The sequence below is a fragment of the Stenotrophomonas sp. YJH_SMC_130 genome (assembly GCF_059369035.1).
The window spans coordinates 1-112,370 of sequence record NZ_JCAFSH010000007.1; the positions used below are offsets into that span (position 1 = coordinate 1).

The following is a 112,370-nucleotide window of genomic DNA, read 5'->3' on the forward strand; positions in this document are numbered from 1 at the left end:
CCGTAGCGACGAGCAACGGCTTTGACCGATGTGGAGGTCTTGCAGGCCTCTTTGGCGACCTGCAGTTTGAAACGCGCGTCGTATCTGTTCATGTATCCCTCGGGGTTGGATCTGATGTCCAACTCCCGGGGGTCACTTCATGGACGGGTTTACGGCGTCTCCCGCCATCGGATCCACCCCGCCATCCCACAGGAAACCAGCTTCTGCCGTTGCCGTTGCTTGAAGCTTCCGCAGGTGCAGGGCGCAGCCCTGCCGACACCCCCAACAGGCAGCCGGCGCCCGGAACAGGTACCCTATGCCGCCATCAGATAGCCAATGTGACATGACCGACGCCATCGTCGTTCCGCAGTGGGCCTCCCGCCTGCGCGACATCGCCGACTTCCCCAAGCCCGGCATCCTCTTCAAGGACATCATGCCGCTGCTCGCCCATAGCGAGGACTTCCGCGGTGCCATCACCGCGATGGCCGACCGCTGGCGCGACCAGAAGCTGGACGCGGTGATCGGTATCGAATCGCGTGGCTTCATCCTTGGCGCCGCGATGGCACTGGAGCTGGGCGTGGGCTTCGTGCCGGTGCGCAAGCCGGGCAAGCTGCCGGGCCAGGTGCTGCGCGAGGAATACACGCTGGAGTACCGCAGCGACTGCATCGAAGTGCACGCCGACGCGTTGCCGTCCGGTGCCCGCGTCGCGATCATCGATGACGTGCTGGCCACCGGCGGCACGCTGGTCGCTGCGTTGTCGCTGGTTCGCCGCCTGGGTGTTGAAGTGGTCGGTGCAGGCGTGCTGGTCGAGCTCGACGGCCTGGGCGGCCGGGCCCGCTGGGAGGCGGGCTTGCCACTGCACACCGAACTGGTGTTCTGATCGAAGGGTGAATGCCAACCGGGGTTGGCATCTACCAGAGCGAAGAACCGGGAGCCGGTCGTTGCCAACCATGGTTGGCAACGCGGCTTCAATCACATCATCCGCACGCGGAAGCGACGGCCCTTGATCTTGCCGGCTTCCAGCCTGGCGACGGCCTTGTTGGCCTGTTCACGCGCGATCGCCACATAGGAGCGGGTCGGGAAGATCGCGATCTTCCCGATGAACTTGCTCGACAGGCCGGCATCGCCGGTCAGTGCGCCGAGGATGTCGCCCGGGCGCAGCTTGTCGGTCTTGCCGCCGTCGATGCGCAGGGTGCGCATCGCCGCCTGCGGCAACTCGGCCGGGCGCGAGGTCGCCAGTGGCGTCTTCTGCCAATCCAGCGGTTGCCCCATCTGCGCTTCGATGGCTTCGGCGCGGGTCTTTTCGCGGCCAGCCACCAGGCTGATCGCCAGGCCGCTGGCACCGGCACGGCCGGTACGGCCCACGCGGTGCTGGTAGCTCTCCACGTCGGTCGGCAGCTCGTAATTGATCACCGCCGCCAGCTCTTCCACATCGAGGCCGCGTGCAGCCACGTCGCTGGCCACCAGCACGTTGCAGCTGCGGTTGGCCAGCCGCAACAGCACTTCCTCACGGTCGCGCTGCTCCATGTCGCCGTGCAGGGCGAGTGCGGAGAAGCCGAACTGCTGCAGCGAGTTGGCCACTTCGTCCACGTCCTTGCGGGTATTGCAGAACACCACCGCCGATTCCGGCGTGTACTTCAACAGCAGGCCGGCCAGCGCCTTCTGGCGATGCGCCGGTTCCACCTCGCAGAACAGGTGGCGGATGGCCGGTGCCTGGTCGGCACCTTCCACGGTCACCTCCACCGTGTCGCGCAGCAGGTCACGCGCCATGGCGCGGATGCTGTCGGGGAAGGTGGCGGAGAACAGCAGGCTCTGGCGATCCCTGTGGGTGCGGCCGGCGATCTCGCGGATGGGCTCCTCGAAGCCCATGTCGAGCATGCGGTCGGCCTCGTCCAGCACCAGCGTGCGCACCGCGCCAAGATTCAGCGCGCGCTTGCGTGCCAGCTCCTGCACGCGGCCGGGCGTACCGACCACCACGTGCGGATCGTGGCCTTCCAGCGAGGCCAGCTGCGGGCCCAGCGGCACGCCACCCACCAGCAGCAACAGCTTCAGGTTGGGAATGCCGGTGGCCAGCTTGCGGATCTGCTTGCCGACCTGGTCGGCCAGTTCGCGGGTCGGGCACAGGACCAGCGCCTGCACGCGGATCAGGCTGGGGTCGATGGCCTGCAGCAGGCCCAGGCCGAAGGCGGCGGTCTTGCCGCTGCCGGTCGGCGCCTGTGCGATCACATCGCGGCCATCCAGGATGGCCGGCAGGCTCTGCGCCTGCACGGGGGTGAGGGTGGTGTAGCCGAGGGCGTCCAGGCCGGGCTGCAGGGCCGGGCTCAGCGGCAGGGTCGAGAAATCAGTCATGGCGCATTGTACCCGCCCGCGTGGCCGGTCCCGTCTAATAGGGCGGGGTCGGATCCCTTTCCGCAGGAAAGGGCTCTGATCCCCAATTGGAGCCGCCATCCATGCATGACGTGGATCTACGGGTGGGCGCCGACCCTGGTCGGTACGCTCCTGCTCAGCCCAGCACCGCCAACACACCCTGGTGGATCACCAGGCCACCGAACAGCAGCCAGGCGAACAGGATCAGCGCCAGCAGCAGTGGCTTCAGGCCGGCCTGGCGCAGCGCCGAGACATGGGTGGTCAGGCCCAGTGCGGCCATCGCCATCGCCAGCAGCACAGTATCCAGCTGCACCAGCCCGGCCTGCAGGCCAGCCGGCAGCAGGTGCAGCGAGTTGAAACCGGCCACCGCCACGAAACCGAACGCGAACCACGGCACTACGATGCGCGCCTTGCTGCCGTCGGCGCTGGCCTTCCCGCCACGCGCCAGCCACAACGACAACGCGACCAGGAACGGCGCCAGCAGCATCACCCGCACCATCTTGGTGATCACCGCGGTATCGGCGGCGGCCTCGCTGACCGTGCGGCCTGCGGCCACCACCTGCGCCACTTCGTGCACCGTCGCACCAGTGAACAGGCCGTACTGCCGTGCGTCCATCGCCAGCCAGCCGTGCGATTGCACCAGCGCATACAGGGCGGGGTACAGGAACATCGCCAGCGTGCCGAACACCACTACCGTCGACACCGCCACCGTGACCTGTGCCGCGCGGCCGCGCACCACCGGTTCGGCGGCCATCACCGCTGCCGCACCGCAGATCGCGCTGCCGGCGCCGATCAGCATTGCCGCCTCGCGTTCCATCTTGAACACACGTACGCCCAGCCAACAGGCCAGGCCGAAGGTGCTGGCGACCACCAGCACGTCCATCAGCACGCCGCTGACGCCGACATGACCGATGTCCTGGAAGGTCAGGCGCAGGCCGTACAGCACAATGCCGGCACGCAGCAGCCAGTGCTTGGAGAAACCGACGCCGGCCGCGCTGCTCGGTGCCAGCCGCGGGTAGAGCGTGTTGCCGACCACGATGCCGCCCACGATGGCGACGGTCAGTGCACTCAGGCCATGCGCCTGCAGCCAGGGAAGCTCGGCCAGGTACAGCGATGCCGCCGCGATCAGGCCCACCAGCAGAAGGCCGGGCAGGCGCGGCTGCCAGCGCTGGCGCAGGGCGGGCAGGGACCAGGGGGAGAGGGCGGGGGCGTTCATGGCAGGGGTAGGGCTGTAGTGACGAGGCAAGCGTGCGCCTTCGTCCATGACCTGTAAAACGAATAATATGGGTGAAATCTACCTATAGTATGGGTAATCTGCATGCGCCTGACCCTGCGCCAGCTTGAGGTTTTCGTTGCCATCGCCGACCACGGCAGCACCACCGCCGCCGGCCAGGCCATCGCGCTCTCGCAGTCGGCCAGCAGCGCCGCGCTGCAGGAACTGGAGGCGCACTTCGGTACGCCGCTGTTCGACCGCATCGGCCGTCGCCTGGCGCTGAACGGGCACGGCCGCGCACTGCTGGAGCCGGCGCGCACCCTGCTGGTCAATGCCGCCGATCTGGAGCGGCAGCTGGCCGCCGGCGGCGACCCATCGCAGGGAGCACCGCTGCGATTGGTGCTGGCCGCCAGTACCACCATCGGCAACTACCTGCTGCCGCCGCGCATTGCGGAACTGCTGCGGCAGGCGCCACAGGCCGAGGTCGACCTGCGCATCGACAACAGTGCCGGCGTAGTCGCCGCCGTGCAGCGCCTGGATGTGGACGCGGGCCTGATCGAAGGCCCGTGCCATGAACGCGGTTTGCAGGTCACGGCCTGGCAGCAGGATCCGCTGGTGATCGTCGCCGCCGCCGACGCGCCGCCGCGCTGGACGCTGGACGAACTGCGCCGCGCACGCTGGCTGCTGCGTGAGCCGGGCTCCGGCACCCGCGAAGCGGTGGAGCAGGCCCTGTTGCCGCATCTGCGAGGTTTCGCCCAGACCCTGCAGCTGGGCAATACCGAAGCGATCAAGCAGGCTGCGATCGCCGGCCTCGGATTGGCCTGCCTTTCGCGTCACGCGCTGGAAGAGCCGCTGGCGCTGGGTCGTCTGCGCGTGCTCGAGACGCCGCTGCCCGCCCTTCAGCGCACCCTGTGGCTGGTGCGCCACCCCGGCAAGCAATGGCTGCCCGGGTTGCAGGCGTTGCTGGGGGAGGTGGGGTAGCCGGGATCCATCCGCACAGCGCGAATTCCACGACGGGATCCGCGCCCCGCCGTCCCACAGGAAACCAGCTTTTGACGTTGCCGTTGAGGTTGCCGGCCAGCGGCCGGCACTACCGCGGGTGCCGGGTGCAACCCGGCCGACGCCCCCAACCCGTACAATATCCGGATGCCTCTGATTACTCTGCAGAACGTCGACTTCAGCGTCGGCGGCCCGTTGTTGCTGGAAAAGGCCGAACTGTCGATCGAGCCGGGCGAACGCATCGCCCTGATCGGCCGCAACGGCGCCGGCAAATCCACCCTGCTCAAGCTGCTGTCCGGCGACCACAAGCCCGATGACGGCGAAGTCCGTGTGCAGCAGGGCGTGCGCGTCACCCGCCTGGAGCAGGAAGTGCCACATGGCGCCGCCGGCTCGGTGTTCGACGTCGTCGCCGATGGCCTCGGTGAACTGGGCCAGTGGCTGGCCGAGTTCCACCATCTCAGCCATGCCGAGGTCTTCGATGGCGAAGCCCTGGGCAACGTGCAGGCCAAGATCGACGCCGCCAACGGCTGGGGCCTGGACCAGCGCGTCAGCGAAACCCTGACCAAGCTCGACCTGGACGGCGAGGCCGAGTTCGGCCGCCTGTCCGGCGGCATGAAGCGCCGCGTGCTGCTCGCCCGCGCGCTGGTGTCCAGCCCCGACGTGCTGTTGCTGGACGAACCGACCAACCACCTCGATATCGAAGCCATCGACTGGCTCGAAGCGTTCCTGAAGGGTTGGAGCGGCAGCGTAGTGTTCGTTACCCATGACCGCCGCTTCCTGCGTGCACTGGCCACCCGCATCGTCGAGATCGACCGTGGCCAGGTCACAAGCTGGCCGGGCGACTGGGCCAACTACGAGCGTCGCCGGGAGGAACGCCTCAACGCGCAGGCGCAGGAGAACGCGCGCTTCGACAAGCTGCTGGCGCAGGAAGAAGTCTGGATCCGCCAAGGCATCAAGGCGCGCCGCACCCGCGATGAGGGCCGCGTGCGCCGCCTGAAGGCGATGCGCGTGGAGCGTTCGCAGCGCCGTGATCTCAGCGGCAACGTCAAGATGGAAGCCGCGCAGGGCATCAGCTCCGGCAAGAAGGTCATCGACGTCAAGGATATTTCGTTCGCCTTCGGTGAGCGCACCATGGTCCGCGACTTCACCACCACCATCATGCGCGGCGACCGCATCGGCCTGATCGGCCCCAACGGCAGCGGCAAGACGACGCTGCTGAAGCTGCTGCTGGGCGAGCTGCAGCCGGCCAAGGGCGAAGTCAACGCCGGCACCAACCTGCAGATCGCCTATTTCGACCAGTACCGCGCGGTGCTGCGCGAAGACTGGAGCGCGATCGAGAACGTGGCCGAAGGCCGCGATTTCCTCGAGTTCAACGGCAAGCGCAAGCACGTGCATGCCTACCTGCAGGACTTCATGTTCACCCCCGAGCGCGCGCGCGCGCCGATCACCCGCCTGTCCGGTGGCGAACGCAACCGCCTGCTGCTGGCCAAGCTGTTCGCGCAGCCGTCCAATCTGCTGGTGATGGACGAACCGACCAACGACCTGGACGTGGAAACCCTGGAGCTGCTGGAAGAGCTGCTGGGCGAGTACACCGGCACCCTGCTGCTGGTCAGCCACGACCGTGACTTCATCGACAACGTGGTGACCTCCACGCTGGTGATGGAAGGCGACGGCGTGATCGGCGAGTACGTCGGTGGCTACAGCGACTGGCAGCGTTATGCGGCCAGCGTGGCAGCACCTGCCGCGACCCCCGCCGCCAAGCCGGCAGCCGCAGCACCTGCCGCACCGGCTGCTGCCACCCCGGCTGCGCCCAAGCGCAAGCTGGCCTACAAGGAAGCGCGCGAGCTGGAGCAGCTGCCGAAGACCATCGAGAAGCTGGAAAGCGATGTCGAAGGGCTGACCTCGGCGATGAACGATCCGTCGTTCTACACCCGCAGCAGTGCCGAAGTGACCGCGCACACCCAGCAGCTGGCCAAGGTGCAGGCCGAGCTGGATGCCGCGTACGCGCGCTGGGAAGAGCTGGAAGGCTGAGCGTTGACCGGCGCCAGCGGTTGCGCCGATTGATGTAGAGCCGAGCCCACGCTCGGCTCAGCAGATCCACGCCATGCGTGGATATCCGGAATCTGTGCGGACCAACGGTCCGCGCCTACCAACCGACGGTCCGCACCGGCCGGGGGGGCCGACCGTCATTTGACCCCGTGCAGATCCCGCAACTGGCTCGGCCGGCTGCCGAAATACGCGGCCAGATCGGCGATGTCCTGATCGCTCAGGTCCTTCGCCTGCGGCGTCATCAGCGCATGCTGGCGGTCGCCGGCGCGGTAGGCCTGCAGCGCATGCGCCAGATAGTCGCCGTACTGGCCACCCAGTTTCGGATAGGTCGGATCGATCGGCGCATTGCCGTCGGCCCCATGGCAGTCGATGCAGCTCTGGTTGGTGGCCTTGCCCTTCACCTTGGCGCGGGCTTCACCGGCGGCCTCGCGGCCTGCCGGCAGGCCGGCGGAGGACGAAGAGCCGTGTTCGCCGCTGGCATGGCCCGGGTCGGCGGCGGATTTCTCGCTGTTTTCCACCTGCGACTGCGAACAGGCCGCCAGCAGCAGGGCAACGGACAGGGCGATGGCGTGACGCATCGGATGCGCGGCTTTCGACATGGGCGGGCCTTACTTGACGGTGGACAGGTAAACAGAGAGATCGGCGATCTCCTGTTCGCTGAAACTCATCGACTGCGCCTGCATCGTCGGATGCCGGCGCTTGCCCTGGCGGTACTCGGTCAGGGCCTGGGCCAGGTACTGCTGGGTCTGGCCGCCGATCTTCGGCACCCGGTAGCTGGGGTAGGCGTTCTTGTAGCCGGTGATGCCGTGGCACCCCTGGCAGGTGTAGGCCAGGACACGGCCATTGTCGAAGTTGCCGGTGGGCGTGGCAGGCGCCGGCGCGGCGGCAGGCGCCGGGGCGGGTGTGGCAGGAGCGGGAGCGGGCTGTGCGGCGGCCCCAAGGGGCAGGAGGACGGCCAGAGCGAGACAAGCGGCGAGCGGCTGCGGGCGCATGGTGTCGTTTCCGGGGATTCGGGTCTGGTCGTTCCGGCGTGGGGTACGGAACGACCCGAGTATAGCCTCAGGTTTCATCTAGCTGAAATGGGGGCGGGCCGACCAGCGGCGTGAAGACACCATGACCTTTGGGATATGGTGTTGCCGTGAAGTGGTGCATTACTTTGCTACCACACCTGCCCACGCATCCTCCAGGGAACTGACGATGTCGCACCCAACCTTCCTGTCCGGCCGTCGCAGCGGAATCTGCGCTGCCGCACTGCTGATCTCCACCTCCCTGCTGCTGGGCGGTTGCGCCGCAGGGCCCAATTCCGAAGCCAAGGCTGCCGAGACCAAGGAGGAGAAGAAGGTCGACGCAGTCCCGGTCGAAGTGGCGGTGGCCAGCCATCGTGCCGTCGCAGCCAGCTACACCGGCACCGCGGCGCTGGAGCCACGTGCCGAGTCGCAGGTGGTCGCCAAGACCTCCGGCGTAGCCCTGGCGGTGCTGGTCGAGGAAGGGCAGCGGGTCACCGCCGGCCAGCCGCTGGTGCGGCTGGACCCGGACCGCGCGCGCCTGGCCGTGGCGCAGAGCGAAGCGCAGATGCGCAAGCTGGAAAACAACTACCAGCGCGCACAGAAGCTGGTCGGCCAGCAGATGGTCAGCGCCGCCGATGTCGACCAGCTGCGCTACGATCTGGAGAACGTCCGTGCGCAGTACCGCCTGGCCACGCTGGAGCTGTCCTACACCACGGTCGTGGCACCGATCTCCGGTGTGATCGCCTCACGCTCGATCAAGACCGGCAACTTCGTGCAGATCAATACACCGATCTTCCGCATCGTCGACAACTCGCGGCTGGAGGCCACCCTCAACGTACCCGAACGTGAGCTGGCCACCCTGCGCGCCGGCCAGCCGGTGACGCTGGCGGCCGACGCACTGCCGGGCCAGAGCTTCACCGGCACCGTTGACCGCATCGCGCCGGTGGTGGACTCGGGCAGCGGCACGTTTCGCGTGGTCAGTGCCTTCGATGGCGCCGCCCACGCGCTGCAGCCCGGCATGTTCGGCCGCATCCGCATCGATTACGACCAGCGTGCCGATGCGCTGGTGGTGCCGCGCCTGGCGTTGCTCGATGACGGTGAACCTGCGGTGTTCCGCGTGCGCGAAGGCAAGGTCGCACGCGTTCCGGTCAAGCTGGGTTACGCCGAGGGCCCGTGGGTGGAGATCCGTGATGGCCTGGCGGCCGGTGATCAGGTGGTCACCGCCGGCAAGGTCGCGCTGCGCGACGGCACCGCAGTGCAGGTGATCGCCGATCCGAAGGCGAAGGCGGTCGCGGCGGCCGCCAAGCCCGCAGACAAGGCCGGGAGCAAGCAATGACCGCCCCGGGCCACGACCACGGTGCCTCGCCGGCGAGCGACGGCGCCGCCGCCGGCATGCGCGGCGGCCTGGTGGAATTCGCCACGCGCCGCCGCGTGACCATCGCCATGTGCACGGTCACCCTGCTGCTGTTCGGCCTGATCGCGCTCGGCAACCTCAAGGTCAACCTGCTGCCCGACCTGAGCTACCCGACGCTGACCGTGCGCACCGAATACACCGGTGCGGCGCCGACCGAAATCGAAACCCTGATCACCCAGCCGGTTGAAGAAGCGGTGGGCGTGGTCAAGAACCTGCGCAAGCTGAAGTCGGTCTCGCGCACCGGCCAGAGCGATGTGGTGCTGGAGTTCGCCTGGGGCACCAACATGGACCAGGCCAGCCTGGAGGTGCGTGACAAGATGGAAGCGCTGAACCTGCCGCTGGAGGCCAAGGCCCCGGTGCTGCTGCGCTTCAATCCGTCCACCGAGCCGATCATGCGCCTGGTGCTGTCCAACAAGGTCGCGCCGGCCAGCGATGCCGACGCGGTCCGCGAGCTGACCGGCCTGCGCCGCTATGCCGATGAAGACCTGAAGAAGAAGCTCGAGCCGGTCACCGGCGTGGCAGCAGTGAAGGTGGGCGGTGGACTGGAGGACGAGATCCAGGTCGACATCGACCAGCAGAAGCTGGCGCAGCTGAACCTGCCGATCGACACCGTCATCAAGCGTCTCAAGGACGAGAACATCAACATCTCCGGCGGTCGCCTGGAAGAGGGCTCCCAGCGCTTCCTGGTGCGTACCGTCAACCAGTTCGCCGACCTCGAGGAAATCCGCAACCTGCTGGTCACCACCCAGGGTTCGAACGGCAGTGCAGCCGACTCGGCGCTGCAGCAGATGTTCAACATCGCCGCGTCGACCGGTTCGGCTGCAGCCATCGCGGCGGCGTCGGCGGCACAGAGCGCATCATCCGGCGGCGGCTCCAGCGTGGTCGCCAACGGCGTGCCGGTGCGCCTGAAGGACGTGGCCACCGTGCGCCAGGGCTACAAGGAGCGCGAAGCGATCATCCGCCTGGGCGGCAAGGAGGCGGTCGAGCTGGCCATCTACAAGGAAGGTGATGCCAACACCGTGTCGACCGCCGAAGCGCTGCGCAAGCGCCTGGAGCAGATCAAGGGCACGTTCCCGTCCGATGTCGAGCTGACCACCATCGAGGACCAGTCGCGCTTCATCGAGCACGCCATCGCCGACGTCAAGAAGGATGCCGTGATCGGTGGCCTGCTGGCGATCCTGATCATCTTCCTGTTCCTGCGCGATGGCTGGAGCACGTTCGTGATCAGCCTGTCGTTGCCGGTCTCGATCATCGCCACGTTCTTCTTCATGGGCCAGCTCGGGCTGAGCCTGAACGTGATGTCGCTGGGCGGTCTGGCATTGGCCACCGGCCTGGTGGTGGATGACTCGATCGTGGTGCTGGAGAGCATCGCCAAGGCCCGTGAGCGTGGCCTGGGCATCCTGCAGGCGGCGATCGCCGGCACCCGTGAAGTGAGCATGGCGGTGGTCGCCTCGACCCTGACCACCATCGCGGTGTTCCTGCCGCTGGTGTTCGTCGACGGCATCGCCGGGCAGCTGTTCCGCGACCAGGCGCTGACCGTGGCGATCGCCATCGCGATCTCGCTGCTGGTGTCGATGACCCTGATCCCGATGCTGAGCTCGCTGAAGGGGCGGCCACCGCTGGCGTTCCCGGAAGAGGCGCCGAACTCAGTATGGCAGCCGCAAAAGCGCTGGCAGAAGCCGGTCGCGCTGGGCCGCCGTGGCGTGGTTGCCAGCGTGCGCTGGAGCTTCTATGCGCTGGCCTGGCTTGTCGTGCGCGTGTGGCGTGGCGTGGTGGCAGTGGTCGGCCCGGTAATGCGCAAGGCCAGCGACCTGGCGATGAAACCCTATGCAGGCGCCGAGCGAGGCTACCTGCGCCTGCTGCCGAGTGCGCTGGCGCATCCCGGCAAGGTGCTGGGCGTGGCAGCCATCATCTTCGTGGCGACCATGGCGCTGGTACCAATGCTTGGCGCGGACCTGATTCCGCAGCTGGCGCAGGACCGGTTCGAAATGACGGTGAAGCTGCCGGCCGGCACGCCGCTGAAGCAGACCGATGCGCTGGTGCGCGAGCTGCAGCTGGCGCACGGCAAGGGGGAGGGCGTGGCCTCGCTGTATGGCGTCAGTGGCAGCGGCACCCGGCTGGATGCCAGTCCGACCGAAAGCGGTGAGAACATCGGCAAGCTGACTGTGGTGATGGAAGGTGGTGGCAACGCGCGCACCGAAGCAGCAATCACCGAGCGCCTGCGCGGCACCATGAGCCAGCACCCGGGCGCCCAGGTCGACTTCGCGCGGCCGGCATTGTTCAGCTTCTCCACGCCGTTGGAAATCGAACTGCGCGGGCAGGACATGGCCACCCTGGAAGTGGCCGGGCAACGCCTGGCGGCGATGCTGCGCGGCAATGCGCACTACGCCGACGTGAAATCGACGGTGGAAGAGGGGTTCCCGGAAATCCAGATCCGCTTCGACCAGGAACGCGCGGGTGCGCTGGGCCTGACCACCCGCCAGATCGCCGACGTGGTGGTGAAGAAGGTGCGCGGCGACGTCGCCACCCGCTACAGCTTCCGTGATCGCAAGATCGACGTGCTGGTGCGTGCCCAGGAAGGTGACCGCGCCAGCGTCGAGAGCATCCGCCGGCTGATCGTCAACCCGGGCAGCACCCGCCCGGTGACCCTGGACGCGGTGGCCGACGTGGTCGCCACCACCGGCCCCAGCGAGATCCATCGTGCCGACCAGACCCGGGTGGCGGTGGTATCGGCCAACCTGCGCGACATCGACCTTGGCGCAGCCATGCGCGAAGTGCAGCAGATGGTGGCCGAGCAGCCGCTGGGCGCGGGCGTTGGCCTGCACATCGGTGGCCAGGGCGAGGAGTTGGCGCAGGCGGCGAAGTCGCTGATCTTCGCCTTTGGACTGGCGATCTTCCTGGTCTATCTGGTGATGGCCTCGCAGTTCGAGTCGCTGCTGCACCCGTTCGTGATCCTGTTCACCATCCCGCTGGCGCTGGTCGGCGCGATCCTGGCGCTGATGCTGACCGGCAAGCCCATCTCGGTGGTGGTGTTCATCGGCCTGATCCTGCTGGTCGGCCTGGTCACCAAGAACGCGATCATCCTGATCGACAAGGTCAACCAGCTGCGCGAAGCCGGCGTGGCCAAGCATGAGGCGCTGGTGGAAGGCGCGCGTTCGCGCCTGCGCCCGATCATTATGACCACGCTGTGCACGCTGTTCGGCTTCCTGCCGCTGGCGGTGGCGATGGGCGAGGGCGCCGAAGTGCGTGCACCGATGGCGATCACCGTGATCGGTGGCCTGCTGGTGTCGACGCTGCTGACGCTGCTGGTGATCCCGGTGGTGTACGACCTGATGGATCGTCGCGGCGACGCCTACTACCGTGAGCGCGGCCGCAAGCATGCCGGTGAAGGCCTGCATGGCGACGAGGGCGGCACGGCAGGTGTGGAGGAGCCGGCATGAGCGTTGCCGAGTTCTCCATCCGCCGCCCGGTCACCACCATCATGTGCTTCGTGTCGCTGGTGGTGATCGGCCTGATCGCTTCGTTCCGGCTGCCGTTGGAGGCGCTGCCGGACATCTCCGCGCCGTTCCTGTTCGTGCAGATCCCATACACCGGTTCGACGCCCGAGGAAGTGGAGCGGACCATCATCCGCCCGGTCGAGGAGTCGCTGGCGACGATGACCGGCATCAAGCGCATGCGCTCATCGGCCACCTCCGAGGCGGCGCTGATCTACATCGAGTTCAGCGACTGGGACCGCGACATCGCCATTGCGGCGTCCGACGCGCGCGAGCGTATCGATGCGATCCGCAGCGACCTGCCCGACGACCTGCAGCGCTACAACGTGTTCAAGTGGTCCAGCAGTGACCAGCCGGTACTGAAGGTGCGGCTGGCCAGCACCACCGACCTGACCACTGCCTATGACATGCTCGACCGTGAGTTCAAGCGGCGCATCGAGCGTATTCCCGGTGTGGCCCGCGTCGATATCACCGGTGCACCGCCGAACGAGGTGGAGATCGCCATCGATCCGAACCGGCTCAACGCGCATGGGTTGAGCATCAACGAGCTGAGCGAGCGCCTGCGCACGCTGAACTTCTCGATCTCGGCCGGTCAGATCGACGACAACGGCCAGCGCGTGCGCGTGCAGCCGGTGGGCGAGATCACCGACCTGCAGGAAATGCGCGAGCTGGTGATCAACGCCAAGGGTCTGCGCCTGGGCGATATCGCCGACGTGCGCCTGAAGCCGGCGCGGATGAACTACGGGCGCCGTCTGGACGGCAACCCGGCGGTGGGCCTGGATATCTTCAAGGAGCGCAGTGCCAACCTGGTGGACGTCTCGCGTGCGGCGCTGGCCGAAGTCGAGGCGATCCGCGCGCAGCCGTCGATGCGCGACGTGCAGATCAAGGTGATCGACAACCAGGGCAAGGCGGTGACCTTGTCGCTGCTGGAACTGGCCGAAGCCGGTGCGGTCGGCCTGATCCTGTCGGTGACGGTGCTGTTCTTCTTCCTGCGCCATTGGCCGTCGACGCTGATGGTGACCCTGGCCATTCCGATCTGCTTCACCATCACCCTGGGCTTCATGTACTTCGTCGGGGTGACGCTGAACATCCTGACCATGATGGGCCTGCTGCTGGCCGTGGGCATGCTGGTCGACAACGCCGTGGTGGTGGTGGAGAGCATCTACCAGGAGCGCGAGCGCATGCCGGGGCAGCCACGGCTGGCATCGATCATCGGTACCCGCAACGTGGCCATCGCGCTCAGCGCCGGTACGCTGTGCCACTGCATCGTGTTCGTGCCGAACCTGTTCGGCGAGACCAACAACATCAGCATCTTCATGGCGCAGATCGCGATCACCATCTCGGTCTCGCTGCTGGCCTCGTGGCTGGTCGCGGTCAGCCTGATTCCGATGCTGTCCGCACGCATGGCCACACCCAAGCTGGTGCACTCGCAGACCGGCCTGATCGCGCGTCTGCAACGGCGCTATGCACAGCTGCTGGACTGGTCACTGCATCACCGCGGCTGGAGCCTGCTCGGCATCCTGCTGGTGGTGCTGGTCAGCCTGGTGCCGATGAAACTGACCAAGGTCGACATGTTCGGTGGCGAGGGCGGCAAGGACATCTTCATCGGCTACATGTGGAAGGGCGCCTACACCTACCGGCAGATGTCCGAGGAAGTGGCGCGCGTGGAGAGCTGGATCGACCAGAACCGCGAGCGCCTGCACGTCAAGCAGGTGTACTCCTGGTACAGCGAGCAGGAAGGCAGCTCCACGGTGGTCACCCTGGACGAGAAGTACGCCAAGGACATCAAGGCGCTGCAGGAAGAGTTGCGCAAGGGCCTGCCGAAGTCCGCCCGCACCGACTATTTCGTCGGCAACCAGGGCGGCGATGGCGGGGGTGGCGGCAACCAGGGCGTGCAGGTGCAGCTGGTCGGCGATTCCAGCTCGATGCTGCATGAGATCGGCCAGGAAGTGGTGCCGTTGCTGGCGCAGCGTGCCGAACTGCGGGACGTGCGCATCGACAATGGCGAGAAGGGCGGCGAGCTGAAGGTGCGCGTCGACCGTGAGCGTGCCGCAGCGTTCGGCTTCAACGCCGAACAGGTGGCCAGCTTCGTCGGCCTGGCGCTGCGCGGTGCCCCAATGCGCGAGTTCCGCCGCGGTGACAATGAAGTGCCGGTGTGGGTGCGCTTTGCCGGCGCCGAGCAGAGCAGCCCGGAAGACCTGGCCGGTTTCAGCGTGCGTACCGGCGATGGCCGCAGCGTGCCGCTGCTGAGTCTGGTCACCGTGGACGTTGGTTCGTCGGCCACCCAGATCGGCCGTACCAACCGTCAGACGACATTGACCATCAAGGCCAACCTGGCCGGGAAGGTCACCGCACCGGACGGGCGCAAGGCGATAGAGGCCGTGCTCAAGCCGATGAACTTCCCGGCGGGCTACGGCTTCACCTTCGATGGCGGCGACTACGGCAACGACGACGAGGCGATGCAGCAGATGGTGTTCAACCTGCTGATCGCACTGGTGATGATCTATGTGGTGATGGCGGCGGTGTTCGAGTCGCTGCTGTTCCCGGCAGCGATCATGAGTGGCGTGCTGTTCTCGATCTTCGGCGTGTTCTGGCTGTTCTGGATCACCGGCACCTCGTTCGGGATCATGTCCTTCATCGGCATCCTGGTGCTGATGGGCGTGGTGGTGAACAACGGCATCGTGATGATCGAGCACATCAACAACCTGCGGCGCAGCGGCATGGGCCGTACCCAGGCGCTGGTGGAAGGCTCACGCGAACGCCTGCGCCCGATCATGATGACCATGGGCACGGCGATCCTGGCGATGGTGCCGATCTCGCTGACCGACACGCAGATGTTCGGCAATGGCCCGGAGTACTCGCCGATGGCGCGCGCGATTGCCGGCGGCCTGGCGTTCTCGACCGTGGTCAGCCTGCTGTTCCTGCCGACGATCTACGCGGTGCTCGATGACCTGCGCAATGCCGTGACGCGGCTGATCCGCCGCGCGCGTGGAGTGGAAATGGTAGAGCCGGGCGCTGCCCGGCTGTAACGCACGTCAACGTGTTGTGGTGTGGGGGAGGCCGGTCGTAGTGGGGCGGCCTCCCCCTTTTTTTCTGCTCGCCGCGTCTGTTTGTCTCTGTAGAGCCGAAGGCAACGGCAGGAGCCGCTGCCAACGTCGCTTGCGACGGTCCGGAGGGTGTCGGCCAGGACGGCCGGCATAGCCATGCTCGGCTGCTGTTCGCCGCGTTGCGGCATCGCCCGGGCATGGGCTCGGGCGCTACAGATTCCGTGGCCGGTTGAAAGGCTTACCCGGCGACCTTGCCCCACACCTTGAACGTGGTCAGCCACAGGCCGAGCATGCTGCCGATGTTGGTCAGCATGAAGGTCAGCACCACGCGGGTAACGCGATTGCGGTACCAGCCCTTCAGGCTCTGCGCATCGTCGCGCAGCTTCAGGAAGTCCTCGTAGGCTGGCTTGCGCACACGCGCTTCCACCAGTGCCGAGAAGGCGCCGGTCGGGATGCTCAGGCGGAACGGCTTGAACGGGGCCACCGCGATCGCGGTGAGGATGCTCAACGGGTGACCGCCGGCCAGAAGGCAGCCCAGGCCGGCCAGGCCGCCGGTATACATCGCCCAGGTTGCCAGCAGCTCGGTGCCTACGCCCAGGCCGCCGCGGTAGAAGCCTACGCCGATGCCGGTCGCCACGATCGCCAGGATGCCCAGCGTGAACCACGGGATGTTGCGCTTCTTCGGCACCGCCTCCAGCTCGGCGCGCAGCGGCGCCGGTGCCTCGGTGTCGGTTTCCAGGTGGCGTGCCAGACCCGCCAGGTGGCCGGCTCCGACCACTGCCAGCACTTCGCGCTGGTGCGGGTCGCGTTCTTCGCGCAGACGGGTGGCCATGTAGCGGTCGCGCTCGCCGATGATGGTTTCGTACAGCGCCGGACTCTCGCTGGCGAACTCACCGAAGCTCGATTCCAGCATGTCGCCCTGCTTGAGCTTCTCGATCTCGTTCTCGCCCACTTCCTCGGACGAGAACAGGCCGGCGCCGAGGCCGGCAACCAGCTTCAGCTTGCCGAAGAAGCCCAGCCGTTGCGACGCACGACGGAAGGTCAGGCCGACCTCGCGGTCGATCAGGTGCACCGGCAGGTTGCGCTCGCGCGCCAGCTCCACCGCGCGCTTCAGCTCGGCACCGGGCTCGATGTCGAGTTGCTCGGCCAAGCGACGCTGATAGGCGGACAGAGCCAGGTTGGCGGCGAACAGGGCGACGCGGCCCTTGCGGATCACCTCGACCAGGTCGAGCTTGGCGAGCGTGTCGGGGTCGCTCAGCGCCTGCAGGCGCTGCGGGTCCAGCTCGACGGCAACGGCATCGAAGCGGCCGCTGTCGATGGCTTTTTCAACGGCCTCGACGCTGGCGCGGGAGACGTGGGCGGTGCCCAGCAGGGTGTAGCGCACGCCGTCGCGTTCGACGACGCGCACCGGCTGGCCGGCGAACAGGTCGTCGCCGGTCTCGGGAAGGGTTTCGGTCATGGGTTCATTCATTGGAAGGTGCGGTGTCGGCGCCATCGCCGAGCGCGCGCTGCATCTGCACGGTGTCGAGCCAGCGGCCATGCTTGCGGCCGAGGCCGCGGAACACGCCCACCAGCTCGAAGCCGAAGCGTTCGTGCAGCTTGATCGAGGCGGTGTTGGTCGGTTCGCCGATCACCGCCACCATCTGCCGGTAGCCACGTGCCACGCAGGCGTCGATCAAGGCCTGCAGCAGGCCGGTGCCGACACCCTTGCCCTGGAACGCGGCATCGACGTAGACCGAGTTCTCCACGGTCCACTGGTAGGCAATGCGGGTGCGATAGGTGTTGGCATAGGCATAGCCAGCCACCTGGCCGTCGATCTCGGCGACCAGGTAGGGGAAGCCACGATCAATGATGTCGCGCATGCGGCGCAGCATCTCGGTCGCGTCCGGAATGTCGTACTCGTAGGTGTTGACGAAGTCGGTCACTTCCACCGCATAGATCGCGGTGATCGCGTCGATGTCGGCCGGGCCGGCATCACGGATGAGGACGGCCATGCGCGGCTCCGGCTCAGTCGATGTAGCGCTTGAGCAGGTCACCGTACGCGTCGATGCGACGGTCGCGCAGGAACGGCCAGATGCGGCGCACGTGCTCGCTGCGCTGCAGGTCGACATCGCACAGCAGCACGGTGGCCTCGGTGCCGGCCTCGGCCAGGAACTCGCCCTGCGGGCCGAGCACGTGGCTGTTGCCCCAGAACTGGATGCCCGACGCGCCCAGCGGCGACGCCTCGTGGCCGACGCGGTTGCAGCTCAGCACCGGCAGGCCATTGGCCACGGCATGGCCGCGGTGGCTCAGTACCCAGGCGTCGCGTTGGCGGGTCTTCTCGTCCTGCACGTCGTCCGGGTCCCAGCCGATCGCGGTCGGGTACAGCAGCAGTTCTGCACCGGCCAGCGCCATCAGGCGCGCCGCTTCCGGGTACCACTGGTCCCAGCACACCAGCACACCCAGGCGGCCCACCGAGGTATCGATGGGCTTGAAGCCGATGTCGCCCGGGGTGAAGTAGAACTTCTCGTAGAAGCCCGGGTCGTCCGGGATATGCATCTTGCGGTACTTGCCGAGCAGCGTACCGTCCTTCTCGAACACCACGGCGGTGTTGTGGTACAGGCCGGCAGCGCGGCGCTCGAACAGCGAGCCGACCAGCACCACGCCATGCTTCTTCGCCAGTGCGCCCAGGCGCTCGGTGCTTGGGCCCGGAATGGATTCGGCCAGGTCGAATTCGTCCACCGACTCGTGCTGGCAGAAGTACGGACCGTTGTGCAGTTCCTGCAGCAGCACCAGCTTGGCACCCTGCGCAGCCGCCTCGGCCACGCGTGCTTCGATCACCGCCAGGTTGGCGGCGGCGTCACCGTGGTTGCGCTCCTGGATCAGGGCGACGGTAAGGGGGCTGCGCGAGTTCATGCGGGGCGTTCCTGCGGGAGAAAACCTGCATGTTAGCGCGGATGGGCGGCCGCAGCGTGTTGCGCGCTGAATGGCGTCCGCACACGGTAGCGCCGGGCCATGCCCGGCGGATTTTCAGGTCGTCGCTGTGCTCGCCGGGCTTGGCCCGGCGCTACCGGTCCGGCTTATGCCTTCAACAGCCCTTCCGGCAGCTGCATGGTGATGCAGTGCAGGCTGCCGTTCTGCCAGATCAGCGAGCGGCAGGGCACCTGCACGATCTCGCGGCCCGGATGGGCCTGGGCCAGCACGTCGCGGGCCAGGTCATCAGCCGGATCGCCGTAGGCCGGCATCAGCACCGCGCCGTTGATGATCAGGTAATTGGCGTACGACGCCGCCAGGCGGCGGCCTTCGTCGATCACCGGCTGTGCCCACGGCAGCGGGAACAGGCGGTACGGCTTCCCATCCTTGGTACGCAGCGCGGCCAGTTCGTTGCCCATCGCCTGCAGTTCGGCGTAGTGCGAGTCGCTCGCGTCGTCGCAGGCCTGGTAGACGATGCTGTCAGGCGAGGCGAAACGGGCCAGGGTGTCGATGTGGGCGTCGGTGTCGTCGCCTTCCAGGTAGCCGTGGTCCAGCCACAGCACGCGGTCCTGCTGCAGCCAGTTGGCCAGGTCGGCGCTCAGGCTTGCACGGTCGCGGTCCGGGTGGCGCTCGTGCAGGCACTTCCAGGTGGTCAGCAGGGTGCCTTCGCCATCGGTCTCGATGCCGCCGCCTTCCAGCGCGAACGGGATGCTGCGCACCGGGGCGTCGTTGAACACGCCAGCCTGGTCGAGCACGCCCACCAGCTGGTCATCCAGGGTGGCGTCGAACTTGCCGCCCCAGCCAGTGAAGCGGAAGTCCAGCAGCTGGAAACCGCCGTCGGCGCGGCGCAGGGTGATCGGGCCGGAGTCGCGCAGCCAGGTATCGTCGTAGGCGGCCGTGGTGAAGTGGACCTTGTCCATGTCGATGCGGTTGGAGCGCAGCCGCATTTCGGCATAGGTCTCCACATCGTCGTCGGCCACGCAGATCAGCACCGGCTGGAAGCGGGTGATGGCCGCGACCAGGGCGATGTAGGTCTCTTCCACCTGGCCCAGGCGGTCGGCCCAGTCGGTGTCGGCGGTGGGCCAGGCAATCAGGACGCCGCTCTGGGCTTCCCACTCGGCAGGAAAACGAAGGGTCTGGTTCATGGTCTCGCTACACAGGCCCGCCCACGGCGGGTAAAGGGATCAACGGATCGGTGGTTTCGGGCCGATTTCGTTCGGGTCCGCCTGGTTGGCCACCACGTCGATCACCTTCTGCTTCTCGAAGTAGACGGTGAACTGCGGGTACACCCAGCGGTTGATGGTCGGCCACTGCCGCTTCTGCCCGCCGCGCGGCTGCAGTTGTTCGCTGGGCGCGCCGAACTGCGCCTGCACCTGCTGCATGCTCTGGCCGCGCACGGGCAGGGCACCGGCCGGCTTCTCGCGGGCACGGTCGACAAGCAGGGTATCGGCCAGTGCCGGTGTGGCGGCGGCCAGGGTGGCCATTACGGCCAGGGCGGACAGGTAACGCTTCATCTCGATCTACTCCCCAGTGGTCAAGAAAGGCGATTACAGCAAAAACGGCAGGAAAAAGCCGCATAAACAAAAAACCGCCCGAAGGCGGTTTCTTGCATCGGGTCGGCCCCGCGTAGGGCCAGCCGCAGCCGGAAGGCTGTGAGGCTTAGCGCTGACGCGCCTTGAAACGCGGGTTCGACTTGCAGATGACGAAGATCTTGCCACGACGACGCACGACCTTGCAGTCACGGTGACGGGCCTTCGCCGACTTCAGGGAGGACAGGACTTTCATGGCATACCTCGGCGTAAACAGTAGTTGTTCGGGTGGAGCGTGGCCGCGATATGCGAAAGACAATCGGCAGTTGACGCTCGTTCAAGCCCGCCATTCTACCGGGCTTTTCCTCATGGTTTCAAGTGGTTGCACAAAAGATCCCGCTGGGGGCGTCTGGCAGGGGCTAGAATGGCCTCTTCACACGCTCTGGGACCCCCATGAATCCACTCGCTCCCGTCCTGACCATCGACGGCCCATCCGGGGCCGGCAAGGGTACCATCAGCCGCATCATCGCGCGCAGGCTGGGCTGGCATTACCTGGATTCGGGCGCGCTGTACCGGGCGGTGGGCGTGGCCGCAAGCTGGGCCGACATCGACACCTCCGACGCCTCCGCGCTGGTCCGCTGCACCTTTGACACCCACGTTCAGTTTGTCGAGCAGGGCGATGCCATGCGGGTCATGGTCAACGGCACCGATGCCACCGACGAGCTGCGCCTGGAGACCACCGGGGCGCTGGCCTCGGCCATTGCCGCCATCCCGGAGGTCCGGGCCGCCCTGAAGGAGCGCCAGCGCGCATTCAGGGAACTGCCAGGCCTGGTCGCCGACGGCCGCGACATGGGCACGGTGATCTTTCCGGACGCCCCCTACAAGGTCTTCCTGACCGCCAGTGCCGAGGAGCGCGCCGAGCGCCGGCATAAGCAGTTGAAAGACAAGGGGGTTTCTGTTAACTTTGATGACCTCCTGCGCGAGATCATGGCCCGCGACGCCCGTGATGCTCAGCGTACCGTGGCGCCCCTGAAGCCGGCAGACGATGCTGTCCTCATCGACACCACAGGCATCGGCATCGATGATGTCGTTGCCCGAGTGATGGATCTGCTTCCGGTTCCGGCTGCCTGATCCGTTCGCGCGGGAGCACTGCCAGCCGCATCGGCGGTGGTCGCGCATAGCAGTGCTGTACCAGCCCCGTCGCGCAATGATGCGTGGCGGTTTTCCTACTACACACGACCTGCGTTTCCGGGGTCGACCAACAGGCGGGCGGTCGCCATTCCCCTGAAGGGGACGCCACCGACCCATGTGTCCAACAGAGTAAATCTAATGACCGAATCATTTGCCGAACTGTTTGAAGCCAGCCAGGCCAACCTGGCCAAGCTGAAGCCGGGCGCCATCGTCAGCGGTACCGTTGTTGAAGTCCGCGGCGACGTCGTGGTGATCAACGCTGGCCTGAAGTCCGAAGGCATCGTGCCGATCGAACAGTTCCGTAACGACGCTGGCGAAATCGACGTCGCCGAAGGCGACATCGTCAAGGTCGCCCTCGACTCGATCGAGAACGGCTTCGGCGAAACCGTCCTGTCGCGCGAGAAGGCCAAGCGCGCGATGGTGTGGGACGAGCTGGAAGAAGCGTTGGAAAAGAACGAAACCATCACCGGCCGCATCAGCGGCAAGGTCAAGGGTGGTTTCACCGTGGACATCAAGGATGTCCGCGCCTTCCTGCCGGGTTCCCTGGTCGATGTGCGCCCGGTGCGCGATCCGGCCTACCTGGAAGGCAAGGAACTCGAGTTCAAGCTCATCAAGCTGGACCGCAAGCGTAACAACGTCGTGGTCTCGCGCCGCGCTGTCGTCGAAAGCGAGCACTCGGAAGAGCGCGAGCAGCTGATGGACAAGCTGCAGGAAGGCGCGATCCTGAAGGGTGTCGTCAAGAACCTGACCGATTACGGCGCGTTCGTGGATCTGGGCGGTATCGACGGCCTGCTGCACATCACCGACATGGCGTGGAAGCGCGTGCGTCACCCGTCGGAAGTCGTGAACGTCGGCGACGAGCTGGACGTCCGCGTGCTGAAGTTCGACCGCGAGCGCAACCGCGTTTCGCTGGGCCTGAAGCAGCTGGGCGAGGATCCGTGGGACAACATCGGCCGTCGTTACCCGGCCAACAGCCGCGTCTTCGGCAAGGTCTCCAACGTCACCGATTACGGTGCGTTCGTTGAGATCGAGCCGGGCGTCGAAGGCCTGGTGCACGTCTCCGAGATGGATTGGACCAACAAGAACGTCAACCCGTCCAAGGTTGTCCAGGTGGGTGATGAAGTCGAAGTGATGGTGCTGGACGTCGATGAAGAGCGTCGCCGCATCTCGCTGGGCATGAAGCAGGTTGCCGCCAATCCGTGGGAAACCTTCGCTGCCACCCACAAGAAGGGTGACAAGGTGTCGGGCCAGATCAAGTCGATCACCGACTTCGGCATCTTCATCGGCCTGGACGGCGGCATCGACGGCCTGGTCCACCTGTCCGACATCAGCTGGAACACCACCGGCGAAGACGTCGTTCGCAACTTCAAGAAGGGCGATACCCTGGACGCCGTCGTCCTGGCCGTCGATCCGGAGCGCGAGCGCATCTCCTTGGGCGTGAAGCAGCTGGAGCAGGATCCGTTCGGCCAGTACATGGCTGCCAATCCGAAGGGCTCCAAGGTCGAAGGCGTGGTGAAGGAAGTCGACGCCAAGGGCGCGATCATCGAGCTGGCTGACGGCATCGAAGGTTACGTCTCGGCCCGCGACATCGCCAACGAGCGCGTTGACGACGCCACCCAGCACCTGAAGGTCGGCGACAAGGTCGAAGCCAAGTTCGTGGGCATGGACCGCAAGGGCCGTACCCTGCAGCTGTCGATCAAGGCCAAGGACGACGCTGAAATGCGCGAAGTGCTGGAGGAATACCAGTCCTCTTCGGCTTCCAGCGGCACCACCCAGCTGGGCGCGCTGCTGCGTGCACAGCTGAACGGCAACAAGTCCGAGTAATCGGCCTTAGGCTGTTCGTTGTTTCCTGGACGGCCCGGGCATTGCCCGGGCCGTTTCAGGCTGAGATGCCCCTGATGTGAGCCGGTAATGACCAAATCCGAACTGATCGAAATCCTTGCGCGCCGCCAGGCGCACCTGAAGGCCGATGATGTCGATCTGGCGGTGAAGTCGTTGCTGGAAATGATGGGCGGATCGCTGTCCGCCGGGGATCGCATCGAAATCCGTGGATTTGGCAGCTTCTCGCTGCACTATCGTCCGCCGCGCCTGGGTCGCAACCCGAAGACCGGCGAATCGGTTGCCCTGCCGGGCAAGCATGTCCCCCATTTCAAGCCGGGCAAGGAATTGCGCGAGCGGGTCAGCAGTGTGCTGCCGCTGGACGCCGATCCGGCCTGAGCCTGCCGTCGCGCCACCGCGTGCGAATCCAGCCGCGAGTCGGATAAGCTACGGACTCCTGCCACTGGAGCTGTCGCATGAAGGTTTTTCGTCTGCTGGTCCTGCTGGCGGTACTCATTCTTGGGTTGATCATCGGTGCCATGAACATGGACGAGATGACCATCAACCTTGTTTTCACCCAACTGAAGACCTCGGTCGGCGTGGCAATCATTGCCGCATTGCTGATCGGCGTCATCGTCGGTGCTGGCCTGGTGCTGGTGAGCGTGGTCATTCCGCTCTACGGCCAACTGCGTCGCGCCAACAAGTCCGCTGCCGCTTCGCCGGCACCGGTTGCTTCCCCCCAATCTTTTGATGGACGTTGATCGAAGATGGATTTCGTCACCGAGTGGTTCTGGTTCTTCCTGTTCGTACCGCTGGCCGCACTGGCCGGGTGGGTGATCGGGCGGCGTGGTGGCCAACGCCACGGTGACAGCCAGGTCAGCCGCCTGTCGAGCACCTATTTCCGTGGCCTGAACTACCTGCTCAACGAGCAGCCGGACAAGGCCATCGAGCTGTTCCTGCACATCGCCGAGCTGGACAAGGAAACCTTCGAGACCCAGGTCGCGCTGGGCCATCTGTTCCGCCGTCGTGGCGAGGTCGACCGCGCCATCCGCCTGCACCAGGGCCTGGTCAATCGCCATGACCTGAGTGACGCACAACGCGTGCAGGCCCTGCTGGCCCTGGGTGAGGACTACATGAAGTCCGGCCTGCTGGATCGTGCCGAGACCGTGTTCACCGAGCTTGCCCAGCTCGATCAGCGCGCACCGCAGGCGCTCAAGCACCTGATCGGCATCTACCAGGCCGAGCGCGATTGGGAAAAGGCCATCGACAACGCCACCCGGTTCGAGGATGTCACCGGCGAGCCGATGGGCAAGCTGATCGGGCAGTTCGAGTGCGAACTGGCCGAGCGATTCCGTGGCGCCGGCAAGCTGGAAGAGGCGAGGGCAGCGATCGCCCGCGCCTACCAGGCCGATGCGATGTCGGTGCGCGCCGGCATCATCGAGGGCCGGTTGGAAACCGACGCAGGCAATCCTGAGGCCGCCGTGCGCGCCTTCGAGCGCGCCGCGCGCAACGATCCCGAATACCTGCCGGAACTGCTGCCGGCGTTGATGCAGAACTATCGCAAGGTGGGCGATCTGGCAGGTGCGCGCGCGTTCCTGTCGGAGATGACCGAGCATTACCGTGGCATTGCCCCGGTGCTGGCGCTGACCCGCCTGATGGAAGAACAGGAGGGCGTGGCCCCGGCGCGTGCCTACCTCGGCCGCCAGCTGAAGGATCGTCCGTCGGTGCGTGGCGAGTCCGCGCTGATCGACCTCACCCTCGCCGAGGGCGCCGATTCCACCGCCACCCTGCATGACCTCAAGCACATCACTGACCAGCTGCTGGTGCGCAACCCGGCCTATCGCTGCACCCGCTGCGGCTTCGGTGCGCGTACCCACCACTGGCAGTGCCCGAGCTGCAAGGAGTGGGGGACGGTCAAGCCACTGCTGAACTACGCGGTGCTCTGATCCATGCCCTGGCTTGTGATGGGCGCGCTGCTGGGGCTCGCCCTGCTGAGTGCGGTGCTGACCTGGGCTGCACGTGGCTATGCGCTGCGCCAGCAGTTGATGGACCAGCCCGGCGAACGCCGCAGCCATAGTGTCGCTACCCCGCGCGGTGGCGGCATCGCCATCGTCATCAGCCTGCTGGTGACTGCAGCCGTGGCCATCTGGGCCTGGCCCGAAAGCACGCCGACAGTGCTGGTGGCCAGCCTTGGGCTGGTGCTGGTGGCCGGCATCGGCTGGTGGGACGACCACAGGCCCCTGCCGGCGATGCGTCGCCTGCTGGTGCATTTCATCGCCGCGGCGCTGCTGGCCGGCCTGGTCAAGGTGAATGGTGGCAGCTGGCTGTTGGCGGCGCTGGTGCTGCTGTTCACCGCCTCACTGATCAACATCTGGAATTTCATGGACGGCATCAACGGCATTGCCGCCAGCCAGGCCGTCGTGGCGATGCTGGGGCTGGCGCCGGTGCTGCCGTGGCCCTACTCGCTGGCTGCCGTGGCCCTGGGCCTGGCCTGCCTTGGATTCCTGCCGTTCAACTTCCCTCGGGCCCGGATCTTCATGGGCGATGTCGGAAGCGGCGCGTTGGGGTACGCGGTCGCAGCGGTGCTGGCGCTCGCCAGCGTGCGTACCGATATCAACTGGATCCTGCTGCTGGTCCCGGTTTCGCCGTTCCTCGTGGACGCGGGCTTCACACTGCTGGCGCGCATCATTTCGGGACAACGCTGGATGGAACCCCATACCCAGCACGTCTACCAGCGCGCGGTGCAGGCAGGAGCCAGTCACCCCCAGGTGACAGGGATGTACTTTGCTTTGGGCCTGTTCAGTATTACAGTGTTCAATGTCTGCTCCAATTTGCAGCCGAGGTGGGAGGCTGCCGTGGCGATCGCGTGGTTCACCGCGCTGAGCGTCCTCTGGCTCCTCCTGCGCAATGGAATGCGCTACCGACAAGGAAATACCTGACTTATGGCTTCACCCTGGCGGGACAGAATCCTCGGCCTGATGCCGCGTTCGGCCATCGTCTGCCACGACCTCTTCATGGTCTGGGCATGCTGGCAGTTGCTCCATGCAGGGCGTTACTCGATCCTGCCCAACGCTCCGGCGCTGCCCCTGTGGAACGTCGATACCACCCTGGTCCTGCTGCTGCAGGGCCTGGTGTTCTGGCGCGTGGGCCTGTATCGCGGGCTGTGGCGGTTCGCCAGCGTCAGCGACCTGCTGAACATCTTCAAGGCCAGCTTCATCGGCATGGTCGCCATCGTTCTGGTGCTGATGTGGAAGCGCTTCGACGGCGTGCCGATGTCGGTGCTGGTGATCTACCCGTTCGCGCTGTCGGCCCTGCTGGGCGCACCGCGCCTGCTGTACCGGGCCTGGAAGGATTACCAGGCACTGCAGTCCGATTCCAGCGCCCGCCGCGTGCTGATCCTCGGTGCCGGCCAGGCGGCGGAAACACTGGTGCGCGACCTGCGTCGTTCCGGCAACTTCGAGCCGGTCGGCCTGCTCGACGATGCACCGCACCTTCGGGGTGCCAAGCTGCAGGGCCTGCCGATCCTCGGCACCCTGGATGACGCCCCGACGGTGGTCCGCGAGACCGCTGCCAAGCTGCTGGTCATTGCCATGCCGTCACTGGACGCCGCAGGCATGCAGCGCGTTGTCGCGATCTGCGAAAGCACCGGCGTTCCGTTCCGTACCGTGCCCAAGCTCAGCGACATCCTGCAGGGCCAGTCGCTGCCAGGCCAGCTGAAGGAAGTGGCGATCGAAGACCTGCTGGGCCGCAAGCCGATCATGCCGGACTGGAACCTGATCCGCGGCTGGTTGGGTGGGCGCACTGTGATGGTCACCGGCGCCGGTGGTTCGATCGGCTCGGAGCTTTGTCGCCAGTGCGCGCGGCACGGTGCAGGTCGCATCATCCTGCTGGAGATCAGCGAGCTGCTGCTGCTGACCATCGAAGGCGAGCTGCGGCGCAGCTTCCCCGATGTCGAGATCGAGGCGGTGCTGGGCGACTGCGGTGACCCGGCGGTGATCCGCCACGCGCTGTCGCTGCACCCGGTCGATACCGCCTTCCATGCCGCCGCCTACAAGCACGTGCCCGTGCTGGAGCGCCAGCTGCGCGAAGCGGTGCGCAACAACATCCTGGCGACCGAGAACGTCGCCCGCGCGTGCCTGGAAGCCCGCGTGGAGCATTTCGTGTTCATTTCCACGGACAAGGCGGTCGATCCGGTCAATGCGCTGGGTGCGAGCAAGCGCTACGCCGAGATGATCTGCCAGAGCCTGGACCAGAAGTCCACGCACACCCGTTTCGTCACGGTGCGCTTCGGCAACGTGCTGGCGTCGGCCGGCAGCGTGGTGCCGCTGTTCCGCGAGCAGATCCTGCGCGGTGGTCCGGTCACGGTCACCGACCCGGAAGTCAGCCGTTACTTCATGACCATCCCCGAGGCCTGCCAGCTGATCCTGCAGGCGGCCGCGTCGGCGTCGCATGGTGCGATCTACACTCTGGACATGGGCGAGCCGGTGCCGATCCGCGTGCTGGCCGAACAGATGATCCGCCTGACCGGCAAGCAGCCGTACAAGGACATCCAGATCATCTATACCGGTCTGCGCCCGGGCGAGAAGCTGCACGAGACCCTGTTCTATTCGGACGAAGACTACCGTTCGACCGCGCACCCGAAGATTCTCGAGGCCGGCGTGCGTACGTTCTCGCGCGACCTGGTGCTGGGCAATGTTCCGCGCCTGCGTGAGGCGATTGCCAGCTACGACACTGCCAGCATCCAGGAAATTCTGTTTGCGACGATGCCGGAATTCTCGCCAATCGAACAGGATGCTTACATTTCATCCGCTAAAGTCGTGCCCTTTCCGGCACGTGAGGCGAACAGGCACCAATGAGCAAGCGAATTCGCAAGGCAGTTTTCCCGGTGGCAGGGCTGGGAACGCGTTTTTTGCCAGCAACCAAGACTGTGCCGAAGGAGATGCTGCCGATCATTGATCGGCCGCTGATCCAGTACGCCGTTGATGAAGCCATCGAAGCCGGCTGCGACACGCTGGTGTTCATCACCAACCGCTACAAGCACGCGGTCGCCGATTATTTCGACAAGGCCTACGAACTGGAGCAGAAGCTCGAGCGCGCCGGCAAGCAGGAGCAGCTGGAGCTGATCCGGCATGTGCTGCCCAATGGCGTGCGCGCGATCTTCGTGACCCAGGCCGAGGCGCTGGGCCTCGGGCACGCAGTACTGTGTGCCAAGGCTGTGATCGGTGACGAGCCGTTCGCGGTGCTGCTGCCCGACGATCTGATCTGGAACCGCGGTGCCGGTGCGCTGAAGCAGATGGCCGACCTCAATGAAGCCAGCGGTGCCAGCGTGATCGCGGTCGAAGACGTCCCGCACGAAAAGACCGCCAGCTACGGCATCGTCGCCACTGAGGCGTTCGATGGCCGCAAGGGTCGCATTTCGCAGATCGTCGAGAAGCCGAAGCCGGAGGACGCGCCGAGTGACCTGGCGGTGGTCGGCCGCTACGTGCTGAGCCCGAAGATCTTCGAACTACTGGAACAGACCCAGACTGGTGCCGGTGGCGAGATCCAGCTGACCGATGCGATTGCCGAGCTGCTGAAGACCGAAGAAGTCGATGCCTATCGTTTCGAGGGCACCCGCTTCGACTGCGGCACGCACTTGGGGCTGGTGGAGGCGACGATCCGCTTCGCGCTGGACAACCCGAAGCTGGCCGGCCCCGCGCGGGAGAAGCTGGCGGCGATGCTGGCGGAATAAGGGTTCTATCAAGCGCTCCGTGCAGCGCCTTGATCGATACGTGATGGGCGGGACGGGTGGGCCTTTGCAGGACACGCCGTAAACCCCCAGACCGGCGCAGCCGCTGGCGGCTGTGCGTTCGGGCGCTTGCGAAGCAGTGCTTCGCAAGCAAAGCGCCCTCACCCATGGGGGCTCGATGGCGCCTTGCTCGTGTGCGCTGTCCTGCGCACACGGCAAGACCGGGGTTGGGCGTCCTGCCCAACCCGCCCGAGGCATGCCTCGGGCCCATGGCGCCAACGGTTTTGGAGAGGGCCATCCGCCCCCTGTCGACAGTTTCCGTGCGGCGCGGACGGGAAGGGCGGAATCAAAGGCGAGAGCAACAAGCAAAAAAGGCAGCCAATGGCTGCCTTTTTTGCTTGTTGGGGTCAGATCCCCTTGCGCAGCAAAGGCTCTGACCCCGGCTCTTGCCTTGCCTTTGCTCACCCTTCCGCCGAGCGGAATGCCGGGTGGCGCGGGTGGGTGAGGCTGACCGGGACTGTCAGCGGCATGGATGCCGCTGCCAAGCCCTCAGGGACGGGTCTACGGCGTGTCCCGGGCAGCCTCACCCACCCGGGCCCCACAGCCAACCAACAATCAGCCGGCAACGCTTTGAACCTTACAGCGCCTCGAAAATACCCGCCGCGCCCATGCCGGTGCCGATGCACATCGTCACCATGCCGTACTTCTGCTGGCGACGACGCAGGCCGTGCAGCAGGGTCGCGGTACGGATCGCGCCGGTCGCGCCCAGCGGATGGCCCAAGGCGATCGCGCCGCCCAGCGGGTTGACCTTGCTCGGGTCCAGGCCGCAATCGCGGATCACTGCCAGCGACTGCGCGGCGAAGGCTTCGTTCAGTTCAATCCAGTCCAGCTGGTCCTGGGTCAGGCCGGCCTGCTTCAGGGCCTTCGGGATCGCGGCGATCGGGCCGATGCCCATCACTTCCGGGCGCACGCCGGCCACCGAGAAGCTGACGAAACGGGCCAGCGGGGTCAGGCCGTAGTCCTTGATCGCCTGCTCCGAGGCCAGCAGCACGGCACCGGCGCCATCGCTCATCTGCGACGAATTGCCGGCGGTGACGGTGCCGCCGAACTGGCCGTTGCGGAACACCGGGCGCAGCTTGGTCAGGCCTTCAGCGGAGGAATCCGGGCGCGGGCCTTCGTCGGTGTCGGCGATCTTGTTGCGGGTGATGATGCGCTGGCCATCGGCCAGGTCCGGCAGGTGCGAGACGATCTCGTACGGGCTGATTTCGTCCTTGAACTCGCCGTTCTGGATCGCGGCCATGGCCTTCTGGTGCGAGGCCAGGGCGAACGCGTCCTGGTCTTCGCGCGAGATCTTCCACTCTTCGGCCACCTTCTCGGCGGTGATGCCCATGCCGTAGGCGATGGCGACGTGGTCGTTGTCGAACACGCTCGGTGCCATGGCGATCTTGTTGCCCATCATCGGCACCATCGACATCGACTCGGTGCCGCCGGCCAGCATCAGGTCGGCGTTGCCCAGGCGGATCGCGTCGGCGGCCTGCGCCACGGCCTGCAGGCCAGAGGAGCAGAAGCGGTTCACGGTCTGTGCGGCGATGGTGTTCGGCAGTCCGGCCAGCAGCACGCCGATGCGTGCCACGTTCATGCCCTGCTCGGCTTCCGGCATGGCGCAGCCGATGATGGCGTCATCGATGCGGTTGACGTCCACGCCCGGGGCCTGGGCGACGACGCTGCGCAGCACGTGCGCAAGCATGTCGTCGGGGCGGGTGTTGCGGAACATGCCCTTGGGCGCCTTGCCAACCGGGGTACGGGTGGCGGCGACGATGTAGGCGTCCTGGATTTGCTTGGTCATTGCAGTGATCTCTTGAATTTTTTAGCCGGAGTACCGACCAACGGTCGGCACCCACCAGAGGCAGAGGGATGCCGACCCGTGGCCGGCACCCGCCATCAATCAGTTCCGCAGCGGCTTGCCGGTCTTTAGCATGTGCGCGATGCGGGCCTGGGTCTTTTCCTGCTGGGCCAGTTCGACGAAGTGCTTGCGCTCCAGGGTCAGCAGCCACTCTTCGTCGACCAGGGTGCCGCGGTCGACCTTGCCGCCGCACAGCACGGTGGCGATGCGCTCGGCGATCTCGTAGTCGTACGGGCTGATGAAACGGCCTTCCAGCATGTTGACCAGCATCATCTTGAAGGTGGCGATACCCACGTCACCGGCCACCTGGATGCGGCGTGCCGGCAGCGGCGGACGGTAGCCGGCTTCGGCCAGGGCGCGTGCTTCGGCCTTGGCGATGTGCAGGGCCTCGTAGCTGTTGAATACCACCTTGTCGGTGCTGCGCAGCAGGCCCAGTTCCTTGGCGTTGACCGCCGAGTTGGACACCTTGGCCATCGCCACGGTCTCGAAGGTCTTCTTCAGTTCGGCGAACACGTCACCGCCCGGGCCTGCGGCCTGCGAGGCGCGCACGGCCAGTTCCTTCAGGCCACCACCCGCCGGCAGCAGGCCGACGCCGGCCTCGACCAGGCCGATGTAGCTTTCCAGGAAGGCCACGGTCTTGGCGCTGTGCATCTGGAACTCGCAGCCGCCACCCAAGGCCAGGCCACGCACGGCGGCCACCACCGGCACCAGCGAGTACTTGATGCGCTGGCTGGTGCGCTGGAAGTTGGCGACCATTTCCTCGAACTGGTCGACCTTGCCGGCCTGCAGCAGGCCCAGTGCACCGGCCAGGTCGGCACCGGCGGAGAAGGGTTCCTTCTGCTGCCAGATCACCAGGCCCTGGAAGTCCTTCTCGGCGCGGCTGACGCATTCCTGCAGGCCATCCAGCACCTGGTCGGACACGGTGTTCATCTTGGTCTTGAAGCTGACCACGGCGATGCCATCACCGTCGTGCCACATGCGCAGGCCGTCGTTCTCGAACACGGTTTCGCCCGGCGCGAACTTCTCGCCCAGCAGCGGATCCGGGAAGCGCTGGCGCTGGTACACCGGCAGCGACGAACGCGGCAGCTTGGCGTTGCGCGACGGGCTGTAGCTGCCCTCGGCAGCGTGCACGCCATCGCGGCCATCGAACACCCAGTCCGGCAGCGGCGCGTTGCTCATGCTCTTGCCGGCCACGATGTCATCGGCGATCCACTGCGCGACCTGCTTCCAGCCGGCGGCCTGCCAGGTTTCGAACGGGCCCAGCGACCAGCCGTAGCCCCAGCGGATGGCCAGGTCGACGTCGCGCGCGGTCTCGGCGATGTCGGCCAGGTGGTAGGCGCTGTAGTGGAACAGGTCGCGGAAGGTCGCCCACAGGAACTGCGCCTGTGGGTGCTGGCTCTCGCGCAGCTTGGCGAACTTCTCGGCCGGGTTCTTGATCTTCAGGATCTCGACCACTTCCGGAGCGGCGGTACGGTCGGCCGGGCGGTAGTCCTGCTTCTCCAGGTCCAGCACGACGATGTCCTTGCCGACCTTGCGGAAGATGCCGGCGCCGGTCTTCTGGCCCAGCGCGCCCTTGGCAATCAGCGCGTCCAGCCACTTCGGCGACTTGAAGAATTCATGCCACGGGTCATTCGGCAGAGTGTCGCCCATGGTCTTGATGACGTGCGCCATGGTGTCCAGGCCGACCACGTCGGAGGTGCGGTAGGTGGCCGACTTCGGGCGGCCGACCAGCGGGCCGGTCAGGCCGTCCACTTCGTCGAAGCCCAGGCCGAACTGCTGGGTGTGGTGGATGGTCGACAGGATCGAGAACACGCCGATGCGGTTGCCGATGAAGTTCGGGGTGTCCTTGGCGTACACCACGCCCTTGCCCAGGGTGGTGACCAGGAAAGCTTCCAAGCCTTCCAGCACGGCGGCATCGGTGGTGGTGGCCGGGATCAGCTCGGCCAGGTGCATGTAGCGCGGCGGATTGAAGAAGTGCACGCCGCAGAAGCGGTGGCGCAGCTGCTCGGGCAGCACGTCGGCCAGCTTGTTGATGCCCAGGCCCGAGGTGTTGGAAGCCAGCACCGCGTGGTCAGCCACGAACGGGGCGATCTTCTTGTACAGGTCCTGCTTCCAGTCCATGCGCTCGGCGATGGCCTCGATGATCAGGTCGCAGTCCTTCAGCTGCTCCAGGCCGGACTCGTAGTTGGCCGGGGTGATGGCTTCGGCCAGCGACTTGCTGGCCAGCGGCGCCGGGCTCAGCTTGCCCAGGTTGGCGATCGCCTTCAGCACGATGCCATCGGCCGGACCTTCCTTGGCGGGCAGGTCGAACAGCACGGTGTCGACGCCAGCGTTGGTGAGGTGGGCGGCGATCTGGGCACCCATGACGCCGGCACCCAGCACGGCGGCGCGGCGGACTAGCAGGGAATTGGACATGGTGTAGGGCCTTTGTTGGTCAGCAGTTACTGGGTGGAATCAAACGGAAGCGGGCAGGGCGCTGGCGCGTGCGGCGGCGCGGAACCCGGCTTCGGCGAAATGGATCAGTTCGTGGGCGGCATGGGCACGATGCGCCGCTTCGGTGACACCGGCGGGACGCTTGATCAGCCCGAAGTCGGCCATGGCATAGGTGAGCGAGCCGGCAAGAAAGTCCAGGCGCCAGTACAGCTCTTCCTTGCTCAGGTCCGGCACGCACTCGCCGATGGCCTTGCCGAACGCACGCAGCACGTGGCCGTAGTGGTCGGACAGGAACTTGCGCAGGTTGTCGTTCTTCTCGGCGTAGGCGCGGGCGATCACGCGCACGAAGGCGCCGCCGTTCTGGCGGTCCTGGGCCAGCGCCAGGGCCGGCTCGACGAAGGCGGCCAGTACCGGGCGCAGCTGCCCGGGGTGTTCGCTGCGGGCACGTTCGAGCTGCGACAGGCGGGCGCCGGTCATCTCATCCATGCGGCGGCGGAACACCTCGTTGACCAGGTTTTCCTTGGAGCCGAAGTGGTAGTTGACCGCTGCGATGTTGACGTCGGCCTGGCTGGTCACCTGGCGCAGCGAAGTGCCGGCGAAGCCGTGCTGTGCGAACAGCTCCTCGGCCGCGCCGAGGATCCGGTCTTTGGTCGAGAAGTGGGCGGGTTTGGCCATCGGCGGGCGGACCTTAATCAAACGATTGTTTGATACTAGGACCAGACGGTAGCGTATGGCATTTTGCAGTGCAGCAAAAATGGCTCGGACGGTCAGAATCCGCTCAGCTGGGTGAATGGGTGGATCTGAACCTGTAGAGCCGAGCCCATGCTCGGCTGCTCTTCGGCCCAAAGGTCAGCCGAGCATGGGCTCGGCTCTACAGGAGGGCCGCAGGCCCTCTACCACCCAGCCGCTTTATCTTTTACAATTCGCCTACGTTTATCAGGCTAAGCCCGCGTCCCGACGCGGGTTTTTTTCATGTTACCCTTCGGGCCATCAGCGGCCCGATTCCATTGGAGACATCCCATGGCGCTGGAGCGCACCCTTTCGATCATCAAGCCGGACGCCGTTGCCAAGAACGTCATCGGCGAAATCTACGCCCGCTTCGAGAAGGCCGGCCTGAAGGTCGTGGCCGCCAAGTACAAGCAGCTGTCCCGTCGTGAAGCCGAAGGCTTCTACGCCGTGCACCGCGAGCGTCCGTTCTTCAACGCGCTGGTCGAATTCATGATCTCCGGCCCGGTGATGATCCAGGCCCTGGAAGGCGAGAACGCCGTCCTGGCCCACCGCGACCTGCTGGGCGCCACCAACCCGAAGGAAGCCGCGCCGGGCACCATCCGCGCCGACTTCGCCGAATCCATCGATGCCAATGCCGCCCACGGCTCGGACTCGGTCGAGAATGCCGCGATTGAAATCGCCTACTTCTTCGCCGCCACCGAAGTCGTCTCGCGCTGAGAGTAATGCCGTGAACGAGGTCGTACAGTCCCCCGCCATCCAGCCGCTGCCGAAGTCGGCGCCCACGGCTGGCAAGCAGAACCTGCTCGACCTCGATCGCGCGGGCCTGGAGAAGTTCTTCGTCGAGGTTCTCGGCGAGAAGAAGTTCCGCGCCCACCAGGTGATGAAGTGGATCCACCATCGCTACGTCACCGATTTCGATGAAATGACCGACCTCGGCAAGGTCCTGCGCGCCAAGCTGCAGGCCCATGCCGAGGTGCTGGTTCCCAACATCGTGTTCGACAAGCCCTCCGCCGACGGCACCCACAAGTGGCTGCTGGCGATGGGCGTGGATGGCAAGAACGCCATCGAGACCGTGTACATCCCGGACAAGACCCGCGGCACGCTGTGCGTGTCCTCGCAGGTCGGTTGCGGCCTGAACTGCACGTTCTGCTCCACCGCCACCCAGGGCTTCAACCGCAACCTGACCACCGCCGAGATCATCGGCCAGGTGTGGGTTGCCGCACGCCACCTGGGCAACGTGCCGCACCAGATGCGCCGCCTCACCAACGTGGTGATGATGGGCATGGGCGAGCCGCTGATGAATTTCGACAACGTCGTGCGCGCCATGAGCGTGATGCGCGACGACCTGGGCTACGGCCTGGCCAACAAGCGCGTGACCCTGTCGACCTCCGGCCTGGTGCCGCAGATCGACCGCCTGTCTGCCGAAAGCGACGTGTCGCTGGCGGTGTCGCTGCATGCGCCGAACGACGCGCTGCGCGAGACGCTGGTGCCGCTCAACAAGAAGTACCCGATCGCCGAGCTGATGGCCTCGTGCGCACGCTACCTGCGCGCCAACAAGCGCCGCGAGTCGGTCACCTTCGAATACACCCTGATGAAGGGCATCAACGACAAGCCCGAGCATGCCCGCGAGCTGGCCCGCCTGATGCGCCAGTTCGACAACGCGGTGCAGGCCAAGGATTCGGGCAAGGTCAACCTGATTCCGTTCAACCCGTTCCCGGGTACCCGCTACGAGCGTTCGGAAGAAGCGCACATTCGCGCCTTCCAGAAGATCCTGCTCGACAGCAACGTGCTGACCATGGTCCGCCGCACCCGTGGCGACGACATCGACGCCGCCTGTGGCCAGCTCAAGGGCCAGGTAATGGACCGCACCCGCCGCCAGGCGGAATTCAACAAGACGCTGCAGGCGGGGAAGGGGAGCGATGCCGCGGCCTGACCGCCTCTGGCTGGTTCTGTTCGCAGGCGTGCTGGCCGTTGCGGTCGGCGGCTGCAAATCCCATCCCAAGGCCAAGCTCGGGCCGAGCCAGGCACCGGTCTATTCGGTGGGTGACCCGGAAAGCGTGCGGCGCGAAGTGCGCTGGCGCGACCTGTTGACCCTGGCGACCCGTGACATGCAGGTCGGCAATCTCGACGCCGCCGAGCGCAAGGTGCGCGAAGCGCTGAAGCTGGCGCCCGAGGCGCCCGACGCGCTGGTGCTGCAGGCCGGCATCGATGACCGTCGTGGCCGCACCCGCCAGGCGGGCGAGAATTTCCGCAAGGCCGCCGAGCTGGCGCCGCAGCGCGGAGACGTGCTCAACAACTACGGTGCCTGGTTGTGCCAGCAGGGCCAGCCGGCCGAATCGCTGGTCTGGTTCGACCGCGCGTTGCAGGCGCCGGGTTATGCCACCCCGGGCGAAGCGCAGGCCAATGCCGGCAGCTGCGCACTGGACGCTGGGCAGCTCGAACGTGCCGAGCGCGACCTGCGCGCGGCACTCGTCGCGGCGCCGGCCAACCCGGTTGCGCTGGAGTCGATGGCCCAGCTGAGCTTCCGCCAGGGCCGCTACATGGAGGCCCGGGCCTTCGCCGAACGTAGGATTGCGGCTGCACCCGCAACGCGTTCCGTGTTACAACTTGCGTCTCAAATCGAAGCGAGGCTGGGCGATCGGGCGGCATCTGATCGCTATCTGCAGCGGATTCGACAGGAATTTCCGCAGGATGCGGGCTCCTAACTCCAGGGTTGATGCATTGTGATTGATGACCAGACTGTGAGCGCTCTCGAGACTGCGGCCGGCTGCGGCACCCGCCTGCGCCAGGCCCGTGAAGCGGCCGGACTGACCCTCGAAGATGTCGGCTCGCGCCTGCGCATGCCGGTCCAGGTGGTCAAGTCCCTGGAAGAGGAACAATGGCAGAAGCTGGGGGCGCCGGTATTCGTGCGCGGCCAGCTGCGCAGCTATGCGCGCCTGCTCGACGTGGACGTGGGCGAGCTGCTGGAGCAGGCCCAGGTCGGCCCGGTGGTTCCGCCCACCCTGGTCAGCCATACCCATACCCCGCGTGCGCGCCGTATTGCCGAGAACCTCGGCCGGCGCGTGCTGTATGTCGGCATCACCGCCGTGCTGGCGGTGCCGGTGTGGTTCGCCACCCGTGGCCACTTCGACGGCAGCGCGACCCCGTCGCCGAGCACCGCCTCGCTGGACGTGATCCCGGCCGCCGTGCCGGTCACGCCGTCCGCAGCCGGTAGCGAGACGGCCGCCCCGGCCGAAGCGACCCCGGCCCCGGCCAGCAAGCCGGCGGCCACCCCTTACGTCGCCTCGCTGGCCCCGGTGCCGCGCCCGGCGCCGGCCCCGGCTGCCGGCAATGCGCTGGAAATGCAGTTCAGCGGCGACAGCTGGGTCGACATCGGCGGCCCGGACGGCAGCACCGTCGAGAAGGCACTGATCAAGTCCGGCGAGACCCGCAGCTTCACGCCGGGCCAGGTGACCCGGGTGACCCTGGGCAACGCCTCGGCGGTCCAGGTTCAGCAGAACGGCGCTATCGTCGATCTGACCCCCTACCAGCGAGCCAACGTGGCACGCTTTCAGGTATCCTCTGAAGGCTCCGTAGTCCCGGTTTCGCACTGAGGCGCGGTTTCACCACCTTCGATTAAACCCAATGGTCCCTCCCGACGGGCGGGGCGAGAGTACGCATGGCGATCGACGATCTGCTCGACGAGCACGAACAAAGTGAACGCGTCCGCAGCTGGCTGCGGAAGAATGGCGCCAGCATCCTCGGTGGCGTAGTCATCGCCATCGGTGCCATTGCCGGCTGGCAGTGGTACCAGAAGGATCAGGGCAGCAAGCTGGCCTCGGCCAATGTCGAGTACCAGAAGGCCTTGCAGGGCCTACAGCAGAACAAGCTTGACGACGCCGCCAAGGCGGTCAAGGCGCTCGAAGCCGGCCCGTCCAGCATCTACGGCGACCTCGCGGCGCTGCAGCTGGCCAAGGCCCAGGTCGACGCCGGCAAGAACGAAGAGGCACTGGCCACCCTGCGCAATGTGAAGGTCGAAGGTGACCTGCAGCGCGTGGTCGACCAGCGTGTGGCCCGCCTGCTGGTGGCCACCGGCAAGAGCGACGAGGCCATCAAGCTGCTGGGCAGCGCCACCGACAGCAGCAGCCTGGAAATCCATGGCGATGCGCTGATGGCGCAGGGCAAGCGCGATGAGGCCCGCGTACAGTACGAGAAGGCGCTGAAGACGCTGGACGTGGCAGCGCCGCAGCGGCGCTTGCTGGAAACCAAGGTTATGGACGCCGGCGGCACCGTTGCCGCCCCTGCGGAGTCGGTTTGATGAGTCAGAAGGTCATGATCACCCGCGTCGCCACCGTGCTCCTGATGGGCATGGCCCTGACCGGCTGCGGCACCATGAAGGGCTGGTTCGCCGGCAAGGACGCGGCGGCGAAGAAGGCACAGGAACCGGCTGAGCTGGTCAAGTTCGAGCCGACCGTGAAGGTCAGCAAGATCTGGTCGGTCAACCTCGGCAAGGGCGAGCGTCGCATCGGTGTGCGCCAGGGCCCGGCGGTGGCCAACGGCCACGTGTTCGCTGCGGCGATCACCGGTGGCGTGCACGCCATCGACCTGCAGACCGGCAAGAAGGTCTGGACCTGGGAGCCGAAGAAGGAAAAGAAGAAGGCCAAGCTGCGCTTGTCCGGCGGCCCGGGTGTCGGTGAGAACCTGGTCGTGATCGGCACGCTGGATGGCCAGGTCATCGCGCTGGACATCAACGACGGCAGCGAGAAGTGGCGCGCCCGTGTTCCGGGTGAAGTGATCGCCGCGCCGGCCGTTGCCCAGGGCATGGTCTACGTGCGCAGCAACGACGGCCGCGTGACCGCCTTCGATGTCGGCAACGGCACCCAGAAGTGGTTCAACCCGAGCGAGCTGCCGGCGCTGACCGTGCGCGGCAACGCGCCGGTGGTGACCGGCCCGGGCGTGCTGTTCATCGGCAAGGACGAGGGCGCGGTCGCGGCCCTGGCCCAGCAGGATGGCCGCACGCTGTGGGAACAGAACCTCGGCAACGGCGAAGGCCGCACCGAGCTGGAGCGCATGGCGGACGTCGACGGCGCACCGGTGCTCGACGGCAACACCCTGTACGTGAGCAGCTTCAAGAACCAGACCATGGCCTTCGAAGGCCCGACCGGTCGCCCGCTGTGGGCGCGCGACCATGGCGGCGCAGGTGGCGTGGCGGTATCGTCCGGCAATGTGTTCGTGACCGACAACAAGGGCGGCGTGTTCGGCCTGGACAAGGCCAGCGGCGCAGCCATGTGGTCGCAGACGGCACTGGCCCGTCGCTCCCTGACCGGCCCGGCACTGCACGGCGACTACGTCGTGGTCGGTGACTACAAGGGATACGTGCACTGGTTGCAGGCCTCCGATGGTGCGATGGCGGCACGGGCACAAAGTGGCGGCGACGCCCTGCTGGCCCAGCCGGTCGTCGCAGACGGGGTGCTGCTGGTGCAGAACGTGGATGGCAAGCTGACCGCCTTCCGGTTGGCAAACTAAAAAATTGGAGTAATCGCGATGCTGCCTCTGGTCGCCCTGGTTGGACGGCCGAATGTCGGCAAGTCGACTATTTTCAATGCGCTTACGCGCACCCGTGACGCGCTGGTCCATGACCAGCCTGGCGTCACCCGCGACCGCAACTACGGTGTCTGCCGCCTCGACGAGGACAACCATTTCCTCGTCGTGGATACCGGCGGTATCGCCGGGGAAGACGAAGGCCTGGCCGGCGCCACCACGCGCCAGGCCCGTGCGGCCGCGGCCGAAGCCGACCTGATCCTGTTCGTCGTCGACGCGCGCGAGGGCACCTCGGCGCTCGACGACGAGATCCTGGCCTGGCTGCGCAAGCTGTCGCGCCCGACGCTGCTGCTGATCAACAAGATCGACGGCACCGACGAGGACAGCGTGCGTTCCGAGTTCGCCCGTTACGGCTTCGGCGAGATGCTGACCGTCTCGGCCGCGCATCGCCAGGGCCTGGACGACCTGCTGGACGAAGTGATCCAGCGCCTGCCGGAAGAAGGCAGCGGCGAAGAGCTGGACAACGACCCGAACCGCATCCGCATCGCCTTCGTCGGCCGCCCGAACGTGGGCAAGTCGACCCTGGTCAATCGCATCCTCGGCGAGGAGCGCATGATCGCCTCCGACGTGCCGGGTACCACCCGCGACTCGATCGCGGTGGACCTGGAGCGCGACGGCCGTGAGTACCGCCTGATCGACACCGCCGGCCTGCGCCGTCGTTCGCGCGTGGACGAGGTCGTCGAGAAGTTCTCGGTGGTCAAGACCATGCAGTCGATCGAACAGTGCCAGGTGGCCGTGCTGATGCTGGACGCCACCGAAGGCGTGACCGACCAGGACGCCACCGTGCTCGGTGCGGTGCTCGACGCCGGCCGCGCGCTGGTGATCGCCATCAACAAGTGGGATGGCCTGACCGAGTACCAGCGCGAGCAGGCCGAAACCATGCTGTCGCTGAAGCTGGGCTTCGTGCCGTGGGCCGAATCGGTGCGCATCTCGGCCAAGCACGGCTCGGGCCTGCGCGAGCTGTTCCGCGCGGTGCATCGTGCGCACGAATCGGCGAACAAGACCTTCACCACCAGCGAAGTGAACAAGGCGCTGGAAGTGGCCTACGAGACCAACCCGCCGCCGACCATCCGCGGCCATGTCTCCAAGCTGCGCTACGTGCACCCGGCCGGTTCCAACCCGCCGACCTTCATCGTGCACGGCACCCGCCTGAAGGAGCTGCAGGAGTCGTACAAGCGCTACCTGGAGAACTTCTTCCGCAAGCGCTTCAAGCTGATCGGCACGCCGGTGAGCTTCATCTTCCGCGAGGGGACCAACCCGTACGAGGGCAAGAAGAACGTCCTCACCGAGCGGCAGGTCAAGGCCAAGCGGCGCTTGATGAAGCACGTCAAGGGCAAGTGATTCACGGGAAGGCGGCCGCAGGGCCGCCTTTTTCGTTGCGGCGAACCGGTCTGTAGAGCCGAGCCCATGCTCGGCTGCTTTTCGCGGATTGACGAGGCGCGCTGCGTGCGTCAGCCGAGCATGGGCTCGGCTCTACAGATCTCGATCTGGGCGACCGCCGCGACGTGCGCGGCAATGTGGCAAGGCGCATGGGATGCTGCGGGGTGCGGCCATCATCGATTCCGGCAGCCGCGCCTGCCCCGTGATGCTTGCCCAGACCAGGGTGGTACCCAATGCTCCTGCCAGGTACGCCACCGACACCGCCCCGGTCACCAGGCCTGCGGCATGCTCCAGCCACGGAAGGAGTCGGCAATACCTCCGTGCCCAGCGCAGATGGCTGCCGAGCCATGCCATCAGCAGGCCGAGCGACAGCGCGACGCCGCTCAGGCCGGCCACGTAAGCGGCCTTGGTGCCAGTGTCGGCAACGAGGCCGGAAAGCAGGGCAGCCACCGCGAACTGCAGCATCCAGTTGCTGGTGCTGGCGAGCGCCAACAGGCATCCAGCCTCGGCGTGCGGCCAACGGGAGCGGGCCCTCAGGCCCCAGGGTATCTGCAGGGAAAGCGGAGAGAGGGTGGTCAGCCCGGCATCGCGCAGGCACATGCCCGCCAGGCGCAACAGCAGGAGGCAGCCCGTGCACTGCATCGCCAGCGTCCACAGGCCGCGGTTTCCCAGCATGGCCGCTGCAACGAAAGCCATGGCGCAGATGACGCCCGTACCGATGGCGATACCGAACGACGCGGCCATGGCGGCGTGCCCGCCCGCGCCCATTGCGGTGCGCAGGATCTTCGCGTGATTGGAAGCAGGCAGGAGCATGGCGAAGCCGTACAGCACCGCGACGATGAAGAACTGCTGCACGTAAACCTGCCACCGACCTACAGAAAGTGCCGAGTGTGGGCTGGTGCGGACGCGCCGTATTGAACGCTATTGCGACAGGCGCGAATCGCCGGTATCAGCCCACCCACAGCGACACGACGATCCATAGCGCCAGCGCAATCATCAGGAGCCCTGCGGCGCGCTCCAGCCAAGGCAGGGCGCGTGCGAATCGGCCCAGCACCCACGGGTGGCCGACCAGCGCGGCTACCAGCAGATCCCATAGCAGGACGATGCCGAACATCCACGCGCCATAGAAGAACTTCGTTGCGGTGCTGGCCTGCGGGCCGTTGAGCATTGCCGCCAACGTTGCGTAGAACAGCGCATTCTTCGGGTTCAGCAGCGCAGACAGGGCGCCCAGCCCTGCCGCCTTCCACCATCCGTGGGCACCGTCCGCTCGCGATCCGGCGGCAGCGTCAGATGCCTGCAGCGTCGTCGAACCCGCATGGCGCAGGAACAGCGTGCCGAGGTACAGCAGGAACCCGCAGCCCGCCAACTGCACCGCAATGAACCCTGCGCTACCTGCGCGCAGCATGGCCATTCCAGTGAAGGCGGCCACGATGAAGACGCCATTGCCGAGGGCGATGCCTGCGCAGGCGCCACTGGCGGTGCGCCAGCCAGAGGTGATCGCAGTGCGCGCAACAAGGAAGAAGTCGGGGCCGGGTGAGAGCAGGGCGAGAAAATGTACGGTGGCGATGACCAGGAACTGTTCCATCGGGTCCGGCGGCGGCTGGCGGGGGCGCCAGTGTGGGGATGCGCCGCGCGATGGTATTGAACGTTATTGCAGGCTCAGCGCCGGTACTGGCCCGGGGTCGCACCGGCGTGGGCCTTGAAGACCCGCTGGAAATGGCTCTGGTCGGCGAACCCCAATGCATGGGCGACCACGGCCAGTGCCTGCCCTTCGCACAGCCGCCGCCGGGCCTCCTGGATGCGCTGGTCGATCTGCCAGGCGTGCGGGGTCAGGCCCGTGGCACGCCGGAAGGCGCGGATCAGCTGGTAGCGGCTCATGCCTGCCAGCGATGCCAGCTCCTGCAGGGCCGGGGTGTGTTCGAGCCGCTGGCGCAGAACGTCCATCACCGGCTGCAGCCGCTGCTGTAATGCGGCATCTTCAGGCGGGCCAGCCACGGCTACACCATCGTGTTCATCCAGATCGCCGACGAACGCGATCAGGGCAGCTTCCTTGACGCTGACCGGATCGTCGGAGAACAGCGTCTGGTTGAGCTGGCAGTACTGCTGGTAGCGCGGGCGATGGTTGGAAATCCGGATCGGTTCCTGCTGCCAGTCGGGTTCGGGCAGGTCGTCATACTCGGCGCGGACCTCGGCCATCCAGCGCGCGTCCAGATGCAGCATCTGGTAGCTCCAGACCTGGCCGGGCAGGGGGTTGCAGGCGTGCACGCGGCCTGCGGGCACGCCGACCAGGCTGCCGGGCTGCAGCAGGCGCGGTCCTTCCGCAGCACCGGTGAACAGGCTGCTGCCGGCGTCCACGGCGCCGATCGAGAAGGTGTCATGGCTGTGCGGGCGGTGGCAGGCGCGGCTGTCGCACGCCCGTCGGCTTTCGACGAAGGGCATGCGCGGGTCACGCCAGAATTCGGTGGCATCACGCATGCAGCGGTTCCGGGATGCAGGGGGCAACGCCCGCATGGTGCCATGTTCGGGGCAAGGCGCGGCGAAGGCGTCTGCGCGATAATGCGGCCATGAGCATCCAAGAGCTTTCCCCCGCGCAGGCGCGCGAGCGCCTGGCCCACGGCGCCGTGCTGATCGATGTGCGCGAGGCGCACGAACGGGCCGGCGGCATGGCCGAGGGCGCGCGCGGCGTGGCCAAGGGCGAGCTGCAGGCCGACCCGGCCGCGCATCTGCCGCAGCGCGACCAGGAGATCCTGCTGATCTGCCAGAGCGGCAAGCGCTCGGCCGATGCCGTGCAGTTCCTGCTGGAGGCCGGCTACACAAACGTCGCTTCCGTGACGGGCGGTACCGTGGCCTGGCGCGAGCAGTCGCTGCCCTTGGTGCAGCCGCTGGCCAGCGCCGCCGACCGCGATTTCTTTGATCGCTATTCGCGGCATCTGCTGCTGCCACAGGTCGGCGAGGCCGGCCAGCGCCGGCTGCAGCAATCACGCGTGCTGGTGCTGGGCGCGGGCGGCCTGGGTGCGCCAGCCGGCTTCTATCTGGCCGCCGCCGGGGTAGGGCACCTGCGCTTTGCCGACCACGACCGCGTGGAGCGCAGCAACCTGCACCGGCAGATCGTGCATACCGAAGCCAGCGTCGGCCAGCTCAAGGTCGATTCCGCTCGCGAGCGCCTGCTGGCGCTGAATCCCTCCATCGAGGTCGAGGCGGTGCCGGAGCGGGTGACCTCTGAGAACGTGGATGCATTGCTGGACGGCGTGGACGTGGTGCTGGACGGCTCGGACAACTTCCCGCTGCGCTACCTGCTCAACGACGCCTGCATCAAGCACGCCAAGCCCCTGGTCTATGCCGCCATCGAGCGCTTTGACGGCCAGGTAAGCGTGTTTGACGCTGGCCGCCAGCGTGGCGTGGCGCCGTGCTACCGCTGCCTGTTCCCGGAGCCACCGCCGCCGGAGTTCGCGCCGAACTGTTCCGAGGCCGGTGTGCTGGGCGTGCTGCCTGGCCTGGCCGGCGTGCTGCAGGCCACCGAGGTGCTGAAGCTGCTGCTGGGTATTGGCGAGCCGCTGGTGGGGCGCCTGCTGCGCTTCGATGCGGTGGGCATGCGCTTCCGCGAGACCGGCATCCGCCCGGACCCGCAGTGCCCGGTATGTGCGCCGGGTGTGCCATTCCCGGGGTATATCGATTACGCCGCGTTCTGCCGGGGGGGGTGAGGCTGGCCGGGGATCCATCCACGCATGGCGTGGATCTACCGGGGCGCGGCGGCTGTGCGTCATCCACGCATGGCGTGGATCTACTGTAGAGCCGAGCCCATGCTCGGCTGCTTCTGGCCTCGGCACGAAGAGCAGCCGAGCGTAGGCTCGGCTCTACAGGTCATGGCGCCCACCCAAGCATGTGCATGGTTTCGGGATGATGCTGGGGCGGGCCCCACCATCGTTCCACCTTCAAGACAATCCGGCGCAACATGCGTGCTATTGCCGTCATCGGCATTGCTCTATTGTTGAACCCGATTCTGGATCTTGGGGAACACACCGCATGGCGGTAGAAGCAGCGACCAGCGAGCTGGTCAAGGTCGTCGCCCTGCTGGGCGCGGCGGTGGTGATGGTGCCTTTGTTCCGCCGGGCCGGCCTGGGCTCGGTGCTGGGCTACTTCGCCGCTGGCCTGGCGATCGGACCGTTCGGGCTGGGCTGGTTCTCCGACCCGCAGGCCATCCTGCATACCGCCGAACTCGGCGTGGTCATGTTCCTGTTCGTGATCGGCCTGGAAATGCGGCCCTCGCACCTGTGGAGCCTGCGTAAGGAGATCTTCGGGCTGGGCACGCTGCAGATCGTCACCTGTGCGCTGGTGCTGACCAGCATCGCCAAGCTGTTCGGCCTGCCGTGGCAGGTGGCCTTCATCGGCGCCACCGGCTTCGTGCTCACCTCCACTGCGGTGGTGATGCAGCTGCTGGCCGAGCGCGGTGACATCACGCTGCCGTCGGGGCAGAAGATCGTCTCCATCCTGCTGTTCGAAGACCTGCTGATCGTGCCGTTGCTGGCGCTGGTGGCGTGGATGGCGCCGAGCGCGGGCAGTGCCGATGGCGAGGGTTCGCGCTGGCTGTCGGTGGCCATCGGCGTCGGTGCCATCGTCGGCCTGGTGCTGGTCGGCCGCTTCCTGCTCAACCCGTTGTTCCGCGTACTGGCCGAATCGAAGGCGCGCGAGGTGATGACCGCCGCCGCGCTGCTGGTGGTGCTGGGCGCGGCGCTGCTGATGCAGCTGTCCGGCCTGTCGATGGCGATGGGCGCGTTCCTGGCCGGCGTGCTGCTGAGCGAATCGACCTTCCGCCACCAGATCGAAGCGGACATCGAACCGTTCCGCGGCATCCTGCTGGGCCTGTTCTTCCTCAGCGTGGGCATGGCACTGGACCTGGGCGTGGTAGCTGGCAACTGGCAGCTGATCCTCGGCCTGGTGCTGGCGTTGATGGCGGCCAAGGCGCTGTGCATCTACGTGGTCGCGCGCGTCATGGGCAGCGACCACGCGCAGGCGCTGGACCGCGGCGTGCTGATGGCGCAGGGCGGCGAGTTCGCCTTCGTGCTGTTCTCCGCCGCGGCATCGGCCGGCGTGATCAACCTGGAGATCAATGCCAACTTCACCGCCATGGTAGTGCTGTCGATGGCGCTGACCCCGCTGGTGGTGCTGGTCTACAAGCGCATCGCGCCGAAGCCGACGGTGAACATGGACGGCGTGGACGAGGCCGACGGCCTGTCCGGCAGCGTGCTGCTGATCGGCTTCGGTCGCTTCGGCCAGGTCGCCAGCCAGTCGCTGCTGGCGCGCGACGTGGACGTGACCATCATCGACAACGATGTGGAGATGATCCAGAGCGCGGCGCGCTTCGGTTTCAAGATCTATTACGGCGACGGCACGCGGTTGGATGTGCTGCATGCTTCGGGCGCGGCCACCGCACGTGCGATTGCGGTGTGCGTGGACAAGGCCGAGGCCGCCGACCGCATCGTCGAACTGGTGTCGCACGAGTTCCCACAGGCCAAGCTGATGGTGCGCTCGTTCGACCGCGAGCATTCGCTGCGGTTGATCCATGCCGGTGTCGATTTCCAGATCCGCGAGACGTTTGAATCGGCGGTGCTGTTTGGCCAGGCCGCGCTGGTGGAACTGGGTGCGGATGAGGATGACGCGGTGGAGATTGCCGAGCAGATCCGCCGCCGCGATGCCGAGCGTTTCGAGTTGGAAATTGCTGGTGGTGGTCTGAATGCCGGCGCCAAGATGGTGTTTGGCAACGCCGGCCAGGGCGTGCCGACGCCGACGCCGTTCACCGCGCCGAAGCGGGCAAGCAAGACGTTGAACCCGCAGGATGTGCCGGAAGAGGAAGAGTAGAGCCGAGCCCATGCTCGGCTGCTCTTCGGCCAAATTGCGATGTACCCCCCGCTGCGCGCGTGAGCCGAGCGTAGGCTCGGCTCTACAAGGGCGGGTCGGTCGGTTGTAGAGCCGAGCCCATGCTCGGCTGCTCTTCGGTCAGGTTGCGATAAAGCCGCGCTGCGCGCGTGAGCCGAGCGTAGGCTTGGCTCTACAAGGGCGGGCCGGACGGTTGTAGAGCCGAGCCCATGCTCGGCTGCTCTTCGGTCAGGTTGCGAAAAAGCCGCGCTGCGCGCGTGAGCCGAGCGTAGGCTCGGCTCTACAAGGGCGGGTGGGATTGGTACCGTGGCGGTGGGCGAGGGGGCCTGAATCGGGGACAATAGCGTCCCCGCCGCCCCACGCCTGCCTCCGATGACCGATTCCGCCCCCCAGCATCCTGCCCGCATCCTTGATGGCCGCCGCATCGCCGAGGACCTGCTCGACAGCCTGAAGGTGCGCGTCGACGCCCGCGTGGCCGCCGGTGGCAGCCGCCCGGGCCTGGCCGTGGTGCTGGTCGGTGGCGACCCGGCCTCGACGGTGTACGTGCGCAACAAGCGCCGTGCCGCCGAGAAGGTCGGCATCGAAGCACATGATTACGATCTGCCGGCCGGTACCACCGAAGCCGAGCTGCTTGACCTGATCGACCAGCTCAACGCCGACCCGAAGATCCACGGCATCCTGATCCAGCTGCCGCTGCCGGGGATCCCCGACGCGCGCCGGCTGATCCAGCGCATCGACCCGCGCAAGGACGTGGACGGTTTCCACCCGGAAAACGTCGGCCACCTGGCCCTGCGCGAGTTCGGCCTGCGCCCGTGTACCCCGCGCGGCATCACCACGCTGCTGGGCCACACCGACCAGCCGGTGCGCGGCCGCAACGCCACCATCGTGGGCGTGAGCAACCACGTCGGCCGTCCGATGGGCCTGGAACTGCTGATCGCCGGGTGCACCGTGACCAGCTGCCACAAGTTCACCCCCAAGGACGTGCTGGAACAGGCCGTGCGCAACGCCGACATCCTGGTGGTGGCGGTCGGCCGCCCGGGCATCGTGCCGGGCGAGTGGGTGAAGCCGGGCGCGGTGGTGATCGATGTGGGTATCAATCGCTTGGATGACGGCCGCCTGGTGGGCGACGTAGGGTTTGAAGCGGCTGCCCAGCGGGCCAGCTGGATCACCCCGGTGCCGGGTGGTGTGGGCCCGATGACCGTGGCCACGCTGATGCAGAACACCCTGGAAGCGGCGGAAGCGCTGAGCTGACCTGCTGTTGGCACCTACCAAAGGCGGCACCGGGCCTTGGGCCTGCTGTAGAGCCGAGCCTATGCTCGGCTCATCGCGGTCTGGCGGAAAGCAGCCGAGCGTGGGCTCGGCTCTACAGGTGAGCGGGTGCGACACTGTGTCGCGCGAAGTTCCAATTCTGGCTACCAAAAATGCTGTTCTTGGCCCCTGAAAAGGGGTAAAATGTCGCGCTTCCCCACATCTCGGGTATGCCGATGCTGCGCATCCAGGCTGAAGCACTCACTTACGACGACGTCTCGCTCGTCCCCGCCCACTCGACCATCCTGCCCAAGGACGTCAACCTCGAAACGCGGTTGACCCGAGACCTGAAGCTGAAGCTTCCGATCCTGTCCGCAGCCATGGATACCGTCACCGAAGCCCGCCTGGCCATCGCCATGGCCCAGCTCGGCGGCATGGGCATCATCCACAAGAATCTCAGCCTGGAACAGCAGGCCGCGGAAGTGGCCAAGGTCAAGAAGTTCGAGGCCGGTGTCATCCGCGACCCGATCACCGTCGGCCCGGAAACCACCATCCGCGACGTGCTGGCCCTGACCCAGGCGCACAACATCTCCGGCGTGCCGGTGGTGGGCAGCGACGGCCTGCTGGCCGGCATCGTGACCCACCGCGACATGCGCTTCGAGACCGAGCTGGACGATCCGGTCCGCCACATCATGACCAAGAAGGATCGCCTGATCACGGTCAAGGAAGGCGCCGCGTCTGACGAAGTGCTGCAGCTGCTGCACCGCAACCGCATCGAAAAGGTGCTGGTGGTCAATGATTCGTTCGAGCTGCGTGGCCTGATCACCGTCAAGGACATCCAGAAGAACACCGACTTCCCGAACGCTGCCAAGGATCTGTCGACCCGCCTGCTGGTCGGCGCTGCCGTCGGCGTGGGTGGCGATACCGACCGCCGCGTGGAAGCGCTGGTCGCCGCCGGCGTGGACGTGATCGTGGTTGATACCGCGCACGGCCACTCGCAGGGCGTGCTGGACCGCGTCAGCTGGGTCAAGAAGAACTTCCCGAACGTGCAGGTCATCGGTGGCAACATCTGCACCGGCGAAGCCGCACTGGCGCTGCTGGACAGCGGCGCGGACGCGGTCAAGGTCGGCATCGGTCCGGGCTCGATCTGCACCACCCGCGTCGTCGCCGGCGTCGGCGTGCCGCAGGTGACCGCCATCGACCTGGTGGCCGAAGCCCTGCAGGACCGCATCCCGCTGATCGCCGACGGTGGCATCCGCTACTCGGGCGACATCGGCAAGGCGCTGGCCGCCGGTGCCTCGACCATCATGGTCGGCGGCCTGCTGGCCGGTACCGAGGAATCGCCGGGCGAGACCGAGCTGTACCAGGGCCGTTCGTACAAGAGCTACCGCGGCATGGGTTCGCTGGCTGCCATGGAGAAGGGGTCGAAGGACCGCTACTTCCAGGACGCCGCCACCGCCGACAAGCTGGTGCCGGAAGGCATCGAAGGCCGCGTGCCGTACCGCGGCCCGGTGGGCGGCATCATCCACCAGCTGATGGGCGGCCTGCGCGCCACCATGGGCTACGTGGGTTGCGCCACCATCGAAGACATGCGCAGCAAGCCCAAGTTCGTGAAGATCAGCGGCGCCGGCCAGCGTGAGAGCCACGTCCACGACGTGACGATCACCAAAGAGCCGCCGAACTACCGCGCCTGATGCGCTTGCGAACTGCTCTTGCGATTACGGGCAGCCTGCTGATGGCAGGCTGTTCGTTGTCCGAACCGCCGCCGCGCTCCGGGTCTCCGGGCGCGGCGGTTTCGCAATTGCAGGACGTGCAGGCCTGCCAGAACGCGTTCTCGCTGCCGAAGGGCTGGCAGGTGCAGCCCGCAGGCGAACAGCGCTGGCTGCTGAAAGGTACCGGCGAGCGCCCGCTGCAGGTCATCCTGCAATGCATTACCGAGCTGCTGCACGGGCCGGATGATCCGGTGCTGACGCCGGTACTTGGCGCGCTGGAGCCCGCGCGGATGAGCGTGCGCTGGGCGTCCTGGGGCGCTACGGATTCGGGCGTCTCGATGGCTGCGCTGCAACGGCGCATCGTGCCCGGCACCGAAGTGCAGGAAATCGCCGAGCTGCCGCGCGCCGACCGCGCCAACCCCGACGCACCGCACGGCCTGCTGATGCTGCGCTGGGACGAGGAAGACCCCTCACATATTCAACAACGCGAGGCGTTCATCGCCACGCTGACGCAGAGCCTTGAAGCGCCGGGCGCTGCGAAAAACACCACTGGAACGGCACCATGACCAACATCCATAACGACAAGATCCTCATCCTCGATTTCGGCGCGCAGTACACGCAGCTGATCGCCCGCCGCATCCGCGAGCTGGGCGTCTACTGCGAAATCTGGGCGTGGGACCACAACCCGGCCGAGATCGCCGCGTTTGGCGCCAAGGGCATCATCCTTTCCGGTGGCCCGGAATCGACCACGCTGCCGGGTGCGCCGGCCGCGCCGCAGGAAGTGTTCGACAGCGGCCTGCCGATCTTCGGCATCTGCTACGGCATGCAGACCTTGGCCGCGCAGCTGGGTGGCGCTACCGAAGCCGCTGACCAGCGCGAATTCGGCCACGCCGAAGTGAACGTGATCAACCCCGATGCGCTGTTCAAGGGCCTGAGCGACCACGGCGGCGAGCCGAAGCTGAATGTCTGGATGAGCCACGGCGACCACGTCTCCGTTGCGCCGCCGGGCTTCACCATCACCGCCACCACCGACCGCATTCCGGTGGCCGCCATGGCCAACGAAGAAAAGCGCTGGTACGGCGTGCAGTTCCACCCGGAAGTGACCCACACCCTGCAGGGCCAGGCGCTGTTGCGCCGCTTCGTGGTGGATGTGTGCGGCTGCCAGACCCTGTGGACCGCCGCCAACATCATCGACGACCAGATCGCCCGCGTGCGCGAGCAGGTGGGCGATGACGAAGTGATCCTGGGCCTGTCCGGCGGCGTCGATTCGTCCGTGGTGGCTGCGCTGCTGCACAAGGCCATCGGCGAAAAGCTGACCTGCGTGTTCGTGGATACCGGCCTGCTGCGCTGGCAGGAAGGCGACCAGGTGATGGCGATGTTCGCCGAGCACATGGGCGTGAAGGTGGTGCGCGTGAATGCCGCCGACCGCTACTTCGCCGCGCTGGAAGGCGTGAGCGACCCAGAAGCCAAGCGCAAGATCATCGGCAACCTGTTCGTTGAGATCTTCGACGAAGAGTCGAACAAGCTGAAGAACGCCAAGTGGCTGGCGCAGGGCACCATCTACCCGGACGTGATCGAGTCGGCCGGCAGCAAGACTGGCAAGGCGCATGTGATCAAGAGCCACCACAACGTGGGCGGCCTGCCGGAGCACATGAAGCTGGGCCTGGTGGAGCCGCTGCGCGAGCTGTTCAAGGACGAAGTGCGCCGCCTGGGCGTGGAGCTGGGCCTGCCGCGCACCATGGTCTACCGTCACCCGTTCCCGGGCCCGGGCCTGGGCGTGCGTATCCTGGGCGAAGTGAAGCGCGAGTACGCCGAGCTGCTGGCCAAGGCCGATGCCATCTTCATTGATGAGCTGCGCAAGGCGGATCTGTACGACAAGACCAGCCAGGCGTTTGCCGTGTTCCTGCCGGTGAAGTCGGTGGGCGTGGTGGGCGATGCGCGCGCTTATGAGTGGGTGATTGCGCTAAGGGCCGTGGAGACGATTGATTTCATGACGGCGCATTGGGCGCATCTGCCGTATGAGTTCCTGGGGACGGTGAGCAACCGGATCATCAATGAGTTGCGGGGGGTGTCGCGGGTTGTTTATGACATCTCGGGGAAGCCGCCGGCGACTATTGAATGGGAGTGAAATAAGTCCATTGAGGACTATATTGAGCTATTGAGAGTGCGACGCCGCGCGTTGATCTATGAGTCAACGCGTCATGGCGGCTATCGATAAATATCGCCGGTCAGCGGAATTGGTCGGCTTTGGAACTGACGGCAAGGATCGAGGACCGGAGCATATCTCCCGGCCTCGACCTTTATGACCCAGAAGGTCTTTGCCAGCTCTTGCCTAGAAGCAGCTGAAAGATCTACTGCAAAGTAGATGAGCTCGTCTTTACATCCGCGTCAGCTCACTCCCCTTCTTCCACCCAGTGGGCCTCGCCTCGACCAATGCGGCGTATGCTGACATTTGTGCCGTCCCGCAGCGCTGCGACTTCAAATAGGCTTGGAGCTTCAGTCCGAAGCCTCTGGTTGATCGTGGTGAGCTGAGAAAAGTCAGGCGTCGTGATCGAGACTTGCCCACTTTGAGGGTCAACTTCGACGCGCAGAGGCACTGCCGAGTCTGTCGACCATTGCATGGTCCACTCCTGTGACGTCCACTTGCCGTCCACGCTTGAAAGTGCGTCGCGTCGAAATTGCTGCCAGATTGCGTGCGTCTCAATCGTGGGCCATTCAGGAGCATGGTCGAAGGCTGCCACTTCTGCCGATCGTAGCCAGGCTTTCATTTCTGCGCGATTCGTGAACCCGGGCGCGAGCTGCTCTACGACTGTCTTGGCGGCAACCCGTGAGGGCAGTCCGGCTCGAACAAGCATGGCCATGGCGTTGGATGGTAGTCCAGCTTCCAGGCACGCGGCAGCGGCTCCTTCTACGGGCAGTTCTGACTCGCCTCCATTGATGCGCCGATTCATCCGGAGCGCTTCAATCGCCCAGACCAGGCGATAGACAAATGCATCGTCCACAATTCGCATCGCCTCTTGGCCGATGGCCGCTACATCCTGACCATGCACCCAAGTGGCCAGCAAGTCTCTCCAGTTCGCCGGCAGCGGGTCATCTGGCACAAAGGGGCGGATGGCAAGAAGCCGTTCTCCCATTCCGACAAGTGCAGCGATGAGGGCATCTGCGTCGCTGGCGAGAGCGGCCTCATCGCCACGGTCAAGAAGCTGAGTCAGCTCGGCAGCCAATGCATCGATTGCGAGGCCCGATTCCAGTCCCACGCCCATCGCGAACTGCCCTTTCCGTTGCTCGACCGTTGTCTTGTTCCAAATGAGTCGTGCTCTGCTGAGGAGAATCCACAATTGATTCTGCTTCTCGACGGCGCCAAGACGGGCGATTTGCCTCGCCCAAAGTGAGCCCGAAAGGGCTTCGTCGATCAGCCTTGGTAGATCCGCGCTTTGCGCGTCAAGCGCTTCAATGAGCCCGAGGACGGTTGCATCCAACCGCTCAATAAGGCTCTCCATTGAGTCTGACTCCAGCTCGCCATCAGCTGCTTCCGGAAACCAAGCATCTCGCGTGCTAGACAGGTACTCCATGGCATCCTCACGCGAAAACACACCCGACGTGGCGAGGCGCCGCACGACCTCGTTGACCACGACAATGATGCCGCTAGAGAGTGACCGGGCCTTCGCCGACGTGACCAACTGCCTCCATTGCTGGTGGCGCCAATTGTCCGGTTGATGCATGACGTGGATCACGAGCCCTTCGAGATCCACGAACGCGCGACCAGCGCGACCTGCGACGTTGGCAAATTCCTCACCCGTGATCAGGGTGCCCGCCCTGTACAAACTCGGGATCAGGAGCACCGCCGCATTGAGGTTCAAACCTTGCGCCAAGGTGGGCGATGCCACGGTAACGCGTAAGACGCCGGCGGCAAGCAGTCCCTCCACTTCCCGCAAGAAGGGGCCAGGAAGACGCCCATGATGAATCGCAACACCGATGGCCAGACAGCGTACTGCCGGATGTTCAGCGCCTAACCACTCCCTGCCTACGGCCATCGCACGTTCAACCTCCTTGGCAATGGCAAGCAGGGACGGCAGAAAGCCCCGTCGCTGCAGATCTAGGGCAGTCTTCGCAAATCCTTCAACATGATCTCGCTGGGTACAAAAGACAAGAGCTCGTTTGCCTTGCTCAGAGAACCTCCACGCGGCTGCGAGCGTCAGTTCCTTGTTGTCCTTGGGAAACGCTTTCCGACGAGGCCGAATAGGCGGAGCTTCTGGCACAAAGTGTCGAATGAACGGGCCATCAGGCTCAAGGTCAAAGCCCAGCCGAGCGGAATTTCCGATCCAAGATAGGGTGCCGAAGCGCTGGCGTGTGGGGCGCCAACTAGACTGGATCGGATCGCCAGGTGTGTCACTGCGAATCCACGCAGTTAGATCGTTGAGTTGATCGCCCGCCGGCAGAATTGCCGAAAGACAAACAATCCGGCGCTCGCCGTGGTCCGTGCGCCGCAGTAACCGCTGCACCAGATTCTCGTAGCGGATCTCGCGTTCGCTTGGGCCGATCAGATGACCTTCATCTAGCACGATCAAGCCGACGTCATTGATGATGTCTGTGTCGTTCCGCAAAGCAAAGTCCAACTTCTCTGGGGTCGCTATGACGATGCTCTGTTCCCGCAGCGCATCCTCGTCAGTTCCCGCTATGCCGCTGCTTCCATACAGTGACGAGACGGAAAATCCAAGAGGTGTGAACGTCTTGCGGAAGGAACGTTCGGTCTGAGCCGACAATGCTCTGAGTGGTGTGACGATCAAAACGCGTCGACCACACGCCAGAGCCATCAATGCGGCGATCTCTGCAATCCGCGTCTTGCCGGCGCTTGTGGGGAGAGCCACCACTAGGTCGTCGGACACGTCGACGGCTCGTTGTGCCGCCTGCAGTTGAGAAGGCCACAGTTCGACCTCAGAGGACTTCCTGCTGTACAACTCGGCCACAAAAAGCTTCCGGAGCTGCGCGTAGTCTCGCGAGCCTGGTGGGCCTTCGGAGGGAAGAACCTTGTGCAGACTGCTTGACCAAAGATCATCGATCAGGTTCGCAGTGATCCGAAGAATCCACCAGAGTGACACCGCGCTTGCCGCTTTGGTCAACGAAATCGACCGCCTCAGCAGGTTTCGAGCTTCTACGACTAGGGACTCTTGGCCGGTTTGCAGAGCAAACTCAAAGAACACCAACGCTCTGAACATTGTCGACGTCGCCACACGCGAGACGATCCCGTCGGGGTCAAGCGCTCCCTCGGCCGCTTCCCTGGCGATTCCCTCATCGCGGTTAGCTGGGCTGCTAAGCCACGCCCTCGCACGCTGGCCCAGACCTTGAAGATCGCGCACGATGAGAAGCGTGAGCGCATCCTCCACGGGCGAACGGTTCTGATCGGCCTGAGCTTGTGTCAGAAGCGAAAATGCCAGCGCAGAGTAGTTGGCCAAGTGATAAGAAGCAGCCCCTGCCGTCCGGTAGAACCCTCGAGATGCGTCGGCCGGCGATCCGTTCTGAACTAAGGCCTCAAAGGCTCCGGCCGCCTGCAGGAAGCCCTTTCGCCAAGTTTCTGCATCGCCTCCAAGTTCGCGCAGCGCTAAGGAAGCGCGTAGTACTGAGAGGCCATAGTCCGCAAGATCGGAATCGATCTCTTCGCTGAAAGCGGGAGCGTCGGGTGGCAAGTTTCCTTCATGGCGAATCAGGGCCCTAGCTTGACCCCGGGCCTGGAGGCGGCCTCGATATCCGTCCTGCGTGATGTCGCGCAAGAATGCAGTAAGTTCTTCAGTCGTTTCCAAGCGCCAGGGCCCTCTCGTAGCAGGCTTGGATGAATGCCTGATGGTCTTCTATGCGCAGGTGCGCAGAAAGATGGGGACGAACCAGATCCGCCGCCGCAAGATCGTCGAGTAGCGCCTGAGGCGTGGCATTGCCGGACAAGGTAAACAGCATATGACTAGTCCGCCCCGGAGGCGCGGCTCGACTGGAGACTTCGTTGCGAATCAGTCTGCCCATCTGCCGGCGTTCGCCTTCGCCCTCCATGAGTCGATCCGCGACGAAGAGGAGAGATGTAGCTGTAGGTCTCCCATCGTCTCTGGATAGCGCTTCTCGTGCCTCCGAAATGGTGGCATTGGCGAGGTTTGCGCGACTCTTCGATTCGCCTTTCAAGAAGTGCAGAGTTTGTTGAGCATCGAGCTTTAGACCGACGAAGTCATCGCCACGCAGCGCCATCTCTCTACCATCCTTGTATCGAAGGCGACGGACCGGGACCTCGAACTCAAGATGTTCTTCGACCAACTCGGTCGCGAGGATCTCGCCAAGCTCTCCTGAACGTGCGCGCGGGGAGCGCGGCATGCGCTCAGCCAAAATTGCCGCCGCGCCTGGATATCCCAGCTCACGGACGTCCTCAGCTATCGCGTCCAGATTGTCGTAGTGAGATCGGATCCGAGTAGTGAGTGTAGCTTCGATGGCAGCTCTTCCTCCATCTCGCTCGGATAGTCTCCACAGCTGCTTGTTGTTCTGGTCCTGGATATTTACGTCGCACCAAGCTGGATATAGCATTCAAAAGCTCCCAATTATTATGCTAGCACTCCCTTAAGCCGATGGAGAAAGCTGAAGACCAATCAAATGTTCGCAAGATGCAGTCCCTCTACAAACCCGAGCGTGCCTCACGTCCCCACCTTAAGCTCTTCAACGTTAACAGCCCCGAACAGATGACTGGCTGCTTCGAGCGCGCGGGGGGGAATGGATTGGGTCGCAAGTACAGCGAGACGTGTCATGGGTCGGGATATGGATACGTAAAAGAGATTGCGGGCGCGGTAAAAGCCTTTGCTGTTCTTGGCATTTAACGCTTTAGTATGAATCAATTCAAGAAGCTGCGGCCAGTTGTAGTGATTCCAGCCGCCACCCAGTACGACAAGAACGTTCTCGAACTCAGCGCCCTTGACGCTATGTTGGGTTGCGAATGAGGTTTGCTTCTCAATGAATTTGACTACCTCGATGACTTCACGATATGGAACGTCGCGCAGCTTGCTGTGCCGTTGGAGCACCGACGACTCCTCGGGAATCGGGGCGCCATCCAAGTGCCTAAGTTCTTCTTCACGCCGCAGGACGCGGTCGGGGATGGGCGGCCGCTTGGTTGATTGCAAACAATCGATAACTTGGCCGATCGTGCCTTCCGTCCGTAGCATCTGAAGAGCATCCATATCCCGACGCCAATTTTCCTTGTCTTCATGTCTGGTAATCGCTGGACCCGAGCCAAGTATCTTGAACATTTCTCCATAGCGCGAACAGGCGTAAGAAGCGCACATCGGCTCAACAACTTCAGCGAAGAACTTGATCGTTGGGTCTTCCTTTTTTGCGAAAAGGTCGGTGCGCCCGCTAAAGATCTCTGCGATATTTGGATAGCCTTGCTCCGCTGCCAAGACATTGTGAGTGAGCATAAGTACCTTTGTTTTACTCATATCCCACCCTTCGTTCCGAAGGCGCCGCGTCAGAGCCTCTCGGGTTTCTCGCGCCAATTGTGGTGGCAGGTCCTCTTTAGAATGTCTGTCACTTGTTCGCTCACCTCGGTAGGAATTCGTGTGAAAGAACCGGGCTTCGCCCTTTGCTTCCGGGTCATGCTCCGCCTGCTGTAGTTCAGGGCGCAGCCTGTTGAGTACGTTCACGATGGCTGGCGCAGATCGGAAGTTCGAGCCTTTGGCGATCTCTTCGATTGGATACTGCGCCAGCTCGTACTCGCTTCGATAAATGGTTTGCCAGTGATCTCCGAAGAGTCCAATAAGCGGGCCGGCGGCGGGCTTAAGGTAATTCTCCGTTATCGAATTCATGAACTGGCGATGCGTATCTTGGTATTCATCGATAAAAATTACAGGAAATTTCTGCCCTAAGATTCGCCTGTATTTCTCTTGGTATAAGAGTTTTGCCATCAGCTCCGGGATGTCGTCATGGCTCAGCGTTATCCTGTCTTCATCAACCCCAAAGAAACCCAAGTCGTAGTCCACCGGTTTTGTACCGACGCCGCCGCCTTGCTCGATCTTCTCCCTTCGCTCCTCCATCCCCGCCAGGGCATCTCTTAATGCCTTCTGAAACTGGCGCAAAAATGCCCAGGAGAACCCATGGATGGTGTCGACGAGAATGGCGGGATGATCCTCAATTTTCTGTGCGATCTCGTTTCGCGCCACTTCAGTGAAGGTGATGCAGGCAACTTTTTGTCCGGATTGAACGAGAGCGGGTCCGCGCTCTTGGATCAGCCGCTGTAGGGCTGCAACCAAAGAATATGTCTTCCCTGCGCCCGCACCGGCCTCAAGCCTAAAGCTACGGCCCGCGTCAAGGGCTTCGTCGATTTTCAGCTGCGCTTGTTTCGCTGCCTCAAGTGCGGGATTTTCGACTTGACCTGTCATACGATCACCGCGGCGTTCTGCACTTCTGGGACTTGTGCTGGCGGTGGTGGCGGCTCGGAAAGCCAAGCGAGACCCTCCTCGATGTATCGCGGCACCTTCCACTCCTTTTCGCGAATCGCGAATCGCAATGCGGTATCTGCTTTCGCGAGTCCCTTGGCGATTTCCCATGCTTCGGTGGCCTCGTCTTGCTCTTTGGGCCATTCGAATCGATCCGGGTTGGCCAGCACGAGCGCGTCCTCATAGCTCCGCGCGCAGGCGGCAGCTTTGGGGTCCTCTGGAATTTGATACGCGATGCGCCGGTAGGCGCTAATCTTTTCTTCTTCAGACTTTGCAAGCAACTGGGCCGGTGATATCTGCCAGCCGTCCCCAACCTCTGTACTGGTCGGGCGGAACCAATCCTTGATTGCGGCATTTGAAGTGCGCTGACCTTCAGCTACGGGGCATTTCTCCCAGGTTGTGATCATTTTTCCCTTCTTGTTCTCCTTCTCAACCGGCTTGGTGGAATCCAAATCGGTGACAACCAGCGTCTTGAGTTCAAGGAAGTCGAGCAATGGGTAAAAGATATGAGAGTACGCCCCACCCACCTCAACGCAGGTGATGTACTGTCTGGCCAGCTTGTGTTTGTCGTCCAATGACTTGTCCACGAGATCGCACAGCCGTGGCATCAGAAGTCGCTCAGTAGCCCCCTCTACCATGATTGCCTTGTCAGCAAAGTAGAGGTCACACTTGGTCAATGTCATGTACTGATGGAGGAAATCCTGATCATCACGGGATATGTTTGCCATCCCTTTCTTGAAATCCTTGATCTTCGTCTGCCGCGCATTCGGCGTCGTAGGCAGCTCGTTCAAGAAATACCGCACGGCCTCGAATGAGGCTGCATTTGCAACGTGTGGTGAGTGTGTCGTGATCACAAACTGCACTTTCCATCCGGGCTCATCGGGGTAATTGGCGGAAAGTCTTTTGATTGCGGCGTTCAGTTGGTTGATGAAAACTTCCTGCATCTGAGGATGCAGATGAGCTTCTGGTTCTTCGATGAAGATCAGGTGCGTGACAGGGCGGGTTGGCTTTGCGCGATAAATTTTGTGGTAGCTCTCTAACTGCAAGAGCATATAAATGAGGTTTCGCGTTCCGAGTCCGTTGTAGCCCTCTGGTAGGTGAACGCCGTCTGCGCCTGCGTATACCACCCTTGTGTGGTCGGAAAGGAGTGCCTCAACGTTGAGCGATGTTTCTGGCTTCAGCTCGGTGTCATTGAGACTCGGAAAGCCCAGAGCTTCCATCGTCGGAAGAAGCTTCTTCAGCATGGCGTCAAAGTCCCCTTGAACGCCGCGCTCGATCTCTTCCACAGAAGTCTTCAGCTTCGCTGCCAGTTGTTGGTCGGCGGCTGAGGCTGTTGGGGCCGTAGCCGTCTTGAAAAGCGTACTCAGCAATTTTCCGATCACATCGGCGTCGCCATGGCCAGCATGATCAAGAGTGCGCTGTGCTCGAACGAAATCGCATTGGACAAGCGCCGATAGTGCAGAGCTTCCCTCAAAATCACGACGATTGGTTGAATCCGTCGGGTCGATGGCGCTGACGTATACGGAATATGACTTAGGGATCGTGTCGCGCAATGACCTGAGGAAATGGGTGTTTTGCTCTACGCCCTCTGCAGGCGCGGCAACATCGAGAAGCGTATGGAGTGTTGCCAATGTCGGCTTGTACTCTACTCGGACCAGTGCCTTGGTAGACGTGATATCCAAGTCGATGACAAATGGAGCAAGTGGACCCAGATTCGGATCGACGATGTCGTATGCGAATGTCAGGGTGAGTGCAATTGTCGGAAACGCCGCGAGCACTTCTTCTGGCTTTGCTCCACTCTCCCTCAATGCTCTTGCTTTGAAGAATTTTGCCCGCGAAGCAGCCGAAAAGTCTTCTAGCCGAAATCGAGGCCCGCTTTGCCCGATGAATCGATCAAAGACGTCGGTAAGGGAGGTCTTTCCGCTGTTGTTGCGCCCGACTACCACGGTCGAATTCTCTTCCAGCATGATCTCGACGTTCTGAAGAAGTCGGAAACCTTCAACCTTGACTTTCTCAATTCGCATTTCAGTCCCTGAAAAGTATGACAGCCAGTAATCTAAGGATACATGTAGTCTTTCCCTTATGGGAATGTCGCTCGCGGGGCAGGGCTCATGGGTGCCGGCGGCATGCGCATGATCTGCGGTAGGAGCGGAGTTCGCTACGTGGGCCTGTATTGAGGATCTGGCGGCGTACTCGGGTGGTGACTGTTGCGCAAGTGGCTTTCAGGTACCTCCAGACAGCAAGGCGTCCCCGGCCACGGGACGGCCGGTCGCGAGGAAAGGCGGTGGCAACAGGGTCAGCCGGGATACTTGTGCCAACCGCACATCGCAGCCGAAAGGCCGGGCTCCGGATCTAGGATTTTGGAGTGCGGTGTGAAAGTATGTGTGGACGTCGCCTGAAGATTAATACGGTCAGGGGAAGACGCTGGCATCGCCGCATGGATGCCAAGCGCACCCGTTTCCCTAAGCGACGTGGTCTGGTGCGCCAGATCGATGATGATTGAATAGGGTTGATTGAACGTGCGGGCGGAGGGCGCCCGTTTGAATTTGCGACAGATTATGGAAGGCACTCCGGCCTAACCTCATGACAAGCCCACTCAACCAGCCCCCGGCAAGCCAAGAACAGGCCATCCACAACTCCCTCATCCAGATGTCGCTCCGGGTCCGCAGCCACCCTGCAGCGATCCGCCGCATGCAGCAGTTCCAGCACCGTCAGCGCTCCCACCATTGCGCGCTCGGTCCTTGCCAGGCTCACACGCCGGCCAGGTGACACATCGGTTTCTGGCCAAGGGTGCCCATCTGCCCCCTCGCAGCCGCGCATGCGCTTGAGGATGCCGAGGAGGTAGTTCAGGTCGGGCAGGGGGTGTCGTCGTTGATGGGTTCAACAACGGTGTACGAGGAGAAGGTGTCGGATTCGTTCATGGCGTCGGCTTCCGTGGCTGTGCTTAACAGCGCCACCGCGAAGGGTGGCGGACGATGCGTGGCTGCAAACCGGGATGAAATAGCACCATAGACCGGTGGGCCCGAGGGCCCCCACGCACCGCCCGCCAGAAAGGCCGACGGATTGCCCGCCGGCACCGTTTAAGGACGGTGCCGACGGGCAAGCGCAAACTACAGGTGCATCTCTCATCACGGGTTTGCAGACCCGTTGCCACCCTTTTCCGGTGGCACGCCATGGTGTTTACGCGGCCGCTTCGAATGCCAATAGAAGTTCGCGAAGGAATCGCGGAATCCGAGAGCGAAGAACTATTGTTGCACGCACCTTTCGTGCAGCACGCGACGCAAGCAGACGCATTCGCGCAGCTGCTCTGCCAATTGCGATTCAAAGTGGCGCAATCGCCCATGCCACAAGCGAATAGCGCGACGGCCTTCTTTGCAACAGTTCTTAGTTCGCCTCGCCAAGCAACGGCGCCCGATCAACCGCACACCCCGAAAAACGGTTCAATCCCGACACCGTTAACGAACCCCGGCTTCAACCAACGCCAGTCTCAGCCGCATTCTCCACCAGCAACTCAATCATCGCCCGCGCCGCCGCCGACTGCCGCCGATGCGGCGCATAGATCACCGAGAACGGCCGCGACCGCCCGCGCAACTGCGGCAGCACTTCCACCAGCTGCCCACGCTGCAACCGCTCGCGCACGATGAATTCATAGCTCTGGCAGATACCAATGCCCTGTTCGGCCAGCGACACTACGCCCAGCACATCGTCGGAAGTCTCGATGGACGAGCGCGGCAGCCAGTCCACGTCGCGCCCGTCGTCGCGGAAGATCCAGGGCGCCAGCCGCCCGGTGCGCGGCATCACGAAGGGCAGGCACAGGTGCTGCTGCAGATCGTCCAGCGTCTGCGGCGTGCCGCGGCGCCGCAGGTAGTCCGGCGCAGCCACCAACAGCAGCGGCGCGTCTTCCAGCTTTCGCCCCACAAGCCCGCTGTCCGGCAGCTGGCCCAGGCGGATGGCCAGGTCGAAGCCTTCGGCCACCAGGTCCACGTTGCGGTTGGTGATGTTCAGTTCCACCTGCACCTGCGGGTACTGCTGCGCAAAGCGCGCCAGCACGGGCGGCAGCCGATAGTGGCCATAGGTGGTGGGCACGCTCAGGCGCACGCGGCCGGCCAGCGCACCATCCTGGGCCAGTACGTCGCGCTCGGCGTCGTCCAGCAGGCCGAAGGCGGTGCGCACCTGCTCCAGATACAGCCGCCCGGCGTCGGTCAGGCCCACGCGGCGGGTGGTCCGCTGCAGCAGCTGCCGGCCCAGCCGCGCTTCCAGGCGGGTGACCGCGCGGCTCAGCACCGAGGGCGTGGTGGACAGCGCCACCGCGCCGGCGGTGAACGAGCCGTGCTCGACCACCGCCAGGAACACCTCCACATCGCCCAGGTAGTCGAACTTGCGGCTCATTTGGCTCTCCGGGGAACAGATGTTTTGCGATGGGGCCAATTTATCGCCGCTGGGGCGATGAATAAAGTGGCCGCCATTCCCCGATAGGAGCTCCCCATGAACCTGATGACCCAGCTGGCCGCCGCGCTGGCCCTCACCCTGGCCGCGACCGGCGCGCAGGCCGCCAACGTGCTGGTGGTGCTGTCCGACGAGAACCACCTGGACCTGAAGGATGGCAAGGTGCTGTCCACCGGCTTCTATCTCAACGAGCTGATGCAGCCGGTCAAGCTGCTGCTGGATGCGGGCCACGAGGTGACCTTCGCCACGCCGCAGGGGCGGGCGCCCACGGTGGATGCGTCCTCGGTGACGCCGGCGTACTTCGGCGACGATGCCGCACAGCTGACGCTGCACAAGGACCTGCTGGAGAAACTGGCGCTGACCTCGCCAACCGCCTCGCCGGTGGTCAGCCTGGCGCGCGTGGAGCAGCAGGGCTACGCGCGTTTCGATGCGGTCTACATTCCCGGTGGCCACGCGCCGATGCAGGACCTGCTGAAGAGCCCGGCGCTGGGCCGGCTGCTGGCCGACTTCCACCAGCGCAACAAGACCACCGCGCTGGTCTGCCACGGGCCGATCGCGCTGCTGTCCACGCTGCCGGATGCGGGTGGTTTCGTGGCGAAGCTGGAAGCGGGTGCAACGCCGGCTACGCCAAAGTGGATCTACAGCGGCTACCAGATGACGGTGATCAGCAACCAGGAAGAAGAGCAGGCCAAGCCACTGCTGGGCGGCGGTGAGATGAAGTTCTACCCGCAGACCGCGCTGCAGCGGGCGGGGGCGAAGTTCAGCAGCAATGCCACGCCGTGGACCGGGCATGTGGTGGTGGACCGCGAGCTGATTACCGGGCAGAACCCGGCGTCGGCGCTGGAGGTGGGGCAGCGGTTGGTGGAGCGGTTGAAGTAAGCCAGACAGCACATCTGTCTTTTCGGTGAGTCCTGCGCTCGGCGCGCGGGACGCCCACTTCCTACTCAATGGATAAACCTCGTGGATCTTCAACTGGCGGGCAAGACCGCACTCGTGACCGGCGCGACCGCCGGTATTGGCCTGGCTATCGCGCGCACGTTGGCACGCGAAGGCGTAAGCGTGACCCTCACCGGGCGTGACCCGGGAAAGCTGCAGGCAGCCATGGCCGAGATCAGCGCTGGGGCGCCGGGCGCGCAACTGGCTACGGTGGTGGCTGATCTGGCCAGCGCCGACGGCGCGGCGGCCGTGATCGCGGCACAGCCCGATACCGATATCCTGATCACTAACCTGGGCTACTACGAAGCGAAGGCCTTTGCCGACATCAGCGACGATGACTGGATGCGGATGCTGGAGGTCAACGTACTGTCCGGCGTGCGCCTGTCGCGGCACTACTTCCCGCGCATGCTGGAGCGCAACTGGGGCAGGGTGATCTTCATGTTCAGCGAGGTAGGTGCGTTCACGCCGCCGGACATGGTGCATTACGGGGTGAGCAAGTCGGCGCAGCTGGCGGTGTCGCGTGGCCTGGCTGAGCTGACCCGGGGTACCCGGGGTGACGGTCAACAGCGTGCTGCCATCGGCCACACGCTCGGACGGCATTGTGGAATACCTGCGCCAGACCGCGCCGCGACCGGGCATGACCGATGCAGAGATTGAAGCGCACTTCTTCCAGACCTACCGGCCCAGTTCGCTGATCGCGCGGATGATCGAGGCCGACGAGATCGCGGCGATGGTGGCGCTGCTGGCAAGCCCGTTGGGCGCGGCCTCCAATGGTGCAGCAGTGCGCGTAGAGGGTGGGACCTACCGATCCATCCTGTGACGCTGCGGTTGGGCCGGTTTGGCGCGTGATGTAGCGCGTGGCACCATGGCGAACTGGCCTCGCTCATTGGGCGGGGCCGTTTTCCCAGGGAAGCCCTCGAACACGACATGCGAACGTCCTACTTCATTCTCTCCGCTCTGTGCCTTGGCCTGCTGGGTGGTTGCGCCAGCGGGCCGGAGGAGCACGTCTGGAACCGTGAGGTCACCAGCGCCTTTGTGGCCGACGACGGCCAGCTGTATCTGCTGCCGCGCTATGACGAGCCGATGCGCTTCAATGCCGCGCCGTTCCGCGAGTACCGTGCGCTGATGGACAGCCCGCTACGCGAGGCGGTGGCCTGCGCGCAGATGTACTTCCATGAGGATTGGCGCGACCCGGCCGACAAGGCCAAGGTGCACGGCAGCTATGCGCTGCTGCTGCAGCCGGAGCAGGTTACGCCGCAACAGGCCGAGCAGTTCAAGCTGGAGCGGATTGAGGTACCCCCGCGTGAGGCCAAGGCTGTGGAGGAGCGGGCGCGCTACTACCTGCCGATGGAGCGGACCCGTTACGCGCTGGCCTTTGACCGCGCCTGCAATCTTTCAAGGAAGGGCGGCAGCTATTACAGCGCGCTGTTCGAGGGCGACGGCGAGCGGGTGAAGTTGCCCGATGCTGCTGCGCTGGCGGAGAAAGGGAAGCTGGCACAGCCGATCAATGCGCGGGCGCAGCGGATCCTGCCGGAGAGGGAGGACAAGCCGGGTGTGGGTTCGGCGGCGGGCAAGGTGCTGGGGGCGGCGTTGGTGCCGGTGGCGGTTCCGGTGTTTGTGTTGAGCCTGCCATTCCTGGGGCCGGATCACTGGAAGTGATGGCGCGCTGGGCTACCGTGGCGCCCGAAGGCAAGCTGCGGGCGCCACGGATCGGGTACAAGCGAACTTTCTGATTGCGCGGGACGAGATTACCTGCGCTGCTCAGAGTACTTTGAGAACTGTTCTCCCATTGCGTTCATCTTCTGAAGGATGTGCTCCTGTCCCGGGTTGACGGCGATGCGGTTATCGGGAAGCAGCTTATGGGGAGTGGGGTAGAAGGGGAGCTGATTCCCCGCGCCGATAACCGGTATCGGTTGCCGGGGGTTGAGCACAACGGGCAGTCCGTGCGCATAACCGGCCCCCTGGCGGAAGGTGGTTGTCGGGCAGGTCAGCGACGTTGCAATGACAAGCGATTTCGCCGCAGAGGAGTAGCGATACCAGTCGCAGTCATTCTTGCTCCACCTGTGGCTTCCGCCGTAGTAGATGCCGTCGGCGTCATGGTCCTTCATGAATTGAAGGGCATGCCGGTCATCGAACAGCAGCGTTGGCACGCGCCAGAGTTCCTTGCGCGGGAAGTAGCCGAACTCGCCGGGTTGGCTGACGCGCACAGCGGCTTCTCTATAGCGGTATGTGGCGCCGGAGTTCTCAAGGGCCTCGTTGGCCAGCCTGAGATTCTCGCGCATGATCATGTGCGCGTCCCAGCTGTTTTCAACCTCTTCAGCGCTAAGATCAATAAGGAACGCCAGGTCGATGGTGACCGTTTCGCGCTGCCACGTGGAGCCATTTTCGGAACGAAACACAATCTGTTCGCGCGGGCGAGCGTTGGCACGGAACGTACCGTAGGTTACCGGGATGGTATGGGACGACGTGTTGGTCAGGACAATGCGTGCACCCTGCCGGGGAGCAGGGAGCCTGAGCTGGCTGTTGGCCGCGGTGCCCTCGTCTGCTGAGACCTTGGTCAGCAGGTAGCCTTCGTCTGTCAGCCGCCCGTTCTTCAGCTCTCTGAGGATCTCTTGCTGGACGGGTTGGCGAAGAACATGCCAACGTCCCCATTCGGAGATATAGATGAATTCGTACTCATCTCCTTTGCGCAGTGCGTAGGTCGCATCGCGATTGGGGTCGATCAACGAGTCCCAGTCTGCGTCGGAGAGGATGATGTGCCTATCACGATCATAACGCGTGAGCGGCAGAGGCACTCTTCCGATCCATTCGCCGTCGTACAGCTCCAGGATGGAACGGGAAGAAATGCGCTGGTACCTTTGCGCGAGCGTCCTCACGGAATAGGGCGTGTGGACCCAGTCCCACTGCCTTGCAACGGGATCGAACTCGGCGCGGGCGGTGCTGTTCGGTAGCACGGTCATGCGTTGACCAGGAAAGGCAGTGTGTGTTCCCAGTACGTTGGTTTCTGTCGAGGAGGCGTTGTGAATTGTGATGGTGTCGAACGCTGAGCCGGTTGCCGGGAGGATAAGTTGTCCAGCGTGTTTACCGTCACGCAGTGTGACATTGGAGATCAGTCCGCTGTTACGCGGGATCTGCCATTGTGGTTGATTGGGGGCGGTGTGCAACTCCGGATGTTGCAGCCACGCAGCGTGGCCTTTGCTTCTCCCCCTGAAATCGATTGACCTGCCTGCGGCGAGCTTCAGTGGATCTCCCGCCACGCCTTGAACTGCGCCGTAAATCTTGAGCGTCTTGCCGGAATCGAGGGAGCTGTTGATGATTCTCAGCAATGAGAATTCCGAGGGAAGCCGGACGCTGTTCATCCACTGATGATCATCAACCCTGAATTCCGTTATCTTGCAGTTGTTTTCATTGGGGCGATGAGTATTGGGCAGCTGTTCCTTGTGACCGACGGACGATGGCGACCAGTACTGGGTCGGACAGTCCGGGAACGCGATTGCGGGTTCTGCGGCCAATAGGGTCAGGATGGCAGCTGCGATGCAGGAGTATTTCATTCGGGTCCAGGAAACGCGGCATCGGCGATGCCTTGCAGGGACGACAAGATTGATGCCCGGTGTGGCATTGCTCCATCAGATCTGTACGAAGTTGTGAGGATATGGATTCGGCAGCCCACGCCGATGGAACAGGGCACCGGCCAGGACCTTCTGGACGAGGTGCGTTTTTCCAGGCAAGCCCTCGCACATGACATGCAACGCGGTTCTTCATCTCTTCGCCCTGTACCGGGTTCTGCTGGCCGGCTGTGCCGGTAGCTCGGAGGAACACGCCTCAAGCTGCGAGAACATTGAGCGCTTGGAACCTGCGGCGGCTTGCTGTACCTGCCGGGTATGCATTCGAGCAGCAAGGCGTCAGGCAGAAGGTCACGTTCACCGACGACCTGTCGCCGTTCAACCGCGACTTCGTGCTCTTCCTGGAGGCGATACGGAAGGCCAATCCGCTGGCGAGCGTTGACTGGGCGAGCATCCGATTCTAGCGGTGGGCCGGTATGTGCCGATGCCATTCAACAAGGGCTGGCCCGTGGAGCTACACTGGCTTCCTACGCCTAATGGAAGCTCGCCCATGTTCTCCGGAAAGGTTGCGGTGGTCACCGGCTCCACCAGCGGTATCGGTCTTGGCATCGCCACGGCGCTGGCCCGGCAGGGTGCCGATATCGTATTGAATGGCTTTGGCGAGGCGGCGGAAATCGAACGCATCCGTTTCCGGTTGGAAGCTGAGTTCGGCGTGCGCGTGGCGCATGACGGTGCTGACCTGTCGCGGGGCGAGGCAGTGCGAGGCATGATCGACCGCGCAGTTGCGAAGATGGGGCGCATCGACATTCTGGTGAACAATGCCGGCATCCAGCACACGGCGTCGATCGAGGAATTTCCGATCGAGAAGTGGGATGCGATCCTGGCGCTGAACCTGTCGGCGGTGTTCCATGCAACGGCAGCGGCCTTGCCGCACATGAAGCAGCGGCGCGCAGGCCGCATCATCAACATCGCGTCGGTACACGGCCTGGTGGGCTCGGTGAACAAGTCGGCCTATGTGGCGGCCAAGCATGGCGTGGTCGGGATCACCAGGGTGACCGCGTTGGAGAACGCGGGCACCGGCATCACCGCCAATGCGATCTGCCCGGGTTGGGTGCGGACCGCGCTGGTAGAGCAACAGATCACTGCGCTGGCCGAGCGCGAAGGCACCGATCAAGAGACCGCTGCCCGCGAGTTGCTGGCCGAGAAACAGCCCTCGCTGCAGTTCGTGACGCCCGAGCAACTGGGCGAAATGGTGGTGTTCCTGGCCTCGGATGCTGCAGCGCAGATCACCGGCACGGCGCTGCCGGTGGATGGGGGCTGGACGGCGCGCTAGCTGGCCGGCATCGGCCGCGTTGCCGACGCCGCCGCCGTTTACTGCGGCTTCGCAAACACATCCAATCCCTTGCCCGTCTCCAACAGCGACTTCAGGCTCGACAGCACGATCGGCCAGCCCTGGCGGATGCCGGTATCCATGCCGCTGCCGGGTTCCAGCTCGTCGTGGGTAACGGTCAGCCGCACCATGTCCTGGTAGGGCACGATCTCGAAGGTGACCCGGCTGTAGGCATCGGGATTGTCGGCCTGCGAGGCGGCGGCCCAGGTGATGACCAGCCGCGAGGGCGGGGTGCTTTCCACCACTTCGCCGACCAGCTCGACCGAGCGCGTTTCGTTGGCGCGCACGTGCTGCCAGCGCGAGCCGGGTTTCCAGTCCGAGACATTCTCGTGGCCCCAGTAGCGACTGGCGATCTCGGGGCGGGTGATGGCCTCGAACACCTTCTGTGGCGTGGACGCGATGTAGATCACGTGGATGAAGCGGGTTGACTCTACGGACATCGTCATTCTCCTTCCAGTTCGCGTTTCAGGTCATGCAGCAGGCTCAGGCGCTGCTGCTCGAACTTGCGTACCCAGCGTTCGTAGACTTCATGCAGCGGCACCGGGTTGATGAAGTGCAGCTTCTCGCGGCCACGGCGCACGGTGCTGATCAGGTTGGCGTCTTCCAGCAGGCCCAGGTGCTGGGTGACCGATTGCCGGGCCATGTCCAGGTGTTCGCAGAGCTGGCCCAGGGTCTGGCCGTTGTCTTCGCAAAGCAGGTCCAGCAGCGTTCTACGCGTGGGGTCTGCCAGTGCCTTGAACACCTTGTCTGCATTCATGCGGGGCGTCTTCAGTTCCAGTTGTCGATCCTGATGTCGTGTGGATTGGGCTGGCCCTTGCCGGTTTCCAGCAGGGCCTTGAGGCTCAGCAGGAAGACCGCCCACTGGGTGCTGCAGTGGGAGGTGAACTCGACGCGTTCCTTCCAGCCTTCGTGGGTGAACAGGACGATGCAGTAGTCGCCTTCCTGCTTCAGCGCAAAGCGCGCATGCGTGCCCATCCATTCGGCGGGGCCGGCCAGGAACTGCCAGAGCACCAGTTCGCCAGGAACGAGCTGTTCCAGCTGCATTTCCATGGCGCCGATTTCCTGGCCGCTGTTGGTGAAACGGACCTTTACCGTGCCGCCGACGTTGCAGTCGCCATGGGTGTCTTCGGCCCACCAGGCGGCGACGCCTTCAGGGGTGGCCAGTGCTTGATACACCTGGCTTGCGGGGGCCTTGATGCCGACCCGGTGTGCGATATCCACCATTGCAGGTTCCTCGCATGGGCAGGCAGGCGACCCCCTTGGGATGGACTATATGCAGGTAAATGCCTGCATGTCAAATCCCGCCACGAATGCCCGGGCGTGGTAGTGCCGGCCGCTGGCCGGCATCCCGGTGGAGTTGGGTGCGTGCAGTTGCCGGCCAGCGGCCGGCACCACCAGATGATGCCCACCCGGCCGCGGATAGTTGACAGGGCATCAACCTACTAGTAGGTTGACGGCATGAAAGAGCCGCTCTCGCCCAAGGCCCAGGAGATCCTGGCCCACGCCCGTTCGCTGCTGGAGGCTGGTGGCTACAACGGTTTCAGCTACGCCGACGTGTCGGCGCGGGTGAACATCAGCAAGGCCAGCATCCATCACCATTTCCCCAGCAAGGTGGACCTGGTGCGCACGGTGGTTGAGCTGTACCGGGCCGAGGCGCGCGAAGGCCTGGCGCTGCTGGACCGGCAGCTGGACGACCCGCTGCAGGAGCTCAACGCCTATGTGGACTACTGGTCGAGCTGTATTGCCGGTGGCACGTCTTCGTTCTGCATCTGCGCGATGCTGGCGGCAGAGGCGCCGATGATCCCTGCGGAGATTGCCGAAGAAGTACGCGGGCATTTCGAGGACTTGAGTGGCTGGTTGGCGCTCACGTTGGAAAAGGGCGCGGCGCTGGGTCAACTGCGCCTGCAGGGTCCGGTGGCCGATGAGGCCAGAGCGTTCATGTCATCGGTGCATGGCGCGATGCTGGCCGCGCGCGGTTTCGGCGATGCGGCGACGTTTGCTGCGCTGGCACGGCTGGCCATCGCGCGGGTGAGCGCGGCTGCCTGATAGATGTGTGGTGGGCCTGCGGCAACGTAGGCCTTTTCTTTGATTCAGAAGTCTACCTACTAGTAGATTCAATCAACCCTTGGAGATGTTCCATGTCGCACTCTCTGTCCACGCTGGGCGTGATCCACACGGCCGTCAGCCTTGTACCGGTGTTCGCCGGCCTGTATGCCTTCATTCGCCATCGCGCGATCGACCCCGCGACACGCTCCGGCAAGCTGTACCTGCTTGGGCTGGTGCTGTCGGTGGCAACGTCGTTCACCGTCTCCAGTACGGGCGGGATCAACCCGGGCCACGCATTCGGAGTGATTGTGCTGCTGGTGGCGTTCGGCGGCGTGCTGGCGGCCCGGCTGCGCTGGCTGGGTGGCGCCGCACCTTACGTGTCGACATTTGCGCTGTCTTTCAGCTTCCTGCTGTCGCTGGTGCCGGGCGTGAATGAAACGCTGACACGGTTGCCGGCAGCGCATCCGATTGCTGCGGCGCCGATGGCGCCGGTGGTGCTGCACACGCTGCTGGGATTGGCGGTGGTGTTTGTGATCGGCTTTGCCGCGCAGTGCTGGCGCATGCGGGTTCAACCGGTTCGCAGGCGCCCTTGAGCAGAGGCGCCTCAGTCCCGCACCGCGAGCGCGGCCAGCAGCGACTGCGGTTCGATCAGCGCAGCCGAACGTGTGGCATCCACCCGAACGTGCCGGCTGCAGAAGTTGAACGGTCGACCCTGCGCCGGCGAGGCTGCGTCTGGAGATGCGTCCGGTGTTTCGATTTCCAGCACTTCATCTACCGCCAGCGCCAGGGTTGCGGTGCCGACGCTGATCAACAGCATGGCTGGGCTGCCGCCATCGAATGCCGGTTGCCCGCTGAGCCTGCGCAGGTCGGCCACCGGCAACGGCTGCCCCCGTACCTCCAGGCTCCGCCTGCCATGCTGGTCCGCAGGGCCGAAGGTCTCTGGGCCGCGTATTTCCACGGCCAGCTGTACGTCGATCGCGAACAGGGCGGTGCCTGCGCGCAGGACGACAACCTCGAACAACTCGGCGGGCGAGGCACGTGTTTCCGTTGAAGGTTGAGCAGGTACAGGCATGCTGTGGATCTGGCAGGAACGATGGGTAACGCGGCTTGAATGATGACGTGCGCAGGGAGCACGCGGCCGCGTGGGACTACGCGCGCAAGGCGGCGGTTCAGCTGGATCCGACGGGCGCATGGCGGGCACTGAGCGCGCCGATGCGCGGAAAGTGCGGACCCAGCAGGCCGACGAGCTGATCCATGCCCGGAACGGAATGGCCGAATTCGTCCCATCGCGCATTGACCAGGCCGGACACCACGACCTGCCCGGTCTCGATGCGGGTCATGGCCCAATAGGGAACAGCACGCGTGCTGATCGCCATGTCCAGTACCGGCACGACGGCAGCATGCGATCGGCTGTCCTGGATGCGGCGCTTGACCGCTTCCAGCCCGTCGGGCGGACCTTCGATGTACTGGAAAAACCGCTGCCCGTCGACGAGCAGCGCTCCGGTGACGTCCACGCGACGGTTGAACGTGGCAGAGCGGGAGACGATCTGCCGGAGCATTTCATCGGAAAGCGCAGCCGACATGTGGCTGGAGTAGGCAAATGCGTGGAGCATGGAAGGGGCTTCTTGTGACGCCCGTCACTATACGTGGGGCGCCGTAGCCTGCCGTGAGCCTTTCCTCACGCATCACCGGGGAGTGATGCGTTGGATCAGCAGCCCACCAGCCGGTCCGCGCCAATTCCGCCGCGATGCTGGCTGCGGTATTCGGTAGGACTGGCGTCCACCTGACCGCGGAAGTGCCGGCGGAACGACTCCTGCGAACCAAAGCCGGCCTGCTCGGCAATCCACTGCAGCGGCCGGTCAGTGGTTTCCAGCAGCTCGCGGGCGAATGCCACGCGCTCGCGGATCAGCCAGTCGATCGGCGACAGGCCGGTGGCTTCCAGGAACTGCCGCTGCAGCGTGCGCTGGCTGAGCGCGGCCTGCTCGGCAAGACTGCCCAGCGAGTGCGGCTCGCGCAGGTTGCGGCGCATCCATTCCATCAGTTTTGCCAGACGCGAGGGCTCGCCATGGGGAATGGCGCGGCTGACGCGCTGGCTGCGCCCGGCATCACGCCATGGCGCCAGCACCAGCCGCTCGGCCACCAGGTTGGCCACGCGCGCGCCGTAGTCCTTGCGCACCATGTGCAGCATCATATCCATGCCGGTGGCCGAGCCGGCCGAGGTGATGATGCTGCCGGTATCGACGTACAGCACATCTTCGCGCACATCGATGCGTGGGAAGTCGCGCGCCAGCGCTTCGGTGAGGCGCCAGTGGGTGGTGGCCGGGCGACCGTCGAGCAGCCCGGCCCAGGCCAGCACGAATGCACCGGAGCAGATCGAGGCGATGCGCGCACCACGCGCGTGGGCGCGGACGAGTGCATCGAGCAGCGCCTGTGGCGGACGCTCGCTGGGTTCGCGCCAGCCGGGAATGACGATGATGTCGGCGTCCTCAACCGTGCTGAGATCGCAGGGCAGCTGCACCTGTGCATTGCCGAGCATGCGCAGTGCACCGGGTTCACCCGCGCACAGCTGGGTGCGGTACCAGGCCACGCCCAGTTCTGGCCGCACCGGTGCGAACAGGCCAACCGCACAACCGAATTCGAACAGCCCCTGGCCGTGGCAGGCAACGATGGCGACGAGCGGTGCGCTGGGATCGGCGGGTGGGCTGGGCATGGCTTGATGCTACGGGTGGAGATGCGTGGCGCTGCGTGGTGCGCGGGCATGAGGTGATGCCGGGCAGGCATATGGAGCGGTCGCTCCCTTCCTGTAGACCCGCGCCCACGCTCGGTTCAGTGCCGGCGGGGGGATGCATCTGACGCCGTCGCGAAGAGCAGCCGAGCGTGGGCTCGGCTCTACAGGCAGCCGCGCACCGTTGCGGCCGCCTAACGTCATTACCAGCGGTCATGTGGGTGGCCGGATGTTACGGCTGGGTGACGCGATCGCGCCTGTCGCGGTGGGTGAACAGGCCCTTGAATGGCAGCGTGTTTCCGGCCCACCCCCACGAGCCCCCATGCCTGCTGCCCATGCCCCTGTGCTGAACACTCTCGCCGTCCTGATCGCCAGCGTTCTGGCCGCATCGCCTGGCCATGCGGCTGATGCCGATGCGGATCCTGCTGCCACCGCTGCAACGGCCAACGTGGCAGCGTCCACGCTGGATGCGGTGGTCGTCACCGGGTCGCGCACCAGCACGCGCACGGTGAAGAACAGTTCCACCCCGATCGATGTGATTTCCGCAGAGGACCTTGCTGCAACTGGCCAGGGCAACCTGCTGGAAGCGTTGCAACGTTCGCTGCCGTCGCTGAGCCAGATCGGCGGCTACCAGAGCGACCAGGAGAGCCTGATCCGTGGCTACCAGCTGCGCAATCTCTCGCCGGGTTACACGCTGGTGCTGGTGAACGGCAAGCGCCGCAATGCCAGTGCCTATGTGAGTGGTGCCAACGGCGGCGGTTTCCCCGGCCATGCCTGGGCTGACCTGGCGTTGATTCCAGTCTCGGCGATCGACCATGTGGAAGTGCTGCGCGATGGCGCGTCGGCCATCTATGGTTCGGACGCGATCACCGGCGTGGTCAACGTGATCCTGAAGTCGCAGGCGCATGGCGGTGACCTGTCGGTTGAGAGCGGGCAGAGCATTGATGGCGATGGCTCGCGCACCAGCGTGCGTGCCAACGTGGGCCTGCCATGGGGCGCCGATGGCTTCGTCAACCTGTCCGGTGAAACCACCCGCCAGCATCATGCCATCCGCAGCCGCCGCTACATCGACGGCTACCTGAGCTACCCGGCGGTGGATGCCAATGGCAATCGGGTAGCGTTGCGCCCGAACAACCGGTTGCCCGCGGGTGCGTCGCCGAACCCGGCCGAGGCCGACCGCGATGCCGAGGCCAACATCATCCTCAGTTCGCCATCGTATGCGCTGAAGGCGTTTGCGGTGAACGTGGGCCATGGCCTGGGCGAGAGCGCGCAGTTCTACGCCAATGCCACCGCCAGTGATCGCACCGCGCAGGCGATCCAGAACTTCCGCCTGCCGGCGACCATCTTCACCACCTACAAGGCGCCGGGTGTGCTGAGCGTGTTCCCCGACGGGTTCCTGCCCGTGCTGGAGACCAAGGAGAAGCAGTACACCGGTACCGCGGGCGTGAAGGGCCAGATCGCGGGCTGGGACTACGACGCAAGCCTGACCGGCAACCGCAGCACGGTACGCACCTATACCCGCAATTCGGTGAACTACTCGCTGCCGTACCCCGGTTCGCCCACCGACTTCTATGACGGCAAGCTGGACTACCAGCAGGGCATCGCCAACCTGGACCTGCGCCGTGGCTTCGAGGTGGCCGCCTTTGCGTCACCGCTGGAAGTGAGCGCCGGCGCCGAGTACCAGCATGAACAGTATGAGCGCGGGGCAGGGCAGTGGGAGTCCTACACCGGCTTCGGTGCCGCCGCGTTCGTGGGCTACTCCACCGCCGATGCGGTGAAGGCGACGCGCAACAGCAAGGCGGTCTATGTGGGTGCGGCCAGCAACATCACCGCGCGCTGGTATCTGGATGCCGCTGCACGCTGGGAAGATCATTCCGACTTCGGCAGCGTGTCCACGGGCCGCCTGACCACGCGCTTCGACTTCACCGACGCGTTGGGTGTACGCGCGACGGTCAGTAACGGCTTCCATGCCCCCAGCTTGGGCGCGCAGTTCTACCAGGCCACCGGCAGCTGCCCGTGCGGCACCACGCTGGTGGCACAGGTGTCTTCGCCGGCGGCGATTGCGTTGGGTGCTACGCCGCTGAAGCCCGAGAAAGCCACCAACTACAGCCTGGGCGTGACCTGGGACCCGAGCCCGGCGTTCCACCTGGCCGTGGATGCCTACCATATCGACATCCGCGGCCAGCTCGGCCAGTCCAGCCAGATCGGTTACAACGCGCAGGACCCGGCGCGCATCACCGACAACAGCGGTACGGTGTTGAGTGCGGCGCAGAAGAACACCATCGATGCGCTGCTGGGTTCAGCCGGCATCAGCATCCTGCCGGGTGATGCGTTCTACGCCAGTTACTTCACCAATGTGGGCAATACCCGCACACGCGGTGTGGAGCTGACCCTGGAAGCAAACCAGGAAACGGCGTGGGGCAAGCTGCGCTGGAGCTATGCGGCCAACGTCGGCCGCACCACGATCCGGAAGGTCCGTGATATTCCGGCGGCGCTGCAGGGACTGCCCAACATCAACCTGTTGACCAAGAGCAGCGAGTACGCACTGCGCTTCCGCACGCCCAGCTACACCCAGGTGGCGGGCTTGGGCTGGCAGAACGGGCGCTGGCGCTCGAATGTCGACTTCACCTACTACGGCCCGATCAAGCGCCTGAACAACGGCGTGGAATACAGGCAGCCGCCGGTGCTGGTGACCAACCTTTCAGGTGCGGTGGAGCTGGGTGCGGGCTGGAGCGCGGCGCTGGGCATCAACAACGTGTTCGACAAGCGCACGCGCAAGGTGCCGGAGTACGCGCGCAGTGCTACCGATGTGGCCAGCATCGAGACGACGTGGGATTCGGGCGATGTGCTGAGCGGGATCGGGGCGTTCTGGTACGGGCGGATCAATTACCGGTTCTGAGGTGGAGCAGCCGAGCATGGCTCGGCTCTACAAAGGCAACAGCAGCCGAGCATGGCTCGGCTCTACAAAAGGCGAAAGGCGGCCGGCGGTAGTCCGGCATCATCGAGGAGCAGTTCATGTCTTCTGCATTGAGGGTGGTTGCAGTGGTAGGGTCACCGACCAGCTCGGCGACGTCGCGCACGTTGCTGCTGGTGCGGCACCTGTTGGCGTCGTTGCAGCAGCGGGTAAACGCCAGCGTGGAGCTGGTGGAGCTGGCGCCGATCGCGCGCTCGTTGGGGCAGTCGTTGTCGCGCGATGAGGCGGAGCCTGCGGTGGAGCAGGCGTTGCAGACGATCGAGGCGGCCGAGCTGCTGGTGGTGGCCGCGCCGGTGTATCGGGGGTCGTATCCGGGGCTGTTCAAGCACCTGGTCGACTTCATCGGGCTGGAGGCGCTGGTGGAGACACCGGTGCTGCTGGCGGCGACCGGTGGCAGCGAGCGCCATGCACTGGTGATCGACCATCAGTTGCGGCCGTTGTTCAGTTTCCTGCAGGCGCACACCCTGCCGATCGGAGTGTATGCCACGCCGGCCGACTTCGATGGCGAACACATCAACAGTGCAGCGTTGCAGGCGCGCATCGCGCTGGCGACCGAGCGTGCGGCCGGGCATCTGGCCGTGCAGGCGCCGGCGGTACCGGCGCCGCTGCGACGCATTGCCTGACGGCATAACCGACGGCGCTTTGCTTATGGCCAAGGCGCATCTGCATGGCCGGATCTGACCGCCGATTGTCGCCTGGTATCGCCACCGCAAGCACCGGCATCCCTAGCATCGAAATCGAAGCGGCATCGCATTGCCGGCCCTGATGAGGACACTCCCGTGGCGTTGGACGCAGCAAGCAAACCCATCCTGTTCCTGCTCGACCGCGAGTTCGAGGATGGCCAGATTCCTGGCCAGCGTTTCTTCTGCCGGCACAGCCTGCTGCTGGAAGGGGCGCTGTCGAGCATCGACGGCCTCGACGCGCAGCTGGATGTGCGCCGCATCGGCTTCGCGCGGCCACGCCGCGAGGTGATCGCCGAGATCGGCGAGCAGGACCAGTCGTTGCCCAAGCTGGTGCTGCCGCAGGGTGTGCGCAGCGAGCTGGCCAGTGGCGTGCATCAGGACCGCCAGTACATCTCCGGTGCCGAGCCGATCCTGGCCGCGCTGAACGGATTGCTTGGCATTCCTGTGGCCCACCCCTGAGCGAGGACGCGACCGTGAGCTATCTCATCAGTGTGCTGGACAAGAGCCCGGTGGCGGAGGGTGCCTCGCCCGAACAGGCGCTGCGCAACAGCCTGCAGCTGGCGCAGCGTGCCGAGCAGCTGGGTTACCACCGGTACTGGTTCGCCGAGCACCATGCTGCCCCGGCGCTTGCCAGCCCGGCGCCGGAAGTGCTGGCAGCCTGGGTGCTGGCGCAGACCCGGCGCATCCGCATCGGCAGTGGCGGGGTGATGCTGCGCCACTATGCGCCGTACAAGGTTGCAGAGAGCTTCAACCTGCTGGCGGCGTTGGCGCCGGGGCGCGTGGATCTGGGGGTGGGCAAGGCGCCCGGTGGCCTGCCAGCGTCGACTGCCGCGCTGGCGGCGGGACGCCCGGCATTCGCCGATTTCGACCAGCAGCTGCGCGACCTGGAGGGCTATCTGTCCGGTGCCGCGACCGAGGCGCTGGCGCGCCCGATTCCACAGCAGGCGCCTGGGCGCTTCCTGCTCGGGGCCAGCCCACAGAGCGCGAAGCAAGCAGCCGAGCTGGGCTGGCGCTTCGTGTACGCCGCGCACTTCGATGGCGACCCGAAACATATCGAGGCTGCGTTCGACGCTTACCGCAGCGTCTCCTCGCAGCCCCCGCTGCTGGCCACGGTGGCCTTCGCCGCACCGACTGCCGAAGCAGCAGCGCGTCATATCGGCGCGCTGCGCGTCTACAAGCTGCACCTTGGTCCGGGGCAGGCGGTGAACCTGCCCAGCCCCGGGGCGGCTGCCGAGTACGCGCGCCAGGTGGGCGTGGCCGACTTCCGCATCGAGGAAACGCGCCCCAGCGTGCTGTCCGGTGATGCGCAGCATGTGCGCGGCGAACTGGACGCGCTGCACCGGCGTTTCGGCGTGGGCGAGTTCATCCTCGACGCGCCGGTGGCCGACCTTGACGCACGCCTGACATCCCTCGAACTGCTGTCGCCTGCGCCGCGCGCGGCGGTGGCCTGACCTGCAGGAGCGATTCCCAATGAGCACGACCCCGCGCCACATTCCGTTCGGCATCATGCTGCAGGGCCCCGGCAGCCACATGCATGCCTGGAAGCATCCGTCCAATCCGGCTGATGCCAGCGTCAACCTGCAGTTCTACATCGACATCGCACGCACGGCCGAGGACAACGGTATCGCCTTCGGCTTCGTGGCCGACGGGTTGTATATCAACGAGAAGTCGATCCCGCATTTCCTCAACCGCTTCGAGCCGATCTCGCTGCTGTCGGCGCTGGCCACGGCAACGAAGAAGATCGGCCTGGCGGGTACGCTGTCGACGTCCTACAGCGATCCGTTCACCGTGGCCCGCCAGTTCGCCTCGCTGGATCTGCTCAGCGGCGGCCGTGCCGGCTGGAACGTGGTGACCTCGCCACTGGAGGGTTCGGGCCGCAACTATGGCCGGCCACACCCGGAACATGCGCTGCGCTACCAGATCGCCGACGAGTATCTGGAGGTGGTGCAGGGGCTGTGGGATTCCTGGGACGACGACGCCTTCGTGCGCGAGCGCGACAGCGGTATCTTCTTCGCGCCGGAAAAGTTCCGCCGCCTCGACCACAAGGGCCGCTTCTTCCAGGTGGAAGGGCCGCTCAACATCCAGCGTTCGCCGCAGGGCCAGCCGGTGATCTTCCAGGCCGGTTCGTCCGACGACGGCATCGCGCTGGCCGGCAAGTACGCCGACGCGGTGTTCACCCACTCGCCGTCGCTGGAGGAAACCCGCGCGTTCACCCAGAAGGTGAAGAATTCGGCGATCGCGCATGGCCGCAGCGGCAATGACGTGAAGATCTTTCCGGGCATCGGCCCCATCGTCGGCCGTACTGCCGAGGAGGCCGAAGCCAAGTACCAGGCGATCGCCACACTGGCCACGCTGGAGGATGCACTGGCGTACCTGGGGCGCTTCTTCGATCACCACGATTTCAGCCAGTACGACCCGGATGCACCGTTCCCGGAGCTGGGTGACATCGGCAGCAACTCGTTCCGTTCCACCACCGACCGCATCAAGCAGGATGCGCGTGAGAAGGGCTTGAGCCTGCGCCAGGTGGCGTTGGAAGCGGTGAGCCCGCGACCAAACTTCATCGGCACGCCGGAGCACGTGGCCGATGAGCTGATCCGCTGGTTCGATGCCGGTGCCAGCGATGGCTTCATTCTCGGCTTTGCCGCGCAGCGCGAGGGCCTGGACGATTTCGTGACCCAGGTATTGCCGATCCTGCAGACGCGGGGCTACCACCAGCGCGCGCTGGAAGGGCAGACGCTGCGCGAGCATCTGGGCCTGCCGTACAAGGCCAGCCGGTATGCGACCGACGCCGAACCGGCGCGGAAGGTGGGATAAGGCGATGAGCGGAGAGAACTCGGTAGCGCCGGGCCATGCCCGGCGGGATTCCGCGTCCATCGGCGTGCTGCCGGAAATCGCAGCACGCGCCGAGGCCGCCATTGCGATCCGTCATGATCTGCACCGGCACCCGGAGCTGGCCTTCGAGGAGCATCGCACCAGTGCCCGCGTGGCCGAGCTGCTGCAGCAATGGGGCTATGAGGTCACCACCGGCCTCGGCGGCACCGGCGTAGTCGGCACGTTGCAGCGCGGGCAGGGCAGCCGTCGCCTGGGCCTGCGTGCCGACATCGATGCTTTGCCGATCCACGAAGACTCCGGGCTGGCCTACGCCAGCCAGGCCGACGGCCTGATGCATGCCTGCGGTCACGATGGCCATACCGCGATCCTGCTGTCCGCCGCGCATTACCTCGCCCATCACGGCAATATCGACGGCACCCTGCAGCTGGTATTCCAGCCTGCAGAGGAGACGGGTTCGGGCGCGTCGAAGATGATGGCCGATGGCCTGTTCGAACGCTTCCCGGTGGATGCGATCTATGGGCTGCACAACTGGCCGGGCGTGCCGGTGGGTCATTTCGGCTTCGTCGATGGCCCGGCGATGGCGTCGGTGGACTGGGCGCGGCTGAAGGTGATCGGCAAGGGCGGCCACGGTGCGGAGCCGCAGGGCAGCGTCGACCCGATCCTGGTGGCTGCACACATCATCACCGCGCTGCAGAGCGTGGTCTCGCGCAATGTCGACCCGCGGCAGATGGGCGTGGTTACGGTTGGCTCGATTCACGGCGGGCAGGCCGCCAACGTGATTCCGGACGTGGTCGAGCTGAAGCTGACCGTGCGCGCCTATCTGCCGGAAGTGCGCGACACGCTGCGGCGGCGGGTCACTGAACTTGCCGAGCAGACCGCCGCTGCATTCGGCGCGCGCGCCGAGATTGAATTCCCGCGCGGCTTCCCCAGCGTGATCAACCACCCGCAGCAGACTGCGTACATCCGCGAGGTGGCGCTGCAGGGCTTCGGCGCCGAACAGGTGGTGCCCGACTTCGCACCGCGCACCGCCAGTGAGGACTTTGCCTTCCTGCTGCAGGCGCGGCCCGGCAGCTTCGTGTTCGTCGGCAACGGCGACAGCGCACCGTTGCACAGCCCACGCTATGTGTTCAACGACGCCGCCATTGCACCCGCTGCCAGCCTGTGGGCACGGCTGGCCGAAGACTATCTGGTGAAGGACGTGGCATGAGCAGCAACGAACGCTTCCTCTACACCTCGGTGGATGACCCACTGGCGCGGCCGCTGTTCGACGGCCTGGAGCAGGAGTACGACAGCCGCTACGCCGACGTGCGTCGACGCATCGGTGGCAGCGCCCGCGAGGAGCTGCAGCGCTATCCGGCGCAGGCCTTTGCGGCCCCGGTGGGCGCCTTCGTGCTGCTGCTGCGCGACGGGGTTGCGATTTCCGGCGGTGCGTTCATGCCGCACCGTGATCCGTATACCGCCGAATTCAAGCGCATCTGGACGCTGCCCGGGCTGCGTCGCCAGGGCATTGCGCGGCGCGTGCTGCAGGAGCTGGAAGAGCAGGCGGCGCGGCAAGGGTATCGGCGGGTGTTCCTGACGACGGGCTTCCGCCAGCCTGAAGCTGTTGGCCTGTACCTCAGCCATGGTTACACCGCGCTGTTCGATCTGGATGCGGATACCGAAACCATTGCGCATCTGCCGTTCGAAAAGCACCTGCGGGCACCGGCGCCCCCCATCGTGCCTGCGCAGACCCAGCTGCAAGGAGCCCACGCGTGAGCACGCCTTCGACCGCGCTGGATGGCATTGCAACCCGGCCGGCGCCAGCGCCGGCGCTGAAGATCGTGCCGGCCCGGCATCCGCTGCAGGTCTTCGGCACGGTGCTGGCACTGGCGCTGATCCTGATCGGGCTGCAGTCCGTGCTGGGCAATCCGCGCTGGGGCTGGGGTACCTTCGCCGAATGGTTCTTCGCGCGCCCAGTGCTTGAGGGACTGGCCCGTACGCTGCTGCTGACCGCGCTCGGTACTGGCCTCGGCTTCGCCTTGGGCACGTTGCTTGCGCTGGCCCGCGTCTCCGGCTCGCCGCTGCTGTCGGCGGTGTCGTGGGGCTACGTGTGGCTGTTCCGCTCGATCCCGCTGCTGGTGCTGTTGCTGCTACTGAACAACCTGGGCTACCTGTACAGCACCATCGAGCTGGGCGTGCCGTTCACCGGCATCAACCTGTTCTCGTACCCGACCACGCAGCTGATCGGTGTGTTCACTGCCGCGGTGCTGGGCCTGACCCTGAACCAAGCCGCGTTCTCGGCCGAAGTGATCCGCGGCGGCATTCTGTCGGTTGACCACGGCCAGTACGAGGCCGCGGCCGCGCTGGGCCTGCCACGTGGCCGCCAGGTGCGCCGCATCATCCTGCCGCAGGCGATGCGCTCGATCCTGCCGGCCGCGTTCAACGATGTGATCGGCCTGGCCAAGAGCACGTCGGTGGTCTACGTGCTGGCGCTGCCTGAGCTGTTCTACACGGTGCAGGTGATCTACCGCCGCAACCTGGAGGTGGTGCCGCTGCTGATGGTGGCCACGGTCTGGTACCTGGTGATCCTGACCGTACTTTCACTGCTGCAGCGGCGCGTGGAGCAGCGTTTCGCGCGCGGCCAGCTGCAGCGCGAGCGCTCGGCATCGCACGTGTCATCGCTGCTGCGCGTGCAGAGTGATGCTGCGCCGCGCGTGATCCACCGACCGCGCATCGCCACCCAGGTCGAAGCGGGCGAGGGTGCGGCGGTGTCGCTGCATGGCGTTGGCAAGGTGTTCGGCGATCAGCCGGTGCTGGAAGACGTGAACCTGGACCTGCGCGCCGGCAGCGTGACGGTGCTGATCGGCCCATCGGGCGCCGGCAAGTCCACGCTGCTGCGGCTGATCAACCACCTGGAGCGTGCCGACAGCGGCTACGTGACCGTCGGCGGCCAGTTGATCGGCTACCGCCGTGACGGTGACACCCTGTACGAACTGCCCGAGCGTGAGATCCGCCGTCGGCGTGCCGAAGTGGGCATGGTGTTCCAGGGCTTCAACCTGTTCCCGCACCTGACCGCGCTGGAGAACATCATCGAAGCGCCGATGGCAGTACGCGGTGTGCCGCGCGCGCAGGCCGAGCAGCAGGCGCGCACGCTGCTGGAACGGGTCGGCCTGGCCGACAAGGCCGATGCCTTCCCGCGCCAGCTGTCCGGTGGCCAGCAGCAGCGCATCGCGATCGCCCGCGCGCTGGCGTTGCAGCCAAAGGTACTGCTGTTCGATGAGCCGACCTCGGCGCTGGACCCGGAGCTGGTGGCCGAAGTGCTCAGCGTGATCGAAGAGCTGGCCCGTTCCGGCACCACGCTGGTGATCGTCACCCATGAGCTGGGCTTCGCCCGCCGCGTGGCCGACCACGTGGTGATGATGGACCAGGGACGGGTGATCGAGCAGGGCACGCCCGAGGCCCTGTTCGAGCGCCCGCGCCAGCAACGCACCGCCGATTTCCTGGCCAAGACCCTGTAACCCCGGAAGGAACACCATGAGCCCTGCAGCACCGCGTCGCCCCTCGCGCAGCACCCTGTTGATCGTGGCGGTGCTGGTCATCGGCATTGCCGGCATCGTCTATTCGCGCGTACGCCAGGCACCGGATGCCGGCACCGTGGCCGCGACCAGCCTGGCCGGTGCGAACACGGCCGTGCTGAAGGGCACGTTTGACCCGAAGGCGCAGGCGTTGATCCCCGCCGGCTATCAGTTCGTCACCCCTGGTGCGTTTACCGTAGCCACCCATCCGGGGCAGCTACCGCTGGCCGACTACGGCGCGGACAGCAAGGACGTGGTCGGCATCGAGCCCGACATCGCGCGGCTGATTGCCGATGCGTTGGGCCTGAAGCTGGTGATCGTGCCGGTCGCGTGGGCGGACTGGCCGCTGGGGCTGGAATCGGGCAAGTACGATGCGGTGCTGTCGAACGTGACGGTGACCGAAGAGCGCAAGAAGAAGTTCGACTTCTCCAGCTACCGCTACGATCTTCTGGGCATCTACACGCGCAGCGATGGGCCCATCCAGAAGATCGAGAAACCCGCTGATGTGGCCGGGCTGAAGGTGGTGGTGGGCGCCAGCACCAACCAGGACCAGATCCTGCGGCAGTGGGACCGGCAGAACATTGCGGCCGGCCTGAAACCGGTGGAGTACCAGTACTTCGATGACGCCGTGGTCGGCCGCTTGGCGGTGATCACTGGCCGCGCCGATGTCTCGTTCGAGCCCAATGCCACCGGCGCCTACTCGGCACGCGATGGCAAGGTGCGGCGCGTGGGCCTGTTCCCCGGGGGCTGGCCGAACGCTGCGGCGATCTCGGTGACCACGCGCAAGGGCAGCGGCCTGGCCGATGCGGTGACGCAGGCGTTGAACACCCAGATCGGCAGCGGCACCTATGCGCAGGCATTGAAGCGCTGGAACGTGGCCGAGGAGGCGGTGCCGCAATCGCAGACCAATCCGCCGGGCTTGCCGACGCTGCAATGACACCGGGCGTGGCCCGGCGCTACCGCTGCTTCTGTAGAGCCGAGCCATGCTCGGCTGCTCTACCAACGCGCCTCCAGCGTTCTGAATGGTCTTGCCAGGCGCATGCCCTCCGCATCGAACGCGGTAACGTCGCGCCCATCCACACGCACGGTCTTCGGCGTCGTCCGCGCCGGCCACCAGACCTTCACCGCCGTCCCACTGCGCAGGCCCTCGCCCAGCGTGATCGATAGCGTGCCGTCGCGTTGCCGTGCCTGCATCTGCAACGTGCCATACGCGGTGGGCAGGCCTTCCACCGCCAATCCATCGCCCGCCACCCACGAAGGCGGTGTGCCCGGTAGCAATGACAACGCATCATCGTCCTCGCGCATCAGCATGCCGAACAGCGTGCGGCCGTATTCGGCACCGATCCAGGTGTGCGGCATGTCGCCCAGGTAGCGAGGAAAGCGCAGGCGTGAGTGCACGACCTCGGCCAGCACCTGCCACTGAAGCGGGCGCCGGTCTTGCAGCAGCCCCTGCAGCAGCTCATCGGCGACCTGCGGCTGGCCCAGGTGCACATAGCTCAGCACGTTGCGGATCTCGTACGGGGTGTACGCATACAGCGCACCGGGCTGGCTGCGCTTGCGCACATCGTCCAGATAGCGCGCGAAGGTGGTCCGCAGCGCCTCGGCGGGCAACACGCTCTGTGCGCCGGTCGGGTCCAGTGCGATCGAAACGCCGGTGGGATCGCCATCGCCCAGGTCGGCCGAGGAGGGAATGAAGTCGATGCCCTTCCACGCCATCGTCGCCCGGATCGAGGCATGCAGTGCGTCGTAGAGCAGCTTGTATTGTTCGCGCGCCCAGGCTGCGGTCTGGTGGTCGCCGAGCGATTCGGCCAGCCAGGCGCCGTCGTGCCAGCCCTTCAGGCCCCAGTAGTCATCCCAATAGCTGTGGGTGGGCGAGGGGTAGCCCTCATGGCTGATCGACGGCGCAAGAATGCCCGCGAACCGTTCCGGCGAAGGCTGGTCAGCCTTGTAACCGGGCACCAGCGTACGTTCGCGCAGTTCCTGCAGGAAGCGCAGCGCTGCTTTCACTTTCGGCAGATAGCCACGCACCGACTCGGGGCCGCCGTCCAGGCGCGCGACATCGGCCACCAGCGCGACGTACTGGCCCTGACTGTCGTACTCGATGTCCGATCCAAAGCCGGTGTTGACGCTGCCATCGTCGTTGAGGATCGGCGAGACCAGGCCGTTGGCATGCACGCCGTGTTCGCTGTACCAGGCCAGGTAATCGCGCGCGACACGCGCTTCGCCCATGCGCAGCAGCACCGCCGAGGTGGCCATGCCGTCGCGGATGAAGGAGCGGTTGTAGTTGCGCGGGCCGGGCTGCATGGCTGGACCGGTCTGGTTGATCAGCATGTAGGCGGCCTGCGCGCGCAGCATGTCCACCAGCGACGGATCGGGCAGGCGCAGGCCGACCTGGCCCAGCCGTGCCTGCCAGTCCGCAGACGCCTGCGTGGCCAGTGAATCAAACGCCGCATTGGCATCGCGGGGCAGCGTGGCCAGATCCAGCGCAGGCGCTTCGGGCAGCACGCCATTGGCATCGGCGGCGGCGGTGCCCAACGGGAACGCGACCACGATGGCATCACTGGTTCCCGGCGCCAACGAGACGCGGTAGTTCAATGCAGCCGAGGCAAGCCCCTGGTCATCACGCGCCTGTTGCGTGGAAGGCAGCTGGCCGGCAGCGAGGGTCGCGGTGATCTCCGTTGCGCCATCCTTGCCGAATGGCGCCGCGCCCGACGCAGCCACCGGCGTGAGCGACTGCAGCAGCGTGCGCCCATTGATACGCAGGGCCTGCCCGTCGATGGTCACCTCGCGGATCGGGGACAGCCCGCCGTTCTGCCATGGCGGATTCATCTGCATCGGGCGCACGACCAGGCTGAGCGTGCCTTCGATCTTCGTGCTTCCCGTGTTCTGCAGGCGATGCCGCAGGAAGGTCACCGGCTGGCCATCGCGCTCGATGGCGAATACTTCACTGCGCAGCTGCAGGCCGGGTTGCGGTGACCAGGTGGCGGAGGGCATCGGCTTCCAGCCGTCGCGCAGGGCATGCTGCATGGCCTGCCCGGCGGCGCCGGCGGTTTGGCCATCGGCATTGCGCCAGATGGGCTGCACCAGCGGTGCGCCCTTGAAGGCTTCCAGGTTGCCGTACTCATCGAAGATCGACTTCTGTCGTCCTGCATGCACACCCACGGCCGTCCAGTAGGTCTGCTGCATCTGCAGCGAGGCCGGGAACAATGCGCGCTGGGCGCCGCTGGCGACGATCTGATACTGCTTCATCGGCGTCATCACGGCTTTCGGACCGAGCAGGCGCAGGCGTGCGATCTGCGGCGCAGCGCCGTCCACGCTCAGGCGGAAAGCACGCAATGGTTGTGCTGCAGTGGCGGCCAGCCAGCTTTGCCGGTGACTGGCCGCCTGTGCATCGTGTGCGAGGTCCTGCCAACGGCCCTGTGCATCCTGCGCCTGTAGTCGGGCGGCGCCTCGTGCGCCATCGGCCCAGTCGACCACCAGGCCAGCCGTTGATTGGGCCTGCGGCAGCGTGATCTCGAGCGCATGGGCGCCTGGCTTCCCGACGGGAATCGCGACGGCAGCGCCGCCCAGCCACAGCGCCGCTGCCTGCGTTGCATCGATACCGCTGATGCGTGCGCCGAGCGTGCTGTCCAGCGGCTCCATCTCGAAGATCGACACGCCCCAATCGGAAGTGCGCTGCGGGCTGGCCAGCCGCAGGTAGCGCGCCTGGCGCGGCGCGAAGTACAGCGTTTCCACGTCGCCCAGCGAATCGGCCATCGTGTACGCGGTCTGCCACTGCCTGCCGTCCAGTGAGGTCTGCAGCGAATAGCCTTCCGGATTGGAGACATCCCAGGTGAGGCGCGCGCCGGCCAGCGTTGCAGGCGTGCCGAGATCGATCTGGAACCAGTGGCCCGGACTGAATGCACCGCCGGTAACGGTCTTCGGGTTGCCGTCGATCAGGTGGCTGATCGCCATCGCCGGCACCTGCTGGGAGGAACTGCTGGCCTGCCATTGGCTGCGCGGGGGAAGGGGCTGTGCCTGTGCGCTGGAGGCCAGGGCGGCCAACAGCAGGGTGGCGGCAGCTCGCCATGGAATGGCTGAGCGGGAGAGCTTGGGGCGTTCGGCGCGCAATGTCATTACGTACAGCCTCGCAGGTTCTGCCGGTATCGGGCGAGCGCTACGCTAGCAAGGGATGTAATCGGTTACATGACGCGCTGCAATAGGTTGCGGATGATCCCCGGTCGCCTCCTTCGTGGGCTTGAGTCACGATTCATCGATGGGACTGACGCATGTGGCTCTGGACGCCTGCCGGCTAGGTCATACGCTGATTGATAGCGACCTCAGGTCTGAAATGGATTGATGATGGAATTCAGCTTCACGCTGATGTATCGGGTGCCCGATACCGGAGAAGATCTCAGTGCATTTGAGCGATGTCTTGCAGAGTCGGGATGTGACGATGCATTGCTGGGCAGCGGTTTGCCGGGCATCTTGGCGTTGCGATTCTGGCGAGAGGGAACGGCCGCAAACGATGTCGTGCGTGACACATGCGCGCAGGTCCAGAAGGCGCTCCCGGAAGCCGAGTTGATAGCGGTGCATTTTGATGTCAGCAATGCTGCCAGCGTCTCTACCTGCAGTTTCGCCAGAGCTGAGCCTGCTTGACTTCCACTGAACACGTTTCAGAAGCAGCCGAGCATGGCTCGGCTCTACAGGGCCTTGGGATACATGACGCCCCGTCACGCCGGTTACAACTCCACCGTCTCCCACCAGCGCGTACCCGCCTGCGGTGCCTGCATGTCCAGCGCTTCGCCCATCATCGGCGTGGCCACCGGTACATTTTTTGCGGCCGCCAATGCGGTGATGCGCTCGAACGGCTGCTGCCATGCATGCAGGGCAAGATCGAAGGTGCCGTTGTGGATCGGCAGCAGCCACTTGCCGCGCAGGTCCAGGTGCGCCTGCAGCGTCTGTTCCGGTTGCATGTGCACGAATGCCCAGCGCGGATCATAGGCGCCGGTCTCGATCATGGTCAGGTCGAACGGACCGTATTTCTCGCCGATGGCCTTGAAGCCGTCGAAGTAGCCGGTGTCGCCGCTGAAGAAAATGCGGAAGTCACCGTCCTGGATCACCCACGACGCCCAAAGGCTGCGGTCGCTGTCACCCAGCCCGCGGCCGGAGAAGTGCTGGCCCGGGGTCGCGGTCAGGCGCAGGCCGTTGGCTTCGGTGGATTGCCACCAGTCCAGCTGCTCGACCTTGCGCGCATCCACCCCCCACGCGACCAGCTGGTCGCCGACGCCGAGCGGTGCAATGAAGCGCGCGGTCTTGCCGGCCAGCTGCATGACCGCGGCATGGTCCAGGTGGTCATAGTGGTTGTGCGAGAGGATCACACCGGCGATCGGCGGCAGCGCGTCGATGCTGATCGGCGGTGCATGGAAGCGTGCCGGCCCCATCCACTGCACCGGCGAGGCCCGCTCGGAGAACACCGGATCGGTCAGCCAGTACTGGCCACGCAGCTTCAGCAGGATCGTGGAGTGCCCCAGCCGGAACAGGCTGCGATCCGGTGCGGCGTCCAGCGTGGCGCGGTCCAGCGGCTTCACCGGAATCGGGTGCGCGGGCACGGTGCCCTTGGGCTTGTTGAACAGGAACGTCCACCAGATCTCCGCGCCGTCGCGCAGGCCCATCGCCGGACGGGGCAGGGCATTGCGGAACTTGCCATCACGGTACTGCGGCGAATCGGGGAAGTCGGGAAGGGACCAGGACTTGCAGAAGGTGTAGGCGGTCACGGCGAGGATTCCGAGCAGGAGGACAAGGAGCAGGCGCTTCATGGGTGACGTCCGCTGAGTACACTGCACAGTGTAGTTTCGTGTTTTTCAAAAGTACACTGTCGAGTGTAAAATGGAGGCATCCGTTCAGTTATCCGGTTCCGCCATGTCCCGTGCCCCGCAACGCCTGACCGACCGCAAACGTGACGCCATCGTGCGCGCGGCGGTGGAGGAGTTCCGTGCATCGGGCTACGAGGCGACCAGCATGGACCGCATCGCCGAGGCGGCGGGGGTCTCCAAGCGCACCGTCTACAACCATTTCCCGAGCAAGGAAGCACTGTTCTCGATGATCCTGGAGGAGCTGTGGGAGCGCAGCGTGGCCAGCGACGCACTGCCATACCGCGCCGACCAGCCGCTGCAGACGCAGTTGCTGCAGTTGCTGGGCCAGAAGCTGGACCTGCTCAGCGATGGGAATTTCATCGATCTGGCGCGGGTCGCGATGGCCGAGATCATCCATTCACCGGAGCGCGCGCAGGCCATCGTCTGCCGCATGGGCGAGAAGGAAAGCGGCGAGAGTGCCTGGATCCGCGCAGCAATTGCCGATGGCCGCCTGCGCGAGGTGGATCCGGACTTTGCCGGCGCCCAGTTGCATGGGCTGGTGAAGAGCTTCGCGTTCTGGCCGCAGGTCACGATGGGGCAGCCACCGTTGACCGCGCAGGAACGTGCGCGCGTGGCCGAATCGGCGGTGGCGATGTTCCTGGGGTTCTACGCGGTCTAGCCGGCTGCGAAGCGACGGAACTCGTCGGCCGGCAGCGCCGCCGAGTACAGGTAGCCCTGGCCGACATCCACCCCGAGTGCGCGCAGCTTCTGTTCCTGGGCCAGGGTCTCGGTACCCTCGGCCACCACGATCGCGCCGCAGCGGTGCGCGACCTCGACGATGAAGCGCACGATCGACTGCGACTTGGCGTCGGACAGCGTGGCGATCAGCGCCTGCTCGATCTTGACCTCGGCGATGGCCAGCTGCGAAAGCAGGATCAGGGTTGAATAGCCGGCGCCGAAATCATCCAGCGACAGGGTGACCCCGGCTGCCAGCAGCTGTGCGAAGTTGGCATCGACCACGTCGCGCTCGACGATTTCGGTCCATTCGACGATCTCCAGGCGCAGCATCGCACCGGGGATGTCATGCAGCTGCAGCAACTCCTGCAGGCGCAGGCCGAAGTCGGGCAGGCGCAGCGATTCGGCTGAAACATTGACTGCAATGGTCAGCGCCGCGCCGTCCCGCCGGCAGTGCTGCAGGAAGTGCACCGCCGACCGCAGCGTGGCCCATTCCAGGTCTGCCAGCCGCCCCTGCCGGCGCAGCAGCGAGATCACCCGCATCGGGGCAATCGGCCGGCCTTCGCCGTCGCGCATGCGCAGCAGTGCTTCGGCGCCGACCAGTTGGCGGTCCTGCAGGCGATGCTTGGGCTGGTAGCACAGCGGCGCATTGCCCTGCTGCAGCCAGTGCTCAAGGGCAACCTCGATCAGGGCGTCGATCTCGCTGTCGCGCTGGATCGGGTCATCGAAAAACACCACGCCCGACTCGATCGCGCTCAGTGCCACGGTGATGGCGCGGAACGGAAGATGTCCTTCGTCGGCATCAGCAGGGGGCTTCAATTCAACCACTGCGCAGCGGAACAGCGGCCGGAAGCCCGGCCAATCGCGGCCGACCCGATCAGCCAGGTTGCTGGCCAGCTCGGTGATCGGCGGTTGCGTGCGCAGTGTGGACAAGGTCAGGCCGCGCACCAGGATCGCCAGCGCGGCATCACCGAACTGGTAGATCTCCAGCTGCGCAGCCGGCAGCGAGGGCAGCAACCGATGCACCTCTTCGGTGCTGTCGCGCTGCCACAGGCCGTTGTCCTGCAACGGCCCGTAGCGCAGGCGCAGATCGCGCAGGTTGCCCATCTCGGCCACGATCAGGCAGGCCTTGCCGGTGCCGTCGTTATCCCGCCAGTACTGCTGCAGGCGTTCACCGAGCGCACGCATGTTGGGCAGCCCGCTGATCGGATCGATGCGCAGCCAGGCCTGTTCGCGCTGGCGTTGCGCATCGATCTGGGCATCGTTGTAGACCAGCGCGAATACGGCGCCGAGCACGAGCAGCGAGACCGGCAGTGCCAGCACGCGCTGGATCGCCAGCTCGGCCACCGGCAGTTGATCGGCGCCAATGATCGCCACACCCAGCGCCAAACCCAGAGCGGTTACCCCGATGCGCACGGACCATGCCTGCAGGATCATGCGCGGCGAGAGCTCGTTGAGCATGCGCGGGTACAGGTGCCTGCGCAGCCAGACGCCCGCCACCATCTGCAACACGGCCTCGAGGCTGGCAGGCAGGAAGAACGGGATACCGACGAACTGGTAGCGGGCCAGCAGGGCGGCAGCCAGGCAGGCCAGGCCGCCGCGCCAGCCGCCCAGCAGGCCACTGACCAGCAGGATGTCGAAGCCCAGGTGCAGTTTGACGACACCCTGGGAATAACGGGCCACGAACCAGGAATTGAACAGGTAGATCAGGCCCAGCGCTACGCCGATATACAGGCGACGGCCTTCTATGGCGTGCCCGGCGCGACGGGTGGCGATCAGCAGCACGCCGATCATGCCGATCACTGCCGTGGCCTGCAGCAGATACAGCGGCAGGCTGGGCAGGGCGCTGTCCAGGACCTGGGCCGAGACCCGTGAAAGCGCATCCATAGCAGGTTCCCGCCTGTGACCGACGGCCAGTGACCAGCAGGGTAAACCACGACCGCGCGCGCGGCCACTGAGGGTGCTCTGCGGCGGCCGGCAAGGTCAGTAGCGCGGGTCGGCGATGGCGGGCAGCACCAGTTCGCGCACGAAGCCGGAGGATGACAGCTGCAACAGGGCGCTTACCATGGCCACGACATCGTGGACCGGCACCTGCTCACCGTCGCCGCGCGCTGCGGCCTCGGCCACCGGCACCGACAAGGCGTCATCGGTGTTGAGGTAGCCCAACTGCAGGCTGGTCACCGCCAGCCGGCGATCGCGGAAGCCCTCGCGCAGCGCATCGGCGATGCCGTTGAGGGCGAACTTCGAGGCGCCGAACGCCACTTCCGGGCGGCCGCTGCGAGGCAGGGCCGAGGTCGAACCGGTCAGCACCAGCTGCGGGCGCGCTGCGCTCAGTACGCGGGGCAGCAGGCGTTGCAGCAGTACAAGGGTCGCGGTGATGTTGACGTCGACCAGCTTCGTGAGTGCAGCGTCGCTTTCATCGAGGAAGGCGTACTCGCCGCTGAAGGCCTTGTCTTCCCAGATGCCCAGGTTGTGGATCAGCACATCGATATCGGCCGGTGCCTGCGCTGCGATGTGGTCGGCAGCCACGGTCGGCCGGGACAGGTCTGCTTCGATCCACTGAAGGGTGACGCCGTCAGGGCAGGCGATGCCGCACGGGCGGTTGCGCGAGACGCCAATCACAGTGTCACCCTTGGCACAGAGGCCTTCCACGAACGCGCGTCCCAGGCCTTTGCTGGCGCCGATGACCATTAATTTCATATTGCTTCCTCGTTGTACTGCGGCAGCCACGATCGGCTGCCAGAACGGTGCTCCACTTGGCGAACGCGCGCAGGCCGCCGCGTTCGGCGGTAAGGGTCGAGGCCGTGTCGTCGAACTGGCACCGGTGCCGTGGCAGCAGCCGTCGCTGCTGCATGCGCTGGGACGCAGTGGCCGCCGACGGCCCGGTCAGCTCGCTCAGGCTGCCTCCCGCACGCGGGGCGATGTGCGCCAGCATGAGCGAGAATGCGTAGGGTCACCGGCAACAGGAATCTCCTGGCATGGACGAGCACAACGCCACCCCTGATGGCATGCCGCTGCCGTTGGCGTGGCAGAAGGCGTTGGCGGATGCGCGCATCGAGCGGCAGTCGATGGGTGTTTCGCGGGCCGACGTTGCCCGCGTGCTGCGGCAGGGCCGCCCCGATGCCTTTCTCAAGTCGGAACTGATCGACGCCTTCAGTGAGCTGGGCGATGAGATCGCGCGGCTGCGCTGGTTGCAGGCACAGGGACAACCGGCGCCAACGGTGATTGCCACGGCCGAAGAAACGGGCCGGCGCTGGTTGCTGATGAGCGCGCTGCCTGGCCGCGATCTGGCCTCGTCGCCGGAACTCGCGCCGCAGCAACGGGTGGAGATACTGGCCGACGCGCTGCGCGGGCTGCATGCGTTGCCGGTAGCAGCCTGTCCGTTCGATCAGCGGCTGGCCTCGCGCCTGCCGGCCGCGCAGGCACGGGTCGAGGCGGGGCGCGTGGACGCCGATGACTTCGATGACGAACGCCTGGGACAGAGTCCACAGCAGGTCTTCGCCCAACTGTGCAGCACACGGCCCGATCATGAAGATCTGGTGGTCAGTCATGGCGATGCCTGCCTTCCGAATCTGATGGTGGCCGAGGGGCGTTTCAGCGGGTTCATCGACTGTGGGCGACTGGGCGTGGCCGACCGTTACCAGGACCTGGCGCTGGCCGCGCGCAGCCTGGTCCACAACTTCGGTGATACGCGCTGGGTCACACCGTTGTTCCAACGCTACGGCGCTGTGGCCGACGAGCGCCGGTTGGCTTTCTATCGGCTGCTCGACGAGTTCTTCTGAGCCCGCGCGCGGCTGGCGATGGCCGCGCAGATCAGGCCACCGACCACGCTCAGGTGTTCCAGTGCGAAGAACAGGGCCAGCTGCTGTTCCGTGCCGTGCTTGGTCCAGAAGGCATGCACGATGGCGATGGTCAGCAGCATGAATACCGCCAGCGCGCCGCTGCCCAGCCAGAGCAGGCGATCAAGCAGCAGGCACAGTGAGCCACCCAGCAGCAGCACGGCGCTGGCGAGGTTGAACAGCACAGGCGGTTGCAGCCCGGCCGCCTGCATTTCGGCCACGCTGTTGTCCCACGCCAGCAGCTTGGCCAGACCCGATGACAGGAACACCACCGCCAGCAGCAGTCGGGCCAGGAACCACAGCAGGCGGCTGTCGAGCAGGGCGGTGATCATCCGTGGCATGAAGTCTCTCCGGTTTGGGCTTGGAACGGGCCGCGCAGCATCGGGCCTCAACCGCAGTTGAGGTCAAGGGCCGGCTGAACGGAGCTCGCTGATGAACGGGTTGCCATCTTCAAGTTGGACGAACGTTCGTTCACTATTGGCGCCATGAACCGAGCCGACCGCAACGCGCAACGCATCGAGCAGATCCTGCAGGCCGCCCTGCAGTGCTTCCTCGCCAAGGGATTCCACCAGACCAGCATGCGTGACATCGCGCAGGCGGCCGGCGTCAGCCTGGGCAATCTCTACAACCACTTCCCCGGCAAGGAAGCGATCATCCTTGCAGTGGCCGTGGCCGAAAGCGAGGAACTGGCGCCGTTGCTGCAGCGGCTGGCCGCGGCCGACGGTGATCGCACGCAGGTGCTGGCGTTCCTGCAGGACTTCCACGCACTGTGCAGCCAGCCGGAATGGGCGACGCTCGCCGTCGAAGTGCTGGCCGAGAGCGCACGCAATCGGGCCGTGGCCGAGGCATTTGCGGCCAATCGCAGGCAATTGCAGGCTGTGCTGGCCGAAGCCCTGCAGCAGGTGGCACAGCGTGAACGCCGGCGTCCCGTACTGGCCCCGGCACTGCAGGCGCAGGTGCTGCTGGATGCCATCGAAAGCGATGCGCTGCGCCGGGGGCTGGGCGAAGCCGGTGGCACCGATGAGGCTCCGCTGGACCCTGGCCTGCTCGCGCTGCTGCTCGGTGCACGCGCATGAGCGCGGTTGAGCGGCGATTGCTCGGCGTTGATCTGGCGCGTTACCTGGCCTTGGCCGGCATGGTGCTGGTCAACTTCCGCCTGGCGATGGCCGTGCCGGCAGAGGGTGAGGGTTGGCTGGCCGGCTTCTTCCATCTGCTGGAAGGCAAGGCCTCTGCGACCTTCGTCACCCTGGCCGGACTTGGCCTGGTACTGGCCACGCAGCGCCTTGGCTGGATGCCGGCCAGCGCGCAGACCTGCCGGCGCGCGCTGTTCCTGCTGGTGCTGGGCCTGCTCAACCTGACCCTGTTCCCGGCCGACATCCTGCACTACTACGCGGTGTATTTCGCGCTGGCGGTGCTGTGGCTGCGTGCGTCGCCACGGGTGCTGCTGGCCAGCATCGCCGGCCTCGCGGCCGGGTCGTTCTGGGCACTGCTGCACTGGAATTACAGCCAGGGCTGGAACTGGCAGACGCTGGAATATGCCGGTCTCTGGCAATGGCCGGGTGCCGCGCGCAACCTGTTGTTCAACGGCTTCCATCCCTTGCTGCCCTGGATGTGCTTCTTCCTGCTGGGCATGCTGCTGGCGCACCTGCCGTTGTCACAACCGCGGGTGCAGCGTGCGTTGCTGCTGGTGGGCCTGCTGCTGATCGGCGCAGGCCAGGCCGTGCAGCACCTTGCACAGGGAACGCCCTGGCAGCCGTGGCTGGGAACGCAGCCGATGCCGCCGGGACCGGCCTACGTGTTGACCGGTGCGGGCGCAGCCTGCAGCGCGATTGCCGCATGCCTCTGGGTCAGCCGCCGGTATCCGGGGGATTGGCTGGAACCGCTGGCTGCAGCAGGGCGAATGACCCTGACCCTGTACGTCGGCCACATCCTGCTGGGCATGGGGACGCTGGAATGGTTGGGCCTGCTCGATGGCAGCGCGTCGCTACCGACCGTGCTGCTGTGGGCGCTGTTGTTCCTGATGCTGGCCACGGGCGCAGCGTGGCTGTGGTCGTGGCGGTTCACGCGGGGGCCATTGGAAGCAGTGATGCGACGCGTCGCCGGCTAGCACGTTGGTCGCGCGGGCACGATGTTGTGACGGACATGTCTGTGTCGTGGCGGGCACATCTGCGATAGTTGTCGCAGATAACACTTTCCGCTTGCATCCATGTCATCCGCTTCGGCGCAGCATCTCGGCGAAGTCCTCCAGCAGTCCTATGGCATCACCGCGACCGCTGTGGTGCCACGCCCGGTTGGCGCCGATGCCAACGCCAGCGTGTATCGCATCGATGCACGGCGCGGGCAGTGGTGGTTGAAATGCCGCAGCTACCAGGTGGCCCCAGCCGTCTGGGACACCCTGCATTGGCTGCGCGGCACGCTGGGGATCGAGGAAATCGTTGCGCCCTGGCCGGCGCTGGCCGGCGGGGCATCGGTGCAGCGCTGGGGCCTGCAGTTCACCCTGTTCCCGTATGTGGAAGGCCAGTCCGGTTTCGAGGCGGCATTGAGCCGCACGCAATGGCAACGGTTGGGCGAGGTGCTGCGGCGCCTGCACGAGGCGTGCCCGCCACCGGCGCTGCAGGAAGCGCTGCCGAGCATCCGGATGGAAACCGCGGCACTGGAGACCGTCGGGCAGTGGCTGGCCGGCGAAGGCCTGGCGGCTGCCAAGGATGGGCTGGGCCGTGCCTTCGTCTCCGTCTGGGACCAGCAGCACGCGCGCATCGCGGCGCTGCACGCGCAGGCACTGCAGCTGCACGCGGCGTTGCAGGATGTGCCGGTGCGGCTGCACCTGTGCCACACCGACCTTCATGCCGGCAATCTGCTGATGGGCAATGACGGCGGCCTGCACCTGATCGACTGGGATGGCCTGTCGCTGGCACCGCGCGAGCGCGACCTGATGTTCATCGGTGGCGCTGTCGGCGGGCGCTGGGGCCGCGAGAACCCGGTGGGATTCGAGGAGGGCTATGGCGGTGACCGCGGCGACCCTCGCTGGATCGCCTGGTACCGTCACTGGCGCATCCTGCAGGACCTGATCGAGTTCCAGCAGGTCCTGCTGGGCAGCGATGGAGAGGACCGGTCGCCGCAGCTGCGCCGGCAGTCGCTGCATTTCCTCAGCGAACAGTTCGCCCCGGGCAATGTGTTCGACGCGGCCGAGCGGGTGTATCGCGCGCTGTAGATCCACGCCATGCGTGGATGAACCCTGCGCGCTCAGTCAACGGTGGAGGCGAGAAGAGCAGCCGAGCGTAGGCTCGGCTCTACAGAGGAGTGCAGCGTCATCCACGCGTGGCGCGGATCTACTCGGCGGGCTTCGCCGCTGACGAGGCGGCTGCGCTGGCGGCGCGGCGCGAAAGTACGGCCTCGCGGTGGGCAATGTAGGCGTTGGCGGCGAGGATGATGCCGGCGCCGATGATCGTCCAGCGGTCCACGCTTTCGTTGAACAGCAGCCAGCCGAACAGCGTTACCAGCGGCAGCTGCAGGAAGCTGATCGGGGTCAGCGCCGAGACTTCACCCAGGCGCAGCGCCCGCGTCCACAACAGCTGGCCGATGGTGCCGAGCACGCCGGTGGCCAGCAGCCACAGCCAGGCCATGCCGCTCGGCCAGACCCAGACGAACAGCGCCGGAACCAGCGACAGCGGCACCCAGAACACGTAGGTGTAGAGCACCACGGTATCGGCGCTGTCGACGCGGGTCAGCTGCTTGATCTGGATCGCCACCAGCGAACTGAGCACCGCTGCGGCCACGGCGACCAGGCTGCCCGCGGTGAAGCCGGCGGTACCGGGTCGCACGATCACCAGCACACCGATGAAGCCGACCACGACCGCGGCCCAGCGGCGCACGCGCACGGTTTCACCCAGCCACAGCACGGCGGCAATCGTGACGAACAGCGGCGTGGAGTACGACAGCGACACCGCCTGCGCCAACGGCAGGTGGCCCAGTGCCCAGAACGCGCACAGCATCGAGCCCAGGCCAATCGCACTGCGCACGAAATAGCGCGGCAGCTGTTGCGTCTTCAGCGGAGCACGGCCCGGCCGCAGCAGCATCGGCAGCAACGCCAGCAAGCCGAAGGCATTGCGGAAGAACGCCACTTCCTGGGTTGGCACGTACCGGGTGGCGTAGCGGATCGCGACCGCCATCAGGCCGAATGCCATCGTGCTGCCAAGCATCAGCAGCGCCGCCCGCATCGGGGCGCTTGGGGAAAGGGCGGGGGTGTTCACCACTGAGCGCCGAGCAGGCGGGGCTCCGGTTCGATCGGCACGCCGAACTTCTCCAGCACCGAGGCCGAAATGCGGCGCGCCAGCGCCAGCAGCTCAGCACCGCTGGCATTGCCGTGGTTGACCAGCACCAGCGCGTGGCTTGGCGCCACGCCGGCATCACCTTCGCGGAAGCCCTTCCAGCCGCAGGATTCGATCATCCAGGCAGCGGAGACCTTGCGCTTGTCGTCCTGCTCGGCCGGGAACACCGGCAGGTCGGGGAAATGCTGCAGCAGCACGTCGACCTGTTCCAGCGGCAGTACCGGGTTCTTGAAGAAGCTGCCGGCGTTTCCCAGTACATCCGGGTCGGGCAGCTTGCGGCGGCGGATCGCGATCACGGCATTGGCCACGTCCACTGCGCTCGGCAGCTCCACGCCCTGTGCCTGCAATTCCTCGCGGATGCCGGCGTAGTCCATGCGCAGATCATGCAGCAGTGGCAGCTTCAGTTCGATGGCGGTGATCAGATAGCGATCGGGTTGCTGCTTGAACACGCTGTCGCGGTAGGCGAAGCCACACTGTTCGTTGTCCAGCCGCACCCAGGCCTGCTCCTGGCAGTCCCACGCTTCGACCGCCTGGATGAACTCGCCGACCTGCGCGCCATAGGCACCGATGTTCTGGATCGGCGCGGCACCGGCCGTGCCGGGAATCAGGGCCAGGTTTTCGAGGCCAGACAGGCCTTCCTGCAGCGACCACATCACCAGGCCATGCCACGGCACGCCGGCACCGGCACGGATCACCGCATGGTCGGCGCGGTGTTCAAGGAAACTGATGTCACGGTTGCCGAACACCAGCACGGTGCCGGGCAGGTCCTCGGCGATCAGAACGTTGCTGCCGCTGCCCAGCACCAGCAGCGGGCCGCTGGCCACCTCGGGCAATGCCAGCACGTCCGGCAGCAGCGCGGCATCGTGCAGTTCCAGCAGCTGCGCGGCGCTGGCCTGCACATGGAAGGTATTCAGCGCCTGCAGCGGCGCATTGCGGGTGAGCGTCCAGCGCAGCGGGGCGTTGCCGTCGATGGTATCCATGGGCGCGCTCACAGCGGAGCCACCGCGCCGCGGCTCGGCGCTTCACGGCGGCGACGGATCGCCTCCACGCATTCGGAAACCAGCGCCGGTCCACGGAAGATCAGGCCGCTGTAGCACTGCACCAGTGCGGCACCGGCCGCCATCTTGGCTACCGCATCGGCGCCGGACAGGATGCCGCCGACGCCGACCAGCGGCACCGATTCGGGCAGGCGCGCGCGCAGGCGGCGCAGCACCAGGGTGGACTGCTCCAGCACCGGTGCACCGGACAGGCCGCCAGCCTCATTGGCCAGCGGGTCGCCGGCCACCTTGCTGTGGTCGATGGTGGTGTTGGTGGCGATCACGCCGTCCACCTGCAGTTCGCCCAGCACGCGGGCGGCGGCGTCGATATCGCGTTCGCTGAGGTCCGGCGCCACCTTCACCAGCATCGGCACGCGTCGGCCGTGGCGGGCAGCAAGGTCTTCCTGGCGGTCGCGCAGCTGGCTGACCAGCTGGCGCAGCGCGGTCTCTTCCTGCAGCTCACGCAGGCCGGCGGTGTTGGGCGAGGAGATGTTGACGGTGATGTAATCGGCCAGCGGGTACACCTTGTCCAGGCAGGCGATGTAATCGTCCACGGCCTGTTCGTTGGGGGTGTCCTTGTTCTTGCCGATGTTGATGCCGAGCAGGCCGCGGCGGTTGCGCGCGCGCTCGACGTTGCGCACCAGCGCGTCCACGCCCGCATTGTTGAAGCCCATGCGGTTGATGATCGCGTTGTGTTCCGGCAGGCGGAACAGGCGCGGTTGCGGATTGCCGACCTGCGGGCGCGGGGTGATGGTGCCGATTTCGATGAAGCCAAAGCCGAGCGCGAACAGTGCATCGATGTGCTCGCCGTTCTTGTCCAGGCCGGCGGCCAGGCCGACCGGATTGGGGAAGGTCAGCCCGAACACCGTGCTGGGCATCGGCGCGATGCGTGCGGCCAGCAGCGGCGTGGTGCCGGTGCGATAGGCCAGGTCCAGTGCGGACAGGCCGAGGCCGTGGGCGCGCTCGGCGTCGAGCGAGAACAGGAAGGGGCGGGCAAGCGAATACATGCGTCGGTTCAGTCCAGCGTGCCGAGGAAGGCTCGGGTTCGATATTCAAAAGCGACCTGGCCGTCCACCGCATGGGCGGCGAACAGGTCCTGCAAAGCGTCGATCATCGCCGCGTGGCGAGGATGACCGGATTGGGGTGCGTAGGAGGAGGACAGCAGGCGCCCGCGCAGGGCGTCGAAGTCCAGATGCTGCACGTTCGGCAGCTCCACCCTGCCGCGCAGGCCGGGGCCGAACCAGGCCTGCATGGTGGCATCGTCCTGGTAGCGCTCGGCCACAGCGGTGTAGTCGGTGCCGTAGTCCAGCAGCAACTGTTCGTAGCCGATCAGGAACGGGCTGGCATCGAGCAGGCGCGAGTTCCAGTAGATCAGTGCCTGGCCACCGGGGCGCAGGATGCGCTGCCACTCGGCGCGCACCGCGACGGTGTCGAACCAGTGGAAGGCCTGCGCGACGCTGACCAGATCGATGCTGGCATCGTCCAGTGTGGTGGCCTCGGCGCGGCCGTCCACCGCACGGAACTGCGGGTACTGCGGTGCCAGCCATTCCGCGGCCGCGCCCCGCATGACGGCGTTGGGTTCAACCGCGACTACTGGATGGCCGCTGGCCAGGAACAGGCGACTGGAAATACCGGTGCCGGCGCCGATGTCGGCGACCACGGCCTTGCGGCTGACGCCCATCGGGCCATGCAGCCACTCCAACAGGGCGGGCGGATAATCGGGCCGGTAGCGGACGTAGTCGGCGACGCGGCTGCTGAAGCGTTCAGTGCTGTCGGAGGCGGTCATGGCGTCAGTTCGACACCGCCGCCAGCCATGCCAGGCCGCCGAAGAACAGGATGAAGACCAGGATGGCGGCAAGCACGGCGCCGACCATGACCCAGCCCAGCACCAGGCCGGTAACGGCCAGGCCGTCGCCTTCCAGTTCATGCGGGCGGCGGCGGATCTCGGCGCGGGCCATGTGGCCGGTGATGATGGCGACGATGCTGGCCACGAAGGGCAGGACGGTCCAGCTGGCGATGCCCATGACCAGGCTGACCACGGCCAGGGCGCTTGTCTGTCGGGGTGCCACGCTCATCGGGTCCTCCTTGGCAGTGTGCACATGATAGTGCCTCTGCCCGGGCAATCCCATGGGCAGTGCCCTGTAGAGCCAAGCCCATGCTCGGCTGCCCCCTTGGGCTGATGCGGGATCGACCGCGTCTTGCGTGCAAGCCCAGCATGGGCTCGGCTTTACAAATTCAGCCCATCAACACCTGGCCGCCATCCACGTTGAGCACGCTGCCGGTAACCCAGCGCGCCAGTGGCGAGCACAGGAACAGGGCGGCGTCGGCAATCTCGCGCGGATGGCCGAAGCGGCCGAACGGGATCTTCGCCAGGGTGCCGTGGTACAGCGCTGGATCCTCGATGCGGCGACGGTCCCAGAGCCCGTCATCGAACTCGATCGAGCCCGGTGCGATGGCGTTGACCCGGATCCGGTCCTTGGCCAGCGCCAGCGCCTGCGAGGTGGTGTAGTGCGAAAGCGCGGCCTTGGCAGCGGCGTAGGGCGCGCCGCCGGGACGCGGCTGCTGCGCGGCAATCGACGACAGATTGAGGATGCAGGCATCGCCGGACGCGCGCAGCCAGGGCAGGACCAGGCGCGAGGCGCGCACGGCCGCCATCAGGTCGATCTGCAGGCTGGCGGCCCAGCCCTCCTCATTGTCGGCCATGCCGTAGCCGGTGGCATTGTTGACGAGCACATCGATGCCGCCGAAGGCATCGGCGGCGGCCTGCAGCCAGGCCTGGATCTGGCCGATGTCGGCCAGATCGGTGGAAAACGCATGCAATGGCGTTCCCTGCGCCTGTGCGTCAGCGCACAGGGCCTCCAGGCCGGCCTGGCCGCGCGCGCAGACCGAGACCTGCGCACCGGCACCAGCAAAGGCCAGTGCCATTTCACGACCAATGCCCTTGCTGCCGCCGGCAACGAGCACGCGGCGGCCGCTGAAATCGAGGATCGGAGCCCCTGCGGGGATCCGACCCTGGGCATGGGTCAGATCCCCGGAGGGACTCTGACCCACAGACGTGTCCGCGTCGTTTGCCATCACAGGTCGAACTTGATGCCCTGCGCCAGCGGCAGCGAATCCGAATAGTTGATGGTGTTGGTCTGGCGGCGCATGTAGACCTTCCAGGCATCCGAACCGGACTCGCGGCCACCGCCGGTGTCCTTCTCGCCACCGAAGGCGCCGCCGATCTCCGCACCGGACGTGCCGATGTTGATGTTGGCGATGCCGCAGTCGCTGCCGGCGGCCGACAGGAACTTCTCGGCGGTCTTCAGGTTCTGGGTGAAGATCGAGGACGACAGGCCCTGCGGCACGCCGTTCTGCATGTCGATGGCTTCGTCCAGGGTGTCGTACGGCATCACGTACAGGATCGGTGCGAAGGTCTCGTGCTGGACCACGGCGTCGCTGTTCTTCAGGCCCGTGACGATTGCAGGCAGCACGAAGTTGCCGGCGCGGTCGATGCGGGTGCCGCCGGTCTCGATGGTGCCGCCAGCTGCCTTGGCCTGGGCGATGGCATCGAGGAACTGCTGCACGGCGCCTTCGCTGTTCAGCGGGCCCATCAGGTTGGCGGCATCGGTCGGGTCGCCGATCTTGCCTTCCACCTGCTTGTAGGCCTTGACCAGGGTGGCCAGCACGTCGGCGTAGATCGAGCGGTGCACGATCAGGCGGCGGGTGGTGGTGCAGCGCTGGCCGGCGGTACCCACGGCGCCGAACACGATGCCCGGCACGGCCAGCTTCAGGTCGGCGGTTTCGTCCAGGATGATCGCGTTGTTGCCGCCGAGCTCCAGCAGGCAGCGGCCGAGGCGGCGTGCGACCTTTTCGTTGACGGTGCGGCCGACCTGGGTCGAGCCGGTGAAGCTGATCAGCGGCACGCGGCGGTCATCGACCATCTTTTCCGACAGCACGGTGCCGGCATCGTTGATCAGGAAGAAGATGTCCGGGAAGCCCGCTTCGCGCAGGGCGTCGTTGCAGATCTTCAGCGAGGCGATGGCGGTCAGCGGCGTCTTGTTGGACGGCTTCCAGATGCACACGTCGCCACAGATCGCCGCCAGGAACGAATTCCAGCTCCACACCGCGACCGGGAAGTTGAAGGCCGAGATGATGCCGACCAGGCCCAGCGGATGGTACTGCTCGTACATGCGGTGGCCGGGGCGCTCGGAATGCATGGTGTAGCCGTACAGCATGCGGCTCTGGCCCACGGCGAAATCGGCGATGTCGATCATCTCCTGCACCTCGCCATCGCCTTCCGGCTTGCTCTTGCCCATTTCCAGGGCAACCAGCGAACCCAGAGCGTCCTTGTGCCTGCGCAGTGCTTCACCGCACAGGCGCACGGCTTCACCGCGGCGAGGGGCCGGCGTGGTACGCCAGATCTTGAAGGCTTCCTGGGCGCGGGCGACGACGGTCTCGTACTCGGCCTCGGTGGTGGCGCGGACCTGCGCGATCGGCTCGCCGGTGGTCGGGTTGACCGGGGTGATCAGCTCACCGCTGGTCGCGCTCGACCACTCCCCGTTGCCCAGGTACGTGCCAGCGTTGATCGCGTCCAGGCCAAGGGACTTGAGCAGCTCGGAAGACATGCAGACTCCTGTGTTTCGTTACGTTGTTTGGTGCCATCGCGGGCAGGTGGGGGACGCGATGAACTGAATCGCCGATGGTAGCAGAGCGCCCCGACCGGCCATGGTGCAACGCGCCAGCGGAACCGGGTGGAACATGAATGCTTGGAGGGCAGGGCACGTTGCCTGTAAACTTCCCTGCTGCATGGCCCCGTAGCTCAGCTGGATAGAGCGTCCCCCTCCTAAGGGGAAGGTCGCCCGTTCGAATCGGGCCGGGGTCACCAGAATCAATAGCTTAGGCAGACTCAGTGGTGAGCATTTCCCACTGTTTCCCGCATATCCACAGGATTTGGTCCCAGTGGTCCCAGCGGTCCTGCTCAGTACCTGGGCTCCGCCACCGCGCCATCGTCGCCCTCAGGCGTCAGGTGGGCATAGAACTTCTCTGTCGTGGCGTAATCAGCGTGCCCGGCCAGAATCTGCACCCTTCGCAACGGAACTCCGGCCATCACCATGTGGGCGCAGAAGGTGTGCCGCAGCCGGTCGAGGCTAGCGCCGATTCCCACACGCTTGGCATCCGAGGCGAACCAGTCGGAAAGCATGTCGTTGTGCGCGACAATAGCAGATGGGTAGGCGGCGAAGCGCCCAGCGCGCATACCGGTTCGGCAGCACCTCGCGCCACTTGCCTGACTCCGCGAACACGGTGGACTCGATGCTGCGAACGTTGCAGGCGGCCAGGAACTTCCGGCAAGCGGGATGGCAGGATGCCGAGCGCGAAAATGACCTCTCCCGTGTCGGTTGGGGTACCAGCTGAACGGTGCGCAGGCGCTCAGTCATGGTCGGCACCTCTTAGGGCGGATGATGGGGCGCCTGCTCTCGCACTACATACCGTAGATGACCGTCCCGGGAAGGAGATCGCGCATGTGGTGCGGCATCTTCCCGTCCACTACAACTCGCCATCTCAGGGCCGAGGCACGATGCCTGCCGAATGCCTTCAGAGGATGAGCCAAAACTGGATGCTCGTTTCTCGGTTGCATGGCGCAGCAGACGTTGACCATTAGGATAAGACGCCTCCGCCTGCCATGCGTCGATATGGCCGCAGAACACTGCGATCTTTATCGTGGCCCTGGCCGAAGCGTGTTGCTCGCTACTGCTGTTCCTGCCGCAGTTGCCGATGTGGCTGGTGCACTTAGGGGTATTGCCGAGCGACCGCTAAAACTCGGCTCTTTTGCACGTCAAATTCGATACGGGTCTCGGTAACGCAAATTTCCATGTCCTAAAATCGAGGAGCGGGCAAGACGCCCGCTGGAAATCTGTATGTCCATTCTCTAAGGAGTAGATGTGAAGAAGATGATCGTTGTAGCAGCCGTATTGACCGGAGCTTTGGCCGTGAACGCGTCCGCCCAAGAGGTGGATTACCTGGGAGCCTCGCCCAAGCTCTTGGCAGAAGCCAATGCGCAGGCGGCGGACTTGCCGGCGGGCGTTCAGCTGGTTGAACTTGAGCGTTGGCGCAGTAGGGATGACACCTTCTCGGCGCGGCCGCTGAACACTCCGGGTGGAATGCAGCATCCAGGCAGGAAGGAAGGCACTTTGGGCTTCATCTCCTACTATCCATTCGAAGGCAGTGTGACAATGTACGCATGCCTCAACAACAACTGGCTGGATAGCTTCTCTTCGATGGATCCGAATTGCGAAGGCCATATGAAGACCACGAACGGCATGCCGATTACGGGTTACATCGCGGCTGCGCAGCTCCCGGGCACTGTCCCCTTGTACCGCTGCATGCGCGGTGGTCTGAAACCGAACAACTGGGCAGATCACTTCGATACATTGGATGCCAACTGCGAAGGCGTGAAGTATCCGGTAAACGAAGGAATCATGGGCTACATCTGGCTCTGATTTATCGATGATCTGTGCCACGGCCAGATAAGGAGGCAGTCGCTACGCGACTGCCTCCAAGAGATCGCGGCGGTGATTCTTCAAGCGAACGCCGAAGAGGCTATGGCGATCCTGCTGGTGGTGAACCGCAGTACATGAATGTCTGTTGGGTCAGCTGCGTAGTGAACTCTGCCCCGATTTTCTGGCGTCGCGGACGGACGATGATGGTGAAAATGCGCAAATCACCCACGTGGTCCCCGGGCAGTAGAGGATCAGGGTCCTTTCGCAGGTCGAACGCCAGCAGCGACCCCATCAAACCTGCAAATCACTGATCTTAGGTCGCAATGGAAGCCCTCCTACGGCGAAGGTCGCCCGTTCGAATCGGCCCGGGGTCACCATGTACGCGGCGCCACGTCCGGGTGCACTGCCCGCAAGATCACTCGGATAGGCTGGCGCCTCACCCTGCGAACCGGCCGCCATGGATCACCGCCTGCAGCCCGTGCAACCCCACGACTACGTGCTCATCGCCGGGTGGCTGGATTCGGCTGCAGCCACGTTGCGCTGGGCCGGGCCGGGCGTGCCCTATCCACTGCCACCCGATCAGTTCGAGAACGTATTGCAGCTGCGCGAACGCCCGGGATGGCTGCTGCTGGCAGAAAACGGCATGCGCGTGGGTTTCGGCCAGGCCTGGCGCACCCAGCCGGGTACGATGCATCTGGGCCGTCTGCTGGTTGCCCCGCAGGCGCGGGGCTGCGGTCTCGGGCGGAGGTTGGTACACGCGCTGATCGAGCAGGCGTTCCAGTCTGATGCCGTTGAACGGCTGACCTTGCGGGTCTATCGGGACAATGCCGCCGCAGTTGCGTTGTACCGGTCCCTCGGCTTCGAGCCGGTGGACACTGCATCCACGCCAGCGCTGCTGTTCATGCAGCGGGCCTGGCGCTGAGCATGGCCACGCAGGCCGGTACGCCTTCAGTCCTGCTTGAGCAGTTCAACCAGCTGACGCAAGCGATAGGGCTTGGGCAGGAACTCCACCTGCTCCGGAAGCGGCGGCAGCTGCGAACGTGCGTAGCCGGACGACAGGATCATCCGCGCCTGTGGTTGTTCGCGGGCGACGTGCTCGCTCAGCTCGATTCCGGACATGCCATTGGGCATGCTGACATCGCTGAACACCACGTCGAAGCGTGCGTCGCCCTTCAGCAACGCAGCGGCTTCATGCCCGTCGGCGGTGGTGGACACCTCGATGCCGAAATCGCGCAGGGCCATGCCGATCATCTCGCGCAGATCGTTTTGGTCCTCCACCATCAGTACGCGGATCGGGTCATCGGTCATGGGCAAATTCCTCGGTTGCGGGTAGCAGCAGGCTGACCGTGGTGCCGACACCGGGCGTGGTGGACACATCGACGAAGCCGCCGCTCTGGGTAGTGAATCCGAACACCTGGCTCAGGCCCAGGCCGCTGCCCTTGCCGATGTCCTTGGTGGTGAAGAAGGGCTCGCTGGCCCGCTCGGCGATGTCGGCGGCCATGCCGTGGCCTTCGTCGCAGACGCTGAGGGTGACATAGCCGCGTTGCAGCGTGGTGTCCGCATCCGGGTCGAGGCGATGTTCCAACGCGGTGCCGATCAGGATGCGGCCGCCATCGGCGGTGGCCTCCACGGCATTGGCCACCAGGTTCGCCAGGGCGGTCTGGAGCTGCATCGCATCGGTGCTCACCTGCGGCAGGCCCGGGGTGAGATGGGCATCCAGTACCACCGTGGGCGGGCAGGCGCGTTGCAGGTCCGGCAGCCACTGCCGTACCAGCGCATTGATGTCCACCGATTCCCGGATCAGGGTCTGGCCGGTGCTGAAGGCCAGCAGCTGGCGGGTCAGCAGCGCGCCGCGGTCGGTGGCTGCCTGCGCGGCATCCAGCAGCTCGGCTGCGCGTGCATCGTCACTGCTGACACGCAGCGACAGCAGGTCCAGGGCGTTGCCGATGGTGGTCAGCAGGTTGTTGAACTCATGTGAGAGGCCGCGGCTGAGCCGGCCAACCGTCTCGAACTGCTGGGTATTGCGCAGCGCACGCTGGGCATCGCGCAGCAGCCGCTGCGCTTGCCACTGCTCGGTGATGTCACGGGTGATCTTGACGAAGCCGAGCAGTTCGCCGGCTTCCACGACCGGTTCGATGACCACGCTGGCGCGGAACGACGAGCCATCGCGGCGAACGCGCCAGCCCTCACTGGCGACATGCCCCTGCTGCGCTGCGACGCGAAGCAGGCGCTGCGGTTCGCCGGCCTCGCGGTCGGCGGCCAGGTAGAAGCGGCTGAAGTGCGTTCCCACCACTTCATTGGCTGAATAGCCTTTGATACGTTCGGCGCCCGGGTTCCAGCTGCACACGATGCCTTCAGGATCAAGCAGGTACAGCGCATGGTCGCGCACGCTGTCGATCAGCAGTCGCAGTTGTCGGGAAGGGTCCGTCAGCACGGACGTCGTAGAGGCGGCTGCGTCCACGTGTAAATAAGTGTTACCCCTGTGAGGGACGTGAAGCTAGGCACTCAAGTGTGAAGGATGCGTGCACACCTGGCACGTGCCATTTGTCCTGTGCGGCTGAATGCGACACGGAGTACCATCTTCCACCCTTTGCCTTCTGGAACCGACCTGCATGCGTCCTGGTGCGACTACGCGTGACCGCTGGATCTGGATGACGTCCGCCGTGCTGCTGGCCGCGACCATCGCGTTGGAACTGGTCGTTCCGCTCGGCTACGCGGTATGGCTGGCCTACTTCCTCGCGGTCGGCGTGACGGTGTTCCAGCGCAGTGCACGCGCGCCGTTCGTGGTCGCGGTGATCGCCTGTGTCCTGCTGGTGATCGGCTTCAACGTTGCGCCAGCCAGCAACAATTCGTCGTTCTCGCTTGTCAACCGTACCGTCGGTGGCTGCGCCTTCCTGATGATCGCACTGATCGTCTCGCGCGCGATCCAGGCCCGGCGCCAGGCGATGCGCGCGCTCTGGCTGCAGGAGGCCGAGAACGCCGTGGCGATGAGCCTGCGCGGTGACCTCGGGCCGGAGCAGATCGCCGAGGCGGCAGCAGTAAGCCTGGCCGGGCAGCTGGATGCAGAGGTCGGTGCGGTCTATCGCCTGGACGGCGGCCGCCTGCAGCTGACCGGTGGCGTGGCGCTGCCCTCTGGGACGCCGGCCTCCCTGGCCCTGCACGAAGGACTTGCCGGGCAGGTTGCCCGGGACGAACGCATCCGCCACCTGCACGGCGAAGATGCTGCCGTGCTTGAACTGCAGACCAGCCTGGGCCGGCTGCCGGTGCGCGAGCGCATCCTGGCGCCGATCAACAGCGATGGTGCGGTGGTCGGTGTGATCGAGCTGGGCCGCGCGCGGGCGGGTGAACAGCGTGATCTGGACCGTGAGCTGCTGGAGCGCTGCGCCGACACCATCGGCATGGCACTGCGCGCATCGCTGCTGCGTGCGCAGCTGGTGGTGCTGCTGGAAGAGTCGCAGCGCCAGGGCGAGGAGCTGCAGGCCCAGCAGGAAGAGCTGCGCGTGGCCAACGAGGAACTGGAAGAGCAGAGCCGCAGCCTGTTGCAGTCGCAGAGCCACCTGGAAGAACAGCAGGCTGAGCTGGAACAGAGCAACGTGCAGCTGGAAGAGCGCACCCACGAGCTGGAGGCGCAGAAGCAGGCACTGCTGGTTGCGCAGAGCCAGCTGGTGCGCAACAGCAACGAGCTGGCGGCCACCTCGCGCTACAAGTCCGAATTCCTGGCCAACATGTCTCATGAGCTGCGCACGCCGCTGAACAGCTCGCTGATCCTGGCCAAGCTGCTGGCCGATAACAAGGACGGCACGCTGACCGAGGAACAGGTGAAGTACGCGCGTGCGATCCTGTCGTCCAACAACGACCTGCTGGCGCTGATCAACGACATCCTCGACCTGTCGCGCATTGAGGCCGGCCATGTCGAACTGTCCGATGAAGTGGTGGTGGTCGAGAGCGCGCTGCAGCGCCTACGCGAGACGTTCGAGCCGATGGCGCGGCAGAAGGGCCTGGCCCTGCAGATCGAAGCCGACGCCCTGGCACCGACCCAGATGGTGGTTGACAGCCAGCGGCTGCAGCAGATCCTGAAGAACCTGCTGGCCAACGCGGTGAAGTTCACCGAGCATGGCAAGGTCAGCCTGCACGTGCGTGCCGGCGGCAACGGCCGCATCCGGTTCGAGGTCTGTGACACCGGCATCGGCATTGCCCGCGAGCAGCTGGACGTCATCTTCGAAGCGTTCCGCCAGGCCGATGGCAGCACCCGCCGTCGCTACGGCGGCACCGGCCTGGGCCTGTCGATCTCGCGCGATCTGGCCGAGCGCATGGGCGGCGGCATCCAGGTCGACAGTGAGCCCGGGCGCGGCAGCTGCTTCATCCTGGAGCTGCCGTTGCAGGGTGCGCCCGCGGCGAGCGCAGCCGACGCTGCCGAGGTCCCCGTGGCAGCGCCGCCGACGGCGCCGGCCGTGCTGCCGGCCGCGCCCGTACGCACTGCGACCGCGGCAGCGCCGGTTACTGCGATGGCCGGCGTAGCCGACGACCGCGGTCGCCGCCAGCGCGCCGGGCGCCTCATCCTGGCGGTCGAGGACGATGCCACGTTCGCCGAAGCGCTGGTGGCGCTGGCCCATGAACTGGACTTCGACTGCGTGGTGGCGGGCACGGCGGAAGAGGCGCTGGCCCTGGCCAGCGAACTGCGCCCGAACGGCATCCTGCTCGATATCGGCCTGCCGGACGTGTCGGGCCTGAGCGTGCTGGAACGCTTGAAGCGCAACCCGGACACCCGCCACATCCCGGTACATGTGGTCTCGGCCACGGACCGCAGCCAGGTAGCGCGCGAGCTCGGCGCGATCGGTTTTGCGATCAAGCCGACCACGCGCGAGCGGCTGGTGACGGCCATCGAACAGCTGGAACAGACCAGCCAGCGCGACATGCGGCGGCTGCTGATCGTGGAGGACGACAACGAGCTGCGCCACAACCTGGAACTGTTGCTGGGCCGCGACCAGCTGCAGATCGTCGCCGTAGGCACCCTGGCCGGCGCACTGGAACAGCTCAGTACGGTCACGTTCGACTGCATGGTGATGGACCTGTCGCTGCCCGACGGCAGTGGCTACGACCTGCTCGAGCACATGGCCGGCAACGACGATGTCGGTTTCCCGCCGGTGATCGTCTATACCGGCCGCGCACTCAGTCGCGAGGAAGAGCAGCGCCTGCGCCGCTATTCCAAGAGCATCATCATCAAGGGCGCACGTTCGCCCGAGCGCCTGCTGGACGAGGTGACCCTGTTCCTGCACAGCGTTGAGGCCAGCCTGCCCAGCGACCAGCAGCGCCTGCTGCGCGAGGCCCGCCGTCGCGACACCGTGCTCGACGGTCGGACGGTGCTGCTGGCCGAGGACGACGTGCGCAACATCTTCGCACTGTCCAGCGTGCTCGAACCCCTCGGCGTCACGCTGGAGATCGCGCGCAATGGACAGGAAGCGGTGGATCGGCTGGCCGAGCGCGAGGTCGACCTGGTGCTGATGGACATCATGATGCCGGAGAAGGATGGCCTTGCTGCGATGCGCGAAATCCGCGCGCAGCGCCACCTGCAGGACCTGCCGATCATCGCGCTGACCGCCAAGGCCATGCCGGACGACCGTGAGCGCTGCCTGCAGGCCGGCGCCAACGACTACATCGCCAAACCCATCGACGTCGACAAGCTGGTTTCGCTGTGCCGGGTCTGGTGCTCGCGGCAATGAACGAGCAGGCCCTGTTCGACCTGGAGCTGAAGGTGCTGCTGGAAGCGCTGTACCAGCGCTACCACTACGATTTCCGCAGTTATGCGGTGTCGTCGCTGCGCCGGCGGATCCGCCAGGCCATGCAGCGCTATGAGTGCGAGCGGCTGGCCGACCTGCAGCACCGCCTGCTGCACGAGCCGGACCTGTTCGCGCAGGCGATGCAGTTCTTCACCGTGCAGGTCTCGGAGATGTTCCGTGACCCGGCCTATTTCCGCGAGCTGCGCGAGCAGGTGGTGCCGGTGCTGCGCACCTACCCGTCGGTGAAGCTGTGGGTGGCCGGTTGCAGTACCGGCGAGGAAGTGTGGTCGCTGGCGATCCTGTTGCACGAGGAAGGCCTGCTGGAGCGCAGCATCGTCTACGCCACCGACATCAATCCGGCAGCCCTGGCCAACGCCGAGGCCGGCGCCTATGGCATCGACCGGATGGCCCAGTTCAGCCGGAACTACCTGGCGGCCGGTGGCACCGCCTCGCTGTCCGACTACTACGCCACGGCCTACGATGGCGCGGTGTTCGATCGCCAGCTGCGCCGCAACGTGGTGTTCGCCGACCACAGCCTGGCCACCGACACCGTGTTCTCCGAAGTGCATCTGGTGTCGTGCCGCAACGTGCTGATCTATTTCAACCGCGATCTGCAGGACCGCGCGGTGGGCCTGTTCCGTGAAGCGCTGGTGCATCGCGGCTTCCTTGGCCTGGGCAGCAAGGAGTCGCTGCAGTTCGGGCGCCACCACGGCGCGTTCGAGACCTGCTCGCGGGAGCATCGCCTGTACCGGAAGGTTGCCTGATGGCACTGCCGACACGACCGGCGGTGCTGGTGATCGGGGCCTCGGCGGGTGGGGTCGCGGCGCTGCAGGCGGTGCTCGGCGCGCTGCCCGCGGCTCTGCCGGCGCCGGTGCTGGCGGTGCTGCACCTTCCGCGCGATCGCAGCAGCCGCATCGCCGAAGTGCTGGCGCCGTACTGTGCGCTGCCGGTGCGCGAGGCCGAAGACAAGCAGCCGCTGCAGCCTGGCACGGTGACCTTTGCGCCACCGGACTATCACCTGCTGGTGGAAGACGCCGGTTCGCTGGCGTTGTCGGTGGACGCACCGGTGCTGTTTTCGCGCCCGGCGATC

General features: G+C 65.5%; 98 protein-coding genes and 1 tRNA gene (1 of these 99 running past the window's edge). 56 read left to right on the forward strand and 43 right to left on the reverse strand.

Going from position 1 to position 112,370, the window contains the following annotated elements; translation table 11 throughout:
* The first annotated feature begins 322 nt into the window (after window positions 1-322).
* Complete coding sequence (locus AC5P5V_RS10880; protein ID WP_134969443.1) at window positions 323-859, forward strand: adenine phosphoribosyltransferase; 537 nt, start codon at window positions 323-325, stop codon at window positions 857-859.
* 92 nt (window positions 860-951) lie between these two features.
* Here AC5P5V_RS10880 and dbpA read toward each other — a convergent pair whose 3' ends face one another.
* Both dbpA and AC5P5V_RS10890 read right to left on the reverse strand, forming a co-directional pair.
* Window positions 952-2,328: an ATP-dependent RNA helicase DbpA gene (gene dbpA / locus AC5P5V_RS10885; RefSeq protein WP_134969442.1), complete on the reverse strand. Its 1,377-nt coding sequence runs from the start codon at window positions 2,326-2,328 to the stop codon at window positions 952-954.
* Between the two features lie 154 nt (window positions 2,329-2,482).
* Complete coding sequence (locus AC5P5V_RS10890; protein ID WP_134969441.1) at window positions 2,483-3,562, reverse strand: YeiH family protein; 1,080 nt, start codon at window positions 3,560-3,562, stop codon at window positions 2,483-2,485.
* A gap of 102 nt (window positions 3,563-3,664) precedes the next feature.
* Here AC5P5V_RS10890 and AC5P5V_RS10895 point away from each other — a divergent pair, with 102 nt between their 5' ends.
* Both AC5P5V_RS10895 and AC5P5V_RS10900 read left to right on the forward strand, forming a co-directional pair.
* Entirely contained in the window at window positions 3,665-4,540 is an 876-nt protein-coding gene (locus AC5P5V_RS10895; RefSeq protein WP_231352678.1) for a LysR family transcriptional regulator, read from the forward strand.
* Between the two features lie 165 nt (window positions 4,541-4,705).
* On the forward strand, window positions 4,706-6,589 hold the full coding sequence (locus AC5P5V_RS10900; protein ID WP_061477914.1) for an ATP-binding cassette domain-containing protein: 1,884 nt from the start codon (window positions 4,706-4,708) through the stop codon (window positions 6,587-6,589).
* 155 nt (window positions 6,590-6,744) lie between these two features.
* Here AC5P5V_RS10900 and AC5P5V_RS10905 read toward each other — a convergent pair whose 3' ends face one another.
* Together AC5P5V_RS10905 and AC5P5V_RS10910 are read right to left on the reverse strand one after the other, a co-directional pair.
* The gene (locus tag AC5P5V_RS10905) at window positions 6,745-7,206 is read right to left on the reverse strand and encodes a c-type cytochrome (RefSeq protein WP_005416218.1); all 462 of its coding nucleotides are present in this window, start codon (window positions 7,204-7,206) and stop codon (window positions 6,745-6,747) included.
* A 9-nt stretch (window positions 7,207-7,215) separates the two neighbouring features.
* Window positions 7,216-7,599 carry a c-type cytochrome gene (locus tag AC5P5V_RS10910; RefSeq protein WP_061477913.1) on the reverse strand — a complete coding sequence of 128 codons (384 nt, stop codon included), beginning with the start codon at window positions 7,597-7,599 and terminating at the stop codon, window positions 7,216-7,218.
* 205 nt (window positions 7,600-7,804) lie between these two features.
* Between AC5P5V_RS10910 and AC5P5V_RS10915 the strand changes: the two genes are divergently transcribed.
* Genes AC5P5V_RS10915 through AC5P5V_RS10925 form a run of 3 tightly spaced genes read left to right on the forward strand, consistent with a single transcriptional unit; the run spans window position 7,805 to window position 15,551 of the window.
* On the forward strand, window positions 7,805-8,950 hold the full coding sequence (locus AC5P5V_RS10915) for an efflux RND transporter periplasmic adaptor subunit (protein WP_231352679.1): 1,146 nt from the start codon (window positions 7,805-7,807) through the stop codon (window positions 8,948-8,950).
* Window positions 8,947-12,468: an efflux RND transporter permease subunit gene (locus AC5P5V_RS10920; protein ID WP_321573212.1), complete on the forward strand. Its 3,522-nt coding sequence runs from the start codon at window positions 8,947-8,949 to the stop codon at window positions 12,466-12,468. Before AC5P5V_RS10915 ends, AC5P5V_RS10920 begins: the two co-directional genes overlap by 4 nt.
* Window positions 12,465-15,551 carry an efflux RND transporter permease subunit gene (locus AC5P5V_RS10925; protein ID WP_495215879.1) on the forward strand — a complete coding sequence of 1,029 codons (3,087 nt, stop codon included), beginning with the start codon at window positions 12,465-12,467 and terminating at the stop codon, window positions 15,549-15,551. Before AC5P5V_RS10920 ends, AC5P5V_RS10925 begins: the two co-directional genes overlap by 4 nt.
* Window positions 15,552-15,807: 256 nt before the next feature.
* On the opposite strand, the gene AC5P5V_RS10930 is transcribed toward AC5P5V_RS10925, so the two are convergent.
* From AC5P5V_RS10930 to ykgO, 6 genes are all read right to left on the reverse strand, one after another.
* Window positions 15,808-17,028 (reverse strand): TraB/GumN family protein, encoded by a 1,221-nt coding sequence (locus AC5P5V_RS10930; protein ID WP_134968395.1) that lies wholly within the window; start codon window positions 17,026-17,028, stop codon window positions 15,808-15,810.
* A 4-nt stretch (window positions 17,029-17,032) separates the two neighbouring features.
* A complete protein-coding gene (locus tag AC5P5V_RS10935) occupies window positions 17,033-17,563 on the reverse strand; it encodes a GNAT family N-acetyltransferase (protein ID WP_005416225.1) in 531 nt (176 codons plus the stop codon).
* A gap of 13 nt (window positions 17,564-17,576) precedes the next feature.
* Window positions 17,577-18,464: a carbon-nitrogen hydrolase gene (locus AC5P5V_RS10940; RefSeq protein WP_053499677.1), complete on the reverse strand. Its 888-nt coding sequence runs from the start codon at window positions 18,462-18,464 to the stop codon at window positions 17,577-17,579.
* Window positions 18,465-18,628: 164 nt separating this feature from the next.
* Window positions 18,629-19,666, reverse strand: a complete 1,038-nt coding sequence (locus AC5P5V_RS10945) for an agmatine deiminase family protein (RefSeq protein ID WP_019661297.1) — start codon at window positions 19,664-19,666, stop codon at window positions 18,629-18,631.
* 39 nt (window positions 19,667-19,705) lie between these two features.
* Window positions 19,706-20,005, reverse strand: coding sequence for a hypothetical protein (locus tag AC5P5V_RS10950; protein WP_227837998.1), 300 nt, complete (start codon window positions 20,003-20,005; stop codon window positions 19,706-19,708).
* A 175-nt stretch (window positions 20,006-20,180) separates the two neighbouring features.
* Window positions 20,181-20,306 (reverse strand): type B 50S ribosomal protein L36, encoded by a 126-nt coding sequence (gene ykgO / locus AC5P5V_RS10955; protein ID WP_005409283.1) that lies wholly within the window; start codon window positions 20,304-20,306, stop codon window positions 20,181-20,183.
* Between the two features lie 197 nt (window positions 20,307-20,503).
* Here ykgO and cmk point away from each other — a divergent pair, with 197 nt between their 5' ends.
* From cmk to galU, 8 genes are all read left to right on the forward strand, one after another.
* Window positions 20,504-21,181, forward strand: coding sequence for a (d)CMP kinase (gene cmk / locus AC5P5V_RS10960; protein ID WP_061477909.1), 678 nt, complete (start codon window positions 20,504-20,506; stop codon window positions 21,179-21,181).
* A gap of 198 nt (window positions 21,182-21,379) precedes the next feature.
* A complete protein-coding gene (gene rpsA, locus AC5P5V_RS10965; RefSeq protein WP_005416230.1) occupies window positions 21,380-23,065 on the forward strand; it encodes a 30S ribosomal protein S1 in 1,686 nt (561 codons plus the stop codon).
* Between the two features lie 87 nt (window positions 23,066-23,152).
* Window positions 23,153-23,458 (forward strand): integration host factor subunit beta, encoded by a 306-nt coding sequence (locus tag AC5P5V_RS10970; protein ID WP_005409286.1) that lies wholly within the window; start codon window positions 23,153-23,155, stop codon window positions 23,456-23,458.
* 77 nt (window positions 23,459-23,535) lie between these two features.
* Complete coding sequence (locus AC5P5V_RS10975; RefSeq protein WP_061477908.1) at window positions 23,536-23,820, forward strand: LapA family protein; 285 nt, start codon at window positions 23,536-23,538, stop codon at window positions 23,818-23,820.
* 6 nt (window positions 23,821-23,826) lie between these two features.
* Window positions 23,827-25,005 (forward strand): lipopolysaccharide assembly protein LapB, encoded by a 1,179-nt coding sequence (lapB, locus tag AC5P5V_RS10980; protein WP_005416232.1) that lies wholly within the window; start codon window positions 23,827-23,829, stop codon window positions 25,003-25,005.
* A 3-nt stretch (window positions 25,006-25,008) separates the two neighbouring features.
* Window positions 25,009-25,998, forward strand: a complete 990-nt coding sequence (locus tag AC5P5V_RS10985) for an MraY family glycosyltransferase (RefSeq protein WP_111007935.1) — start codon at window positions 25,009-25,011, stop codon at window positions 25,996-25,998.
* A gap of 3 nt (window positions 25,999-26,001) precedes the next feature.
* Window positions 26,002-27,915, forward strand: coding sequence for a polysaccharide biosynthesis protein (locus tag AC5P5V_RS10990; protein ID WP_032954120.1), 1,914 nt, complete (start codon window positions 26,002-26,004; stop codon window positions 27,913-27,915).
* On the forward strand, window positions 27,912-28,790 hold the full coding sequence (galU, locus tag AC5P5V_RS10995) for a UTP--glucose-1-phosphate uridylyltransferase GalU (RefSeq protein ID WP_032954121.1): 879 nt from the start codon (window positions 27,912-27,914) through the stop codon (window positions 28,788-28,790). The genes AC5P5V_RS10990 and galU overlap by 4 nt, the downstream gene beginning before the upstream one ends.
* Before the next feature lie 634 nt (window positions 28,791-29,424).
* On the opposite strand, the gene AC5P5V_RS11000 is transcribed toward galU, so the two are convergent.
* The 3 genes from AC5P5V_RS11000 to AC5P5V_RS11010 all read right to left on the reverse strand — a co-directional run bounded on the left by AC5P5V_RS11000 (window position 29,425) and on the right by AC5P5V_RS11010 (window position 33,798).
* Window positions 29,425-30,633 carry an acetyl-CoA C-acyltransferase gene (locus AC5P5V_RS11000; protein WP_134968396.1) on the reverse strand — a complete coding sequence of 403 codons (1,209 nt, stop codon included), beginning with the start codon at window positions 30,631-30,633 and terminating at the stop codon, window positions 29,425-29,427.
* A gap of 99 nt (window positions 30,634-30,732) precedes the next feature.
* Window positions 30,733-33,105 (reverse strand): 3-hydroxyacyl-CoA dehydrogenase/enoyl-CoA hydratase family protein, encoded by a 2,373-nt coding sequence (locus AC5P5V_RS11005; protein WP_088496169.1) that lies wholly within the window; start codon window positions 33,103-33,105, stop codon window positions 30,733-30,735.
* Window positions 33,106-33,144: 39 nt separating this feature from the next.
* On the reverse strand, window positions 33,145-33,798 hold the full coding sequence (locus tag AC5P5V_RS11010) for a TetR/AcrR family transcriptional regulator (RefSeq protein ID WP_134968397.1): 654 nt from the start codon (window positions 33,796-33,798) through the stop codon (window positions 33,145-33,147).
* A 345-nt stretch (window positions 33,799-34,143) separates the two neighbouring features.
* Here AC5P5V_RS11010 and ndk point away from each other — a divergent pair, with 345 nt between their 5' ends.
* The 7 genes from ndk (at window position 34,144) to der (ending at window position 40,773) form a co-directional block, all read left to right on the forward strand.
* A complete protein-coding gene (gene ndk, locus AC5P5V_RS11015; protein ID WP_005409295.1) occupies window positions 34,144-34,569 on the forward strand; it encodes a nucleoside-diphosphate kinase in 426 nt (141 codons plus the stop codon).
* A gap of 10 nt (window positions 34,570-34,579) precedes the next feature.
* Complete coding sequence (gene rlmN, locus AC5P5V_RS11020; protein WP_005409296.1) at window positions 34,580-35,785, forward strand: dual-specificity RNA methyltransferase RlmN; 1,206 nt, start codon at window positions 34,580-34,582, stop codon at window positions 35,783-35,785.
* Window positions 35,772-36,557, forward strand: coding sequence for a type IV pilus biogenesis/stability protein PilW (pilW, locus tag AC5P5V_RS11025; RefSeq protein ID WP_134968398.1), 786 nt, complete (start codon window positions 35,772-35,774; stop codon window positions 36,555-36,557). The genes rlmN and pilW overlap by 14 nt, the downstream gene beginning before the upstream one ends.
* 18 nt (window positions 36,558-36,575) lie before the next feature.
* Window positions 36,576-37,445: a RodZ domain-containing protein gene (locus tag AC5P5V_RS11030; RefSeq protein WP_061477901.1), complete on the forward strand. Its 870-nt coding sequence runs from the start codon at window positions 36,576-36,578 to the stop codon at window positions 37,443-37,445.
* Between the two features lie 65 nt (window positions 37,446-37,510).
* Complete coding sequence (locus tag AC5P5V_RS11035) at window positions 37,511-38,149, forward strand: YfgM family protein (RefSeq protein ID WP_061477900.1); 639 nt, start codon at window positions 37,511-37,513, stop codon at window positions 38,147-38,149.
* On the forward strand, window positions 38,149-39,357 hold the full coding sequence (gene bamB, locus AC5P5V_RS11040; protein ID WP_231352680.1) for an outer membrane protein assembly factor BamB: 1,209 nt from the start codon (window positions 38,149-38,151) through the stop codon (window positions 39,355-39,357). The genes AC5P5V_RS11035 and bamB overlap by 1 nt, the downstream gene beginning before the upstream one ends.
* Before the next feature lie 18 nt (window positions 39,358-39,375).
* Window positions 39,376-40,773: a ribosome biogenesis GTPase Der gene (der, locus tag AC5P5V_RS11045; protein WP_005413118.1), complete on the forward strand. Its 1,398-nt coding sequence runs from the start codon at window positions 39,376-39,378 to the stop codon at window positions 40,771-40,773.
* Between the two features lie 132 nt (window positions 40,774-40,905).
* On the opposite strand, the gene AC5P5V_RS11050 is transcribed toward der, so the two are convergent.
* The 3 genes from AC5P5V_RS11050 to AC5P5V_RS11060 all read right to left on the reverse strand — a co-directional run bounded on the left by AC5P5V_RS11050 (window position 40,906) and on the right by AC5P5V_RS11060 (window position 43,287).
* Window positions 40,906-41,667 carry a lysine transporter LysE gene (locus AC5P5V_RS11050; RefSeq protein ID WP_134968433.1) on the reverse strand — a complete coding sequence of 254 codons (762 nt, stop codon included), beginning with the start codon at window positions 41,665-41,667 and terminating at the stop codon, window positions 40,906-40,908.
* 94 nt (window positions 41,668-41,761) lie between these two features.
* Window positions 41,762-42,397: a LysE family translocator gene (locus AC5P5V_RS11055; protein ID WP_100448379.1), complete on the reverse strand. Its 636-nt coding sequence runs from the start codon at window positions 42,395-42,397 to the stop codon at window positions 41,762-41,764.
* Between the two features lie 74 nt (window positions 42,398-42,471).
* Complete coding sequence (locus AC5P5V_RS11060) at window positions 42,472-43,287, reverse strand: AraC family transcriptional regulator (RefSeq protein WP_134968434.1); 816 nt, start codon at window positions 43,285-43,287, stop codon at window positions 42,472-42,474.
* Window positions 43,288-43,376: 89 nt separating this feature from the next.
* Between AC5P5V_RS11060 and moeB the strand changes: the two genes are divergently transcribed.
* The 6 genes from moeB to guaA all read left to right on the forward strand — a co-directional run bounded on the left by moeB (window position 43,377) and on the right by guaA (window position 51,774).
* Window positions 43,377-44,513: a molybdopterin-synthase adenylyltransferase MoeB gene (moeB, locus tag AC5P5V_RS11065; RefSeq protein ID WP_231352681.1), complete on the forward strand. Its 1,137-nt coding sequence runs from the start codon at window positions 43,377-43,379 to the stop codon at window positions 44,511-44,513.
* 322 nt (window positions 44,514-44,835) lie between these two features.
* Complete coding sequence (locus AC5P5V_RS11070) at window positions 44,836-46,668, forward strand: monovalent cation:proton antiporter-2 (CPA2) family protein (RefSeq protein ID WP_495215881.1); 1,833 nt, start codon at window positions 44,836-44,838, stop codon at window positions 46,666-46,668.
* A 390-nt stretch (window positions 46,669-47,058) separates the two neighbouring features.
* On the forward strand, window positions 47,059-47,937 hold the full coding sequence (gene folD, locus AC5P5V_RS11075) for a bifunctional methylenetetrahydrofolate dehydrogenase/methenyltetrahydrofolate cyclohydrolase FolD (protein WP_231352682.1): 879 nt from the start codon (window positions 47,059-47,061) through the stop codon (window positions 47,935-47,937).
* Window positions 47,938-48,170: 233 nt separating this feature from the next.
* Window positions 48,171-49,628 carry an IMP dehydrogenase gene (gene guaB / locus AC5P5V_RS11080; protein WP_005409308.1) on the forward strand — a complete coding sequence of 486 codons (1,458 nt, stop codon included), beginning with the start codon at window positions 48,171-48,173 and terminating at the stop codon, window positions 49,626-49,628.
* 107 nt (window positions 49,629-49,735) lie between these two features.
* Window positions 49,736-50,212: a hypothetical protein gene (locus AC5P5V_RS11085; protein ID WP_181357878.1), complete on the forward strand. Its 477-nt coding sequence runs from the start codon at window positions 49,736-49,738 to the stop codon at window positions 50,210-50,212.
* Complete coding sequence (gene guaA, locus AC5P5V_RS11090) at window positions 50,209-51,774, forward strand: glutamine-hydrolyzing GMP synthase (protein ID WP_005413109.1); 1,566 nt, start codon at window positions 50,209-50,211, stop codon at window positions 51,772-51,774. Before AC5P5V_RS11085 ends, guaA begins: the two co-directional genes overlap by 4 nt.
* A 265-nt stretch (window positions 51,775-52,039) precedes the next feature.
* On the opposite strand, the gene AC5P5V_RS11095 is transcribed toward guaA, so the two are convergent.
* The 5 genes from AC5P5V_RS11095 to AC5P5V_RS11115 all read right to left on the reverse strand — a co-directional run bounded on the left by AC5P5V_RS11095 (window position 52,040) and on the right by AC5P5V_RS11115 (window position 62,491).
* A complete protein-coding gene (locus AC5P5V_RS11095; RefSeq protein WP_134968437.1) occupies window positions 52,040-55,444 on the reverse strand; it encodes a DEAD/DEAH box helicase in 3,405 nt (1,134 codons plus the stop codon).
* Window positions 55,431-56,204, reverse strand: a complete 774-nt coding sequence (locus AC5P5V_RS11100) for a Hachiman antiphage defense system protein HamA (RefSeq protein ID WP_134968438.1) — start codon at window positions 56,202-56,204, stop codon at window positions 55,431-55,433. The genes AC5P5V_RS11095 and AC5P5V_RS11100 overlap by 14 nt, the downstream gene beginning before the upstream one ends.
* 107 nt (window positions 56,205-56,311) lie before the next feature.
* The gene (locus tag AC5P5V_RS11105; RefSeq protein ID WP_495215882.1) at window positions 56,312-58,045 is read right to left on the reverse strand and encodes a UvrD-helicase domain-containing protein; all 1,734 of its coding nucleotides are present in this window, start codon (window positions 58,043-58,045) and stop codon (window positions 56,312-56,314) included.
* Window positions 58,042-60,126: an ATP-dependent nuclease gene (locus AC5P5V_RS11110; protein ID WP_134968440.1), complete on the reverse strand. Its 2,085-nt coding sequence runs from the start codon at window positions 60,124-60,126 to the stop codon at window positions 58,042-58,044. Before AC5P5V_RS11110 ends, AC5P5V_RS11105 begins: the two co-directional genes overlap by 4 nt.
* A 1,447-nt stretch (window positions 60,127-61,573) precedes the next feature.
* A complete protein-coding gene (locus tag AC5P5V_RS11115) occupies window positions 61,574-62,491 on the reverse strand; it encodes a LysR family transcriptional regulator (protein WP_231352684.1) in 918 nt (305 codons plus the stop codon).
* Window positions 62,492-62,587: 96 nt separating this feature from the next.
* Here AC5P5V_RS11115 and AC5P5V_RS11120 point away from each other — a divergent pair, with 96 nt between their 5' ends.
* The 4 genes from AC5P5V_RS11120 (at window position 62,588) to AC5P5V_RS11135 (ending at window position 65,143) form a co-directional block, all read left to right on the forward strand.
* Window positions 62,588-63,427, forward strand: a complete 840-nt coding sequence (locus tag AC5P5V_RS11120; protein WP_134968001.1) for a type 1 glutamine amidotransferase domain-containing protein — start codon at window positions 62,588-62,590, stop codon at window positions 63,425-63,427.
* An 81-nt stretch (window positions 63,428-63,508) separates the two neighbouring features.
* Window positions 63,509-64,141, forward strand: coding sequence for an SDR family NAD(P)-dependent oxidoreductase (locus AC5P5V_RS11125; RefSeq protein ID WP_231352685.1), 633 nt, complete (start codon window positions 63,509-63,511; stop codon window positions 64,139-64,141).
* The gene (locus AC5P5V_RS11130) at window positions 64,122-64,304 is read left to right on the forward strand and encodes a hypothetical protein (protein WP_231352686.1); all 183 of its coding nucleotides are present in this window, start codon (window positions 64,122-64,124) and stop codon (window positions 64,302-64,304) included. The genes AC5P5V_RS11125 and AC5P5V_RS11130 overlap by 20 nt, the downstream gene beginning before the upstream one ends.
* A 107-nt stretch (window positions 64,305-64,411) precedes the next feature.
* Window positions 64,412-65,143, forward strand: coding sequence for a hypothetical protein (locus AC5P5V_RS11135; protein ID WP_134968000.1), 732 nt, complete (start codon window positions 64,412-64,414; stop codon window positions 65,141-65,143).
* 89 nt (window positions 65,144-65,232) lie between these two features.
* On the opposite strand, the gene AC5P5V_RS11140 is transcribed toward AC5P5V_RS11135, so the two are convergent.
* Window positions 65,233-67,035: a hypothetical protein gene (locus tag AC5P5V_RS11140; protein ID WP_134967999.1), complete on the reverse strand. Its 1,803-nt coding sequence runs from the start codon at window positions 67,033-67,035 to the stop codon at window positions 65,233-65,235.
* A gap of 287 nt (window positions 67,036-67,322) precedes the next feature.
* On the opposite strand from AC5P5V_RS11140, the gene AC5P5V_RS11145 reads away from it, so the two are divergent.
* Window positions 67,323-67,511, forward strand: coding sequence for a hypothetical protein (locus AC5P5V_RS11145; RefSeq protein WP_134967998.1), 189 nt, complete (start codon window positions 67,323-67,325; stop codon window positions 67,509-67,511).
* An 86-nt stretch (window positions 67,512-67,597) separates the two neighbouring features.
* Window positions 67,598-68,380 (forward strand): 3-hydroxybutyrate dehydrogenase, encoded by a 783-nt coding sequence (locus tag AC5P5V_RS11150; RefSeq protein WP_231352750.1) that lies wholly within the window; start codon window positions 67,598-67,600, stop codon window positions 68,378-68,380.
* A gap of 38 nt (window positions 68,381-68,418) precedes the next feature.
* Here AC5P5V_RS11150 and AC5P5V_RS11155 read toward each other — a convergent pair whose 3' ends face one another.
* The 3 genes from AC5P5V_RS11155 to AC5P5V_RS11165 are packed head-to-tail and all read right to left on the reverse strand — an operon-like array spanning window position 68,419 to window position 69,661.
* On the reverse strand, window positions 68,419-68,877 hold the full coding sequence (locus AC5P5V_RS11155; RefSeq protein ID WP_134967997.1) for an SRPBCC family protein: 459 nt from the start codon (window positions 68,875-68,877) through the stop codon (window positions 68,419-68,421).
* A gap of 2 nt (window positions 68,878-68,879) precedes the next feature.
* A complete protein-coding gene (locus tag AC5P5V_RS11160; RefSeq protein ID WP_005416268.1) occupies window positions 68,880-69,194 on the reverse strand; it encodes an ArsR/SmtB family transcription factor in 315 nt (104 codons plus the stop codon).
* Window positions 69,195-69,205: 11 nt separating this feature from the next.
* Window positions 69,206-69,661, reverse strand: coding sequence for an SRPBCC family protein (locus tag AC5P5V_RS11165; protein WP_134967996.1), 456 nt, complete (start codon window positions 69,659-69,661; stop codon window positions 69,206-69,208).
* 234 nt (window positions 69,662-69,895) lie between these two features.
* Here AC5P5V_RS11165 and AC5P5V_RS11170 point away from each other — a divergent pair, with 234 nt between their 5' ends.
* Both AC5P5V_RS11170 and AC5P5V_RS11175 read left to right on the forward strand, forming a co-directional pair.
* Complete coding sequence (locus AC5P5V_RS11170) at window positions 69,896-70,483, forward strand: TetR/AcrR family transcriptional regulator (RefSeq protein ID WP_134967995.1); 588 nt, start codon at window positions 69,896-69,898, stop codon at window positions 70,481-70,483.
* Between the two features lie 92 nt (window positions 70,484-70,575).
* Window positions 70,576-71,076: a hypothetical protein gene (locus AC5P5V_RS11175; RefSeq protein WP_061477880.1), complete on the forward strand. Its 501-nt coding sequence runs from the start codon at window positions 70,576-70,578 to the stop codon at window positions 71,074-71,076.
* An 11-nt stretch (window positions 71,077-71,087) separates the two neighbouring features.
* Here the strand turns inward: AC5P5V_RS11175 and AC5P5V_RS11180 are convergent, their stop codons facing one another.
* From AC5P5V_RS11180 to AC5P5V_RS11190, 3 genes are all read right to left on the reverse strand, one after another.
* Window positions 71,088-71,555 carry a chemotaxis protein CheW gene (locus tag AC5P5V_RS11180; protein ID WP_495215883.1) on the reverse strand — a complete coding sequence of 156 codons (468 nt, stop codon included), beginning with the start codon at window positions 71,553-71,555 and terminating at the stop codon, window positions 71,088-71,090.
* 97 nt (window positions 71,556-71,652) lie between these two features.
* Window positions 71,653-72,096, reverse strand: a complete 444-nt coding sequence (locus AC5P5V_RS11185; protein WP_134967993.1) for a BLUF domain-containing protein — start codon at window positions 72,094-72,096, stop codon at window positions 71,653-71,655.
* A 95-nt stretch (window positions 72,097-72,191) separates the two neighbouring features.
* On the reverse strand, window positions 72,192-73,193 hold the full coding sequence (locus AC5P5V_RS11190) for a helix-turn-helix domain-containing protein (protein WP_134967992.1): 1,002 nt from the start codon (window positions 73,191-73,193) through the stop codon (window positions 72,192-72,194).
* 337 nt (window positions 73,194-73,530) lie between these two features.
* On the opposite strand from AC5P5V_RS11190, the gene AC5P5V_RS11195 reads away from it, so the two are divergent.
* From AC5P5V_RS11195 to AC5P5V_RS11235, 9 genes are all read left to right on the forward strand, one after another.
* Window positions 73,531-76,107 (forward strand): TonB-dependent receptor plug domain-containing protein, encoded by a 2,577-nt coding sequence (locus tag AC5P5V_RS11195; protein WP_134967991.1) that lies wholly within the window; start codon window positions 73,531-73,533, stop codon window positions 76,105-76,107.
* 116 nt (window positions 76,108-76,223) lie between these two features.
* Complete coding sequence (gene msuE, locus AC5P5V_RS11200) at window positions 76,224-76,805, forward strand: FMN reductase (RefSeq protein ID WP_134967990.1); 582 nt, start codon at window positions 76,224-76,226, stop codon at window positions 76,803-76,805.
* A 156-nt stretch (window positions 76,806-76,961) separates the two neighbouring features.
* The gene (locus AC5P5V_RS11205; RefSeq protein ID WP_061477874.1) at window positions 76,962-77,324 is read left to right on the forward strand and encodes a DUF3088 family protein; all 363 of its coding nucleotides are present in this window, start codon (window positions 76,962-76,964) and stop codon (window positions 77,322-77,324) included.
* A gap of 14 nt (window positions 77,325-77,338) precedes the next feature.
* Complete coding sequence (locus tag AC5P5V_RS11210) at window positions 77,339-78,316, forward strand: MsnO8 family LLM class oxidoreductase (RefSeq protein WP_134967989.1); 978 nt, start codon at window positions 77,339-77,341, stop codon at window positions 78,314-78,316.
* Window positions 78,317-78,335: 19 nt separating this feature from the next.
* Complete coding sequence (locus tag AC5P5V_RS11215; protein ID WP_134967988.1) at window positions 78,336-79,679, forward strand: LLM class flavin-dependent oxidoreductase; 1,344 nt, start codon at window positions 78,336-78,338, stop codon at window positions 79,677-79,679.
* Between the two features lie 4 nt (window positions 79,680-79,683).
* A complete protein-coding gene (locus AC5P5V_RS11220) occupies window positions 79,684-80,904 on the forward strand; it encodes a M20 aminoacylase family protein (protein WP_134967987.1) in 1,221 nt (406 codons plus the stop codon).
* Window positions 80,901-81,452, forward strand: a complete 552-nt coding sequence (locus AC5P5V_RS11225) for a GNAT family N-acetyltransferase (protein ID WP_134967986.1) — start codon at window positions 80,901-80,903, stop codon at window positions 81,450-81,452. Before AC5P5V_RS11220 ends, AC5P5V_RS11225 begins: the two co-directional genes overlap by 4 nt.
* The gene (locus AC5P5V_RS11230; protein WP_269217122.1) at window positions 81,449-83,194 is read left to right on the forward strand and encodes an amino acid ABC transporter permease/ATP-binding protein; all 1,746 of its coding nucleotides are present in this window, start codon (window positions 81,449-81,451) and stop codon (window positions 83,192-83,194) included. The genes AC5P5V_RS11225 and AC5P5V_RS11230 overlap by 4 nt, the downstream gene beginning before the upstream one ends.
* A gap of 16 nt (window positions 83,195-83,210) precedes the next feature.
* Window positions 83,211-84,188 carry an ABC transporter substrate-binding protein gene (locus AC5P5V_RS11235; protein WP_061477870.1) on the forward strand — a complete coding sequence of 326 codons (978 nt, stop codon included), beginning with the start codon at window positions 83,211-83,213 and terminating at the stop codon, window positions 84,186-84,188.
* A 59-nt stretch (window positions 84,189-84,247) separates the two neighbouring features.
* On the opposite strand, the gene AC5P5V_RS11240 is transcribed toward AC5P5V_RS11235, so the two are convergent.
* A complete protein-coding gene (locus AC5P5V_RS11240) occupies window positions 84,248-87,367 on the reverse strand; it encodes a discoidin domain-containing protein (protein ID WP_231352689.1) in 3,120 nt (1,039 codons plus the stop codon).
* A gap of 225 nt (window positions 87,368-87,592) precedes the next feature.
* On the opposite strand from AC5P5V_RS11240, the gene AC5P5V_RS11245 reads away from it, so the two are divergent.
* Window positions 87,593-87,889 (forward strand): hypothetical protein, encoded by a 297-nt coding sequence (locus tag AC5P5V_RS11245; protein WP_134967985.1) that lies wholly within the window; start codon window positions 87,593-87,595, stop codon window positions 87,887-87,889.
* Between the two features lie 83 nt (window positions 87,890-87,972).
* On the opposite strand, the gene AC5P5V_RS11250 is transcribed toward AC5P5V_RS11245, so the two are convergent.
* Window positions 87,973-89,049 (reverse strand): MBL fold metallo-hydrolase, encoded by a 1,077-nt coding sequence (locus AC5P5V_RS11250; protein ID WP_134967984.1) that lies wholly within the window; start codon window positions 89,047-89,049, stop codon window positions 87,973-87,975.
* Between the two features lie 103 nt (window positions 89,050-89,152).
* Between AC5P5V_RS11250 and AC5P5V_RS11255 the strand changes: the two genes are divergently transcribed.
* Entirely contained in the window at window positions 89,153-89,764 is a 612-nt protein-coding gene (locus tag AC5P5V_RS11255) for a TetR/AcrR family transcriptional regulator (RefSeq protein WP_088497299.1), read from the forward strand.
* Here AC5P5V_RS11255 and AC5P5V_RS11260 read toward each other — a convergent pair.
* Both AC5P5V_RS11260 and AC5P5V_RS11265 read right to left on the reverse strand, forming a co-directional pair.
* Complete coding sequence (locus tag AC5P5V_RS11260) at window positions 89,761-91,707, reverse strand: EAL domain-containing protein (protein ID WP_134967983.1); 1,947 nt, start codon at window positions 91,705-91,707, stop codon at window positions 89,761-89,763. The genes AC5P5V_RS11255 and AC5P5V_RS11260 overlap by 4 nt on opposite strands.
* 96 nt (window positions 91,708-91,803) lie before the next feature.
* A complete protein-coding gene (locus tag AC5P5V_RS11265) occupies window positions 91,804-92,520 on the reverse strand; it encodes an SDR family NAD(P)-dependent oxidoreductase (RefSeq protein WP_134967982.1) in 717 nt (238 codons plus the stop codon).
* A 278-nt stretch (window positions 92,521-92,798) separates the two neighbouring features.
* Here AC5P5V_RS11265 and AC5P5V_RS11270 point away from each other — a divergent pair, with 278 nt between their 5' ends.
* Window positions 92,799-93,602 carry an APH(3')-II family aminoglycoside O-phosphotransferase gene (locus AC5P5V_RS11270; RefSeq protein WP_134967981.1) on the forward strand — a complete coding sequence of 268 codons (804 nt, stop codon included), beginning with the start codon at window positions 92,799-92,801 and terminating at the stop codon, window positions 93,600-93,602.
* Here the strand turns inward: AC5P5V_RS11270 and AC5P5V_RS11275 are convergent.
* Window positions 93,575-94,000 (reverse strand): DoxX family protein, encoded by a 426-nt coding sequence (locus AC5P5V_RS11275; RefSeq protein WP_134967980.1) that lies wholly within the window; start codon window positions 93,998-94,000, stop codon window positions 93,575-93,577. The two genes, AC5P5V_RS11270 and AC5P5V_RS11275, sit on opposite strands and share 28 nt — an antisense overlap.
* Before the next feature lie 144 nt (window positions 94,001-94,144).
* On the opposite strand from AC5P5V_RS11275, the gene AC5P5V_RS11280 reads away from it, so the two are divergent.
* The 3 genes from AC5P5V_RS11280 to AC5P5V_RS11290 all read left to right on the forward strand — a co-directional run bounded on the left by AC5P5V_RS11280 (window position 94,145) and on the right by AC5P5V_RS11290 (window position 96,870).
* On the forward strand, window positions 94,145-94,735 hold the full coding sequence (locus AC5P5V_RS11280) for a TetR/AcrR family transcriptional regulator (RefSeq protein WP_134967979.1): 591 nt from the start codon (window positions 94,145-94,147) through the stop codon (window positions 94,733-94,735).
* Window positions 94,732-95,766: a heparan-alpha-glucosaminide N-acetyltransferase domain-containing protein gene (locus AC5P5V_RS11285; RefSeq protein ID WP_134967978.1), complete on the forward strand. Its 1,035-nt coding sequence runs from the start codon at window positions 94,732-94,734 to the stop codon at window positions 95,764-95,766. The genes AC5P5V_RS11280 and AC5P5V_RS11285 overlap by 4 nt, the downstream gene beginning before the upstream one ends.
* Before the next feature lie 99 nt (window positions 95,767-95,865).
* The gene (locus tag AC5P5V_RS11290) at window positions 95,866-96,870 is read left to right on the forward strand and encodes an aminoglycoside phosphotransferase family protein (protein WP_061477860.1); all 1,005 of its coding nucleotides are present in this window, start codon (window positions 95,866-95,868) and stop codon (window positions 96,868-96,870) included.
* Between the two features lie 118 nt (window positions 96,871-96,988).
* On the opposite strand, the gene AC5P5V_RS11295 is transcribed toward AC5P5V_RS11290, so the two are convergent.
* The 7 genes from AC5P5V_RS11295 to amaB all read right to left on the reverse strand — a co-directional run bounded on the left by AC5P5V_RS11295 (window position 96,989) and on the right by amaB (window position 103,631).
* Window positions 96,989-97,876 carry a DMT family transporter gene (locus AC5P5V_RS11295; protein ID WP_005416295.1) on the reverse strand — a complete coding sequence of 296 codons (888 nt, stop codon included), beginning with the start codon at window positions 97,874-97,876 and terminating at the stop codon, window positions 96,989-96,991.
* A 29-nt stretch (window positions 97,877-97,905) separates the two neighbouring features.
* Window positions 97,906-98,967 carry a UDP-N-acetylmuramate dehydrogenase gene (murB, locus tag AC5P5V_RS11300; RefSeq protein WP_005416296.1) on the reverse strand — a complete coding sequence of 354 codons (1,062 nt, stop codon included), beginning with the start codon at window positions 98,965-98,967 and terminating at the stop codon, window positions 97,906-97,908.
* 8 nt (window positions 98,968-98,975) lie between these two features.
* A complete protein-coding gene (locus AC5P5V_RS11305) occupies window positions 98,976-100,031 on the reverse strand; it encodes a quinone-dependent dihydroorotate dehydrogenase (RefSeq protein WP_134967977.1) in 1,056 nt (351 codons plus the stop codon).
* Between the two features lie 8 nt (window positions 100,032-100,039).
* The gene (locus AC5P5V_RS11310; RefSeq protein ID WP_134967976.1) at window positions 100,040-100,810 is read right to left on the reverse strand and encodes a class I SAM-dependent methyltransferase; all 771 of its coding nucleotides are present in this window, start codon (window positions 100,808-100,810) and stop codon (window positions 100,040-100,042) included.
* A 4-nt stretch (window positions 100,811-100,814) separates the two neighbouring features.
* On the reverse strand, window positions 100,815-101,099 hold the full coding sequence (locus AC5P5V_RS11315) for a DUF4190 domain-containing protein (protein WP_005413144.1): 285 nt from the start codon (window positions 101,097-101,099) through the stop codon (window positions 100,815-100,817).
* Between the two features lie 160 nt (window positions 101,100-101,259).
* Window positions 101,260-102,099, reverse strand: coding sequence for an SDR family NAD(P)-dependent oxidoreductase (locus AC5P5V_RS11320; RefSeq protein WP_134967975.1), 840 nt, complete (start codon window positions 102,097-102,099; stop codon window positions 101,260-101,262).
* Window positions 102,099-103,631, reverse strand: a complete 1,533-nt coding sequence (amaB, locus tag AC5P5V_RS11325) for an L-piperidine-6-carboxylate dehydrogenase (RefSeq protein ID WP_134967974.1) — start codon at window positions 103,629-103,631, stop codon at window positions 102,099-102,101. Before amaB ends, AC5P5V_RS11320 begins: the two co-directional genes overlap by 1 nt.
* A gap of 183 nt (window positions 103,632-103,814) precedes the next feature.
* On the opposite strand from amaB, the gene AC5P5V_RS11330 reads away from it, so the two are divergent.
* Window positions 103,815-103,891, forward strand: a tRNA-Arg gene (locus AC5P5V_RS11330).
* A gap of 93 nt (window positions 103,892-103,984) precedes the next feature.
* Here the strand turns inward: AC5P5V_RS11330 and AC5P5V_RS11335 are convergent.
* Window positions 103,985-104,260 carry a tyrosine-type recombinase/integrase gene (locus AC5P5V_RS11335; RefSeq protein WP_231352690.1) on the reverse strand — a complete coding sequence of 92 codons (276 nt, stop codon included), beginning with the start codon at window positions 104,258-104,260 and terminating at the stop codon, window positions 103,985-103,987.
* A gap of 685 nt (window positions 104,261-104,945) precedes the next feature.
* On the opposite strand from AC5P5V_RS11335, the gene AC5P5V_RS11340 reads away from it, so the two are divergent.
* Window positions 104,946-105,503, forward strand: coding sequence for a hypothetical protein (locus tag AC5P5V_RS11340; RefSeq protein WP_134967973.1), 558 nt, complete (start codon window positions 104,946-104,948; stop codon window positions 105,501-105,503).
* A 457-nt stretch (window positions 105,504-105,960) separates the two neighbouring features.
* Complete coding sequence (locus tag AC5P5V_RS11345) at window positions 105,961-106,425, forward strand: GNAT family N-acetyltransferase (protein ID WP_134967972.1); 465 nt, start codon at window positions 105,961-105,963, stop codon at window positions 106,423-106,425.
* A gap of 26 nt (window positions 106,426-106,451) precedes the next feature.
* On the opposite strand, the gene AC5P5V_RS11350 is transcribed toward AC5P5V_RS11345, so the two are convergent.
* Both AC5P5V_RS11350 and AC5P5V_RS11355 read right to left on the reverse strand, forming a co-directional pair.
* Window positions 106,452-106,811 carry a response regulator gene (locus AC5P5V_RS11350; RefSeq protein WP_134967971.1) on the reverse strand — a complete coding sequence of 120 codons (360 nt, stop codon included), beginning with the start codon at window positions 106,809-106,811 and terminating at the stop codon, window positions 106,452-106,454.
* The gene (locus tag AC5P5V_RS11355; RefSeq protein WP_404830563.1) at window positions 106,801-107,964 is read right to left on the reverse strand and encodes a two-component system sensor histidine kinase NtrB; all 1,164 of its coding nucleotides are present in this window, start codon (window positions 107,962-107,964) and stop codon (window positions 106,801-106,803) included. Before AC5P5V_RS11355 ends, AC5P5V_RS11350 begins: the two co-directional genes overlap by 11 nt.
* Before the next feature lie 151 nt (window positions 107,965-108,115).
* On the opposite strand from AC5P5V_RS11355, the gene AC5P5V_RS11360 reads away from it, so the two are divergent.
* The 3 genes in view from AC5P5V_RS11360 to AC5P5V_RS11370 are tightly spaced (each overlapping or abutting the next) and all read left to right on the forward strand, a layout consistent with a single transcriptional unit that may run on beyond the window.
* Window positions 108,116-111,223, forward strand: a complete 3,108-nt coding sequence (locus tag AC5P5V_RS11360; RefSeq protein WP_231352691.1) for a response regulator — start codon at window positions 108,116-108,118, stop codon at window positions 111,221-111,223.
* Window positions 111,220-112,044, forward strand: a complete 825-nt coding sequence (locus tag AC5P5V_RS11365) for a CheR family methyltransferase (RefSeq protein WP_134969518.1) — start codon at window positions 111,220-111,222, stop codon at window positions 112,042-112,044. The genes AC5P5V_RS11360 and AC5P5V_RS11365 overlap by 4 nt, the downstream gene beginning before the upstream one ends.
* Window positions 112,044-112,370, forward strand: the 5' portion of a protein-coding gene (locus AC5P5V_RS11370) for a chemotaxis protein CheB (RefSeq protein WP_049413816.1). Its footprint extends 249 nt past the window's final position; 327 of the gene's 576 nt are visible here — the first part of the coding sequence; the start codon lies at window positions 112,044-112,046; its stop codon lies off the right edge, out of view. The genes AC5P5V_RS11365 and AC5P5V_RS11370 overlap by 1 nt, the downstream gene beginning before the upstream one ends.

What these genes read in the sequence shown, in the direction of transcription:
- AC5P5V_RS10880 (WP_134969443.1), top strand. Translation starts at nt 323, where the DNA reads ATGACCGACGCCATCGTCGTTCCGCAGTGGGCCTCCCGCCTGCGCGAC.
- dbpA (WP_134969442.1), bottom strand. Translation starts at nt 2,328, where the DNA reads ATGACTGATTTCTCGACCCTGCCGCTGAGCCCGGCCCTGCAGCCCGGC.
- AC5P5V_RS10890 (WP_134969441.1), bottom strand. Translation starts at nt 3,562, where the DNA reads ATGAACGCCCCCGCCCTCTCCCCCTGGTCCCTGCCCGCCCTGCGCCAG.
- AC5P5V_RS10895 (WP_231352678.1), top strand. Translation starts at nt 3,665, where the DNA reads ATGCGCCTGACCCTGCGCCAGCTTGAGGTTTTCGTTGCCATCGCCGAC.
- AC5P5V_RS10900 (WP_061477914.1), top strand. Translation starts at nt 4,706, where the DNA reads ATGCCTCTGATTACTCTGCAGAACGTCGACTTCAGCGTCGGCGGCCCG.
- AC5P5V_RS10905 (WP_005416218.1), bottom strand. Translation starts at nt 7,206, where the DNA reads ATGTCGAAAGCCGCGCATCCGATGCGTCACGCCATCGCCCTGTCCGTT.
- AC5P5V_RS10910 (WP_061477913.1), bottom strand. Translation starts at nt 7,599, where the DNA reads ATGCGCCCGCAGCCGCTCGCCGCTTGTCTCGCTCTGGCCGTCCTCCTG.
- AC5P5V_RS10915 (WP_231352679.1), top strand. Translation starts at nt 7,805, where the DNA reads ATGTCGCACCCAACCTTCCTGTCCGGCCGTCGCAGCGGAATCTGCGCT.
- AC5P5V_RS10920 (WP_321573212.1), top strand. Translation starts at nt 8,947, where the DNA reads ATGACCGCCCCGGGCCACGACCACGGTGCCTCGCCGGCGAGCGACGGC.
- AC5P5V_RS10925 (WP_495215879.1), top strand. Translation starts at nt 12,465, where the DNA reads ATGAGCGTTGCCGAGTTCTCCATCCGCCGCCCGGTCACCACCATCATG.
- AC5P5V_RS10930 (WP_134968395.1), bottom strand. Translation starts at nt 17,028, where the DNA reads ATGACCGAAACCCTTCCCGAGACCGGCGACGACCTGTTCGCCGGCCAG.
- AC5P5V_RS10935 (WP_005416225.1), bottom strand. Translation starts at nt 17,563, where the DNA reads ATGGCCGTCCTCATCCGTGATGCCGGCCCGGCCGACATCGACGCGATC.
- AC5P5V_RS10940 (WP_053499677.1), bottom strand. Translation starts at nt 18,464, where the DNA reads ATGAACTCGCGCAGCCCCCTTACCGTCGCCCTGATCCAGGAGCGCAAC.
- AC5P5V_RS10945 (WP_019661297.1), bottom strand. Translation starts at nt 19,666, where the DNA reads ATGAACCAGACCCTTCGTTTTCCTGCCGAGTGGGAAGCCCAGAGCGGC.
- AC5P5V_RS10950 (WP_227837998.1), bottom strand. Translation starts at nt 20,005, where the DNA reads ATGGCCACCCTGGCCGCCGCCACACCGGCACTGGCCGATACCCTGCTT.
- ykgO (WP_005409283.1), bottom strand. Translation starts at nt 20,306, where the DNA reads ATGAAAGTCCTGTCCTCCCTGAAGTCGGCGAAGGCCCGTCACCGTGAC.
- cmk (WP_061477909.1), top strand. Translation starts at nt 20,504, where the DNA reads ATGAATCCACTCGCTCCCGTCCTGACCATCGACGGCCCATCCGGGGCC.
- rpsA (WP_005416230.1), top strand. Translation starts at nt 21,380, where the DNA reads ATGACCGAATCATTTGCCGAACTGTTTGAAGCCAGCCAGGCCAACCTG.
- AC5P5V_RS10970 (WP_005409286.1), top strand. Translation starts at nt 23,153, where the DNA reads ATGACCAAATCCGAACTGATCGAAATCCTTGCGCGCCGCCAGGCGCAC.
- AC5P5V_RS10975 (WP_061477908.1), top strand. Translation starts at nt 23,536, where the DNA reads ATGAAGGTTTTTCGTCTGCTGGTCCTGCTGGCGGTACTCATTCTTGGG.
- lapB (WP_005416232.1), top strand. Translation starts at nt 23,827, where the DNA reads ATGGATTTCGTCACCGAGTGGTTCTGGTTCTTCCTGTTCGTACCGCTG.
- AC5P5V_RS10985 (WP_111007935.1), top strand. Translation starts at nt 25,009, where the DNA reads ATGCCCTGGCTTGTGATGGGCGCGCTGCTGGGGCTCGCCCTGCTGAGT.
- AC5P5V_RS10990 (WP_032954120.1), top strand. Translation starts at nt 26,002, where the DNA reads ATGGCTTCACCCTGGCGGGACAGAATCCTCGGCCTGATGCCGCGTTCG.
- galU (WP_032954121.1), top strand. Translation starts at nt 27,912, where the DNA reads ATGAGCAAGCGAATTCGCAAGGCAGTTTTCCCGGTGGCAGGGCTGGGA.
- AC5P5V_RS11000 (WP_134968396.1), bottom strand. Translation starts at nt 30,633, where the DNA reads ATGACCAAGCAAATCCAGGACGCCTACATCGTCGCCGCCACCCGTACC.
- AC5P5V_RS11005 (WP_088496169.1), bottom strand. Translation starts at nt 33,105, where the DNA reads ATGTCCAATTCCCTGCTAGTCCGCCGCGCCGCCGTGCTGGGTGCCGGC.
- AC5P5V_RS11010 (WP_134968397.1), bottom strand. Translation starts at nt 33,798, where the DNA reads ATGGCCAAACCCGCCCACTTCTCGACCAAAGACCGGATCCTCGGCGCG.
- ndk (WP_005409295.1), top strand. Translation starts at nt 34,144, where the DNA reads ATGGCGCTGGAGCGCACCCTTTCGATCATCAAGCCGGACGCCGTTGCC.
- pilW (WP_134968398.1), top strand. Translation starts at nt 35,772, where the DNA reads ATGCCGCGGCCTGACCGCCTCTGGCTGGTTCTGTTCGCAGGCGTGCTG.
- AC5P5V_RS11035 (WP_061477900.1), top strand. Translation starts at nt 37,511, where the DNA reads ATGGCGATCGACGATCTGCTCGACGAGCACGAACAAAGTGAACGCGTC.
- bamB (WP_231352680.1), top strand. Translation starts at nt 38,149, where the DNA reads ATGAGTCAGAAGGTCATGATCACCCGCGTCGCCACCGTGCTCCTGATG.
- der (WP_005413118.1), top strand. Translation starts at nt 39,376, where the DNA reads ATGCTGCCTCTGGTCGCCCTGGTTGGACGGCCGAATGTCGGCAAGTCG.
- AC5P5V_RS11055 (WP_100448379.1), bottom strand. Translation starts at nt 42,397, where the DNA reads ATGGAACAGTTCCTGGTCATCGCCACCGTACATTTTCTCGCCCTGCTC.
- AC5P5V_RS11060 (WP_134968434.1), bottom strand. Translation starts at nt 43,287, where the DNA reads ATGCGTGATGCCACCGAATTCTGGCGTGACCCGCGCATGCCCTTCGTC.
- moeB (WP_231352681.1), top strand. Translation starts at nt 43,377, where the DNA reads ATGAGCATCCAAGAGCTTTCCCCCGCGCAGGCGCGCGAGCGCCTGGCC.
- AC5P5V_RS11070 (WP_495215881.1), top strand. Translation starts at nt 44,836, where the DNA reads ATGGCGGTAGAAGCAGCGACCAGCGAGCTGGTCAAGGTCGTCGCCCTG.
- folD (WP_231352682.1), top strand. Translation starts at nt 47,059, where the DNA reads ATGACCGATTCCGCCCCCCAGCATCCTGCCCGCATCCTTGATGGCCGC.
- guaB (WP_005409308.1), top strand. Translation starts at nt 48,171, where the DNA reads ATGCTGCGCATCCAGGCTGAAGCACTCACTTACGACGACGTCTCGCTC.
- guaA (WP_005413109.1), top strand. Translation starts at nt 50,209, where the DNA reads ATGACCAACATCCATAACGACAAGATCCTCATCCTCGATTTCGGCGCG.
- AC5P5V_RS11100 (WP_134968438.1), bottom strand. Translation starts at nt 56,204, where the DNA reads ATGCTATATCCAGCTTGGTGCGACGTAAATATCCAGGACCAGAACAAC.
- AC5P5V_RS11105 (WP_495215882.1), bottom strand. Translation starts at nt 58,045, where the DNA reads ATGACAGGTCAAGTCGAAAATCCCGCACTTGAGGCAGCGAAACAAGCG.
- AC5P5V_RS11110 (WP_134968440.1), bottom strand. Translation starts at nt 60,126, where the DNA reads ATGCGAATTGAGAAAGTCAAGGTTGAAGGTTTCCGACTTCTTCAGAAC.
- AC5P5V_RS11115 (WP_231352684.1), bottom strand. Translation starts at nt 62,491, where the DNA reads ATGAGCCGCAAGTTCGACTACCTGGGCGATGTGGAGGTGTTCCTGGCG.
- AC5P5V_RS11120 (WP_134968001.1), top strand. Translation starts at nt 62,588, where the DNA reads ATGAACCTGATGACCCAGCTGGCCGCCGCGCTGGCCCTCACCCTGGCC.
- AC5P5V_RS11130 (WP_231352686.1), top strand. Translation starts at nt 64,122, where the DNA reads ATGACCGATGCAGAGATTGAAGCGCACTTCTTCCAGACCTACCGGCCC.
- AC5P5V_RS11135 (WP_134968000.1), top strand. Translation starts at nt 64,412, where the DNA reads ATGCGAACGTCCTACTTCATTCTCTCCGCTCTGTGCCTTGGCCTGCTG.
- AC5P5V_RS11140 (WP_134967999.1), bottom strand. Translation starts at nt 67,035, where the DNA reads ATGAAATACTCCTGCATCGCAGCTGCCATCCTGACCCTATTGGCCGCA.
- AC5P5V_RS11150 (WP_231352750.1), top strand. Translation starts at nt 67,598, where the DNA reads ATGTTCTCCGGAAAGGTTGCGGTGGTCACCGGCTCCACCAGCGGTATC.
- AC5P5V_RS11155 (WP_134967997.1), bottom strand. Translation starts at nt 68,877, where the DNA reads ATGTCCGTAGAGTCAACCCGCTTCATCCACGTGATCTACATCGCGTCC.
- AC5P5V_RS11160 (WP_005416268.1), bottom strand. Translation starts at nt 69,194, where the DNA reads ATGAATGCAGACAAGGTGTTCAAGGCACTGGCAGACCCCACGCGTAGA.
- AC5P5V_RS11165 (WP_134967996.1), bottom strand. Translation starts at nt 69,661, where the DNA reads ATGGTGGATATCGCACACCGGGTCGGCATCAAGGCCCCCGCAAGCCAG.
- AC5P5V_RS11170 (WP_134967995.1), top strand. Translation starts at nt 69,896, where the DNA reads ATGAAAGAGCCGCTCTCGCCCAAGGCCCAGGAGATCCTGGCCCACGCC.
- AC5P5V_RS11175 (WP_061477880.1), top strand. Translation starts at nt 70,576, where the DNA reads ATGTCGCACTCTCTGTCCACGCTGGGCGTGATCCACACGGCCGTCAGC.
- AC5P5V_RS11180 (WP_495215883.1), bottom strand. Translation starts at nt 71,555, where the DNA reads ATGCCTGTACCTGCTCAACCTTCAACGGAAACACGTGCCTCGCCCGCC.
- AC5P5V_RS11185 (WP_134967993.1), bottom strand. Translation starts at nt 72,096, where the DNA reads ATGCTCCACGCATTTGCCTACTCCAGCCACATGTCGGCTGCGCTTTCC.
- AC5P5V_RS11190 (WP_134967992.1), bottom strand. Translation starts at nt 73,193, where the DNA reads ATGCCCAGCCCACCCGCCGATCCCAGCGCACCGCTCGTCGCCATCGTT.
- AC5P5V_RS11195 (WP_134967991.1), top strand. Translation starts at nt 73,531, where the DNA reads ATGCCTGCTGCCCATGCCCCTGTGCTGAACACTCTCGCCGTCCTGATC.
- msuE (WP_134967990.1), top strand. Translation starts at nt 76,224, where the DNA reads ATGTCTTCTGCATTGAGGGTGGTTGCAGTGGTAGGGTCACCGACCAGC.
- AC5P5V_RS11215 (WP_134967988.1), top strand. Translation starts at nt 78,336, where the DNA reads ATGAGCACGACCCCGCGCCACATTCCGTTCGGCATCATGCTGCAGGGC.
- AC5P5V_RS11220 (WP_134967987.1), top strand. Translation starts at nt 79,684, where the DNA reads ATGAGCGGAGAGAACTCGGTAGCGCCGGGCCATGCCCGGCGGGATTCC.
- AC5P5V_RS11225 (WP_134967986.1), top strand. Translation starts at nt 80,901, where the DNA reads ATGAGCAGCAACGAACGCTTCCTCTACACCTCGGTGGATGACCCACTG.
- AC5P5V_RS11235 (WP_061477870.1), top strand. Translation starts at nt 83,211, where the DNA reads ATGAGCCCTGCAGCACCGCGTCGCCCCTCGCGCAGCACCCTGTTGATC.
- AC5P5V_RS11240 (WP_231352689.1), bottom strand. Translation starts at nt 87,367, where the DNA reads ATGACATTGCGCGCCGAACGCCCCAAGCTCTCCCGCTCAGCCATTCCA.
- AC5P5V_RS11245 (WP_134967985.1), top strand. Translation starts at nt 87,593, where the DNA reads ATGGAATTCAGCTTCACGCTGATGTATCGGGTGCCCGATACCGGAGAA.
- AC5P5V_RS11250 (WP_134967984.1), bottom strand. Translation starts at nt 89,049, where the DNA reads ATGAAGCGCCTGCTCCTTGTCCTCCTGCTCGGAATCCTCGCCGTGACC.
- AC5P5V_RS11255 (WP_088497299.1), top strand. Translation starts at nt 89,153, where the DNA reads ATGTCCCGTGCCCCGCAACGCCTGACCGACCGCAAACGTGACGCCATC.
- AC5P5V_RS11260 (WP_134967983.1), bottom strand. Translation starts at nt 91,707, where the DNA reads ATGGATGCGCTTTCACGGGTCTCGGCCCAGGTCCTGGACAGCGCCCTG.
- AC5P5V_RS11265 (WP_134967982.1), bottom strand. Translation starts at nt 92,520, where the DNA reads ATGAAATTAATGGTCATCGGCGCCAGCAAAGGCCTGGGACGCGCGTTC.
- AC5P5V_RS11270 (WP_134967981.1), top strand. Translation starts at nt 92,799, where the DNA reads ATGGACGAGCACAACGCCACCCCTGATGGCATGCCGCTGCCGTTGGCG.
- AC5P5V_RS11275 (WP_134967980.1), bottom strand. Translation starts at nt 94,000, where the DNA reads ATGCCACGGATGATCACCGCCCTGCTCGACAGCCGCCTGCTGTGGTTC.
- AC5P5V_RS11280 (WP_134967979.1), top strand. Translation starts at nt 94,145, where the DNA reads ATGAACCGAGCCGACCGCAACGCGCAACGCATCGAGCAGATCCTGCAG.
- AC5P5V_RS11285 (WP_134967978.1), top strand. Translation starts at nt 94,732, where the DNA reads ATGAGCGCGGTTGAGCGGCGATTGCTCGGCGTTGATCTGGCGCGTTAC.
- AC5P5V_RS11290 (WP_061477860.1), top strand. Translation starts at nt 95,866, where the DNA reads ATGTCATCCGCTTCGGCGCAGCATCTCGGCGAAGTCCTCCAGCAGTCC.
- AC5P5V_RS11295 (WP_005416295.1), bottom strand. Translation starts at nt 97,876, where the DNA reads ATGCGGGCGGCGCTGCTGATGCTTGGCAGCACGATGGCATTCGGCCTG.
- murB (WP_005416296.1), bottom strand. Translation starts at nt 98,967, where the DNA reads ATGGATACCATCGACGGCAACGCCCCGCTGCGCTGGACGCTCACCCGC.
- AC5P5V_RS11305 (WP_134967977.1), bottom strand. Translation starts at nt 100,031, where the DNA reads ATGTATTCGCTTGCCCGCCCCTTCCTGTTCTCGCTCGACGCCGAGCGC.
- AC5P5V_RS11310 (WP_134967976.1), bottom strand. Translation starts at nt 100,810, where the DNA reads ATGACCGCCTCCGACAGCACTGAACGCTTCAGCAGCCGCGTCGCCGAC.
- AC5P5V_RS11315 (WP_005413144.1), bottom strand. Translation starts at nt 101,099, where the DNA reads ATGAGCGTGGCACCCCGACAGACAAGCGCCCTGGCCGTGGTCAGCCTG.
- AC5P5V_RS11320 (WP_134967975.1), bottom strand. Translation starts at nt 102,099, where the DNA reads ATGGCAAACGACGCGGACACGTCTGTGGGTCAGAGTCCCTCCGGGGAT.
- amaB (WP_134967974.1), bottom strand. Translation starts at nt 103,631, where the DNA reads ATGTCTTCCGAGCTGCTCAAGTCCCTTGGCCTGGACGCGATCAACGCT.
- AC5P5V_RS11335 (WP_231352690.1), bottom strand. Translation starts at nt 104,260, where the DNA reads ATGCGCGCTGGGCGCTTCGCCGCCTACCCATCTGCTATTGTCGCGCAC.
- AC5P5V_RS11345 (WP_134967972.1), top strand. Translation starts at nt 105,961, where the DNA reads ATGGATCACCGCCTGCAGCCCGTGCAACCCCACGACTACGTGCTCATC.
- AC5P5V_RS11350 (WP_134967971.1), bottom strand. Translation starts at nt 106,811, where the DNA reads ATGACCGATGACCCGATCCGCGTACTGATGGTGGAGGACCAAAACGAT.
- AC5P5V_RS11360 (WP_231352691.1), top strand. Translation starts at nt 108,116, where the DNA reads ATGCGTCCTGGTGCGACTACGCGTGACCGCTGGATCTGGATGACGTCC.
- AC5P5V_RS11365 (WP_134969518.1), top strand. Translation starts at nt 111,220, where the DNA reads ATGAACGAGCAGGCCCTGTTCGACCTGGAGCTGAAGGTGCTGCTGGAA.